Origin of the sequence: Nocardiopsis sp. CNS-639 (assembly GCF_000381685.1) — a bacterium.
GTDB lineage: Bacteria > Actinomycetota > Actinomycetes > Streptosporangiales > Streptosporangiaceae > Nocardiopsis > Nocardiopsis dassonvillei.
In genome coordinates this window covers 1-115,343 of record NZ_KB906862.1, presented here as the reverse complement: position 1 = coordinate 115,343, position 115,343 = coordinate 1, and the positions used below count along the sequence as shown (strand labels likewise).

The window sequence follows — 115,343 nt, the reverse complement described above, 5'->3', positions numbered from 1 at the left end:
CCCTCGGCCTCCTCGACTTCGCGGCGGCGCTGCTCAACCGGTGGGTGCTGCGTCCGCTCCGGCGGGCCGCGGGCCGTTCCCTGCGCGGGCGCCTCAGGCGGGGCCGCGTCCGGATCCGGACCAGGGTCAGGGCACGGCGGGCGAGGGCCGCACTCACCAAGGCGAAGGCGGGCCTGGCGCTGAGGACTGTCCGCGGCCGCGCCGCCGCCATGGTGCGCTCGGCGGAGCGGATGAGCGCGCTCATGACCCACCAGGCGGCGGTACGGGCCGGGGCGGACGTGGCCGCGGCACAGGCCAGGCGCGGCACGCGCGTCGCCCGGGCCCGGGATCGCGCCGACCGCGTGGTGGCCCAGGCGAGGCGGACAGGGGACGCCGGTGTCCGGCGTGCGGAGTGGCAGCGGGAGAGGCTGGTCAGGGACGCGGCCGGGAGGGGACCCGTCGCGGAGAGGGACGCGAGGAACCGGGGGGACGCCCTGGTCCGGCGGGCGGAGGACGCCCGCACCCGACGCGTGAGCCGGGCCGGGACCCGGGCCGACCAGCACGTCGTCGGCGCGGTGCGGGCGGGCGACGCGGACGTGCGGGCGACGGCCCTGGCGGGCGCGGCACGGATCGCCGCCGTGGCACGGCAGGGCGACCTCCTGGTGCGGGCGGCCGGGGACCGCGCGGACCGCGCCGTCCGGGCGGCCGAGTCGGCGCACGGCACCTACGTGGACCAGGTGGACCGGCGGGTGGAGGACCTGAGGGGGCTCACCAGGAGGGACGTGCCGAGGAAGGACGCCCGTCAGCTCCTGAGGTGGAACGCGGCCAAGGGGACCGTCCAGCGGCGGCGGTTCAACGAGAGGATGGCCGCCGCCGACGGCCTCGTGAACCCGGCGGCGGTGGGCGCCCGGGCGGGCGGCGCACCGGGGACGGCCGCGGGCCCTGCCTCCCCCTCCGCCGCGCCGCCGACCGCACCGCGGACCGGATCCCCCGCCCTGCGCGGCCCGCGGGGCTGGAGGAGCGCCTGGAACTCGCGGCGCCGGGGCGCCGCCACCGGCCCCGCCCCGTCCCACCTGCGGCGGGGCGGCCGGAGCACCCCCAAGGGCAGGGCCGCCACGTGAGCGCACAGAACACCTGGAGGAACCTATGAGCTCCAAGCGGGTGAAGGGCGGGCTCACCGGCCGGAAGGCCGACGAGCGCAGCCGCAACCGCCAACGCCTCGCCGACCTCGTGCGGGCCTCGGGCGCGGAGTCCGGCGGTGGCGGCGGGGAGAGGGACATCACCGAGGCCCTGCTCCTGGCCGCGATGCACACGCCCTTCGGGCGCGGCGGCCTCAGCAACTCGGGGGACCTCTCCAGGGCCGCCCTCCACCACGCCCTGCGCAGGAGGAGCGGCCAGAGCAGGGCGGAGGGGTTCTTCGCCGAGGAGCACGTCGGGTACTCGCCCAACATCGCCGTGGCGGGCCTGGGCCTGGCGCGCCAGGCCGACCCGCGGGTGGTCTCCCAGGTCCTGGGCGTCGACGTCCAGCGGGTCCACGACCACCAGCGCGACCTGCGCGTCCAGGACGTGGACCGGGTCCTGCGCGCCGACTACCACACCGGGCGGATCGAGCGGGCGGCGCGCACCAGCATGCAGCTCCTGGACCCGGTCCCGGACACGCCCCCCGAGCACCGGTGGCGCCGGGGGCTCGACGAGAACCTCGACGTCAGCCGGATGAACGCCCGTGAACTGGCGCTGAACTGGCTGAGCGCGGCCAACTCCAACGAGCCGGGCGCGCGGGAGGTGCAGGAGAGGTTCTTCGGCGAACTGGCCCGGAAGCACCCGCAGCTCGCGGAGTCCATCGAGCGGGGCATGGTGCGGGATCCGGGATTCACCGGCCGGACCGACTCCGCGCGGATCGACGCCAACTCGGTCATGGCGGGCGCCTCCTGGCAGGCCGACGGCCGCCCCATGGAGACGATGGAGGAGTACTGGGCCAAGGCCGTGCCCTGGTTCAAGGACGCCCGGGCCGACCTGAACAGGCTCCGGGACACCGCCGAGTCGGTGTTCACCGCGTCCCTGGACGGCAGGGTCCCCGCCGCCGTCGGGAACGAGCTGGTCCGCAACGCGGCTGGGAACAGGGCCCTGCCCGGGTTCGCGCGGGACTACCGCGAGGGCAGGGAGTTGGCGGGTACGCGCGCCGACAGGGGCGGGGCCGAGGTGTTCGTCCAGGGGGAGGCCTTCCTCCACGCGCTCGACAAGGCGCGCGGCGCCCCGCTGAACGAGGGACCGCGCGACCGGGCCGGGGCGATCGCCGCGGGCAACGCGGCCAAGGCGGAGCTGCGCGCGCACGACGCCACGAGGGCCGCGGACCCTCGCCTGGTCCTGGGCGACTCCCGGCTCCCCGGGGACAGGGGGCAGCTGGACTCGGCCCTGACCGCGAACGGCCGGGCGGTCGTGCGTCCCCAGGAGCTGGGGCGGCACGAGCGGCAGGGGACCCGGGCGGGCAACGACCGGACCCGCCGGACCAGGCAGGACTGGGCGGACCGGACGGCGCGCGCCGCCGTCAACGACCCCGCCCGGCGGCTGCCGCGACAGCGCGGGGAGCAGCGGGCCGCGGTGAGGCGGCTGACGGCGCGGACGGCCCTGCGCCGCCAGGAGCGCAGTTCGATCAACACCACGCGCACCCGGACCGGCCGCGGCGCGTGACCGACCGAGGCGCGTGACCGACCCCGGCCACGCGCTCCCCGCACGCCCGCGACGGCCCCGGGGACCCCACGACGACCACGAACGCGAAGAGGGACGACGCCGACCATGAGCACCCGACACGACAGGCAGGACGTGGACTCCCCGGAGGAGGAGTGGGGGGACCCCGCAGTGCGCGCGGCCCTCGCCACCGAGGCGCCCGACGTCGACGCGGCCGTCGCCGGAGTGGACGGCGGCGACCCGGAGGGGGCGGACGAACCGGCCCCGGAGCCGGTGTTCAAGAACGTCGAGGAGTTCGTACGCCTGCGCTTCCTCCCGGTCTACATCCGCCCCGAGGGCGGCCAGTTCCGCTGGTGCAAGGAGTGGTGGCGCCACGCCGAGGCGGTCTCGCGCTTCCAGGCGCTGTGGCACGCCTGGGAGGTGCTGCGCTGGGAGGCGGGCACCGGGATGGCCGTCTGGTACCGCGACCACCTCGACTTCCAGATGGGCATCCTGCTCGGCGACAACGGCCCGTTCCGCGAGTGCACCTCGCGGCGCCACCAGGACCCGCGCCCGCTGCCCGCCGACCCCGCCCCGGACGGGTGGTTCGAGGACGAGTGGTGACCCCGCCCGGGGGTCCGTGACCGGGTGCGGAGGGGGTTCGCCGGGGTGTCCCGCGGACCCCCTCCGCCGTGGTCGGCCAGTGTTCACCCGGGCGTCACCGCACGGATCCCGGCGGGCGCGGGGTCCGTACCCCCGCCCCGGTAGACAGGTCCTGCCCGCCGGGCGGCGCGGCGAGGCGGACCTGAGAGGCGCGCGGTTGGACCCCCTGCAAGTGGCGTTGACGATCGGCGGCGCCCTCATCGGCGCGAGCAGCCTCCTCGTCGCCTCGGTCGCGCTCGGCGCCCGCTGGGAGGGGCGCGGCGAGGCGGACCGCGAGCTCGCGGAGGCCAAGCGCTACGACCTGGCGGTGTCGCGGGACCCGCGCGTGGTCGAGGCCGCGGCGCTCCGGGCGACCCTGGACGCCTACCGTTCCGCGGACAGCGCCGTGCGCAAGGAGCTGGAGGGGGCCGAGCAGACGGTCAGGCGGTCCGAGAAGGAGGCCGTCGCCCGCGAGAAGCGGGTCCAGGCCCACTTCGAGAAGCTGGGTGACACGGAGCGGGCCGTGGACCGGCTGCTGCGGCTCAACCGGCCCGGGGGCGTGCGCGCGGCCCTGCGCGGCGCGCGCCGCGGCGCCGCGAGGCCGTTCCGGAGCTCGCCCGCGCCCAGCCCGAAGAGGGAGACGGGCAGGGGGGCGCGCACGTGACCGCCGCCGTGGTGATCGCGCTGGCCGCGGTCCTGCTCGCCGCCGCGCGCTGGGGGCTGAACCGCCGCCACACGGCCCAGGGGGTGTACCCGCCCGAGGGCCTGACGGAGGACGCCCTGCTGGCGGACGCCGACCGGGCGCTGGCGCGTGCGAGGGACCTCGGCGCGTCCACGGGGCACCTGTGGGCGTGGCGCGACCTGCTGTCCGACACCGCCGCGCGGATGTCGGAGGCGGCCGCGGAGGACGGGTCGCCGGAGCGCCTCGACGGGCTCCGGCGCGACCTCGACGCGGCTGAGGGGCGGATCCGGGCGGCTCTGGCCGACCTCGACCCGCCCCGTGCCGAGGATCCGGCCCCGTCCGGAACGGACTCCGCGGGGAGGAACCCGTGGAGTGGATGATCGCGGCCGGGGCGGTGCTGGGCTCCCTGCTCGTGACCGCCTCCCTCGTGTTCCGCAGGAGCCTGGCGAAGGCGCGCCGGGGCGGTCGGGCCCACGTGGAGCACGTCAGGGCGGAGGCGGAGCGGATCCGCACCGCGGCCAACCAGCGCCTGCGCGAGGCCGAGACGGCGCTGCCGAGGCTGCGGGTGGAGGCCGAGGGCGCGAGGAGGGCCGGGACCCTGCACCGCGACGCCGAGGACCTGCTGACACGGCAGTCGGCGGCGAACGAGACGGCCCGGCGGGCGGCGCAGTCCTTCAACACCGCCCTCGACCGGCACCGGGAGCTGCTCCGCTCCCTCGAGGAGGCCGGGCTGCTCCGCGACACCGGCGAGGGACCGACGATCGACACGGGACGCCTGCGCCCCGCGGCGCGGGAGACGGGCGCCTCACTGGGGCGCCACCTCCAGGAGCTGGAGTGGTACCGGGTCAACGGCCAGAAGGACGGGATCAGCGGTCCGCTGAACACCCCGGCGTTCACCGAGGAGCAGGCCGCGTCCCTCGGGGGGAGCCTGGACCGGGCGGGCCGCGTCGACGAGGAGCGGATCCGCGAGCTCACCCGGAAGGCGGCGTCCGGACACGACCTGCTCGCTCAGGCCCCGGGCAACCTGGCCGAGGCGGTGCGGGAGCGCAAGGGGCTGTCGCAGCGCATCGACGCCGCGAGGGTCCGCCGGACGGGCGGACGGGCCCCGGGCCGGAAGCTGTGAGACGTGGAGGAGGGAGCGGTCATGGGTGCTCTGGACACCGGTGACGTGGTCACGCTGCTGGCCGCCGTCGTGGCCGTGGCCGTCTGTGTCCGGGTCGGCGCGGAGTCGGTCCGGCGGGTTCGGGGCCACCGGTTCGACCATCCGTCGGCGCTGCTCGACATGGAGGGGCAGGAGGGGGAGCACGCGCTGCGGCGCGGTTTCCTGGAGCGCCGGTACGCGCTGGTGGAGACGGCCGGGGCGCGTGTGCGCGGGCGCGTCCGCCCGGGAGCGCCCGGGGCGGCGGGCGACGGCCTGCCCGATCCGGTGCGGGTGGTCGACGACCTCGACCGGGACCTCGCCCGGCTGGAAGCCGAGGAGGGACGGGCGGTCGAGCGGTCGCGCGCAGCCATCGCCGAGCGCCGGGAGCGTGCGGACCGGGCACGGTCCACCGCGCGGCTGCTGGACCTCGTGTGCGCCGGGGCCGCCGTGCTCCTCGCGGGCGCGGCGGTGGGCACGGCGGTCGCGGCGGTGCTCTGAGCGGATCGGGTTCCCGCCCCCTTCCACCCGGGGAGGGGGTGCGGTGCCGGGTCGGCACCACACCCCCGGGAAGGGGGACCGGGGTCCGGGGCGGTCAGACCCCGGCGGGGTTCCCCCTGAGGCGGTCCATGTCCTCCTGCTCCCAGCACTCCACGCCCGTGAGGTCGGGCATGAGGTCCTTGGTGAACAGCGGGTCCCTGCCCTGCTTGCGCTGGCCGACGAAGTCGCGCAGCAGCCGGCAGGCGATCGGCGCGAGGAGGGCGAGCGCGGCGAGGTTGACCACGGCCATGACGCCCATCGTGACGTCGGCCAGGCTCCAGACCAGGCCGCCGGAGCCGATGGCTCCGAGGAAGGTCACCACGATGACCAGCACCCGGAAGGCGGTCGTGGCCTGGGGGCTCTTGGTCAGGTAGCCGATGTTGGCCTCGCCGTAGAAGGTGTTGCCGAGCACCGAGGTGAAGGCCACCAGCAGGATGATCAGCGTGAGCAGGTGCAGCGCCCAGGGGCCGAGGTTGGTTTCCAGGGCGTTCTGGGTCAGCGTCGGACCGGCCTCGGCGGTGTAGCTGGGGTCGGACAGCAGGATGATGAACGCCGTGGTCGAGCAGACGACGAGGGTGTCGAAGTACACGCCCAGGGTCTGCACGAGGCCCTGCTTGACGGGGTGGCTCACCGCTGCGCTGGCGGCGGCGTTGGGCGCCGAGCCCAGACCGGCCTCGTTGGAGAACATCCCGCGCCGCATCCCCTGCACGATCGCGGTGCCGATGCCGCCCGCGGCGATCTCGCGCAGACCGAAGGCGTGCGTGACGATGTCGACGACCATCGCGGGGATCTGGCCGATGTTCATCACGATGACGACCAGGCCCATGAGGATGTAGACGCCCGCCATGACGGGGACCAGCGCCGTGGCGGCCTGGGCGATGCGCCGGGCGCCGCCGAAGATGAGCACGGCGGTGCACACGGCCAGCACCGCGCCCACGGCGTAGGCGAGCCAGCCCGGCGCGGTCTCGGCGCCCGAGGCGGTGGAGACCGAGTTGGCGATCGCGGCGGAGATCGTGTTGCTCTGCACGCTCGTGAACACGAAGCCGAACGTGAAGGTGATGACGACGGCGAAGAGCACGCCCATCCAACGGGACTTGAGCCCGTACTGCATGTAGTAGGCGGGTCCGCCCCGGTAGCCGGCCTTGTCACGGATCTTGTAGAGCTGGGCCAGCGTCGACTCCACGAAGCTGGCGGCGCCGACGAGCAGCGCCATGGCCCACATCCAGAAGACCGCGCCGGGACCGCCGAGGGCGATCGCGGTGGCCACACCGGCGATGTTGCCGGTACCGATGCGCGCGGCGGCGGAGACGGCGAACGCCTGGAGGCCGGAGATCGGTTTCTTGCCGTCGGGAGCCAGCCCGGGTTCGCCCCGCATGGAGCGGAACATGTCGGGGATCAGGCGGAACTGCACGGCGCCGGAGCGCACGGTGAAGTACAGGCTCAGGATGAGGAGGAGGGGGATCAGCAGGTAGGCCCAGAACATGTCGTTGAGGGCGACGATCCCGGCTTGGATGGCGTCCACAGCGGGACTCTTCCCTTCGTCGTGGCGGAGACGGCGTTGTCTCGCTCCGCGACCGGTAGGTTGCCCGCTGTGGTCAGGGCGGGGATGGTGGTGGGGTGTGCCGTTTCCCGTACGGCCCGGGTACACAGGGTGACGCTTCCGCCGAGGTCGTCGCCGGTCGAGCTCACCCGGGCCCCCGGGGCGTACGCGGGCCGTCGACTAGGTAACGGGAATACGGCCCGAACCGCAAGATCGTTTACCCCGGAGCATGATCCGCGCCTCGCGGCGCCCCGCCCGGTCACGGCCGGGCGCGCCGGGCCGCGCTCCGCGCCGACACACGGGGCGAAACCACCGCCGAAAGCGCGGCGGGCAGGGGGCGAACTGCGGCTTCGCTCCCCCGGACGGCGTCCGCGGAGCGGTCCCGGCCGACGGCGGCGGTGCGCCTCCCCGCCCTCCGCCACCGCGATTCCCTGTGTTCCAGATCACTGGAAAAAACACGCTCCGGTTTGTTCTCCGCAGCTTTAGGCAATCATCTGAACACGTTCTGAATTTGCCATGTTATAAAAACGTGACATATTGCGTCCATGTTAACTAGTTCGCTACGCTCCCGGCGTGGTAAAACTTCGTATAGCTCTGGCCCAGACCAACCCGACTGTGGGTGATCTGGAAGGTAATTGCGACAGCGTCGTCGCTTACGCTCGTCAGGCGAGCGACGCTGGAGCCCATCTCGTCGTGTTTCCCGAGATGGTCGTCACGGGATACTCGGTCGAGGATCTCGCCCTGCGGGACGGTTTCGTTTCCGCGTCCACAAAAGCCACCCACAATCTCGCCGACCGCCTCGCCGCGGAAGGGCTCGGACATCTGCCGGTGGTCGTCGGCTTCCTCAACCGGCGCGAGGGACCGGGCCCCCGGTTCGGCCAGCCCTCGGGAACCCCCCAGAACTCGCTCGCCGTGCTGCACCGGGGCCGGATCCGCCTCGTCTCGGCCAAGCACCACCTGCCCAACTACGGGGTCTTCGACGAGTTCCGGTACTTCGTCCCCGGTGACACGCTGCCGGTGCTGCGGCTGCACGGAGTCGACGTCGCCTTCGCCATCTGCGAGGACCTCTGGCAGGACGGGGGTCCCGTCACCGCCGCCGCCGACGCCGGCGTGGGGATGCTCGTCACCCTGAACGGCTCCCCCTACGAGCGGCACAAGGACGACGTTCGGCTCGCGCTGTGCCAGCGGCGCGCACGCGAGATCGGGGCCGCCATCGGCTACGTCAACATGACCGGCGGCCAGGACGACCTGGTCTTCGAGGGCGACTCCCTCGTCGTCGACGCCGACGGCGACCTCGTCTCCCGCGCCCCGCAGTTCGAGGAGGCGCTGCTGGTCACCGACCTGTCCCTGCCCCCGGCGGAGTCCCCGGAGGAGCCGGCGCGGGCGGACGGCTTCCGGATCGTCCGGTACGCGGTCGCGGACCGGCCCTCCCCTCCCCCCGGGACGCGCTCTCCGGTGCTGACCCCCCGCCGCGACCCCATGAGCGACCTCGGCGAGGTCTACACCGCCCTCGTCACGGGGGTCCGCGACCACGTGCGCAAGAACGGCTTCACGTCGGTCCTGGTGAGCGTCTCCGGAGGCGCCGACTCCGCGCTGACCGCCACGATCGCGGCCGACGCCGTGGGGGCGGAGAACGTGCACGCCCTGGTCATGCCCGCGCGCGACTCCACCGCCGCGGCGCTGGAGGACGCCGAGGCACTGATCAAGCGGCAGGGCCTCACCAACCGCGTCTACCCCGTGAACCACCTGCTCGACGCGCTGGAGTCCACGATCGCCGCCGCCGACGAGGGCGGCACTCGGAACCTGCTGGCGCAGGCGCGGGGAGCGCTCCTCATGGCCCTGTCCCGGGAGGAGGGGCACCTGGTCCTGGCGACGGGCGACAAGAGCGAGCTGGCGACGGGTCTGTGCACCCACCACGGCGACGCCGTGGGGGCCTACGCCCCGCTCAAGGACTGCTGGAAGACCCTGGTGTGGGAGCTGGCCCGCTGGCGCAACACCGAGGACGCGCTCGCGGGCCGCACGCCGCCCATCCCGGAGCGCTCCCTGGGACGGAACCCGGTCAGCGGGTGGGGCGCCCCCGGTTCCGTCCCCGCGCAGCCGGAGTACGGGGTGCTCGACGGGCTGCTGGACGCCTACATCGGCACGGACCAGGGGATCGCGGCGATGACGGCCGCGGGCTTCGACCCGGACCTGGTGCGCCACGTCGTGCGCCTGGTCGACCGCGCCGAGCACAAGCGCCGCCAGTACCCGCCGGGCCCCAAGATCACCAAGCGCAACCTGGGCCGGGACCGGCGCCTGCCGATCACCAGCCGGTGGCTGGCCTGACCCGGTGCCGGCCGACGGCTGACCGGGCGGCGGACCGCCGCCCGGACGGCTGCGCCGGGCCTCAGGGGAAGTGCGGCGCGGCGGCGGCGACGAGTGCGACCAGCGCGGCCAGGGACAGCGCCAGGAGGGCGACCTCGCAGGCCAGAGCCGTGCGGCGGCGCCGACGGTACCGGGCGAGCTCCTCGTCGGCCTCCCAGTCGATGCGCTCGTGCTCCCTGGCGACGCTCTCCCGCTGGGCCTCGAAGGCCTCGCGCAGCGACACCAGCTCACGGCGCAGGCGGTCCTCCTCCGCGGCCTCGGCGGGGCCGGAGAGCGCCGACGCGTCCTTCGCCAGGGCCCCGACGACCCGCTGCCTGCGGTCGGCCAACTCCCTCTCCGCGAGGAGCGCCGCGGAGGAGACGCCCTGCCTGCGCCGCGCCCTCGCGTTCCGGATCCGCAGCCCGGGGTCGTACAGGCGGCGTTGACGGAGCCTCAGGACCGTGTTGCCGAAGACGGTCGCGGCCACCAGGAAGAACACGTAGAAGGCAAACTGGTCAACGTCCATCCCGATGCTCCTCCGGACGGGTCTGTGGGATCGGCGCGGCGGCGGCTCCGGAAGCCGGTGCGGGAGTCGTCCCCATGTCAGCGGCGCACCCGTTTGACGGCACGGGTGACGGGGTTGTTCCTGCGGGGGGAGTCCACGAGCTTGCGCGGATCCGCCTCCGGAACGGGGAGGTCGCGGCCCTCCCGGGCCTTGACGTCCCTGCGCGCCGCCTCGCTGACGGTCGTGTACGCGTCCCGCTGGGCCGCCCCGCGCAGGGACAGGTGGCCCGTGTCCTTGAGGATGTCCAGGGTCGCCTGCGCGGCTTCCAGACCGTTGTTCCTGACGATGTCGGCGATGGTTCTCGGGTAGTCGGCCAGGATGGCGTCGACCCACTCCCGGAAACCGGGGAGGCCGCCCTTCCCCATGGCCTCCCAGGCACCGACGTTCACCTCCAGGCCGAGGATCCCGTAGGACTCCCTCATGTGCGCGTCCATCAACGCGACGTTGTCACGGATCGCGGTGACGGCCCGCACGGTGGCGGCGGCCTCCTGCGGGGAGAGCTTCGGCCTTCCCCGTGACACGGGGCCGATCAGCACGGTGCCGCCGGGCCGCATCATGTCGTCGAAGGTCTGGGTCGTCGCGCCCCTGCCGCGGAGGTTGTCGACGACCGCCTTGGCGACCTGCATCTGACGCTCGACGATGAGCAGGTTGGTGCCCGCCTCCAGGGTCACGGCCTCGCCCTCGCGCATCGCGTTCCCCTCGGTGAGGGGGTACTCCTGCCTGTTCCAGACCTCCGTGTTGATCTGGCGGGCGATCTCCTCGACGCGCGCCATCTCGTCCCTGGACAGCTCGTGCAGGGAGTGGTCCGACTTCCGCGCCTTGGGTTTCAGGTACTTCTTGGTCGTCTTCGCGATGTACGCGGCGACGGCCACGAAGGCCAGGTTGGCCAGAGCCGCCGTCACGGCGCCCTGGCCGCCGGCCAGCATCCCTCCTGGACCGAACAGGAACTCGAACAACTTCCCTCTCCCGGATGTGACGGTGTGTACTGCCGGAGCCGACCGCTATCCGGCGAGGAGGGCCGCGACGGCCAGCGACGCCAGCGCCACCATGCAGACGACATGGGCTGTGCGGGCCAGCCGCGCCCTCCGCTCACCGGGACCCCCGGAACCCGCTCCGGGGCCGTAGCCGGTGACGGGGCCCGCCGCGGAGGGGTCCCGCTCCCGGGACACCGCCTCCTCGACCTCGCCGTCCAACCGGGCGACCGTGTCCGAGTACTCCGCGAACCGCCTCTCGGCGTCGTCGGCGAGCCCCGCGGAGGCCTCTCCGCCCCCGGCGTGTCCGCGGAAGTTCACGGTCGCCAGCATGTTGTCCAGGACCAGGGTCTTCTCGTGTACCGCGGCCCTTCCGAAGCTGATGGCGTTCTCACGGATCTCGGCGCGACGCGCGTCGTCCAGGGCTTCCCGGAAGTCGGACAGCGTCCTGGGATGTACTCCCGACCTCGCCGTGGACTCCGTGACCAGGAACCTCAGGACGTAGAGGGCCACGACGGCCGCGCACACCGCGGGGAGCATCACGACAGCCTCGTCCTCTTGTTCTCGGCGCCGCCCGAGGCTGTGGTGAGCGGCCTGCCGTTCACGTTGATCCCGTTCATACGAGCCGATTGCGTGTATCCGTCCATGAAGGCGTCCACCCTCGATTTCCCTTGCTTCCTTCCGAGGAATTCCTTGACCGCGTCCCGGTGAAAGGGAATGGACCACAGGTTGGCCAGGTGCTGACCGTTGTTCTCCACCACGGTCCGGATCGTGGTGGCGACCCTGTTGACGTTCTGGAGATAGATGTTGTCGAGGTCGGCGACCCGGAGAAACGCCGGAAGGTTCCTGGACCTCTCATGCCTGGCGACCCTGGAGGCCTCGTTCGCCAGGGCCTCCCTGAGGTGGGCCTCGTAGTCGTTCTTGGCGATTCTGGTGTCGAGGTAGGACTGCCAGAACACCCCGACCAGCGCACCGCCCACGATGTTCATGTAGATCGGCGTGGACGTGGCCATGGCCAGGATGGTGCTCAGGAGCTCTCCCATGAGCCGGGAAACCCTTCCGTCCGAATCGGTACGCGGGCACGCGACAGACCGGCCTTCGGCTCGCGGGGGCGGAGCGGTCCGGCACGGTGGACGGGATCCGGGAGCAGGTGACCCCTGTTGACCACGGGGATGGTGTCCCCAGCGGAAACCCCGGCCGAACAGGAGGCGAAGGCCGGGGTGGCGTACATCATAGACCCCGTAGGGACGTTTGTCCTGTTGTGGGGCTCATGACTTCCCGTGTCCGGAGCCGCACAACGGCGAGGACGCGCCGGGGACGCGGATCTCCCCTGGTCACACGCTTTTCGGCGGAATCGGCGGGTGGTTCCGCTAGGCGCCCTCGTCCGCCGCTCCGCGGTCGGTGCAGACCTGCTCGGAGGGGGCGACGTCGTCGGTGGACTGGACCGCGACCACCCTGAAGCAGTACTCGACCTCGGGGTTCAACCCGCTGACCTCCACCTCGGCGACCCCCGCGTCGACGTCGGCCATGGTGGTGGACCCGGCGCCCGTCGGGCCGCCGACCACGAAGTGCGGGGTGGCGCCACCGGTGTTGTCGGTCCAGGACAGGGAGACGCTGTAGGTGTCGTCGGTCAACTCCACCCCGGTCGGGGCGATGTCCGCGACCGGGGCCGGCGGGTCCTCCCCAGCCGCGCCCTGGGCGGGCGGCGGGCCGGGGGGTTCCTCCTCCGCCGACCGGAACCCGCCCACGAGCACGAGGACCCCGGCCCCCAGCACCGTGAGCACCACCAGGGCGGCCCCGACCAGGGCCAGGACGCGCAACGGCCCCTGCCCCTCCCGGGAACCGGACCCCGGGAGGGCACGGGTGGGATCCTCGTGCGTCCACGTCCCGGAGGCGTTCCCGGGCGCGGGGGACGGCGGACGCGGCGTCGGAGCCGGAGTCGGTGGGCGCGGAGTGCTCCGGGACGGCGCCGGTGGGGGTCCGGCGGTCCGGTGCGGCTCCGTCCCGGTGGACCGGGCGTGGTGCCCGGAGCGGGGGAACCCGTGAGGGGACGCGGCGGGGTCCGCCACGGGCGGCGCGGAGCCCGTCGGGGGCAGCGCGCCCGCGGCCCGCGCCGCGGCGGGTGCCGGAGCGGCGCCGGTACGACCGTCCGGGACCTCCCCGTCGCCCTCCCCGGGCTCCGGGGACGCGGTGCGGCGTCCAGCGGGAGGGAAGCCGGTGGAGGCGGGGCCGCTGGAGGGGAAACCGGTCGAGCCCTCGGGTTCGGGGTCCACCGGGCGCACGACGTCGGGCTCGGCCGGGACCGGGGAGTCCCACCAGGGGTCCCCGTCGTCCTCCTCGCCGTCCACCGTCGCCGCCGGGCTCTCGGCGGCCCCCGGTCCCGACGCGCCCGGGGGCGTCCCGTCGGCGCCGGGAACGGCGGTGCCGGCCCCGGCCGCGTCGGCCGCGGTCGTTCCATCCGGCACCCCGGGCTCGGGCTCGGCGTCAACCCCCCACCGGGGAGCCTCGTCGTCCTCGTCCTCCGCCGCCTGGTCGGTCCGGACCGTGTCGGCCCGCCCCGCCTCCGCGGTTTCCGGCCGCGGCGCGACGGTGACGGCGGCCTCGGGCCCGGGTTCAGGACCGGGCTCGGCTCCGGGACCGGGTTCGGGTTCGGACTCGGGAGGGGCCTGCTCCAGCAGCAGCGCCTCGGCGAACTCCTCCACGCTCCGCGTCCGCCGCTCCGGGTCCCTGGCCATCGCGCGGCGCAGGACGGAGAGCAGCCACCCGGGCACGTCCTCCCGGGGCATCACGGGCGCCGGAGCCGTGAGCAGACGGGACCGGTACTCCTCCAGCGTGACGAGCGCTTCCGCTCCGTCGTCGAACGGCGCGTACCCGGCCAGCAGGGCCCACAGGGTGGAGGCCAGCCGGTAGACGTCCGACCAGGGGCCGGGGGCGCCTCCGCGCAGCTCCTCGGGCGGGGCGTGCTCCAGGGCCGCCCTCGCGTAGTACACGGGTGGGAAGGGGTGGTCCCGGGGCAGCGCCGAACCGAAGTCGATCAGGACCGGCCCGTCGTCCGAGCGCAGGACGTTGGCGGGGGTCACCGCGTGGTGCAGCAGGTCGAACGCGTGCACGGCCCGCAGCGCCTGGGCGACGGCCTTCCCCACCGTGAGGACCTCGTCCACCGTGAGCGGACCGCCCCGCCCCAGGATCTCGGCGTAGCTGCCGTCCGGGCAGTCCTCCGTCACCACGTACGGTCGGCCCGCCTCGGTGGTGCCGGACTGGAGCAGGGGTTGGACGCCCGGATCGGACGAGAACTCGTTCCACAGCTCGGCCTCGCCCGGTCGTCCGGCCCGCGGGCGCCGTCCGGGGAACTTGACCACCACGGGGGCGTCGTCGGGCGCGCGCCGGGCGCGGTACAGGACCGCGTCCGCGCCGCGGTACAGCGTCGTCAGGGAGTGCACGTCCGGTACGGGCGACGGCTCCGGAGCGGGTCGGCTTCTCCTCATTCCGTGCCTCCTGGCCTTGGGTGCCGAGAACGTCCTTCCGGGTGGCCGAAGGGCCTCCGCCCGCTACCGCGGGGCGGCCTCGGGAACCCGCGACCGGATCGTCCCACGACAGGGCCGGTCGTCCTCGGGTGGTGCCCGGCCGCCGACCGGGTACGGCCCCGGTTCGGGGGTGCGGCCGACGGGAGCACGCGGACGCCGGTGGACCGGTCCCCGGCACCGTGCCGCCACCGCGGTGCGCGGCGGCAGGCGGGCGTCGGGGACGGGTGCGACCGTGTCGGCCGGGGCGCGGCGCCGCCCCCCGCACCGCTCTGGGAGGGTAGCGCATGGGCGTGACGCCCGGAAGGGCCCGGGGACCGGGCCGCCAACGGTCGCGGGGACCCGGTCATGGCGGGTGACGCCCGGAAGGGGCCGGGGACCGGGGCCCGACGGTGTTCGTGGTGACCGCTCCGCGGCGGGGTCAGGCGCTCGCCGCCGTGCTCACCGGCGGTACGCGGTCCCGGGCGTCCGGACGCACGCGACCGTCACCGGTCACGTGGACCTTCCGTTCCTGTCGATGCCCGTGTTCTGGCGGCGCCGCCAGTCCCTGCTGTTCTCCCCCATCCTGCGACCGGTCACCGGTCTCTCGGCGTTCGAGGGCCGATCCGCCTCGGCCCTGTTGCGCTCCATGTTCCTCTCGATCGCCCGTTGGAGGAAGTTCTTCCTTCCTCCGACCCGGTCCGCGTCACCCGTGGCGGAGCCGCTCGAAGCGCTCGTGCGGGACTCCTCGCTGCCGGGCGTCGGGTTCCGGGGCACGGGCTTGGGCTCGAAGGGGTTCCTCACGTACCTGCTCCCTCTCTCGCGGTGCGGCGGGGGCAGGGCCGTCTGCGGCGGAGTGTAACGAACGGAGTCGCCCCCGGGAAGGCACGGTCGCCGGGTTCCCGCGAGGAGCGGACTCCGTCGGCGCCGGACCGCGCTCCGGGCCCCGGCTCACTCCGAGGGGGCGTCCGAGGGCTCCACCGGCTCCTCCGTCTCCCCGGTCTCCTCCGCCTCGTCCGTGGGCGGACCGTAGACGAAGCGCTGCCGGTCGTGCACGAGGATGGCGTGCCCGCTCTCGGTGACCGCCTCCACGTACGCCGGGAGCTCGTCCTCGACCACGTCCATCGTGACGGCGTCGAGCACCAGCTGCCGGTCCTGTCCGCCGCTGGCGCGGGAGTCCCCGTAGACGAGGCCGTCGAAGGCGAAGGCCGGGGAGATCGACCCCGCCTCCTCCTCCAGGCCCCACAGGACCTCTCCCCCGGCCAGGTCGACCGCGACCACCGGCGCCGCACCGCTGGCCTGGGGCAGCAGGAGGGTTCCGGTGGCCCCGTCGTAGAGGCTGCCCGCGACGCCGTCGGGGTCGAAGGCCCCGGCGACCGGGTTCGTGCCCGGCTCCTCCAGGGTCCACAGCAAGTCGCCGCTGTCGGGGTCGTGCGCGGAGAGGGTCGAGGGCGCCTCGGACCGGGCCCAGCGCAGCAGCAGGACGTCCTCTCCCCCGGGCTCGTCCTCCCCCGGGCTCTCCCCGTCCTCCCCGTCCCCGGTGCCCTCGGACGCGGATTCGCTCGCGGTCTCCGACTCGCTCGCGGACTCGGTGGCGGAGTCCGGTTCGGGAAGCGTGTAGAAGCCGATCACCTGCGGCGCGGGAACCGGGGAGGAGGTGGGCAGGCCCAGTTCCTCGTCCTCACCGTCGACCGTCCACAGCTCCTCGCCCGCGGTGTCGGCGCCGACGGAGCGGGCGTGCAGGACGGGGCCTCCGGTGGCGAGCAGGACCAGATCCTCGCGCGCGGCCACGGGCACGCCCAGGGCCGGTTCCCCGGACTCCCGCGCCTCCTCGTCCGACCCGGTCCCCCCGGGCCCGCCGTCGCCCTCGGCGGCCTCCTCCGGCTCGGCCGGAGCCTCGAACTCGTAGTCCCACAGCTCGTCGCCCCCGCCGCCGAGCAGCGAGAACGCCCCGTGGGGCTCCTCCGCGGTCCACCCCTCGGGACGGCGCACGGCGAGGCCGTCGAGGTAGGCGTCGCCCTCCCGCGCCGGTTCCCACAGCCGCTCCCCGCGGGCGTCGAGGACGAACGGCAGACCGTCGGCGTCCGCCATGAGCAGCACCCGCTCGCCGTCGCGGTCGGTGCCGAAGCCGTCGAAGCGTGCCGCGCCCTCCCACAGGGTCTCGCCGGTGGCGGCGTCGTGCAGCAGGTGGCGGTCCTCGCTGCCGGAGCTGACCAGGAAGGCGTCGCCGACCGGGCTGATGCGCACGCCGAGGGGGTCGGCGAAGATCTCGTGGACGTCGGCGGAACCGCCGTGCAGGTAGCGCAGCACCTCGCCCTCGACACCGGGCGGCGCCTGCCCCTCGAACGCGGTGGGGACGGGGGCGGGCTCCTCGCCTGGAGGGGGCGCGGAGGGTTCCGGATCACCGGTGCACGCGGTGGCCACCAGCACCGCGAGTCCACAGGTGAGGGCCCTGGGCACCCGTGAGCGGCGCATGGACGGTTTCTCCCCACGAACGATGACGTTTACGGCAAATCCTAAGCCGCGCCGCGGCGGGCGGACACAGGGAGAGCGAGTCGTTACAGCCATGGGACGTGGCGCGGGCTCAGGGCTCCACCTCCACGACCGTGGTCCCCCGCACCTCGAACTCCGCCTTCCCCCCGGTCAGTTCGGCCAGGCGGACCCCGAACCCGGGCAGGTCGGCCTCGGGCAGCGCCACCTCGATCCGGACCCTGTCGGCGTAGGCGACGTCGCGCACGGTCAGGGAGGAGTCGCGCAGGTCGCTCTCCAGACGCCCGCCGAGCACGTAGTCGGCGAACACGTCCACGACGAGGAGTTCGCGGCGCTCCAGGACCCCGAGCGCGTCCACGGCGGCGGACACCGCGTTGCCGTAGGCGCGGATCAGCCCTCCCGCACCGAGCTTGACCCCGCCGAAGTAGCGGGTGACCACGGCGACGGTGTCGGTGATCTCCCGGCGCCGCAGCACCTCCAGCATGGGCAGCCCCGCGGTCCCGGAGGGCTCGCCGTCGTCGCTGGAGCGCTGGACCCCGCCCTGGTCGCCGAGCACGTAGGCGGTGCAGTTGTGGTTGGCGCCCCAGTGCTCCTTGCGGCGCTCGGCGATGAAGGCGCGAGCGGCGTCCTCGGTGTCCACCCTGGCCAGAGCGCAGACGAAGCGGGACCTGCGGATCTCCAGCTCGTGCTCGCCGTCTCGTCTGATCGTTCGCGTGCCGCCCACCCGGATCAGGAATCCGCCGGTCGGGGGGACATCCGGCGGTGGGACGTCAGACCTTCGTCGATGCCGGGCCCGGCCCCGAAACGTCCTGCCCCGCCGTACCGCCCGCACCGGATTCCGCGAACTGCGGCGGCGGTTGCTTTTTCTTTTTCCATTTATCCGCCCACCCCCACCCGAATACGAACACAGGAGCAGAAACAATCATCCGGGTCGACGAGGGTCTCTTCAATGGAAAGCACCGCCAGCATGGAAACCAGTGTATACGACCTTGTCCGGCTCCCCTGGTGCTTCCCACCTGCCCGGGGCTCGCCAACGGGTCACGACAGGAGTGGCATCCGCCATTTCCCCCGAGAACGTCCCCGCCCCCGTGCGGGGGCATGTGCGCGGAACCGCCGCCCCACTCGCGCGGCGGCCCCTCCCCGGTGCCGGGCGCCGGGAACACGTTCCCGGCCTCCCCCGGCTTCCCGGCCCCCGCGAGGACGTCCCCGGGGGCGGGATCAGGCCCCTCGCCCCCTGCCCTGGCCCCGCCGGGGATCATGGGGACCACGGGCGCCGAGCCCACGGTCGTGCCCCGGACCACGCGCGGCACCGCCGCCCCGACCGCGAACCCCGCGAAGGTCGGGAACGGCACCACGCGGGTTGTCCAGAGCACTCACACCGGCCACGTTCCGGCGCGCCTCCCCCTCCCGCGCCTCCTGGTCCGAACGCGGCACCCACTCCTTGCGCTGCGGGTTCCAGTCCGCCTGCGGCGGCTCCGGCCCCAACAACGGGTCGAGGAACCGCTGCGCGGCCGGCACGGCCGACTCCAACGTCTTGTGGGAAAGTCCCGGAGTCGCCGCGGCGTAGGACGCGTAGCCCTCGTGCCAGTTCGGGTTGGGCAGTGCGAAGCGGTCCGAGGGCATCCTCAGCCGACCGTACTCGGCATTCTGGTAGGCGACCTCCTTCTGGAGGATGGCGTGCATTTCCGGGCCGTCCAGGTGCAACCGTTCGGACAGGAAGAGAGTGTCGACCATGTCCTGGACCCGGAACGGCGGCGCGCCGTTCCAGGACATCATGTGCATGCCGGTGATCTTGTGCAACAGCACGTCGTGCGGCTCCAGCATGCGCAGGGAGGGGTTCTCCCGGGAGTCGCCCGAGGGGTGGATGTGCTCGGGGAAGGGAACGTCCTTGAGCGGCTTCCACCGCGGACGGCTGTCCGGGAGGACCGCGTCGGTCTGCACCTCCATGAGCACCTTGTCACCGAGGTAGGCGGTGTGCAGCATCCGCGCCGCCCTGCCGGTGCCCATGATGCTGTTGTCGATCTGTCCGGGCACGAAGCTGAGGTGGTCGCCGTAGTCCTGCTCCAGGGCCCGGCTGTAGCGCTCCGCCATCACCTGGGCGGGCACCTCCTCGGTGGCGGACAGGTCCACATCCCCGGTCGAACGTGCGTCGGGCCAGTGCGCGAGCTGGATCTGCCCGCCTTTGACCGTCCACGCGTCCGGCTGGGCGTCGAAGAGCCGGACCATGACCCGTTGCAGGACCCACTGCCGGAGTTCGTCCTGTGGCGAGGTGCCGCGCATGCGGGCGTGCTCACGAACCCGATCGTTCAGGTCGCGCCAGAAGGAGGAAAGAGAGTCAGCCACGGGCGTCACTCCGGGCGGTGATCTCCGCGGCCAACCCGCGGACGAGTGCGGGGTCCTCGGCGAGCACGGCCACTCGGTCGGCGGCCACCTCCCTCAACAACTCCTCGATCTCGCGTACACGGTCGGGGAAGCGCAGCTCCGCCAGGCCGCGCTGGTTGCGGGCGGACAGGCCGGTCAACCGTGTGGTGGCCGCCGCCTCGTTCAGGAGGTGGTCGAGGAAGGCGACCTCGTCAGCCGGGAAGCCGTGCCGCTCCGCCAGGGGGGCGAGGTCGGCGTGCAGGGCCCGGACGTCCACCGCGTCCCGCCGCAGGGCGGTGAGCAGCGCGCCGCCGACCTCGTCGTGGGCGGTCCCCCCGCGTACGAGGTCGATGAGGGTGCGGTGCGGGGTGGTAACCGGGACACCCAGCTCCAGCGTGACCTCGTGCGGGGCGAGCGGGGCCGTGCGCAGGATCGTTCCGGACGGCGCCTCTCGCGCCTCCGCCACGGTGAAGACCATTCCCACCTGGGACGGGGCTCCCAGGCGGAGCAGCCGGGCCGCCGCGTGGTGGGAGAGGACGGCGTCCTCGTGCGGCGCCCTGAGGCGCTCCCAGGCGTAGAGCCCCGGAGCGATCGCCAACCAGGCGGCGTAGGGGTGGGCCGCGATCGGGTCGGCCAGGCTGCCCGAGAGCTGGAAGACCGCCGTGTCCAGCTCGAGGAGCAGACCGGCCTCACGGAAGTGGCCGAGGGCCTCGGCCGGAACACCCGCCCGCTCGGCTTGGGCGGCCGTGACGAGTCCCATCTGACGCGACGCGACGGTGGTCAGCTCGTAGAAGGACGATTCCCAATTCATTTCTTCATCATAGGGGGAAGAACGGCGGGAACTACGAGCCCCAAAGAAACATACACGGAGCGCAATGCAAGGATGACACACCGGAACAGAAAGGCGCACAATGGCGCCGGAACCACTCTCGCCAGAGTACCGGCCTTTCTTTCTCCTCGCACGCGGCACCACGCATCCGCATCGGCGGCCGGAGCCGGGCACGGGCTCGCACCCTTCCAGGACCGGAACGGGGACGCGGCGGGGGACCACGCAGTCCCGAAAGGAGAGCGGTGGAGCACGGAAGGAGAGAGCACGAAAGCACTTCAGATGAAGACCTTTCGGCGATCCCTCATGTTTTCCGTGTGATATTTCTGATCTCTTCGGTTTTTTCAGAACCGCCGCGACGCCGTGGGCATCACACGGGATTCGCGGTACGGCTTCGAACACCCGGGCACGGAGGGGACCGGAAACGGGGAACCGCCCCGGGACCACCGCCGGAATCGCGGTGCCGACCGAGAAGGAAAGGCGAGTATGACCATCAAGCCCGACCCAGCCGAGAGCCATCGCAGGCTCTACTCGGCGGCGGCCCGCATGCTGTGGGCCCAGGTCGACCCGGTGTGGCGCGGGGACACGTGGCCGCCGGAGCGTGCCCGTGTCTGGCGCGACCTGGAGGAGTGCCTCACCACGGTCGCGACCGGGTCCGGCCCGCGGAGTGGTCCGGTCGACCCCGCCCACCACCTCCTCTCCCTGCGCACCGGCGAGGGGGGTCCGTTCGCCGTCGGCGACGCGGTCCACGCGTGGGAGGCACGGCTCGACTCCGACCCCGGACCGGACGTCCCCGACGAGGACGGCCCCCTCGTTCGGGCGCTGGTCGTCGACGCGGCCTGGCAGAGCACGGTACTCGACCTGCTAGCCGAGCTCGGCCAACGGTTGGCCCCCGGGCGCCCCGGCCACACCGTGGGGGAGGAGGCCGCTGAGCTGGCCGGAATGGTGCGCGAGACCGCCGAGGCCCTCCGAAGGCCCCTGGTCGCCGGGGTCGCCACGGACACCGTCTCCACGACGTTCCCGGCGTCGACCGGGGCTGGCGCGTCACCCGAACCGCCCACCGAGGTGACCGAGGCGGACCGTACCCGCCTGCGCGAGACGGTCGGGGCCGCCTTGCGGACCGTTCCGAGCCGGGCCGAGGTCGAGCGCGGGGACTTCTCGATCCGGATCGCGGTCTGCGACGCCGCCGCCGACCTCGCCCGGATACACGGGGGCGGGGACGCCCCGGAGTGGCGGGAGTCCCACCCCGGCGTCACACCGGAGCGGCACCTCGTGCACGGGTACCACTGGGGCCCTGGACCAGCTCGGCCGCTGTCCTTCGCCGAGCGCGCGGACGGACTACGCGCCGTTCACACGGGCTACGCCGCCCCGCGCCTCCTCCTGCCGAACGATCCCCCCGCCGAGCTGGTCGGGGCGGACGGCGGACGGGCCGTGCTCTCCGCGGAGACGGCCCTGGTCGCCGCGGACCTCCTGGGGGAACTGGCCGCACGGCTGACCCCGGGGACGCACGTCGGCACGGTGCACTTCACCGCCTATCCGGTCCACCTGTTCCTGAGAGGACGGTTCCAGCGTGCCCTCACAGCAGGTTGACGGTGGGTCCGAGCCGGGCTCCCCCCTGGAGATCCTGGTGGTGTCGGACGTCAGCGGCCGGGCCAGCAACATGGGCGGTATCCCTGTCGCCAGCGGCCAACTCACCGAGAGCCTCGCCTCGCTGCCCGATGTCAACGTCACCCTGCTCACGGTGGGGGACACCGAACCGCACGGCGACGCCCGGCTTCTGACCATCCCCCGCGATCCCGATGTCAGATGGGCGTCGCAGCAACTGGAGGACCTCCCCCTCCGCAACAGACCCGCGGACGTCCCCGGGTTCCCCTCGTCCGAGGAGTGGCGGCCGGACATCGTCATCGGGCACTCGCGCTTCTCCGGTCCGGCCGCACTGGCCTTCCGACAGCACTGGTATCCGCAGGCACAGCTCGGCCACGTCGTCCACATGCCCATCCAGCGCTGTGCCCAGATCCAGGGCCGGTCTCCGGAGGTGCAGGAGATGCTGGTCAGGCTGGAGCGCGAGGTGATGGCCGAGGCCGACCTGGTGATCGGGAACGGCAAGATGCTCACCGGCATCGCCCGGGAGATGGCCGCCTCCAACCCCCGGCAACCGGCCTTCCACGAGATGCTCCCCGGCGCGGAGGTCACCGGACCGGCGGTCACGCCGACTCCGGGGCGTACCTTCAACCTCCTGTTCACCGGCCGGGTCAACGACGACGTCAAGGGTTACGACCACCTGCTGGAGGTGGTCACCGAGTTGCGCGGCCGCGGCGTCGACGTCCGGCTACGGGTACGCGGCGTGCCGGAGGCCTACGTCGAGCAACAGCGGCAGTACGCCGCCGACAGGGTGGGGGCGGCGGGCGTCGTCGACGTGCGCCCCTACACCCCGGACCTCGGTGAACTCTCCGGGGACTACGCCGCCTCGCACCTCGCGGTCATGCCGTCGCTCACCGAGGGGTTCGGTCTGGTCGCCGCCGAGGCCGCGGGCCGCGGCCTCCCTGTCCTGGTCAACCAGGAGAGCGGCGTCGCGGAGTTCTTCGCCGACACCCGTGTGCCCGGAGCGGAGAACGTCGGACGCTCGTTCGTCGTGCCCGACCTCGGGCTCGACCAGCGTCCCGGAGAACGGGTCGCGGCATGGGCCCGGGCGATCGACGGGGTGATCCGGGACTACCCGGCACAGGTGGCCAACGCGGCCCGTATGCGCACCGTGCTGAGGGACTACTCCTGGCGCGACGCCGCGGCCGGTCTGGTCGAGGCCTTTCGGCACGCCTCCGTCGACGCACGGGGGCACACCGTTCAGGGGCCGGGGGGAAGCCTGCTCGATCGGGAGGGACGACGGCTGACGACGCCTCCGGCTCGCGGAGCCGCCCGCGGCATGGGCATCGTGGCCATGGACTTCCCCAAGGGCCGTGGCCTGCCCGGCGCATCCGCCCGGAAGGGGCGGAGCACCGGCGCGGCCACCTCCAGACGCGACGCCCAGGGGATGCCCAGGAAGGACCCGAAGGGGCGGGGCAGGTGAGCCGACCGCCACGACCCGGCCCCTGTGGACGCCGGACTCCGGCAGCGGGGGCGCGATGACAGGCGCCACCGGCGGGCCGCCCTCCAGGACCGGGTAGCGGCGCGGCGCCGCCCTCCCCGCTTCTCCACCGGGGAGGGCCGTGGGCGGCGACGGCCGCTGTCCGCGACGGTGCCCGTCCCGCCGGACCCCGCCGGGGGGAGGGCGGTGCCGGGCCGCGCCGACAATGGGGGCATGGACGACTCCTCGATCGACGCCGCGCAGGCCCTCGCCGACCCCGTGCGCCGCAGGCTGTACGAGTACGTGGCGGCGGTGCACGGAGAGGTCAGCCGCGGCCAGGCCGCGGACGCCCTCGGCATCCAGCGCACCCTGGCCGCGCACCACCTGGACCGGCTGGCCGACGCGGGTCTGCTGGAGGTGGCCCGCCGCAAGGTGAGCGGCCGCGAGGGGCCGGGGTCGGGCCGTCCGGCCAAGCTGTACCGGCGCGCGGACCGGGAGCTGTCGCTGCACCTGCCGCCGAGGGACTACGAGCTGGCCGCGCACGTGCTGGCGGAGGCGGTGGAGCGGCACGGGGCCGAGGAGGCCCTGCACGCCGCCGCCCGCGAGGAGGGCCGCCGCATCGGCGCGGAACACCGGGAGGAGCCCCTGGTGGACCTGCTGCGCGCCCGGGGCTACGAGCCCGAGGAGGGGGCGGCCCGCGCTCCGGGGGACGGCTCCGGGCCGGACCGGGCCCCGGAGGATGACGGCGGCGTGCGGCTGCTCAACTGCCCCTTCCACACCCTGGCGCGCGCCTTCCCCCCGCTCGCCTGCGGACTCAACCTGGAGCTGCTGCGCGGTCTGCTGGAGGGGCGCGGCGAGGACGGCGCGGGGGCCCGGATGGACGCCCGTCCGGGCCGGTGCTGCGTGGTGATTTCCAAAAACAATGAACATTGACATAGAAGACCGGCCGTGGTGTGCTGTGTCCCGTGAACGAGACCTCCCCCTCCGGGTACCACCTGGCCCAGATCAACGTCGGCGTCCTCAAGGCCCCCCTCGACGACCCCTCCATGGCGGGTTTCACCGCCCGCATCGACCCGATCAACGCGCTGGCCGACGGCGCCCCGGGGTTCGTGTGGCGACTGGTGGAGGAGGGCAAGGAGGACGCCACCGGCCTGCGGCCCTTCGGCGGCGCACTCCTGATCAACTACTCCGTCTGGCGGGACGTGGAGTCGCTGTGGAACTTCACCTACCGCAGTGAGCACCTGGAGCTGCTGCGCGGGCGCCGGGAGTGGTTCGAGCACCTGCGGGAGGCGTATCTGGTCCTGTGGTGGATTCCCAGCGGTACGATCCCCACTGTCGAGGAGGCCGGAAGGCGCCTGGACCTGTTGCGCGCCGAAGGCCCCACCCCCGAGGCCTTCACGCTCAGGTCGCCCTTCCCGCCCCCGGCAGATCGCGTTCCGCACGCCTAGTCATCCCTCGGGTACCTTGGGTAGTCTTGCGGGCGTCCGTTGAGAGCAACCGGGAGTTCCGTCATGCGCATCACACCGTTCGCCGTCGGCCTGGCCCTGACCGCGACCCTCGCCGCCGGATGCGCGCAGCCCGATACCGCCGAGGACGGCGGCTCGGCCTCCCAGGAGTCCCCGCAGACCACACCCAGCGCCTCCCCCAGCGTGACCGCGTCGATCTTCCTGCCGCCCGGCCAGGGCGCGGGCGCCATCACCTACGACGAGACCGCCGTGCCCGAGGGAGCCACCTCCGACGTGCAGGTGCGCACCCAGGACGGGCAGACCCACGTGCAGTTCACCGGCACCAGCCTGGAGGGGAGCCGCGACTTCGGCGCCCACGTGCACACCCAGCCCTGCGGCGACGACCCGGCCGACGCGGGCCCCCACTACCAGAACGAGCTCGACCCGGCCGCCACCGAGGACGAGCCCTCCAGCGACCCCGCCTACGCCAACCCCGAGAACGAGGTCTGGCTGGACTTCACCACCGACGACGACGGCAACGCCCGCGCGACCAGCACGGTGGACTGGGAGTTCCGCGAGGGCGAGGCCCGGTCGCTGGTGCTGCACGAGCACCACACCCACACCGGCGAGGGCGAGGCGGGCACCGCGGGCGACCGCCTGGCCTGCGTCAGCGTGGACTTCTGACGGTCCTGCGGTCCCCGGTCCGGTCCGGGGACCGCGCCACGGCTCAGTCCGGGATGACCCGGCGCAGCAGGAGCCGCTCCCCCAGCGCCCACGCGCTGGAGGTCAGCAGGTACAGCCCCGCGGCCAGCGGCACGAACGCGGCGACCGCCACGGTCGTGAACTGCATGTAGGTCAGGAGGCCGGGGAGCTGGGGCTGGCCCGGGTTGGCCTCGGCGCCCGCCCGCATCGCGGGCAGCATGAGGTAGCGGCGGTTGGCCCAGGCCACGAGGGCGATCAGGGCCAGGAGCGCGGCGAACACGGCCGCCCCGCCCGCCCCGCCCGTCAGGGTCGCGCCCAGTTCGACGCCGCCGAACGTGTGCGCGAGCATCTCCTCCTCACCGCTCCCCGCGCCGATGAACACGCCGTAGAGGGCGATCATGACGGGGATCTGGGCGAGGGAGGGCAGGCAGCCCGCCAGCGGGGAGGTGCCCGCCTCGGCGTAGACCCGGCGCTGTTCGGCGACGAGCCGTTCGGGGTTCCCGCGGTGCCGGGCGGTGATCTCCGCCAGCTGCGGGGCCAGGCGCGCGCGGGCCTTCTCGGCGCGGACCTGTACCACCCCGAGGGGGACGAGCAGGAGGCGCACGGCCACGGTCAGGGCGACGACGGCCAGCCCGGCGGCCAGGCTTCCGGTGAGGGGGGTGAGCAGTGAGGTGAGGGCGGACAGGACGGTAGAGAGCAGGGTCATGGCGGCCGCGATCGGCCCGAGGCTGTACAAGGCGGGAAGGCCCTTCGTCCGGTGGGAGGGGAACAGACGTCGGGCCGCTCGTGACCGCGCCCGCACGGGGCGGAGCGCACATCCGGGGCGCGGCGCGTGCGCGCACGCGCGAGCATGTCGGAGAAGGGGTCAGCGAGCGGCCGGAAGGGCCGCGCCGGGGGCTCTGGGACGGGGCCGTCCCGCCGCGTCGGGGTCACACAGGGTGAGTACGGGCAGGCGCGCGGACCTGCGGCGCATCGCGCGCACCGCGCCCGCGGCGGCGTCGCGCGCCGGGCAGGCCCAGGTGCCGCGCAGGACGTACCAGGCGACGGCCGCGCCGACGGCGGCGACCAGCAGCGCCAGGGAGCCGGGGACCGGCAGGAGTTCGGCGGGGACCACGCCCAGCATCAGGAACTCGAAGAACGCGAGAAGGAGGCTCACGGCGCCCTCACCTCCCCGTTCCGGTCGAACCGCATTCTATGCGCGGCGGCGGCGCCCCCACAACGCCCGGCCGCGCCCGCGGCGTGCGGCAGCGGCGGCCGACGGGCGCAGAAATCCGCCGACACTCCGCCGGGGCTCCTCTCGGTTCTCGTGAAGCTGTAGCTAAATGACACAGAGTAACCAACTCCGTGCTCGCCGGGCGCCCCGTGCGGGCCGGCAGAGAAGGAGAGTTACCGTGCCGATCCGCCCTGCGAACCTCGCCACCATGTCCGCCACCATCGCCGGAGCGATCGCCGGGCTGTCGAGCAGACAGGACCAGGCTCCCCCGGTCCGGGTCACCTTCGAGTCCGGCTACCAGCAGACCGTGGAGAACGGGGGCTGCCGCACCCTCAAGACGGGGCAGGGGGGCGTCACCGGGATCTCCACGGAGAGCAGGGTCAAGTTCGCGCTCTTCGCGGGCACGAGCTGCCAGGGCAGTCGCGCGCTGGCCTCCGGGCACGGATCGGTGAGCTTCGGCGACCCGGTCCTGGCGGGCGCCATCGTCATCGGCTGAGGGCCGGGGCGGGCGCTCAGGCCCCCGCGGAGCCGCGGATCCGGGCGACGTCCGCGGGCAGGGCCTCCAGGACGTCCCCGGGAGAGCGCAGCACCGCGCCCGCCACCGCGTGGCCCAGGCTCAGCCGCTGTTCCACGGACAACCCGTCCAGCAGGCCGGACAGGAAACCGGCGGCGAACGCGTCGCCCGCGCCCACCGCCTCGACCACGTCCACCGGCGGGGACGGCACGAACACCGCCCCCTCGGAGTCGAAGCAGGTCGCGCCGTGCTCGGCGTCCTTGACCACCAGGACCGGCACCTCGGGCAGCACCGCCCGCACGTCCTCGGCCGCCGGGGTGCCCCACAGCCGCTCGGCCTCGTCCCGGCCCACGAAGACCACGTCGGCGCGGCGGGCCAGGTCGAGCAGCACCGGCGCGGCGGTCCTGGCCCCCCACAGCGCGGGCCGGTGGTTGACGTCGAAGGAGCGCAGCGCGCCGTTCCCGGTCCGCCGGTCCAGCAGGTGCTCCACGAGCGCCGCGGCGCGCGCGGACAGGGCCGGGGTGATGCCGGACAGGTGGACCACCCGGGGGTCGCGCGCCCACACCCGCTCGGCGTCGGCGGCCGACAGCGCGGAGGCGGCCGAACCGGCGCGGTAGTACAGCACGCCCGCGCCGCCGGGGCCGGTGTCCTTGACGTACAGGCCGGTGGGGCGCTCGGGGTCCACCTCCACGCCGGTCACGTCCGCGCCGCACCCGGCGACGGCACCGGTGACGATGCGGCCGAAGGGGTCGTCGCCGACGCGGCTGACCCAGGCGGCGGTGTGCCCCAGGGCCGTCAGGGCGACCGCCACGTTGGACTCCGCGCCGCCGGTGCCCACGACCAGCTTCGTTCCGGCCGCGAGCGCCTCGGCCGAGGCGAGCACCGCCATGGTCTCGCCGACGCAGACGGCGTCGGCGCTGTTGGTCGGCTCGCTCCCCGCGGGGGTCGGGTGCTCGCTCATCGGCGGTTCCTCCGGACGGATCGGCCGGGCAGGCGGTCGGTGCGGCGGCCGTCCCGGACGGTGAAGTCACCCGACACGAGGACGTGGTGGATGCCCCGGGGGGCCAGGCGCGGTTCCTCGTAGGTGGCGAGGGCGTCCACGGTGGCGGGGTCCAGGACCACCAGGTCGGCGACGGCGCCGGCCTGGATGATGCCGCGGTCGGTGAGGCCGAGTCTACGCGCGGGCCGTGAGGTGAGGTGGCGGACGCACTCCTCCAGCGTGAGCACGCCGAGTTCGCGCACGTAGTGGCCCAGGTAGCGGGGGAAGGTGCCCCAGCCGCGCGGGTGCGGCTTGGCGCCGACGAGGATGCCGTCGCTCCCGGCCGTGTGGGAGCTGTGTCGCATGATGGTGCGGATGTTCTCCTCGTTGCCCACCTGGAGCAGGCAGCCGCTGCGCAGCTCGTCGGCCACGAGCAGCTCCATGTAGAGGTCGCCGGGGAGGCGGCCGCGCGTGCGCGCGAGGTCGGCGACGGAGGACCCGACGGCCCAGGACAGCCCGGGGTCGGCGATGCCGGTGACGACGATGGCGGACCAGTCCATGGGGACGCCGTGGTTGCCGTCGGTGCCCTCCTCCTCGATCTCGCGCAGGACGCGCGCACGGGTGGGGGCGTCGCGCAGGCGCTCCAGGGTGGCGGCGGTTCCGCCGACCTGCACCCAGCTGGGCAGCGGGGCGCCCAGGTGGGTGGCGCTGGCCCGGTAGGGGTAGCTGTCGAGGGTGACGTCGAGGCCGTAGTGGACGGTGGCCTCGTCGATGGCGTCCAGGACCTCGGGGGCGCGGCCCCGGTTCTGCGGGAAGTTGACGTGGCAGTGCGCCAGGTGCAGGGCGACCTGGGCGCGACGCGCGATCTCCAGGCACTCGCGGTAGGACTCCACGACCCGGGAGCCGTAGTTGCGGTGGTGGGGGCAGTAGTAGCCGCCCGCGGCGCGGACGGGTTCGAGGAGGGCGACGATCTCGTCGTCGGTGGCGTACATGCCGGGGGTGTAGGTCAGGCCGGTGGACAGTCCGTGCGCGCCGTCGGCCATGCCCTGGGCGACGATCCGGCGCATGCGGTCGAGCTCGTCGTCGGTGGGCGGACGGTCCTCGCCGCCCAGGACGGCCATGCGCACGTTGCCCTGGGGGACGAGGACGGCGGCGTTGACGGGGGCGCCCGCGTCGATCCGGTCGAGGTACTCGCCGACGGTGCGCCAGGAGTGGTCGAGGTCGGGTCGGCCGTTCCACGCGGCGAGCTGGGCGCGCAGCTCCCCGGCGGTGTCGTCGGTGACGGGGGCGTAGCCGAGCCCGTCCTGGCCCAGGACCTCCAGGGTGACGCCCTGGAGGGTCTTGGCCTCGTGCGCGGGGTCGGCGAGGACGGCCAGGTCCGAGTGGGAGTGCATGTCGACGAACCCCGGGGTGACCGCGAGTCCCTCCACGTCCACGACGGTGCCCGTGGTGCGCGCGCCGCCGGGTGGGACGATGTGGGCGATGCGGCCGTCGCGGAGGACGAGGTCGGCGCGGCGGGAGGGACCGCCGGTGCCGTCGACCACCAGTCCGCCGGTGAGTACGGTCTCGGAATGCACTGTTCCTCCGTTCGACGTACCGGTCACCCCGGCGCGGCGCACGGCCGACCGGTGTCCGGTGTGGCCAAGATACGCTGCCCGGAAGAAAATTGGTAACTTTGTTGCCAGTAAAGCGCCCGTGAAACGGCACGAGCACCGGCGCGCGCACGCGCCGCCGGAGCAGACCAGCGAAGGAGTCCACGGATGTCCAAGAAGGCGGTCCGCACCGAAAACGCCCCCGCTCCGGCCGGGGCGTACAGCCAGGGAGTGGTCGCGGGCGGGTTCCTGTACACCGCGGGCTTCGGCCCGCAGGAGCCCGAGACCGGCCGCGTGGCCCCGACCGTGGGCGAGCAGACCGCCCAGGTTCTGGCCAACATCTCCGCCGTGCTCGCCGAGCACGGCCTGACGCTGGACGACGTCGTGAAGGCGACCGTCCACCTGGAGAACCTCAAGGCGGACTTCCCGGAGTTCAACGCCGTGTACGAGGAGCACTTCAGCGCCCCCTACCCCGTGCGCACCACCGTGGGTTCGGACCTGGCGAACATCCTCGTGGAGATCGACGTGGTGGCCAAGCTCCGGGACTGAGCCCCGCCCGGTCGGCCGGGGCCCGCGCGGGCCCCGGCCGACCGCCGGACGCCGCGGGCCGGTTCCGGTCAGGCCTCGCGGCGGGCGCGGACCACCAGGTCGTGGACGGTGTGGGTCTCCCCGTCCAGGACGGCCGTCCCCGAGCGGACCTCGTCGGCGAGCACGGTCCACTCCTCCCGGGGCAGGGCCGCCGCCACCTCGTCGCCCGTGTAGAACAGGTCCGGGTCCGGCGGGCGGGGCACGCCCCCCTCCAGGTCCCGGGGGTGGTGCGCGACGACCAGGAGTTCTCCCCCAGGCGCGACCGCCGAGGCCAGCGCGGCGAAGAACCGTGCGCGCCAGCGCTCGCGCAGGTGCATGAACTGCGAGGTCACCAGCTCGAACGCGTCTTTGTCCGGGGACCAGCGGGTCACGTCCGCCCGCTTCCAGGTGATGCGCCCGGGCACCTCCCCGCCCCGCTCGCGGGCGTGGGCGGCGCCCCTGTCCAGCGCCACGGTCGAGATGTCGAGCGCGGTCACCCGCCAGCCGCGTTCGGCCAGCCAGATCGCGTCGGCGCCCTCGCCGCTGCCCACGTCCAGCGCCCGTCCGGGTTCGAGGTCGGCCGCCTCGGCCACCAGGTGGCGGTTGGGCCTGCCGCTCCAGATCCGTTCCTGTGAGCGGTAGCGCTCGTTCCAGAAGTCCTCGCCCATCTCCTCGGGCAGGGAGTCCGCCGCGTGTTCACCGGTCATGTCGACCACCTCCGCGCCCCACTCTCCACTCGCGGTCCGCGGGGCGCGACGTTCTTTGCCGTCCCGGCAAAACGTGTCGCCCCCGGGTGGACGGGCCCGCCGGTGGTCACCGGCTGGTCGGCGCGTCCCCGTCGTCCTCGGCGAAGTCGTCCATGCACAGGTCCAGCAGCGCCTGGATCCGGTCCGTGAGCCGGTCGCGGTCGAGCGCGCGCAGCGCCGTGGCCCCCTCGACCACGCGCACCCGGGTCAGCCCCAGCATCACGGCCGAGAGCAGCGAGGCGTGCGCCCGGCCGTCGTTCCCGCCGAGGTAGACCGTCAGCGGGTCGATCATCGCGCTGGTGATCCGCCCCTGGTAGACCGCCTGGAGGTCGGGGTCGCCCGCGGAGTCGTCCAGGGCGCGCTGGAGCGCGGTGGCCTCGCCGTGCAGGCGGCTCACCGCGTGCTCGGCCAGGCGCCGGGTGAGGGTGGCGGTTTCGCCCTCGATCAGCCCCGGGAAGACGCCGTCCTCGCGCAGGAGTTCGGTCAGCAGTCCGCTCTTGGCGCCGAAGTAGCGGTTGATGAGCGCGACGTTGACCCCCGCGTGCGCGGCGATCATCCTCGACGACACCGAACCGTAGCCCTCGTTGGTGAACAGCTCCTTGGCGCTGGCCAGAATGCGGGCTCTGGTGGCCTCCCGCCCCCTCGTCGGCCCGGGGCCGCCTCCGGTTTCCTCCGGACGGTCCATCTGCGTACCCCTTGGCGGCTGCGATCTGGCGGTCAGTACTCCAGGTTGACACTTCCGGAGAACCGACGCATACCGAAACGTGCGGAGAGATATGGATTTGACAGGTCAACAGTGTTTACATATACCTGAGGACAGGACGACGCCCCCGGCAGCACGCCGCGGGGCCTTTTGTGCGTCCGTGATCGGGGGCTTGTATGGAACAGTCGTTGCGTGGAGGAGCCGGAGCCGGGGACACTCCCCCGGGCGTCGAACCCCGAGCGGTCGCGCGGACGCGGACCTGCGATGATCCCCTCACCGAAACACCGCTGACGGACTCCCCGCCCGGGAAGGTCCCGTCCGGGGACGCCTCCGCGACGGACGTCCCGGCCGTCTCCGCCGCCGACGAGGCCCCCGAACTGCCCTCGCGCCGCGTGGTGCGCCGCATCATGGTCGGCCTGGTCCTGGCCATGCTCACCTCGATGCTCACCAACTCCATCGTGGGCACCGCCCTGCCGACGATCATGGGGGAGCTGGGCGGCCAGGACCGCCTGGCCTGGGTCGCCACGGCCGCCCTGCTCACGATGACGGCCTCCACCCCCGTGTGGGGCAAGCTCTCCGACGTCTGGGGGCGCAAGCTCCTCTTCCAGCTGGCCCTGGGCATCTTCATCGTGGCCTCGGTCGCCGCGGGCCTGGCGCAGGACATCAACTGGCTGATCGCGGCCCGCGCCCTCCAGGGGCTGGGTGTCGGCGGGCTGGCCACACTGCCCAACATCATCCTGGGAGACGTGGTCCCGCCCCGCGAGCGCGGCCGCTACAGCGGACTCATCGGCATGGTGTTCGGGGTGTCCACCGTGCTGGGGCCGCTGGTGGGCGGGTTCCTGGTGGACAGTCCGCTCGGCTGGCGGTGGTGCTTCCTCATCACCGTGCCGCTGGCCCTGTTCGCCTTCGTCGTCATCCAGTTCATGTTCACCATGCCCTTCGTCCCCCGCCGCGACGCGCCGGTGGACTGGCTGGGCGCCGGGCTGATCTTCAGCGCCGCGAGCACCGTGATCGTGCTGCTCAGCCTGGGCGGCACACAGTTCCCGTGGAACTCGCCGCTGTCCTACGCCCTGGGCGCCGGGGCCCTCCTGCTCACGGCCGCGGCCGTGGTGGTCGAGCGGCGGGCGCGGGAGCCGATCATCCCGGCACGCCTGTTCGGCGACCGGACGTTCGTACTGTCCTCGCTCGGGTCGGCCTGCGTCGGGATGATGATGTTCGGCCTGATCATCTACATGCCGCAGTACCTCCAGATGGTGCACGGCATGACGCCGACCGTGTCGGGCCTGATGACGCTGCCGCTGGTGGCGTCGTTCCTGCTCACCTCGATCGGCTCCGGCTACGCGGTGGGCGGCAGCGGCCGCTGGAAGGCCTACCCGGTCGCGGGCATGGCCCTGTGCCTGTTCGGGTTCGCCGCCCTCAGCCTGGCCTACCTGGACACCGGCCTGACCACGGTGGTCGCGGGCCAGATGATGGTCGGCCTGGGTCTGGGCCTGTGCATGCAGATCCTGCTGCTGGCGACGCAGAGCGCCCTGCCCCTGTCGGACATGGCCACGGGCACGGCCTCCGTCGTGTTCTTCCGCAACCTGGGCGGCGCCACCGGCGTGGCCGCGTTCGGCGCGGTGATGGTCGGACGGCTCAACGGCGAACTGGCCCAGGCGTCGGCCGACGCGCGGGCCCAGGTCGCGGCGGACGCCGCGGCCGGGACCGACTCGGGCGCGCGGGAACTGTCGGTCGGCCTGTCGGAGGCGGCCGAGGCCGCGCAGGGCTCCCCCGAACTGGTGCACTCGCTGCCGGAGCCGGTCCGCGAGGTGGTCGTGGGCGCCTTCGACCACGCCATGCAGGGCGTGTTCCTGGCGGGGATCCCGATCGCCGTGATCGGGCTGGTCACCGTGGTGTTCATGCGGGGTGTGCCGCTGAGCGGGGGCTCGGCGGCCAAGCGCTGACGCCCGCGGGTCACAGGTAGCGGCGGAAGCCCTCGGCGGAGCTGTCGAAGCCCAGCGCGGTGTGGAACCGGTGGACGTCCTGGCCGTTCTCGTGCGCCAGCAGCTCCACCTTGTAGCACCCGGCCCGCGTGGCGCGGTCGAGCGCGTCCTCCATGAGCGCCCGGCCGATGCCCCGGCCCCGGGCCAGGGGGTCGACCACGAGGTTGTCCACCACGGCCCAGGGCTGGGCGTCGTGGGTCAGGTTGGCCACGACGAGCAGGTCCAGGGTGCCGATGATCTGGCCGCGCTGCTCGGCGACGAGGATCGTGCGGTCGGGGTCGTTCTCCATCCGCGTCCAGGCGCGTACGGCGGCGGAGGACATGCGAACGTGCGCGCTCTGCGCGTGGGTGGTGTCGCCGAGTTCCCTGAGAAGACGCAGAATCGCACCGAGGTCCGACCGGATGGCCGCGCGGATAATCATGGCTGTCGGCATCGTAGCCGACAGCCTGCGACAAGGCGGACGTCACCCTACATCGGGCCACAAAACGCCGGGGGCGGGGACGTGGTCCCCACCCCCGGATCGCGTTCCGGACCGGTGCGCCGCGAGGGCTCGCCGCGGGCCCGGAGAGGACTGGCCGGAGAGGGCTCCCCGGGCGTTCCCGTCCGGGCGGAACCGCGGGGTCAGGGCTTGCGGATGACCCGGACGCCGTCCTCGCCCTTGGGCGGCTGGTTGTGGCCGGACTCCGGGTGGCGGTAGATACCGGTGATGCCCGGATCGCCGCCCTGCTCCTGGCCCTTCTGGCCCTGCTGCGGACCGGACTGCGGCTGCTGCGGACCCGCCTGGCCCTGCTGCGGGCCGGGCTGCGGCTTCTGGTCGCCCTCGGGGGCGGGACCGGTGAAGCGGGCGCCCTGCGGGGGGCGGGGAGCGGACTGGGCCTGGTCCTTCGGGGAGGAGTTCCCCGCCTGGTCCTGGCCGGTCTGCTCCGGCTTGGCCACCGGCCTGATGCGCACGGTCGCCTCGTCCGGCTGCTGCTGGAGCGGAGGCAGCTTGGTGGTGGCCTCGTCCTTGTCCCCGGGCGCGGCCGGGGCCGGCTTGGCCGGAGCGGGCGCGGCCGCCTCGGGGCGGGGCTGGGGCCGGGAGGGCTCCGCGGCGCGCTCGGGGGCCTTGGCCGCCGCGGCGGGCTTGGCCGGGGCCGGCTTGGCCGGGGCGGACGCGGCGGCCACCTCGTCGCGGGAGAGCCCGCTCTCCAGTGCGCCCGCCTTGTCCTCGGCCGCGACCAGGTCGGCCAGGGTCGAGTGCATGTCCTTGAGGCGGCGCAGCGCCTCGGCGTGCGTGGCGGTGAGGGTGGCGAGCCTGCGGTCCGCGGTGTCGTGGATCTTCTTCGCGCGCGCCTCGGCCTCGTTCAGGCGGCGCTCGCCCTCCTGCTTGGCCTGCTCCCGGAGCTGGTCGGACTCCTTCTTGGCGCTGTCGACCATCGAGTGGGCCTCCGAGCGCGCGGAGGACAGGATCCGCTCGGCGTGCTCCTCGGCGTCCTTGCGGTACTTGGCGATCTCGTCCTGGGCCTTCTTCTCGGCCTCCTTCACCTCGGACTCGACCTTGGAGCGGCGCTCCTGGGCCTCCTCCTCGGCGATGCGCAGGATCTCGGCCATGCGCTCGCTGATCTGCTCGTGCTCCGGCTTGACCTGCGCCTTCTCGCGGGCGATGGCGAGGTCGCGCTTGTACTGCTCCAGCTCGTCGTCCAGCCGCTGGAGGCGCTCGCGCAGACTCTTGACCTGGTTGTCCGTCCGCACGAAGTAGTCGTCGACGTGCGCCTTGTCATAGCCGCCCTTGCGCACCGTCGGAAACCTGTCCTGCTGGAGTCCGCCGCCCGGCAACATATCGCTCATGTGCCCTTCATGTCCTTACACCGTTGTGACTGTACGACGCAGAAGGTGCGAGTTGACCCGTACCCATTGTCACCACGACACCTGACCGGTCTCGTTAGCGACATACGCCCGATAGTGCCCTTTTCTGCATACCGGCTCGACCGCCTGGGGGCACCGGTCGGGAGCGGAGCGTAACGCCGTGGACACCGTCCAGGCGACCAAGGTAGACACGCGCGGCGCGGCCGCGTCAAGATCCCCGACCGGACATCGCCGTGCGGACCCCGGTCACGTTCTTACTAAGGTATGCGCGATCATCCCCGTACGGGGGCAGAGCGGTCAACTTCCCGCTGATCCGCCCCCTCCCGGGGGAGACGGACACGGCGGTACGAGACGCAGGGAGGGCCACGAGATGGACAACGGCCGCACGGAAGGCGGGCCCGCGGGGCCCCGCGTGGGCGGAGCGGACTTCGGACGACCGGAGGTCCACCCGAGCGCGTGGATCGCGCCCGGCGCGGTGGTGGTCGGCCGCGTGCGCCTGGGCGCCCGGAGCAGCGTGTGGTACGGGTCGGTGCTGCGCGCCGACACCGAGGACGTCGTCGTCGGTGACCGGGTCAACATCCAGGACCAGTGCGGCCTGCACTCCGACCCCGGTGAGCCCGTGATCCTGCACGACGACGTGAGCCTGGGCCACAAGGCGATGGTGCACGGCGCGGTCGTGGAGGAGGGCGCGCTCATCGGCATCGGCGCCATCGTGCTGGGCGGCGCCCGCGTCGGCCGGGGCGCCCTGGTCGCGGCGGGCTCCCTCGTGCCGCCGGGCAAGACCGTCCCGCCGGACACGCTGTGGGCGGGGGTGCCCGGCAAGGTGGTGCGGGAGCTCAACGACAACGACCGGCTGGTGCTCCAGCACACTCCGGCCCACTACGCGGCGCTCGCCGCCCAGCACCAGGACGTCACCTGGGCCTAGCGTCACGCCGGGTGGGGACGAAAGTCGTACCCGGGGCACCCGGCGCGGTGGTCCGAAAGCACCGCGCCCGCCCAGGTGGGGCCCCCTCCTGGCTAACCCGGGTGACTCCGCCGCCTGGTCCTCACGGGTCATGCGCACCGGCCCGCCCTGCGCGTAGCCTGGTACTCCTCACGTCCGCGTGGGTCCGGATCCGTCGCACCCGTACCCACGGCACTCCGGCGCGGGGTGTCCCGTCCTGCCGCGACACCGTTGTCTCAGGGGGTGAGCTCACGTGAACCGCAGCCTCGACCTGCACGACCACCTCCACGACCACGTCGCGCTGGACGAGATCGAACTGTACGCCGAGGTGCTCATCGCGGTGGCCGACGCCGACCGCCCGCTCAGCCCCGAGGAGATCGACCGGGTGCTCGGGCTGTCCGGGACGCCCGCGGCCCCCGCCGGACCTGCCCGCTCCGCCAGCACGCTCCCCTGCGTCGGCCCCGGACCCGCCGACGGGACGGCACACGTCCGCGATCCCGCCCCCGAGCGGCCTCCCCGGGCGGCGGGACCCGTGCCCGGCCCCGCCCAACCGCGCGACGAGGGCCCCGGCACGCGGCGCTCATGGTCCACCGATCCGCTTCCGGCCGAGTACCGGCTGCCGCCCGCGGTGCTGCCCGCGCCCCGCGACGTGCCCGAGCCCCACATCCTGTGGTCCCCGCTGCCCCTCGCCCCCTGGCACGTCTGAGGCCGTTCGCCCCTCCCCGCCCACGGCCCGGAGGCCCAGGACGGAGCCCGGCCGCACCGGCCGGCCGCGCTGACCGACCGCCCCGCACGTCCACGTTGTCCATTCGCGCTGCCCAACCGAGCTGACCGACCGCACCGGCCGGCCGCACCGGCCGACCGCGCTGTCCGGTGGCGGCCCGATCCGGCCACGGCGGCCCGTCTCCGCGCGCCCCGGTCTGGGTAGTGCTTCTGTGGGCCCCGGCCCCCGGGAACCCCCCCAGCAGCACACAGGAGCCCCTGATGCCACCAGGACCGGACAGGCCGGACCGCGGCGACCGACACCGCGTCGGTCCGCGCCCCCGCACCGACGGCCGCGAGCCCGACAACGCCCGTCGGGTCACCCTCACCATCGCCCTCGTCGTGACCTTCGCCTTCCTGCTGGCCACCGCGGCCGGACTCGGCTGGTTCCTCTCCGACGGCGGGCCCCTGTCCGGTTCGGCTCCGGAGTCCGCCGAGGAGGGCGGTGACGCGGCCGACGGCGGCGGCGCCGGGGAGGGCGACAGCGGCGGAGGCGGCGCAGGGGACGAGGACACCCCGCGGGACCCGGCGGACGGCGGGGACACCGCCGCGGACCCCCCGGCCGGACTGGCCTACGAACTCCCCGGTGAGGAGTGGCACAGACTCGGCGACGGGGAGGTCCCCTCGGAGTACACCTCCTACGCGGTCCTCGGCCCGGCCGAGGACCCGGACGCGGTCATCGTCACCGGCACCGAGGAACTCGGTTCGGTGGAGCCGATCGCGGTGGCCGGGGTGCGACTGGCCGTGGACTTGGCCGCCGACCTGGCCGCCGAGGGCGGCGTGTGGGCCGAGCCCTCCGGGCAGACCGACGTGGACGGGCTGCCCGCCTTCGGGGCGACCATGGGCAGCGACTCGGGGGACACCTACGGCCGCTTCGTGATCGTGGAGCTGGACGACGGCCGGGGCGCGTTCATGCTCGGGGTGAACACCGCGGGCGGGGAGGGCGCCAGCGAGGACATCGACGCGGCCTTCGACTCGGTGGGCACGCGCTGAAGCGGGACGTCAGAGCGGCAGGACGGCGCGGAGCAGGAAGCCCCCCTCCGGGGTGCGGGCCGCGGAGAGGGTGCCGCCGCCCATGGCGACCCGCTCGGACAGACCGGCGAGCCCGTTGCCCGACTCCCTCCCGTCCTGGCCGCCGCCCCGGGCGCGGTCGTTGAACACCTCGACCACGAGCGTCCGGGGGCCCACGGCGCTGTCGCGGGCGAGGGTGAAGCTGATCTGGCACTCGTTGGCGTCGCTGTGCCGCAGGACGTTCGTGCCGCCCTCGCGCACCACCCAGGCGGCGAGCGCGGCGGTCCGCGGCGGCAGGTCCAGCCCCTCCAGCCCGGTGGCGACCGCCCTGGTCCCCCCCGCGTCGAGCACCGCGCGGACGGCCTCCGTCTCGCCCGCCAGGTCGACCTCCCGGTAGCCGCTGACCGCCGACCTCACCTGCTGGAGCGCCTGTCTGGCGAGCACCTGCACCTCCGCCATCTCCGCGCCCGCCCGCCCGGGGTCCCGCTCCACGAGCCGTCCGGCCAGCTGGGCCTTGACCGCGAGCGCGGAGAGGCTGTGCCCGAGCAGGTCGTGCATGTCGCGGGCGAAGCGGAGCCGCTCCTCGCTCACCGCGAGCTGGGCGCGGGCCCGCTGTCCCGCGACGGCCTCGCGGCTGATGTCCCACAGCCAGATCATGGAGAGCGAGGCCCCGGCGAACATCAGCCCGCTGAAGACCATCACCAGCCACACCAACAGGTAGAGGAGCGGCTGGAACTGCGTCTCGAACCCGTAGAACGGGACCACGAGCCAGGGCAGCGCCAGCAGGGCGGCGGTGACGTACGCGCTGCGCCTGCGCGGGGCGAGGAAGACCCCGGTCCCCCACCACGCGGCCAGGAAGAACACGGTGTTGATCGGCTCCTGGAGGCACAGGACGACCACGACGATCAGGCCGAGCGAGGTCCAGTAGGCGCGCGGGTCCGGCTTGCGCCGACCGTCCAGCCTGGCCCGGAGCATCACGATCAGCAGCACGGCGATCGGCACGGAGGCGATCACCCCGGTCAGGGAGCGCCACAGGGGCCAGTCCGAGGCCGCGGCCGTGATGACGTCCACCAGGGGCATCCCCACGACGAGCAGCGCGGTGAAGCCCACCGAGACGATGACGATGCGCCGGGCGAAGCGGACCCTGCGGTCGCCCTCCCGGTCGGAGGCCGTGTACTCGGCGGAGGGCGTGCCGTGATCGCTCAACGTGACTCCTCGGTGTGTCGGGTCCCGTCGGGCAGCGGGAGGACGGCTCTGAGCAGGAAACCGCCGTCGTGGGTACGGTTCGCCGACAGTGTGCCACCCTCCCGTACGACACGTTCGGAGAGCCCGGCCAGACCGCTGGCCGAGGCCGCGCCGTCCTCCGGGCCGCCGCGCGCCCGGTCGTTGGACACCTCGACCACCAGTGCCCTCCCCCCGTGCCCGGCTTCCCCGTCCACGGAGAAGGAGATCCGGCAGCGGCGGGCGTCGCTGTGCCGCAGGATGTTGGTGGCCCCCTCGCGCACCACCCAGGCGGCGATTCCGGCCGCGGCCGGGAACTGTTCCGGGGCCGCCGTTCCGGTGACGACGGTCTCGGTGCCGTTGGCGCGCAGGACCGCGCCGATCGACTCCACCTCCGCGGCCAGGTCCACACCCCGGTAGCCGCTGACCGCCGACCTCACCTGCTGGAGCACCCTGCGGGCCAGTTCGTGGACCTCCTCGATCTCGGCCGCGGAGCCCGCCGGATCGCTCTCCAGCAGCAGTTCGGCCCGTCTGGCCCTGACAGCGAGCGTGGTCAGGCCCTGGCCGATCACCCCCTGCATGTCCTGGGCGAACCGGAGCCGCTCCTCGCTCACCGCCAGCCGGGTGCGGGCGTGCTCCCCCTCCAGAGCCTCGTTCGTGGCCTCCCACAGGCGGAACATGGTCAGGGCGACGAACCAGATCACGAGGGTCCAGCCCACGGAGAACAGGCTGGAGAACACCAGCACGAAGAGGGGTATGTCCACCAGTGTGACGGACGGGTGCAGCCAGGGCAGCACCAGCAGGGCGAGGCCGACGAGGAGGGAACGCCTCCACGGGACGGAGAAGGCCGCCACCCCCCACCAACACGTGCAGGTGAGGAAGACGTACGGAGTGACCTGCATGAGGAGGCACGCCAGGAGGAGCAGTGCGAGCGAGCCCCAGTAGAGCCGGGGGTCGGCGATCCTCCTCCCGTCCACCCGGCTCCGGATCATGCACAGGCACAGCAGCGCGCAGAACAGGGCGACCACGGTGGACACCGCGGGAGGCCAGGTCCTGAACCCGTCCTCCGAGCCGACGGAGCGGGCCCCGGACAGAAGCAGTTCCATGAACGGCGCGAAGGGCACCATCAGCGCCAGCGAGCCCAGCGTCCACAGGATGCACCACCGCGCGAACCGGAGCCTGCGCAGGAAACGGGGGTTCGTGCCCGCGTCGGCCCCTGGAACGGGAGAGGGGACCGCCGAGTCCGCCGCCCCGTGCCCGCCGGTGAACGTGTCCTGGGAACCCACCGCTCCTCCTCTCCTCCGCCGTGGCCGACGGCTCCTCCGCGCCGCTGTGGCCGACGGCTCCTCTCCGGCCGCCGTCGGCCGCACCACAACCACCGTAGAAGCCGCGGAGCCCCTCCGAACGGTTGTCCACAGGCCTTTCCGGACCCGCGCGGGAAAAGGCCGGGGCAGGCCGTCCGCCCCGGCCTCCCCGGCGCCCCGCGCCCGCCCTACGGCTGGCGGGGGTCCCACCTGAAGTAGCGGCGCACCAGCAGGGCCAGCACCGCGATCCAGGCGAGCATGATCCCGATGGAGGGCAGGGCCGCGACCCACAGGGCGAGGTAGCCCTTCTCCTCCCCGTCCCCGAAGCCCCGGAAGGCGTCGTAGCCGGAGTAGGCGGTCTGCGCCATCTCCCCGGCGGGGACCGACGGGACGAAGCCGATGACCACGCGAGCGGTCTCCGGCAGGAACTCCAGCGGGATGAGTCCGCCGCCCACGAACAGCAGGACCAGCATGGGCAGCATCGAGATCATCTGGGCGGACTCGGCGTTGCGGACGACCGGGGTGATGAGCAGCCCCATCAGGGAGAACATGACGGAGCTGAGGACGACCGCGACGACGAGCATCAGCGGGTCCCGGGGAAGGCTGCCGAAGAAGACCAGGACCAGGGCGGCCACCACCACCGTGATCGCCAGGGAGAAGACCACCACGGCCCCGATGACGCCGCCGAAGACCGCCGACTGGGACACCCCGCTGACCCGCAGCCGCTTGAGGACCAGGGACTCCCTCCGCGCGGTGAACACGTTGGAGGGGTGGCCGACGCCCAGGATGAGCCCGATGGAGCCGATGGTGGCGACCATGGCCATCTGTCCCATCCCGAAGCCGGGGACGACCTCGTCGTCGGGGAGGTTCGTGGTCATGAAGGCGAAGAAGAGCGGCAGGGCCAGGTACATCCAGGCGGTCTTGTACCGGGCGAACAGGGTGAACTCGGTCCGGGCCAGGCGGACGGCCTGCCTGGTCCAGCTGACGGTGGGCCGGGCGCCGGTGGCGCCAGTGGCGGGGGCGGCGGTGTTCGCGGTCATCGCGGTGTCTCCTCGAAGGACTGTGCGGGGCAGGGGGGGCACGGAGCGCTGCGGCGCGCGTCAGACCAGGTCGGCGGCGCCGTCGGCGACCCGGAGGAACACGTCCTCCAGGGAGGCGCTGCGCACCTGGAGGCTGCGCAGGACGGTGCCGTTCTCCACGGCCCAGGACACGAGCGCGGCCACCGCGTGGTGCGCCCTCTCCTCGACGTCCCCCCGCGTGACCGTGTAGGTGGCCCACAGCGCCTGGCCGCGCGTCTCCACGGAGACGTCCGCGCCCTCGACGCGGGGCAGGTCGGCGGTGCGCACGTTCGGGGGCAGCACGAAGCTCACCCGGTCGCCCCAGCCCGCGAGGACCTCCTGGATCGTCCCCTCCACGCGGACCTCGCCGCGGTGCATGATCGCCAGCCGGTCGGCGAGCCGCTCGGCCTCCTCCAGGTAGTGGGTCGTGAGCAGGACCGCCACGCCCTCCCGTTTGAGGTCGTTGACGATGCGCCAGGTCTCGATGCGGCCCTCGGCGTCCATGCCGGTGGTGGGCTCGTCCAGGTACAGGACCTCGGGCCTGGTCAGCAGGGCCAGCGCCAGGTCCAGGCGGCGCTTCTGCCCCCCGGACAGCTGGCGGACCGCGACCCCGCGCTTGTCGGCGAGGCCGACCAGCTCCAGCGTCTCGTCCGTGTCCCTGGGCGTGGCTGCGAGGTCGCGGGCCAGGTGCAGGGTCTCGGCGACGCTCAGGTCCTCCAGCAGGCCGCTGCCCTGGAGGACGGCGTTGGTGCGCTCCCGGACTCCGGCGGGCTGGCCGTAGGGGTCGAGGCCGAAGACCCGGACACTGCCGGAGCTGGGGCGGCGGAAGCCCTCCATCGTCTCGATGGTGGTGGTCTTGCCCGCGCCGTTGGTCCCGAGGAGGGCGAAGAGCTCGCCGGGGTGGATCTCGAAGGAGACCCCCTTGACCGCCTCGAAGTCGCCGTAGTGCTGGTGGAGGTCGCGGACGACCACCGCCGGGCCGGTGGCGTCCTGTCGGCCGGGGCCGGTCGCTGCGGTGCTCGCTGTCGTCGTCATGTACCCAGGTTCCCGCGGAGCGGCCCACGCGGAACAGACGCCGTTATCACCGGCCGCACGGGGGAACCTACCGGCGCGCGCACTGACAAATGTCATCGGGCCGGCGCGGCGGCCGCTGGTGCGCGGTCGTGGCCGCGCCCTCGGACCCCTCGGCCGCGCCCGCCTTCCGACGACCGCTCATCCGCGGTCGTAGCCCTGGGGGACGGGGTGTCCGGCCAGCCGGTGCACCTGGACGGCGACGTCGTCGGGGGTGCGCGCCGGGCGGGTGAAGGGCAGGTGCACGTCCTGGTGGCCCAGCGCGGTCTCCACCCGCAGCCGCAGCCCGAGGCGGTCCACGCCCAGGGGCCTGGGCCGGCCTCCGCGCGCGGCGCCGGGAGCGGCGGCCAGCAGGTCGCCCACCAGGTCCGGATGGTCCTCGTCGAGGTGGCGCAGCCAGGGCGCCTCCCAGAGGCAGAACGGGTCGGGGCGCGCTGCGGCCAGTTCGGCCGGATCGAGCACGTGGGCCCCGTCGTGGTCGGACTGGACCACCAGGGCGGTGCGCAGGACCACCATCGTCAGGCCGTGCCCGATCTCCAGCAGCCGGTCGTCGGTGGCGGCCTCGGGCAGCCGGGCCGCGCGGACGCGGGCGTGGGCGTGCTCCAGGGCCTCCACGGCGCCGCTCACCCACAGCACCGCCCGCACCCTGTCGCGCATCAGCACGGGTGACAGGTCGGTGAACTCCGCCATCACCACGGGGCCCCTGGGTCGGGGGTCCGTGAGCGGGTGGCCGTCGGGCAGCAGGAGGCTCACGGCGCCGTCGGCGTGCACGTGGCAGGGGGCTTCCTCCAGGTGCACGGTCCCCGCCTCGCCGAACCGGTCCGAGGCCGCCGCCACGGTCACCGGACCGCCGCGGGCCAGGGTGGAACGGGCGCGATCGGCAGGAGGAGGAACGGGGGCGTTCACGGGCGACCACCTCGAATAGAAGACAGTCAGGTAAGGCTAACCTAAATCACCCTTCCCTGGAAGTCCCTCCCCCGCACCGCGTCCACGGGGGCGGTACCGGTGCGGGCGGTGGCCGGGGCCGCGATCGCCGCCCCGCACCGCGCTCACCGGGGCGGTACGGCCGCGCGAAGGGAAGAGGGAAACGGCCCTGAGCGACCACGAGGCCATCGCGGTGGCGCTGCCGACGGGGCCGCACCGCACACGGGAGGCGGCCGCAGGAGCCTCCACCTTCCCGGCGCCCCCGCCCCCGCGGGCCGTCCCGACTGGCGCCCGCACCGACGGCGCGGACGTTCCCCGCACGGGACGCCTGCCCGTACGGGACGTCTACCCGCGTGTGACCGCCGCGACCGCCGCCTCCACCGCGGCGCGCTGGGCGTCCAGCGGGGAGCCCGGGGGCTGGCGGACGGCGCTGAGCCAGATCCCGTCCACGAGGACCAGCAGGAGTTCCACCAGGGCGTCCGGGTCCTGCCCGGGGGCCAGTTCCCCCTGCTCGCCCGCCCAGCCGACGGCGGCGCGCAGAGCGGCGCGGGCCCGGACGTCGAACCCGGCCAGGACCTCCGCGAACTCGGCGTCCACGGCCGCGCGGGCGTAGAACGCCGACCAGACGCGGGCCTCGGCCAGGCGCTCGTCGTCGGTCGGCAGCAGGTCGGTGAGCACCTGCCGCAGCCCCTCGGCGAAGGACAGCAGCCCCGGGCCGATCCGCACCCGGGCGAGCCGCGCGGCGACCGCGTCGACGACCTCGTGCATGGCGAAGAGGAGAAGCGCCTCCTTGGTCCCGAAGTCGCGCTGGACGGCTCCGACGGAGAGTCCGGCCTCGGCCGCCACGGTGCGGATGCTGACGCTCTCCAGGCCCTCGCGGGCGGCGATCCGGTGCAGGGCGGCGGCCACCTGTCGGCGGCGTCCGTCCTTGTCCACGTACCTGGGCACGGCCACATTCTGACACACCCCCCGTTCTGATACGTTCGTATCGATACGGACGTATCGAAAGAGTTCTCGAAGGGGAGACCATGGACCGACGGAACCGCGCCGCCGCGGCCGCCCGCTGGCTGGCGACCGCCCTCGCGGGCACGACCGCGCTTGTCGGCGCGGGCGCCGCCGCGCTCGTCCTGCTGCCGCCGCCCTCCTGGGACGCGTGGCAGTACGGACTGCTGGTACTGGAGTTCAGCCTGGTGTTCGCCACCCTGGCCGTCGTCGGCCTGGTCCCGGCCCTGTTCGCGGCGGGGAGGCCGCGCCTCCGCGAGGGCACCGGGCGGCGTCCGGACGCGGGAAGCAGGGGAGCGGTGTGGCGTCGGCGCCTCGCCGCGGCGGCCGCCACGGCCAACGGCGCGGTACTGGTCGCCGCGCTCGTCCCGCCCGGGACGATCTGGTCCACCGCACACGCGGAGGGAGCCCGGCTCGACCTCGGCGAGTACGCCGCCGGACTCGCCACCAGCGCCGACCGCGCACCCGAGACCCGCGTCTACCTGCGCACCGGCGAGTCGGCGGTCGGGGACGCCTCCGACCCGCAGGACCTGGAACTGGACGTGTGGGAGCCCGAGCGGCGGCGGGGGGACGCCCCGCCACCGATCGTGGTGAACGTCCACGGAGGCGCGGACGACCTGCCGCAGAGCCTCCTGCCCCGCTGGGACGTGTGGCTGGCCGACAACGGGCACGTGGTGTTCGACGTCGACTACCGCTACTTCCCCGACGGCGACTGGTCGGTGCCGGTCTCCGACGTCAAGTGCGCGATCGGCTGGGCCCGCGAGCACGCCGCGGAGTACGGGGCCGACCCCGGCCGGATCGCCGTCACCGGCCAGTCGGCGGGCGGCCTGCTCGCCCTCCTGGCCGCGTACAGCTCGGACGAGGAGATCCCCCCGAGCTGCGACGTGCCCGACACCGGCGTCGACGCGGTCGTGGCCTGGTACGCGGTGGCCGACGGTACCGCCGAGGCGCCCGAGCTGCCCTGGCGCCAGCGCAACTCCCCGATGGGCGGCGACCTCCTGGAGGAGAGCGAGCGCCTGATGGGCGGCTCCGTGGCGGAGCTGCCCGAGGAGTACGCGATGAGCTCGCCCATCACGTACGTCTCGCCGGAGGTTCCGCCCACGATGCTGATCACGCCCGGCCACGACCTGTTCGTGGGCCCGGAGGACAACCGCCGCCTCGCCGCCCGGCTCGACGCGGCCGGGGTCCCGCACCGGCACCTGGAGATCCCCTGGGCGGAGCACATGTTCGACCTCAACTGGGGAGGGTTCGCCAGCCAGGTCACCCGGCACGGCCTGGACGGGTTCCTCGACGAACACCTCGCCGCCTCGCCGTGAGCGGTTCCGCCTCCGGCCCGGAAGTGCCCCTGCCCCGGCCATGAGCGGCGCCGCCTCGGCCCTGTGAACGGCTCTGCCCCCGGTCGCTGAACGGCTCCTCGCCGTCAGCGGTTCCGGCCATCCCCGCGAGCCGTCACGGTCCGGAGCGCGCGGTCGGGACACGGAGTCCCGGGCACGGTGCCGCGCCGGACCGCCGGTGAACGGCGCAGGGGCCGGGGAGCCGACCGTGCGGTCGGCTCCCCGGCCCCTGCGCGGGCTCGGTGCCCTGGTCCGGACCTCGCGTCAGCCCTGGGCGTCGGCGGTCTCGGCCTCCTCCTTGGGGGCCTCGCCCCGGACCGAGCGCAGCAGCAGCTGGGAGACGTCCACGACCTCCAGCGTCTCCTTCGCCTCGCCCTGCGACTTCTTCTCGTTGATCGCGTCGCCGAGCATGACCTGGCAGAACGGGCACGCGGTGGAGACGGTGTCGGGGTTGGTGGTCAGCGCCTCGTCCACCCGCTCGGTGTTGATGCGCTTGCCGATCCGCTCCTCCATCCACATGCGGGCGCCGCCGGCGCCGCAGCAGAAGCCCCGCTCCTTGTGGCGGTGCATCTCCTGCGTCTTGACTCCCGGCACCTGCGCCATGATGTCGCGCGGCGGCGTGTACACCTTGTTGTGGCGGCCCAGGAAGCAGGGGTCGTGGTAGGTGATGTTCTCCTCCACGGAGTTGACCGGCGTGAGCCTGCCCTCCTCCACGAGCTTGGCCAGCAGCTGGCTGTGGTGCACGACCTCGTAGGTACCGCCGAGCTGCGGGTACTCGTTGGCGAGCGTGTTGAAGCAGTGCGGGCAGCTGGCCACGATCTTGGTGACACCGGCCTCGTTCAGCGTCTCCACGTTCTGCTGGGCGAGCATCTGGAAGACGTACTCCATGCCCAGGCGGCGCGCGGGGTCACCGGTGCAGGCCTCCATGCCGCCCAGCACGGCGAACTCGACGCCCGCCATGTCGAGCAGCTCGGCGATGGCCTTGGTGGTCTTCTTGGCGCGGTCCTCCAGGGCACCGGCGCAGCCGACCCAGAACAGGTACTCGGTGCCCTCGGGGAGCTTGTCCTCGACGACCTGCACCTCGACCGGGTTCTCCTCCCGGGAGGCCAGCTCCTCGATCCAGTCCATGCGCCGGTCCTCGGCCATGCCCCACGGGTTGGCCTTGTTCTCCAGGTTCTTGAGGAGCGTGTTGGCCTCGGACGGGAAGTTGGACTCGACCATCACCTGGTAGCGGCGCATGTCGAGGATGTGGTCGATGTGCTCGATGTCCACCGGGCACTGCTCGACGCAGGCGCCGCAGTTGGTGCAGGCCCACAGCTCGTCGGGGTGGATGACGCCGTTCTCCTCCTCGGTGCCGACCAGCGGCCGGTTGAGGAGGGCGAGGACGTCCACGCCCGCGTGGCTCTCGTCGGGCTTCTCGGCGAGGGTCTCCTCGGTGATGCCCTGGAGCAGGTACGGGGCCTTCTCGTAGGTGTGCTGCTGGAGGTCGAGGATGACCTTCTTGGGCGAGAGCGGCTTGCCCGTGTTCCAGGCGGGGCACTGGGACTGACAGCGCCCGCACTCGGTGCAGGTGGTGAAGTCCAGGAGGCCCTTCCAGGTGAAGTCCTCCAGCTTGCCCGCGCCGAACGGGTCCTCGTCGGGGTCGGCCTCCTCGAAGTCGAGGGGCTTGGTGCCGGACTTGTCCATCATCTGCTTGGCCGCGCCCAGGGACGGGGACCCGTCGGCGTTGCGCTTGAAGTAGATGTTGACCGGCGCGAGGAAGCGGTGCCAGCCGATGCCCATGGTGAGCACGCGGGCGATGACCACGAAGAACAGGTAGCTGATGATCAGCTTGAACGCGGCGACCAGCGCGATGGCGGGCTCGGCGACCGCGGGGTCGCCGGGCAGGATCGCGCCGAGGCCGGTGGAGATCGGCGTCGCCCAGGCCGGGAACGGGAAGTCGCCCATGGCCGACTTGAGACCGCGGATCACGAAGATCGAGATCAGCAGGCCCCACAGGTAGGCCTCGACGTAGTACGCCGTCCAGTGCCGGGAGTTGGTGAACCGGGACTGGCGGCCCAGGCGCTTGGGCCCGTTGAGCAGGCGGTAGACGGTCAGGCCGACGATGCCGACGAGGCTGGCCGCGGCGATGAGCTCGATGGCCAGGCCGTACAGGGCCCAGTCGTAGATGATCGGCAGCTTGAAGTGCGGGTCGAAGACCTCGCCCTGGGCCTCCACGACGGTGAAGACCAGCAGCGGGAACGAGACCATGACGAACCAGTGGGCGACGCCGATCCACGGCCGCTTGAGCATCCGCCCGTGCCCGAGGATCTCGATGAGCGCCATGGTGAACCGCTGTCCGAACGGCCCCTTGCGCTCCGGCTCCACCGAGCGGCCCACACCCACGGTTCGCACGATCTGGCGGATGCCCAGAGCGAACATGGTGAACGCGACCACGGCGAAGACCGAGGTGATGATGCCCAGTGTCAGGTACAGCATCGTCCGTGGCCTCCCATCCTGCTTCGTCGTCCGGTGCGCCACACACCGGGGGTCGAACTATATGTTACTAGCGAGTAATGCCGCGGTCGCCACCGGATGCCCGACCGCTCGCGGAACGGACACCCCGCCGCCGTCGCCGCGGGCCGCCGGGTCGCGGAACCCGGTCGGCACGCCCGCGCCGGTGCCGTCCGGCGCTGGCGCCGGTACCGGTGTGACAGGACCGCGCGGGTGCGCCCGAACGCGACTCGGGCACACCGCACGTCCTATATGTAGCGGACGGCGGACGCGGGACGACTCGACGGGGGTATCGGTGACTTCACCGTCTCTCCCCTACTACCAGGTTGCGGCATCGCCGGGAGTGGAACAACCACGGATCCGCGGCTGTGGACAACCTCCGGGAGCCTCCAGCGGGGGTGCGCCCGGAGCCGCCGCCGGGGGCCTCCACCAGGGGCGCGCCCGGAGCCGCCGCCGGGGCCCCACCAGGCGCGCCCGGGACCGTTCCCGGGCGCCCTTCCCTGGTGCCCTTCCCGAGAGCCCTTCTCGGGGCCACCTCCGAGGCCCGCGCCCGAGGGCCGGGCACGAGGACCGCGCCGGAGGACCGGGCACGGGGGCCGAGCGCGAGGTCCGTCCCCGCGAACGGTGCGCGGCGCTCGGGCACGGCAAAGCCGGGGACGCCCTGGGACCCCCCATCTTCCAGTCTCGCGAAGGGACCCGGCCTCCGACAACGCCCGCCCTCCGCCTGTGGACGACTCCCCGGGGCGGGGACCTCGGGCGGCGCGGCGCCTGGGACCCGCCCCGGGCGGGCCCCGGCGGAGCGGGTCGGGCGGGGCCGTCGGCGCTCAGGCGCAGCCGCCGAGCTCGCAGATGTCGGTGCGCGAGGTGGACACCTTCAGGTCGTCGTACCAGACGTAGCTGTCGTGGGCCGGGGCGAAGCCCTCGGTGGAGCCGCCGAAGAAGGTCGAGAGGTAGGCCTTGTCCACCAGGTCGTCGTCGGTCACCAGGCGAAGGCCGGTGACCAGCGCGGCGGGCTCGCCGTTGTAGAAGACCTCGATCTCCCCGTCGGGCTCGGCCCGGCCGTCGGTGACCGTGTTGACGCGGACCCGCTGGGCGATGTGCACCCACTCGCCCCGGGGGAGGTGGACGACGGACCCGTCCGCGACGAGGGGCTCGGAGTCGCCGAACTCGCCCGCCTTGTCCATGTGGTAGTAGTACAGCTCCGCCTTGCCGTCGCGGCGCCAGACCACGCGCGAGCTGTAGCCGTTCTCGCCCGTGCAGACGTCCCCTCCCGAGCAGCCCGCGCCCCCGGCCAGCCCGAAGCCCAGCTTTCCGCCGAACGAGGTGGTTCCCCAGCTGAAGTCCTCGTCCAGGCGCGCCCAGAAGGACAGGTAGTACTCGCGCGCCGGGGAGAGCTGGAACGGCGCCAGCCCGCCGGACTCCTGCGCGCCGATCCTCCCCTCGGGGTAGAGCACGCGCAGCGACTGCCCACCCCCGTGGGCGGGCACCGAGTCGTCGATGACGGCGCGCTCCTCCAGTCCCCTGGCGCTGGAGGCGTACCAGCCGTCCTTCTCCCATTCGTCGAGGGTGTAGGCGGTGCCCGCGGCCGGGCGCTCGAAGGTGTTGTGCCGGTACGTGGACGAGAAGGCGTCCCCGGCGTCCCCGGTGGACGCGGAACCGTCCCCGGCGGTCGCCGCGGTGTCCTCCGCGGTTCCGGAGCCCTCCCCGGCGGTCGCGGCAGCGCCCTCCGCGGCCCCGGGGCCCTCGCCGGCGGTCGCGGCAGCGCCCTCCGCGGACGCGGAACCGTCGCCGGAGGGCTCGGCGGCCTCCCCCGCCGGCACCGCGACGCCACCGGTGGACGGTGAGGCCTCCGCGGCGGGCGGCGAGGTCTCCACGACGGGTGCGGTGGTGTCCCCGGCCGACCGCGGTTCGTCCTCGGCGGACGCGGGGGCGGCGCCCAGCGCGGGCAGCAGCACCGCGGCGGCGAGAGCGGAGGCGAGCAGGGCCTTGGGCGTCACGGGCGTCTCCGTTTCAGGGGTACGGCGTTTCAGGGGTACGGCGGACGCGGCGGGAAGCCGCCGCGGCGGTCGCCGCCCGGCGGCACCGGCGCTTGGGCACCGGCGCGTCGGCGGCAGGGCCATCGTCGGCCGCCGACCGGGAACGCCCGGCGCCGCGACACGGGCGTTTCCCTCCGCTTGACCTGAAGGCGCCCCTCCGGTGACCGCGCCTGCCGGGCCGCCCGTGGCCGCGCCCCCGAAGCCACCCCAGGGGAACCCCGACCCTCCCTGATCTTGCGGGTCAAGGTTCTCCCCGACTTGTCCCGGGGTTCGCCCATATCCCCGATCAGAGTGCCCAGGTCGGGAACATCCCGGTCCGGCCGCCCGTTGTCAGGACGTAGGAACCAACTTGAGTCGGGTCAACTCAACTGACTTGACAGCCCTCAACCGACGAAGCAAAATTACGTCTGAACGACTCAACTTTGACGGAGGAAGCAACCATGGCACGTGCGGTCGGAATCGACCTCGGTACGACGAACTCGTGTGTCGCGGTCCTGGAGGGCGGCGAGCCCACGGTCATCGCCAACGCCGAGGGCGCCCGTACCACCCCGTCCGTCGTCGCCTTCGCCAAGAACGGTGAGGTGCTCGTCGGCGAGGTCGCCAAGCGCCAGGCGGTCACCAACGTCGACCGCACCATCCGCTCGGTCAAGCGCCACATCGGCACCGACTGGACGGTGAAGATCGACGACAAGACCTTCAACCCCCAGCAGATCAGCGCCTTCGTGCTCCAGAAGCTCAAGCGCGACGCCGAGGCCTACCTGGGCGAGGACGTGACCGACGCGGTCATCACCGTCCCGGCCTACTTCAGCGACTCCCAGCGCCAGGCCACCAAGGAGGCCGGCACCATCGCGGGCCTCAACGTCCTGCGCATCATCAACGAGCCGACCTCGGCCGCGCTGGCCTACCACCTGGAGAAGGAGGACGAGGCCACCATCCTGGTCTACGACCTCGGTGGCGGCACCTTCGACGTCTCCCTCCTGGAGGTCGGCGACGGCGTCGTGGAGGTCAAGGCGACCAACGGCGACAACCACCTGGGCGGCGACGACTGGGACCAGGCCATCGTCGACTGGCTGGTCGAGCGCTTCAAGAACTCCAACGGCGTGGACCTGTCCAAGGACAAGATGGCCCTCCAGCGCCTGCGCGAGGCCGCGGAGAAGACCAAGATCGAGCTGTCCAGCTCCAGCGAGTCGGCGATCAACCTGCCCTACATCACGGCCTCGGCCGAGGGCCCGCTGCACCTGGACGAGAAGCTCTCCCGCGCCGAGTTCCAGCGCCTGACCGCCGACCTGGTCGAGCGGACCAAGACCCCGTTCCAGCAGGTCCTCAAGGACGCCGGGATCAGCCTGGACCAGATCCACCACGTGGTCATGGTCGGCGGCTCCACCCGTATGCCCGCCATCGTGGACCTGGTCAAGGAGATGACCGGCAAGGACCCCAACAAGGGCGTCAACCCGGACGAGGTCGTGGCCATCGGCGCCTCGCTCCAGGCCGGTGTGCTCAAGGGCGAGGTCAAGGACGTCCTGCTGCTGGACGTCACCCCGCTGTCGCTGGGCATCGAGACCAAGGGCGGCGTGTTCACCAAGCTCATCGAGCGCAACACGACCATCCCGACCAAGCGCTCCGAGATCTTCACGACGGCCGACGACAACCAGCCGTCCGTGCAGATCCAGGTGTACCAGGGTGAGCGCGACATCGCCCAGTACAACAAGAAGCTGGGCGTCTTCGACCTGACCGGTCTGCCCCCGGCGCCGCGCGGCGTCCCGCAGATCGAGGTCGCCTTCGACATCGACGCCAACGGCATCGTCAGCGTCACCGCGAAGGACCTGGGCACCGGCAAGGAGCAGTCCGTCACCATCTCCGGCGGCTCCGCGATGTCCAAGGACGACATCGACAAGATGGTCCGCGAGGCCGAGCAGTACGCGGAGGAGGACCGCAAGCGCCGCGAGGAGGCCGAGGTCCGCAACAACGCCGAGTCCCTCGTCTACCAGACCGAGAAGGTCATCAAGGACAACGAGGACAAGGTCCCGGCGGACGTGCGCTCCGAGACCGAGGCCGCCGTCGCCGAGCTGAAGACCGCGCTGGAGGGCTCCGACGTGGAGGCCATCCGCACCGCGAGCGAGAAGGTCGCGCTGGCCAGCCAGAAGATCGGCTCCGCCATCTACAGCCAGGGCCAGCAGGGCGCCGAGGGCGACGCCCAGGGCGCCCAGAGCTCCGCCGACGACGCCGACGTCGTGGACGCCGAGATCGTCGACGAGGACAACAAGGGCACCCAGGGCAACCAGCAGTCCTGATCCCGGGTCGAGTCGAGGAAGGAGGCGTGTCTCAGATGGCACCGTCGGAGAACACCAACGGCACCGGCGACGGTGAGGAGCGCCAGGGGCCGGTGATCCGGGACAACCGCCGGATCGACCCGGAGACCGGGCAGGTCCGCAACCCCGAGGCCGAGGGCGACGCGACCGAGGAGATCCCCGAGGTCGCCGAGGAGGAGGTCGTCGAGGCCGACCTGGAGGACGTCGAGGTCCCCGACACCCCCGAGTCGGTGGTGTCGGAGGCGATCAACGCGGACGAGCGGGTCGTCGAGCTCACCAACGACGTCAAGCGGGTGCAGGCGGAGTACGCCAACTACCGCAAGCGCGTGGACCGCGACCGCGTGGCCGTCCGTGAGATCGCCACCGCCCAGGTCCTCGGCGAACTGCTGCCGATCCTGGACGACGTCGGCCGGGCCCGTGAGCACGACGAGCTCAACGGCGGGTTCAAGGCGGTGGGCGAGGCCCTGGAGGCCGTGGTCACCAAGCTGGGCCTGGAGCGGTACGCGGAGAAGGACGACGAGTTCGACCCCAACCTCCACGAGGCGCTCACCCTGGTCCCCGTCCCGGGCATCTCGGTCCAGACCGTGATCGAGGTGTTCCAGCCCGGGTACCGCATCGGTGAGCGGATCCTGCGTCCGGCCCGCGTGGTCGTCGGCGATCCCGCCGACGGCGGCGCGGAGGCCGCGGCCGGTTCCGCCGCCGAGGGCGACGCCCCCGGCGGGGAGTCCCCGGCCGCGGACGGCGCCGACGGCGGGGAAGACGACAGGTAACGGGTCCACCCGTTGACCCTCCGGCCGCGGCCCCGCGTGAGCGGCGGCCGCGGCCGGAGGCGGACCCCGGCCCGACACGGTGCGGGGTCACATGGAAGCATCGGACGCAACCGGCACCAGCGGGGGAAGGCACCAGTCGATGAGCACCAAGGACTACCTGGAGAAGGACTACTACAAGGTCCTGGGAGTCTCAAAGACCGCCTCGAAGGACGAGATCAAGCAGTCCTACCGCAAGCTGGCCAGGGAGAACCACCCGGACGCGAACGCCGACGACCCCGGCGCGGCCGACCGCTTCAAGGAGATCTCCGAGGCCTACAACGTCCTGTCGGACGAGAAGCGCCGCAAGGAGTACGACAACGCGCGGTCGCTGTTCGGCAGCTCCTACCGCCCCGGCGGCGGCACCGGCCCCGGCGGGTTCGACATGGGCGACCTGTTCGGCCAGGGCACGGGCGGAACGGGGACCGCGGGCGGCGGCGAGCGGCTGAGCGACCTCTTCGGCGGGCTGTTCGGCGGCCGCGGGCGCGGCGGGACCACCCGCAGCAGACGCGGCGCCGACGTCGAGACCGAGACGACACTGACCTTCCGCGAGGCGGCCGAGGGGGCCACACGCTCCTTCCAGCTGGCCAGCGAGTCGGCCTGCCCCACCTGTAAGGGCACCGGCGCCAAGTCGGGCACCGCCCCGCGGATGTGCCCCAAGTGCTCCGGCACCGGGCACGAGAACACCAACCTGGGCGGCTTCTCGCTGTCCGAGCCGTGCAGCGAGTGCAAGGGCCGCGGCCTGGTCGTGGACGACCCCTGCCTCACCTGCAACGGCAGCGGGCGCGGCAAGAGCACCCGCACCGTCCAGACCCGCATCCCCGGCGGCGTGTCCGACGGGCAGCGGATCAGGATCAAGGGCAAGGGCGCGCCGGGCGAGAACGGCGGCCCGACGGGTGACCTCTACGTCGTCGTCCACGTGAAGGAGCACCCGGTGTTCGGCAGGAGCGGCGACAACGTGACGATCACCGTCCCGGTGACCTTCCCCGAGGCGGCGCTGGGCGCGGACGTGCGCATCCCCACCCTCAACGGCTTCCCGGTGACCGTGAAGGTCCCGCCGGGCACGCAGAACGGGCACAAGCTGCGGGTGCGCGGCAAGGGCGCGAACCGCAAGGACGGCACCACGGGCGACATGCTCGTCACGATCGAGGTGGCGGTACCGAGGACTCTCAACGGAGACGCACGCGAGGCTCTGGAGAAGTTCCGTGCGGCGACCTCCGACTACGACCCGCGCGACGGACTCGAAACGCGGGCGAAGGGTGCGTGAACGACGTGAACGACTCCTTCGGCGCTGACGCTCCGGTCTACGTGATCTCGGTCGCCGCGGAGCTGGCGGGGATGCACCCGCAGACCCTGCGGCAGTACGACCGACTGGGGATCGTCTCGCCGGGCCGCGCGTCCGGCCGCGGGCGCCGCTACTCCATGCGCGACGTGCAGACGCTGCGCCAGGTGCAGCGGCTGTCCCAGGAGGAGGGCATCAACCTCGCCGGGATCAAGCGGATCCTGGAACTGGAGCACGAGGTGGAGCAACTGCGGGAGCAGGTGTTCCACCTGGCCAACGAGCTGGAGGCGGCCCGCCGGGCGGTGGCCCGCCGGGGCCGCCCGGCCGACGGCGGCACGGGGGTGCGCGGCGAGCTGGTACGCCGCACCCGCGTGACGATCTTCAACACCGCCGAGCCCGGGAACGACGACGAGGAGCGGGGCAGGGGCCGCGGCGCCCCGGGCCGCGCCGACGACGAGCAGGACTGACGGAACTCCGCCACGGCGACACGGGGGCGCGGTCGGCCGTCGGACATCACCCCCCGTGACACGACTTGTGAAAGGAGTCACCGCGCATGAACTACAAGCTCACCAAGAAGAGCCAGGAGGCCCTGTCGGTGGCGATCCGCCGGGCCACCACGGACGGCAGTCCGCAGACGGAGCCCGTGCACCTGCTGGCGGCCCTGCTGGACCAGGCGGAGGGCATCACCCGCCCGCTGCTCAAGGAGGTCGGGGCCAACCCGGACGCGCTCCGGGACAAGGTCGAGGCGGCCGTCGGCGCGCTGCCCAAGGCGGCCGGTTCCACGGTCAGCTCGCCCAGCTCCTCGCGCCAGCTGATCGTCTCCATCAACACCGCGGCCCAGCGCGCGCAGCAGATGGAGGACGAGTACGTCTCCACCGAGCACCTGCTGGTGGGGCTGGCCGCGGACGGCGGTGAGGCGTCGAAGCTGCTCACCGAGGCCGGTGCCACCCCCGACGCGCTCCTGGAGGGGTTCGAGCGGGTGCGCGGCTCGGGGAAGGTGACCTCGGAGAACCCGGAGGACACCTACCAGGCCCTGGAGAAGTACGGGGTGGACCTGACCGAGCGGGCCCGTGAGGGCAAGGTGGACCCGGTGATCGGCCGCGACGGCGAGATCCGGCGGGTCATCCAGGTGCTCAGCCGCCGCACCAAGAACAACCCCGTGCTCATCGGTGAGCCGGGCGTGGGCAAGACCGCGGTCGTGGAGGGCCTGGCCCAGCGGATCGTGGCCGGTGACGTGCCGCAGTCCCTGGTGGGCAAGCGCCTGGTGAGCCTGGACCTGTCCGCGATGGTGGCGGGCGCCAAGTACCGGGGCGAGTTCGAGGAGCGGCTCAAGGCGGTGCTCTCGGAGATCAAGGAGTCCGAGGGCCAGGTCATCACGTTCATCGACGAGCTGCACACCATGGTGGGCGCCGGCGCCGCCGAGGGCGCCATGGACGCGGGCAACATGCTCAAGCCCATGCTGGCGCGCGGCGAGCTGCGCATGGTGGGCGCGACCACCCTGGACGAGTACCGGGAGAAGATCGAGAAGGACCCCGCCCTGGAGCGGCGCTTCCAGCAGGTCATGGTGGGCGAGCCCTCGGCCGCGGACACGATCGCGATCCTGCGCGGACTCAAGGGCCGCTACGAGGCGCACCACAAGGTGCAGATCGCCGACTCGGCCCTGGTGGCCGCCGCGACCCTGTCCGACCGCTACATCACCGCGCGGTTCCTGCCGGACAAGGCGATCGACCTCATCGACGAGGCGGCGTCCCGGCTGCGCATGGAGATCGACTCCAGCCCGGTGGAGATCGACGAGCTCCAGCGCACCGTGGACCGCCTGAAGATGGAGGAGATGGCGCTCGACAAGGAGTCGGACCCGGCCAGCCGCCAGCGGCTGGAGCGGCTGCGCGCGGACCTGGCCGACCGCCAGGAGCAGCTCAACGGGCTCGTGGCCCGCTGGGAGCAGGAGAAGGCCGGCCTCAACCGGGTCGGCGAGCTCAAGGGGCAGCTCGACGACCTGCGCACGCGGGCCGAGCTGGCCCAGCGCGAGGGCGACTTCGGCGAGGCCTCCCGGCTGATGTACGGGGACATCCCGCAGCTGGAGAAGCAGGTCGAGGAGGCCAGCCGGGACGAGGAGAGGGCGGCCAGCCGGGGCGACACCACCATGGTCAAGGAGGAGGTGGGCGCCGACGAGGTCGCCGACGTGGTGTCGGCGTGGACCGGCATCCCCGTGGGGCGTCTGATGGAGGGCGAGACCTCCAAGCTGCTGCGCATGGAGGACGAGCTGGGCAGGCGCCTCATCGGGCAGAAGGACGCCGTGGCCGCGGTGTCGGACGCGGTGCGGCGGGCGCGGGCGGGCATCTCCGACCCGGACCGGCCGACGGGGTCGTTCCTGTTCCTGGGCCCCACGGGCGTGGGCAAGACCGAGCTGGCCAAGGCGCTGGCGGAGTTCCTCTTCGACGACGAGCGCGCGATCGTGCGGATCGACATGAGCGAGTACTCCGAGAAGCACTCGGTGTCGCGGCTGGTGGGCGCGCCCCCCGGTTACGTGGGGTACGAGGAGGGCGGCCAGCTGACCGAGGCCGTGCGCCGCCGCCCGTACACGGTGGTGCTGCTGGACGAGGTGGAGAAGGCGCACCTGGAGGTGTTCGACACCCTGCTCCAGGTGCTGGACGACGGCCGCCTGACCGACGGCCAGGGCCGTCAGGTGGACTTCCGCAACACCATCCTCATCCTCACCTCCAACCTGGGGTCGCAGTTCCTGGTGGACCAGTCGCTGGAGGAGTCGGTGCGCCGCGACCGCGTGCTCGACGTGGTGCGCGCGACGTTCAAGCCGGAGTTCCTCAACCGGCTGGACGACGTGATCATGTTCGACGCGCTGTCCACCGAGGACCTGACGCGGATCGTGGACCTGCAGATCGACAAGCTGGCCCGGCGGCTGGCGGACCGGCGGCTGGGGCTGGAGGTGACGGAGGGCGCCCGCGAGTGGCTGGCGCTGACCGGCTACGACCCCAACTACGGCGCGCGTCCGCTGCGCCGCCTGGTGCAGTCCTCGATCGGCGACCCGCTGGCGCGCGAGCTGCTGTCGGGCGACCTGGCCGAGGGCGCCACCGTGGTGGTGGATGTGGACGAGGGCGCGGACAGGCTCCGGGTGACCTCGCGCGGCGCCGAGGAGGCGCCGGTGGCCTGACCCGGGCGCCGGATCGTACACGGACAAGCAGCGCGAAGGGCCGTCTCCAGGGGAGGCGGCCCTTCGCCGTGTCCGCGGGACGTTCCGACTCCCTCAGACGGAGACGACCCGCACGACGCTGTCGAGTCCGACGAAGTCGTCGGTGTTGCGGGTGTACAGGGGCAACCCGTGCACCGAGGCCACGGCCGCGATCATCAGGTCCATGCGGCGCGGCTTGGGAGTGCGGCCCGCGGCGAGGGTGAGGGCGACGAGTGTTCCGTACCGGGCCGCCGCCTCACCGTCGAAGGGTAGGGGTGCGAAGTCCACCACCGCGCTCTGGAGCTTCTCCGTGCGCTGGGCCCTGCTCACCGGGTCCTTCGCCATCGCCACGCCCTGGTGGAGTTCGGCCATGGTGACGGAGGTGATCTCGGGATACCGGGGGAGCCGCTCAGGATCGATGACGCCGAGGTCGACGAAGACGCAGGTGTCGAGGACACCCTCATCGAACCGGTCAGCCACGGTCGTCCTCCCCGACCCGATCCTCATCACCGAAGAACGCGTCAGCCTCCTCGCGCATCAGTGCGAAGTCCACCCGGGGAAGCCTGCGGTGCCGTTCCGCCAACTGTTCCGCGGTGAGGCGCCGACGGCGCGGAACAGGGCTGACCCGGGCCACCTCGACCCCGTTACGGGTCACGTGGAAGGTCTCCCCCGCCTCGACCTCGTCCATGACGGAAGCCGCGTTGTTGCGGAACTCGCGCTGGGTGATGGTCTTCATGCTTTCAGTGTAGCCCCCCGTGTCTCACCGTGCTACAGCCCAACCCGAGGCCGACCGGAACACGGAAGCGAAGGGCCGTCTCCAGGGGAGGCGGCCCTTCGCCGTGTCCGCTGCCGGATCAGGCTCCGGCGAGCAGGCGGGCCTCCACCTCCGGGTCCAGGCCGACGCGGGGGCGGTCCGGGCGCTGGGGCGCGCCGCCCTCCAGACTCCTCAGCCAGGTCCAGGTGTCGGCGACGGTCTCGGTCACCGGACGGCAGCGCAGCCCGGTCGCGAGCGCCCTGGACACGTCCCCCTGGTGCAGGGTGTCGTACAGCTCGCCGGGCGGCACCCACACGGGCAGCTCGGTCCACGGCTGGACGCCCGCGTCGAGGATGGTCCGGGGGTCGGTCCAGCGCAGTTCGGCGTCCGATCCCGTGACCGCCGCGCACGCCTCCAGGAGTCGGCCGGTGGTGGTGTGCCCCGGCGGGCTCACCAGGTTGTGGGGGCCGCCCAGCCCGGCCTCGGCTGCGTCGAGGGTCCAGGCGGCCAGGTCGCGCGCGTCCACGTACTGCAACGGCAGGTCGCGCGGTCCGGGGGCCAGGACCGGGCCGCCCCGGGCGATCCGCTCCAGCCACCACGGCAGGCGGCCGATGTTCTCGTACGGACCGAGGATCAGTCCCGCGCGCACGGACAGGGCCCGCTCCGCGAAGGCCGCCTCCGCCGCCAGCTCGCCGCCCCGCTTGTCCCGCGCGTAGTCGGTGCTGGGGGCCTCGGGCGAGGCGTCCACGACCGGCCCGTCCTCGTCCAGCCCGGGCGGGGCGGGGGACGCGTAGACGGAGCGGCTGGAGACGTAGGAGTAGTGCCCGGCCCGGTCGGCGAGGAGCTTCGCGGCGGCGGCCACCGCGGACGGGGCGCCCGACCAGGTGTCCACGACGGCGTCCCATCGTCCTTCGGCCAGCGCGCCGAGCCCGCCCGCCTCGGTGCGGTCCCCGTGCAGGGCGTTGGCACCGGGGGGCGCGGGGTGCCTGCCGCGGTGGAAGACGGTGACGTCCCAGTCCCTGGCGAGCGCGTCCTCCACGACCGCCCGCCCCACGAACTCGGTACCGCCCAGAACCAGAAGTCTCATGTCCGGGAGTCTGCCGGGTGTCGGCCCGACCCGCCAGGGTCGCCTGCTCAGGGCAGAACCGGGGTTCAGACCACGTCGCGGCGGAGCGTGGTGACCGAGGCCAGGGCGACCGCCACGGCGGCGTAGCCGACCAGGACCAGGGCCGCGCCCCACACGGGGAGCAGTCCCGCGAAGCCGGGGACGATCCCGGTGTCGTAGAGCGCGGTGGACGCGCCGCCGGGCAGCCACTTGCCGACGTCCTGGAGTCGGGGGACGACGCTCAGGAGCGGTTCCAGCATGAACACCCACAGGATGCCGGACACCAGAGCGGCGACCTGGTTGCGGATGAGTGCGCCGACGCCCACGCCGATCATGGCGTAGGCGACGTAGGCTCCCACGGAGCCGACGAGGATGCGCGGCACCTGGTTGTCGACCAGGTCCAACCCGCCTCCCCCGGTCAGGATGGAGGCCCCGGCGGCCAGGGAGGACAGTCCGACGACGACCACGCCGAACAGCAGGCTGACCAGAGCCGCGGCCACGACCTTGGCCAGGATCACGGGCGGACGCCGCGGACTGGTCAGGAAGGTGACGTTGATCGTGCGGTGCTGGTACTCCGACGTCACCATCATGATGCCGATGACCATGGTGAAGAGGTTCCCCGAAGCGCCCATGGTCCAGACGGAAGCGGCGTACGCGGTGCTGTCGCGGCTGAGGCCGCCCTCCACCCCCGAGGCGAAGACCGCGAGGCCCAGGGAGAGGGCCGCCCAGGCCAGTGCGGCGAGGAGCAGGATCCACCACAACCGGGTGGTGAGGACCTTGCGGAGTTCGGATCTGACGAGAGCGGTCACTGGCGGTCTCCAAGCGGGTGGGCGGCCGTCCCCGAGGCGGTGAGGCGGAGGAAGGCGTCGTGCAGGCTCTCCCCGTTGCCGGTGAGTTCGCCGAGGGTTCCCTGGTGGACCAGACGGCCCCTGGCGATGATGACGACGTTGTCGACGGTCTGTTCGACCTCGGCCAGGACGTGGCTGGACACAAGGACGGCGACGCCCCTGTCGTGGGCCTGGCGGCGCAGGAACCGGCGGAGCCACTCGATGCCCTCCGGGTCCAGCCCGTTGGCGGGCTCGTCCAGGATCAGCACCCGGGGATCGCCCAGGAGCGCCCCGGCCAGCGACAGGCGCTGGCGCATGCCCATCGAGTAGCCGCCGACCCGCTTGTTCCCGGCACCGGCGATCCCGACCTCGTCCAGCACCTCGTCGGCACGGGAGAGGGGCAGGCCCGCGGCGTCGCACATGACGCGCAGGTGGTTGCGGCCGGTGCGCCCCGGGTGCAGGTTGGTGGCCTCCAGCACCGCGCCGACCTCGGTCAGCGGGTTGGGCAGGCTCGTGTAGGCGCGGCCGTTGACCAACCCCTCGCCGCTGTCGGGGCGGACCAGGCCGAGCAGGCACCGCAGGGTGGTGGTCTTGCCCGCGCCGTTGGGGCCCAGGAAGCCGGTGACCGTGCGGGGCTCCACCGTGAAGGAGACGCGGTCAACGGCCCGCTGGCCGCGGAACGTCTTGGACACGTTCCTTATCTCGATCGCTGGCATGCATTTCGCTCTCGTCGGAGGAGTAATGGAAAACACCTTCAGCGAGAGACGCGGTCATTCTCCTTTCCGCGTTCCCCGCCGGGGATCCGCGAGAACCCTAACAAGGCTCCTTTCGTCCCACGAGCGATGAATCACGAGCCCGACAGGAAACCGGAGAGCATGACTTTCGTGGGTTGCACACCACTCAGCCCAGCGGATATGCGCCATCCACCACGAGATCGCGCCGAGCGGAGAAAGCGTTCGAGAGAGAAGAACGAACAGCGCGACCGCCGACACATCCTTCGTCAGTACGCGCCCTGACTTTCGTTATGCGTCTCCGGGAGAAAAGACGCCATCACAGCCTTCCGCGCACAGCCGGAAAGGGCATCGGCCTTCGCGGGAATGGCCGCTTCCGGCCACCCGCGCGGTCACGGGGCAGAGCGACCGGGGCCGGGCGTGGCCGCGTGTGGTGGCCTGGATCGTGTCCGGGACCAGCCGCGGCGTCAGCGCCGCCGCGAACCCCCGCGCGCCCCGGACGCCGACGAGCCAGCCGACGCCGTGGACGAGCTCACCCGGCGCAGGCTCGGTGATCTGGAGGGGTCCCCACCCGCCGAGCCCCCGTGTCCTTCCGTCAGCGGGCGACCCCGACGGCGTAGTCCCCGGCCCGGTCAGTCCTCGCAGCCGCGGGCGCGGCCCAGGAGCAGCGAGCGCTCCCGCTCGTTGCGGGTCAGGGAGGCCGCGCGCTCGAACTCTGCGCGGGCCTCGGCCCGGCGGTCCAGCCGCACGAGCAGGTCGCCGCGCACGGAGGGCAGCAGGTGGTAGTCGCCCATCCCCGGCTGGTCCCGCAGCGCGTCCACGATCTCCAGCGCGGTCTCCGGGCCCGAGGCCATCGACACCGCTACCGCCCGGTTCAGCTCCACGACCGGCGACCCGGTGACCCTGACCAGGGCCAGGTACAGCCCGGCGATGACCGTCCAGTCGGTGTCCGCGGCGGTGACCGCCCTGGCGTGCTCGGCCGCGATGGCCGCCTGGAGCACGTAGGGCCCGCCGGGCTGGCTCCGGTCCGGCGGCAGGGCTCTGACCAGGGCCTCCATCCCGCGCGTGATGAGCAGGCGGTCCCAGAGCGCGCGGTTCTGCTCGGCCAGGGGAACGGGTTCCCCGCCCGGCCCGACGCGGGCGCGCAGCCGCGAGGCGTGCAGCTCCATCAGCGCCACCAGCCCGTGCGCCTCGCGCTCCCCGGGCAGCAGTTGGGCGAGCACTCGGCCCAGGCGCATGGCCTCCTCGCACAGCGTGGGGCGCGTCCACTCCGTACCCGAGGTGGCGGTGTAGCCCTCGTTGAACACCAGGTAGACGACCTCCAGCACGGAGGCCACCCTGGCGTCGCGGTCCTCGCCGACGGGCACCTCGAAGGGCACTCTCCTCTTGGCCAGGGTGCGCTTGGCGCGCACGATGCGCTGGGCGACGGTGGATTCGGGCACCAGGAAGGCCCGGGCGATCTCGTCGGTGGTGAGCCCGCCGAGCAGGCGCAGGGTGAGCGCGACGCGGGCCTCGGTGGACAGCACAGGGTGGCAGCACACGAACATCAGCCGCAGGAGGTCGTCTCCGAAGTCCTCCTCCAGGACGGCGTCGAATTCGGCCTGCCCGTCGTGCTCGGCGATCTCGCGGCCGAGGTCGGCCATGCGCCGCTGGAAGCGCTCGTCGCGGCGCCAGCGGTCGAGCACGCGGCGCTTGGCGACGGTGGTCAGCCAGGCGCCGGGATTGTCGGGAACCCCGTCGCCGGGCCACTTCTCCAGTGCGCTGACCAGCGCGTCCTGGGCGAACTCCTCGGCGAGGCCGACGTCGCCGACCATGCGGGTGAGCGCTGCGACGAGGCGGGCCGACTCGATACGCCAGACCGCCTCGACCGCGCGCGTGGCGTCGGTGTGGCTCACGGGGCAATCTCAGCACCACGGGCAGCCCACCGCAAGCCCGCGCGGCGGGCGTCGTCGGCCGCCGCGCGGACCGTACGCGACGCCCGGAACGGGCTGCGGCCCGCGGGTGCCCGGGAGCACCGCGGGCCGCACCGGCACGTGCGGGTCAGCCGCCGTGCGAGTACCCCTCGGCGCGCAGCTCGCGCTCGCGCTCCTTGAGGTGCTCGGGCATCTCGTCGCCGAAGTCGTCGGTGTCGAAGATCCGCCGCAGCACCAGGCTCATCTCCGTGTCGTCGCCCTCCGGCGGGTGCGGGCAGCGCTTGGCCCACTCCACGGCCTCCTCGTGCGAGGACACCTGGAGGACCCAGTACCCGGCGACGAACTCCTTGGCCTCGGCGAAGGGCCCGTCGGTGACGGTCGCGTCGCCGTTGCTGAAGGTGACCCGGGTCGCCTCGGAGGCGGGGGCCAGACCGTCCCCGGCGAGCAGGACACCGGCCTTGACCATCTGCTCGTTGTAGGCGGCCATCGCCTCGAAGACCTCCGGGCTGGGCTCGTAGTCGACGGCCTCGGCCTCGGGCGTGGACATGATCGTCATCATGTAGCGCATGGTGTTCACCTCTCGTGCGGTGTGGGGGTCCGTTCCCCCGCTCTCATCCACACGTCGAACGGCACCGGGCCGGATCGACACCTCCCCGGAACTTTTTCCCGAAAGATTTTCCCGGCCTCCGCCGCACCGCGCACCGGGCCCCTGAGCAGCGAGCACACCCCGGACACCGCGGGGAACCGCGTCACCCGCCTGCCTCCGCTCCCTCCACAACCGTGTCCGGCGCCGGCCGCGTCGTCACCGCAGCCGCCCGGCGGCCGTCCGCCGGGTCCGCGACGCGTCCCGGTGGCCGCAAACGGCCAAGGGGACGCCCGCCCGTGTCGCGAAGAGGGCGGTTCGGTAGAGTTCCGGCACGGTGCGGCGCGGAGGAGGGTGACGGGTGGGGATGTTCCTGGACACCGCCTTCGGTTTCCCGACCGTGCTGTTCACCCCGCTGCTGGTCGTCGTCGCGGTCTACTGGCTGCTCGTCTCGGTCGGCGCCACCGGCTCCGACGCGCTCGACAGCGTGGACGACTCGGGCGAGGCCGCGGGCCTGAACTCCCTGATGAGCCGGGTCGGACTGGGGAGGGTCCCGGTCACCGTGGCGCTCAGTTCGCTGATCTGCGTCGCCTGGTTCGTGAGCATGATGGGAAGCATCATGACCAGCCTCCTCCACACCACCTCCACCCCGCTGCTCATCGCCCTGGGCCTGGTGGTCCTGCTGATCGCGCTCGTGGCCGCGTGGGCGGTCACCAGCGGCCTGGTCATGTCGGTGCAGCGCTTCCTGCCCAGCCGCAGCAGCGGTTCCAGGAACGAGCTGGTCGGACGCACCTGCGTGATCCGCATCGGCGAGGCCAACGAGGGCTTCGGCCAGGCCGAGATCACCACCGCGGGCGGCGCGTCGATCTCCATCCCGGTGCGCACCACCGGCGGTGAGGTCCTGCCGGTCGGCAGCACCGCCCTGATCTTCGACCACAGCGCCGAGCGGGACGTCTTCCTGGTCACCTACTTCGACGCCGCCCTGGACCCCGGCCAGGGCTGAGCCGACACCTCCCCGGGACCTCCGCGAGCGCCCGAGGAGCGGGAACCCGAGAACGCCCGTACAGCACCCCCTCGGGGCTCCGCCCCACCCATCCATCCGCCCGTTCTCCCGGCAAACGGAAAAAGTGGTACGCGGAACCGTTCGCGAGCGCGCCGCGTCACATCTGTCGAGCGCCCCCGACCGGGGGCCGGATCCCCGCTGCCTCATCCCCCGCTCCCGACGCGCTTTCCCCCCTCTTACGCACATCCCCTTGCAGAAAGAGACCCCCACGTGTTGCTGAGTGCCACCGCGAACGGCCAGGAGGCCGCGGACGCGGCCTTCCTGACCGTCGGCGTCGCCCTTGCCGTCGGCGTCGTCGTCCTCATCGCCCTGCTCCTGATGGTCACCCGCCTCTTCCGCAAGGTCGAGCAGGGCAAGGCGCTGATCATCTCCAAGGTCCGCGACGTCCACGTCACCTTCACGGGCGCGATCGTCCTGCCGGTCCTGCACAAGGCCGAGATCATGGACATCTCGCTCAAGACGCTGACCGTGGACCGGCGCGGCCGTGAGGGCCTGACCTGTAAGGACAACATCCGCGCGGACATCAAGGTGTACTTCTACGTCCGGGTCAACGAGACAGCGGAGGACGTCAAGAAGGTCGCCAAGTCCATCGGCACCGAGCGCGCCAGCCACCAGGACACGCTCCAGGAGCTGTTCAACTCCAAGTTCTCCGAGGGCCTCAAGACCGTCGGCAAGCAGTTCGACTTCGAGGAGCTGTTCACGCACCGCGAGCAGTTCCGCCAGGCGATCATCTCCCTGATCGGCACCGACCTCAACGGTTACAGCCTGGAGGACGTGGCCATCGACGAGCTGGAGCAGACCCCGCTGCACCAGCACGACGCCAACAACATCCTCGACGCGCAGGGCATCTCCAAGATCACCGAGCGCACCGCGATCGAGCACAAGCGCACCAACGAGTTCGAGAACGACCGCCGCAAGGAACTCGACCGGCAGAACACCGAGACCGCCGAGACCCTCGCCGAGCTGGAGAAGCGCCGCGAGGAGGCCGCCGCCAAGGCCAAGCGCGAGATCGAGATCATCCGCGCCCGTGAGGAGGCCGAGACCGCCCGCGTGCAGGCCGAGGAGCGCCTCAAGGCCGAGACCGCCAACATCCGCACCTCCGAGGCCCTGGGTGTGCAGCACCAGAACCAGCAGCGCGAGATCGCGGTGGCCGAGAAGAACCGCGAGCGCGTCATCGCCATCGAGAGCGAGCGCATCGAGAAGGACCGCCTCCTGGAGGTCATCGGGCGCGAGCGCGAGACCGAGCTGAGCCGTATCGCCAAGGACAAGGAGGTCGAGGCCGAGAAGCGCGAGGTCGCCGACGTCGTCCGCGAGCGGATCGCCGTGGACCGCACCGTGGCCGAGCAGGAGGAGGCCATCAAGCGTCTGCGCGCGGTCGAGGAGGCCGAGCGCACCCGCCAGGCCGTCATCATCCAGGCCGAGGCCGAGGCCCAGGAGAACCTGGTCAAGGACATCAAGGCCGCCGAGGCCGCGGAGGCCGCCGCCAAGCACCGGGCCGCCGAGGAGCTCACCCTGGCCGAGGCCCGCCAGCAGGCCGCCGAACTGGACACCCGCGCCAAGATCCGCCTCGCCGAGGGGATCCAGGCCGAGGCCGCCGCGACCGGCCTGGCCGAGGTGCAGGTCCGCCAGCAGGACGCCGAGGCCATCGAGAAGGTCGGCCGCGCCGAGGCCGCCGTGGCCAGTGAGAAGGCCCGCGTCGAGGCCGAGGCCGTGGAGCAGAAGCTGCGCGCCGAGGCCGCCGGTCTCACCGACAAGGCCGAGGCCATGGCCGCCCTGGACCAGGTCAGCCGCGAGCACGAGGAGTACCGCCTGCGCCTGGAGGCCGAGAAGGAGATCCGCCTGGCCGGGATCAACGTGCAGCGCGAGGTCGCCGAGGCCCAGGCCACCGTGCTGGCCACCGGCCTGGAGAACGCCGACATCAACATCGTCGGCGGCGACGGCGCCTTCTTCGACCGCATGGTGGGCTCCATCGGCCTGGGCAAGGCCGTGGACGGCTTCGTCGGCAACTCCAAGACCGTGCAGGCGCTGGGCGGCAACTGGCTCAACGGCGAGGGCGACTTCGCCGCGGACATGCGCAGGGTGATGGAGTCGGTGTCCACCGAGGACGTCAAGAACCTCACCGTCTCCGCGCTGCTGCTCAAGCTGATCGGCGCGGGCGGCCCGCAGGCCGACAAACTCGACGGCCTGCTCGGCACCGCCCGCTCCCTGGGCGTGGACCAGCTGCCCGCCTCCGCCCTCGCCAAGCAGTAGGGGAACCTTCGTGACAGAGGCCCTGCCCCAGGAGACCGAGGGGCCGGACGCCGGGGACGCGCGTGCGCTGGACGCGGGCACCTACGAGGTGCTCCGCGCCCGGCTGCGCGAGCAGACCGGCGAGCTGGCCCGGCGGACCGAACGGCTCAACGCGCGACGGCTGGAGGTGTTCGGCGGCACCGAGCTGACCCTGCTCGGCACCGAGCGCGTGCGCACCGAGCACAACTGCGTGCCCCGGGACATCGTGAGCGTGGGGCGCCCGGCCGCGGACGGCGCCGACGGCGCCGTGATCCTGTTCGGCTACAACGTGTTCATCGGCATGCAGCGGGAGACCCACGTCCCCGACGTGTTCTCGCTGCACCGCTACGAGCGCGACGACGACGGCTTCGCCTTCGCCGACGCCGACGGGGGCGCCGTCCCCGGCCTGCTCGACGACGAGCGGTTCCAGCAGGACTTCGGCCAGCTCTACCGGTACTACCGCGACGCGCGCCTGCTCCAGCTGCGCCGGGTCGAGGAGCGGCTGCTGGCCGTGTTCCAGACCGGCCCGCGCACCGAGGACGTGCGCGTGCTGCGGTGGTCGGTCTCGCCCACGGGCGAGATCGCCTACCTCGACGCGCGCGGCGAACGCGACCACGTGTTCCCGCCCGCGCACGACTTCGCGTGGGTGGAGGCCACGCGCGAGGACCACGTGGCGGGCCGCCACCCGCACATCTCGATCCTCGACGAGCTGTTCGTGGAGACGGTCGGCGGCGACCTCACCATCAAGGTCGAGAACAACACCGAGGTCGGCGAGGGCGTCTACAGCGAGCCCGTGGACGAGCCGTTGCAGAGCCTGGCCGACGCGTCGGTGCACCACGCGCGGGTGGGCCCGCTCATCCTGCTGCGCGTGCTGCCCTACAACGAGACCGAGTGGCGCCACCTGGTCTTCAACACGCGCACCAAGGAGGTCGAGCGCCTCGACGGCATCGGCCAGTCCTGCCAGCGCCTGCCCGACGACCAGGGGCTGATCTTCCCCGGCGGCTACTACCTGGCCACCGGGGTGGCGCGGACCTTCGACACCGACGTCACCGACCTGGAGTTCGAGCGCGTGGTGCGCTCGCCCAACGGCGAGGACGTGCTCTACGTCTTCCACTCCCGCGCGGACGGCCGCAGTCTGCTGCTGCCCTACAACACCATCCGCAAGGAGGTCGCCACCCCGATCGTCTGCCACGGGTACTCGCTGTTCGACGACGGCACCATGACGGTGTTCCGCGACAACTCGGGCGAGCCGACCCGGGTGCACCCGATGCAGGTGTGGCAGACGCCGTACGCGTCGGACGTGTACGCGGCGGCGCAGCCGGTGGGGACGGGCCCGCTGGAGCGGATCGGCAACGCCGAGCTGGTGCGGGGCGTGTCCGAGTGCCTGTCGGTGGCGCGCATGGCCGAGGACATGCGGCCCTCCACCGAGGTGTTCGAGGCGCTCATGGCCGCCTGCCGCCGGGTGTCGGACCGGTTCCACTGGCTGGGTGAGGAGGAGCTGGGCGACCTGGCGGCGCCCCTGTCGCAGGTGCGCGACACCGCCGCGCGGGTGCTGGAGGAGTTCGAGACCGTCCAGACCCTGACCCGGCAGGCCGCCGAGACCCTGGCCGAGGCGGAGGAGAAGGCGGCCTCGCTCATCCGCACCGCCCGCGGGGAGGCCCCGCGCACGGCGGAGGGCTGGGTGGCGCGGCTGACCGGGCTGCGCCGCGCCCAGGGGCAGGCGGCCACGCTGCGCGAGACGCGCTACGTGGACACCGACCGCCTGGAGGAGCTGGACGGCAGGCTCGCCGAGGAGATCGACGCCACCGGCCGCCGCACCGTAGCCTTCCTGGAGCGCGACGACGCCTTCGCCGGGTACCACGACGAGGTGGAGCGGCTGGTCGCCGACGCCGAGGGCATCGGGGCGGTCAGCGCGACGACGGCGGTCGGGGAGCGCATCGCCGAGCAGACCGAGGGCCTCCAGGTGGTCACCGAGGTCGTCGGCTCGCTGGACATCGGCGACGCCCAGGTGCGCACGCGCATCCTGGAGCGGGTCAGCGAGGTGATGGCCGGGATCAACCGGGCGCGCGCCACGCTGGAGGCGCGGCGCGGCGAACTGCTCGCCCTGGAGGGGCGGGCGGAGTTCGCCGCCGAGTTCGCCCTGCTCGGGCAGGCGATCACGGGGGCGCTGGCCGCCGCCGACACCCCGGACCGGTGCGACGAGCAGCTGGGGCGGATCATGCTCCAGCTGGAGAACCTGGAGACGCGGTTCGCCGAGTTCGACGACTTCCTCGGGGAGCTGGCGGACAAGCGCGAGGACGTGTACGAGGCGTTCTCCACCCGCAAGCAGGGGCTGGTGGACGAACGGGCGCGGCGGGCCGACCGCCTGGCGTCGTCGGCCGCCCGCGTGCTGGAGAGCGTGCAGCGGCGGGTCGCGGCGCTGGACACGCTGGAGGACGTCAACACCTACTTCGCGTCGGACGCGATGGTGGCGCGGCTGCGCCGCACCTCCGAGGAGCTGCGCGCGCTCGGCGAGACCGTGCGCGCGGAGGAGCTGGACGGGCAGATCCTGGCCGCCCGGCAGGAGGCTGGCCGGGCCCTGCGGGACCGCGCCGACCTGTTCGAGGGCGGCGCGGGCGGCGAGACGATCCGGCTGGGCAGGCACCGCTTCGCCGTGAACACCCAGCCGATCGACCTCACCCTCACCCCGCACGGCGGGGAGATGTCGGTGGCGATCACCGGCACCGACTTCCGCGCACCGGTCACCGACGAGGGGTTCGGGCGGACGCGGCACCTGTGGGACCGGGTGCTGGTGTCGGAGAGCCCGCAGGTGTACCGGGCCGAGTACCTGGCCGCGTCGGTCCTGGCCGCGGCCGAGGAGGGCGAGCGGGACCTGACCCCGGAGCGCCTGGCCGAGGCGGATGCGGGGGGCCTGGAAGGGTCGTCGCTGCTGGACCTGGTGCGCGGCTTCGCCGAGGCCCGCTACGACGAGGGGTACGAGCGGGGCGTGCACGACCACGACGCCGCGCGGATCCTGTCGGTGCTGCTGCGGCTGCGCGCGGGAGCCGGGCTGCTGCGGTACCCGGGCGCGACGCGTGCGGCGGCGCAGGTGTTCTGGGCCTTCGGCGCCGACGAGGAGCGGCGGTCGGCGTGGCGGACCCGGGCCGGTTCGCTGGCGCGGGCCCGCGAGGTGTTCGGGGTGCGCGGGTCGGCGGCGGTCGACGCGCTGCGCGCGGAGCTGGCGGCGGCCGTGGACGGGTTCCTCACCGACACCGGGCTCCACCAGGAGGCCGACCTGGACCTGGTGGGCGAGTACCTGTTCGAGGAGATCGCGGCGGAGGGGCCCAGGGAGACGGGGTTCGTGACCGGCGCGGGCGCCCGTACGCTGCTGGACCGGTTCCACCGGGCCGTGGACAGCGCCCGGGAGAGCACGCGCAGGGCCTTCGAGGAGGACCTGCGCGCCCTCGACGCAGACCTGAACGCGCGCCACCAGCTGGTGGCGGCCTGGCTGGAGGCGTTCGCGACCACGCTGGAGGAGGTGGACCCGGGCGACCTGCCCGAGGCCGCCGCGATCGAGCTGACCGGCGGCGCCCTGGAGAGGTACGAGTCCTCGGCGGCCGTCGCGGAGGACGTGGACGGGCTGCTGGGGTCGCACCCGCGCGTGCGCGAGCGCTCCCTGGAACTGCGGCTGGACGAGTTCCTGCCGCGCACCCGCCGGTTCCGGCTGGAGGAGGTGCCCGCCTACCGGGACTTCCAGCGGCGCCGCAACGAGCTGGTGGCGGCCGAGCGCGAGCGGCTGCGGCTGGAGGAGTACCGGCCCAAGGTGATGAGCGGGTTCGTCCGCAACAGGCTGCTGGACGAGGCGTACCTGCCGCTGATCGGCGACAACCTGGCCAAGCAGCTGGGCGCGGCCGGGGACGACAAGCGCACCGACCAGAGCGGCCTGCTGCTGCTCATCTCCCCGCCCGGGTACGGCAAGACCACGCTCATGGAGTACGTGGCCAGCCGTCTGGGGCTGGTGTTCGTCAAGGTCAACGGGCCCGCGCTGGGGCACGCGGTGACCTCGCTGGACCCGGACGAGGCGCCGGACGCCACCTCCCGCCAGGAGGTCGAGAAGATCTCCTTCGCGCTGGAGATGGGCGCCAACACGATGCTGTACCTGGACGACATCCAGCACACCAACCCCGAGCTGCTCCAGAAGTTCATCTCGCTGTGCGACGGCCAGCGGCGCATGGAGGGGGTGTGGAACGGGCGGACCCGGACCTACGACCTGCGGGGCAAGCGCTTCGCGGTGTGCATGGCGGGCAACCCGTACACGGAGCAGGGCAAGCGGTTCCGGATCCCGGACATGCTGGCCAACCGCGCCGACGTGTACAACCTGGGCGACGTGCTGGCGGGCAGGGAGGAGCTGTTCGCGCTGAGCTACGTCGAGAACGCGCTCACCTCGAACCCGACCCTGGCCCCGCTGTCCACGCGGAGCAGGGAGGACGTGTACCGGTTCGTGCGGATGGCGCGGGGCGACGACTCGGTGGGCGCGGACCAGCTCGACCACCCCTACTCGGCGGTCGAGGTGGACCGGATCGTGTCGGTGCTGCGCAAGCTGCTGCGGGTGCAGGAGGTGGTGATGGCCAACAACGCCGCCTACATCGCCTCCGCGGCGCAGTCGGAGGAGGCGCGCACCGAGCCGCCGTTCCGGCTCCAGGGCTCGTACCGCAACATGAACCGGCTGGCGGAGAGGATCGTGCCGGTCATGAACGACGCCGAGGTGGAGGCCGTGATCGACGACCACTACCTGGGCGAGGCGCAGACCCTGACCTCGGGCGCGGAGGCCAACCTGCTCAAGCTCGCGGAGCTGCGCGGGGTCATGACCCCCGAGCAGGAGGCCCGGTGGGCGGAGGTCAAGGAGGCCTTCCGGCGCGGCCGCGCGCTGGGCGGCGCCGAGGACGACCCGATGACCAGGGCCATCGGTGCGATGGGCCTGCTGGCCGACCGGGTGGGCGAGATCGGCGCCGCGATCGGGCGGGGACGGGGCTCCGGGAGCTGACCGGATGACACGCGCGGGCCGCCACCCCCTACGGGTGGCGGCCCGCTGGCGTCGGGGTCAGAGGCGGACGGGTTCGCGCGAGGGGTCGGTGACCATCCTCGGGTCGCGGTCGCGCAGGAGGGCAACGAGCGGCGCGGCGGTCCCCGCCTGCTGCATGGCCTCGCCCTCCTCGGCCAGCAGGCCGACGAGCTGGAAGAAGAGGACGATCCCGTTCGGGGTGTCCATGGCGCGGATCTCGGTGTCGGGGACGATGACCAGCGAGGTCATGTCGCCGTTGGCGGGCTCGCCGCCGAGCGGGGACGGGGTGACGATCCAGTGGCCCACGTCCAGGTCGCTGCCCGCGACGAAGCGGTCGGCCAGGGCGTGCATGACGCGCAGGATCCAGGCGGGCACGGCCTCGTCGCCCTCCTCGCGCGGAACGCGGCAGGTGAACTCGAAGCCCGACCCGGAGACGCGGGGCTCCTCGCTGGTCTTCTCCCCCAGCTCGGTCAGTCCGAAGGACACCAGCAGCCAGTGGCCGTCCAGGGGGTAGGCGAGCACCCCGTCGAGGCCTTTGTCCGACTTGCCGTCCGGCGCGAACTGGATGGTCAGCGGCTGCACGTCGGGGTACCGCTCCGCCCACTCCTCGTAGATCCGGACGAGTCCGGGCAGCATCTCCAGCATCGCGTCGTCGCTCTCCACCTCGGGTGACGGGTCCGGGTCCGAGGATACGAGCGCGCCGGGAGCGCATGGGCCGGGCGCCCCGAACCGTTCGGGCGGCAGGACGGTCCAGAGTCTTCCGGGGACCGTTCGGACGGCGCGGATTTCCCGGGGTCCGCTCCGGGAAATCCGCGCATTTTCCCGGTCGACAGAACCGCGGAGCCCGAACGCGCATCCAAGGCGAATCAGGCCGGTTTCAAGCACTTCCGCGTTCGCCGATAAGAGCCGATCGTCCCACCGCAGACAAACCAGAAACCAGCGCAGCCTAACGGGATATTTAGCTTCCGTCATTGATCATTGGCACAGGCGACGAGGGCCTCCCGGACACGGAACGCCCGGGGTCGCGCCAGCCCGCACGGACAGCGACGCCGACCAGGCGAAGGGCCATCCTTCCCTCACCCGGACAACACAAACCACTCCGCCATGATCAATCCCTGAAATTCGACGGTTAATCCTCGGGCCGATACGACTCCGGCACCCTCGGGATTTTCCCCGATATCCACGATCCGCGTTTGAGCAGCCAGCCCGGGGGCACGACCACGCATAACGCACTCATCCCCCAATCCCTGGCGAGTCCATTGACACACCGCTCCCCACAGGAAAGGAACGCGATGAATCGCGATATCCGTACCAACGCGCTGGCCGTTCTCTCCGCTGGCCTGCTCACTCTCGGCGCGACCGGCTTCAGCCCGGCGGCGGCCTCCGAGCAGCGAGGAGCCGAGGCCCAGGGCGTGGAGGCCGGTGCCGACGGGTTCACCGGAACCCTCTCCGGCGAGGTCGTGTACCTGGCTCCGTACGAGTACATCGTCGGCGACCAGGCGTTCTACGTCACCGAGGACACCGAGATCCTCGGCGGCCTGTACACCTGCGCGCCCGAGGTCCCCAACGACGACATGACCGGGACCGTGGAGTGCAGCATGGAGGAGTTCGATGCTGAGCTGAAGGACGGGACCGTGGTGCTGGCCGGGGTCGAGGTCGAGAACGGCATCGCCCAGACGATCACCGAGTTCCAGGCCTGATCCTCAGGACATAGGACAGCGGGTGACCGGGTTCAAAGGGGCGGTGCTCCTCCACGGAGTACCGCCCCTTGGGCTTGCACACAGCCGTTCCGCGCGGCGGCCGTGCACACACCGGCCCCTCCCCGAACGCATGGAAGGTCGTTGCCTACGGGAGCGGCAGCGGCCAGCGCTGGTCGCTCTCCGCCGAACCGAACCACACGTGCTGGTCCCCAGGCGTGACGGTGACGCCGAAGGCGCTCCAGTCCGGTTGACCGTTGGCGACCCACCAACGGTGTGCGTCCTCCACCCGCGCCCACAGACGGCGCGGCCCGCCCTGGACCACGGGGTAACGGCCCTCGACCACGTCCATGTCGATCTCGGCCCAGGCCCCGTCGGCGCCCTCCATGAAGAGGAAGTCCGCCCCGGTATCGGCCGTCCTGACCACGGTGTCGGCGTCCGTCGTGGCCAGTTGCGCGAGGAACGCCATGGCCGGTTCCCCGCGAACGAGCGCCGGGTTCAGCGTGGTCGTGCTCCGTTCCCCCGCGTCATCCACGCTGACGCGCTGGCGGGGAACGCTGCTCCGCGCGGGCATGAACCCGGCCCACTGCGGAAGGAAGCGCCCCTGCGCCGTGTGGTCGTCGCGCACCCGGAGCCCGAGCATGGCGCCTCCGGTGCCTCCCGCAATGTTGACGAGGATGCTCCCGCCCGGTGCCGCCTGGGTGATCCACTCCGGCGGAACGTGGGTGAAGGCCGTGGTGCTGACGATCCGGTCGTACGGAGCGCGGTCGGGGAAGCCCTTGTGCCCGTCGTACTCGGCCACGACGGGTGTGTATCCCAGGGCGGAGAGGCGTCGGGCGGCGTCGGAGACCAGGCGCGGTGAGATGTCGATACTCGTGACCCGGTCCGAACCCAGCACCTCGCACAGGATCGCCGCGTTGTACCCGGAACCGACTCCTACCTCCAGAACGCGGGGGTCGCCGCCCAGGTCGAGTTGGTGGAGCATCCGCGCCATGAGGCTGGGCATCGTGGAGGAGCTGGTCCACCGGCCGGTACCGCGTCCCCCGGGCAGGGCGTCGGTCACCGGTTCTCCGGCGATCTCGATGGTCAGCGTCTCGTCGGCGTAGACGTGGCGGGCCCATTCCTCACGCTGGTCGGGGTCCTCAGCGGACAGGAGCCTGTAACGCGCACCCTGCGGGGTTTCCTCGTGCAGGGCGAAGGCCGGGACGAACACGCCCCGGTCCACGCGTCGGAACGCCTCGGTGAGGCGGTCGTCAGGCACCAGCGCGCCCTCCTCGACCAGGCGGGTCACCAGTGCGGACGAGGGTTCGTGAACAGCTCGGGTCATGTCTGACCGTTCTCCGCTTGTCCGGCGGCGATCTGCCCCACGGGGAGGACGTTGCCGGGGTCGTCCAACCACACGCGTTGGCCCTCGCGGGTCACGGTCACACCGAACCGGGAGTGCTCCGGGCGGCCCGCCTCCTGCCACCAGGCGTAGGCCGCGGCCAGCTCGTCGAAGAGGTGGCGCGGGCCGTGCTGGCGGACCCCGAACTCACGAGCGCCGGACCGGACCCGCCACGAGGCCCACGATCCCGAACCCGGGTCCATCAGGTACACCGTGTAGTCCGGGTTGCCCGGCACGTCGTCGTCGAAGACCAGCAGGTCCTTCATGCCCGAAACCCGCAGACCGATCGCGAAGCTCGCGTCGAAGTCGCCGACCGGCTCGTACGGGTGCAGGTCCGTGGTGGTCTCGGTGTACTCGTGGGCGGGACGGACGCGCTCATCGAGCGTGCCGTGCGGTGTGCGCTGGCCGCGCACCCACATGAAGCCCGCGTTTCCGCCGAATCTCCCGGACGCCGTTCCGTCCGCGCCGACCTGGAGGCGGAGCAGCGTGCCGTTGTGGAAGCTCGTTCCCCACGGGGTCACGATCCGCCCGCCGGGCGCGGTCTGCTCCACCCACGGGTAGGGAACCCGCTGGACGGCGGCGGTCGCCAGTACCCGGTCGTAGGGGGCGTCGGGCGGACAACCCTTCTCACCGTCCCCGACGACCACATGGACACCGTGGCCCTCCAGGTTCTCCTGGGCACGTGCGGCCACGGCCGCGTCGATCTCCACCGACGTCACGTTCTCGGCGCCGACCCTGTCAGCGAGCAGCGCGGCGTTCCACCCGGTTCCGGTGCCGATCTCCAACACCCGCTGACCGGCGGCGAGGTCGGTGGCCTCCAGCATCAGCGCCACGATGCTCGGCATGGACGCCGACGAGGAACTGTATCCGCGCCCGGTCGGGTCTCCGTCGTCGATCTGGGTGATGACGGGCCGGTCGGCGTAGCAGGCACGCAACCACGCGTCGGGGTCATCGGCCCTGTCGAGAGTCGCAAGCTCGTCCCCGTCCTCGACCCAGATCCGGTCGGGGATGAAGCGGTGGCGGGGAACCCGCTCGAAGGTGTCCCGCCAGGCCGGGGAGGGGTTGATCTCCTCGACGAGGCGGGACGAGAGGTCTTCGAGACTGGTCATTTGTCGTCGCGCTCGTGCTTGCCTCCGCCGCTGCCACCGTCGTTGGGGGTGGGCGGCGGAATGGGGCGGTCGGGCTTGTGGCCGTCGCTGGTCGACTTGTCCTCACGCTTGCCCATGGCGGTCTCCTCGGTGTGAGAGGGCGGTTGATGTGAAGGTAGTCCCGCCAGCACACTGCGTCAGGACATTGGCCGGGATCGGTCTGTCCGTGTAACCGGGTGCGGGCGGGGGAAGTGCGGTCTTCTGCTGGTTCAGGCGGTGGTGCGGAGGGTGTCGATGAGGCGAGCGATCTGCGCGCGGGACTCGCCGTCGGGCGACTCCAGCAGTGTCGAGAGGTTCGTGGAGGACATAGGGAGTTCCTTCCTTGCTTCGGATACCTCGCGCCAGGTCGGCGGGCCGTCGCGGACGCGCGGACCGGCTCGTGGCGGCGCTACGGGATAGGGGCGGATTCATCCGGCTGGTTCAGGAGGGCGGCGATGTGTTCCTTGGGGTAGCGGCGTGCTCCGCCCGGGGTGCGGAAGGGTCGGAGGACGCGATCCCAGTCGCCTCGGTGGAGGCTGCGGGGGCGGATGTTGAACAGTTGGGCGACTTCGCCGGGGGTGAAGACGTCGGGGCGGCCGTCGAGAAGGTAGCTGTAGTCGGGCATGAGGCGCTTTCCGTGTTCGGCGGGCGGGCGTGGCGCGAGGCGGTGCCGTTCCTCAGACCTTGGTGCTGGGAGCCCCGGCCCACTGCTCCCCAGAGCGGTCGATGAGGGCGCGCACCGTCAGGGATTCGCCCGCGTTTCCGGTCCAGTCCCAGGACACCGACAGCTCGTCCAGCATCAGCAGCCCGTTGCCGGTGGCCTCCAGCGGTTCCGTGGGCTTTCGCGGACGCGGAAAGCGGATGGGCTGGTTCGACCGGGGTCCGTCGTCGGTGACCGTCAGGGTGTAGGTGTGGGGCTTGCGGTGCAGCGTGACCCGGACGGTGCCGCCGGGGTCGCCGGACCGGCTGTGCTGCTGCGCGTTGGTGACCAGCAGGCTCACGGCCAGCACCAGCGGAAAGGCCGCACGGCGCGGGGAGCGGGCGTTGCGGTAGGCCCAGTCCCGGGCGATCCCGACGTGGCGGGGATCGCTGCCCAGGACGATGCCGCAGCGGTCGGAGTCCTCGAACCGCATCCGCCAGGGCGGTTGGAGCGTCGGCGTTCGGCGGCCGGTAACGCCTTCCGGGGTGGACTGACGAGGGATAGCCTGGTTCATGTTCGTACCTGTTGTCGTGAGAAGCACGGGTTCCGGACCAGGTCCCGGGGTTGTCAGTACAGCCGCCGGGACTTTTCTTCGGCCGTCGTCACAGTCTCACCAGAAGGCCTCTTCAGCTACCAACCTCTGGGATATCCGAAATTTCTCGGTGAATCTCGTTGGCGGCTGATAGCAGGCTGATAGAAAGCAATACATGGCGAACGAGGTCGATCCGAAGGCTCAGAGGTTCGGTGCCGAGGTACGTCGGATCCGCGAGCAGGCAGGGTTTTCACAGACCAGACTGGCAAGCCTGATCCCGGCATCCCAGGCGACGGTCAGTGATATCGAACTGGGCAAGACGCCCACCAAAAAGGTCACGGCACAACGAATCGGTCAGGCGCTCAACAGCGAGGAACGGCTAGTCTCCGTGTGGGAGGACCAGTACGAGGGGTACAAGCCTCCGGACTGGTACAAGGAGCTGCCACTCGTGGAGCAGCGGGCCACGCAGATCCAGCAGTACCACCCGTTGCTCGTCCCAGGTCTTCTTCAAACCCGTGATTACATGCGAGCCACGATCAGGGCCCCCAAGAAGACAGCACAGCAAGAAGCCATAGACGCGAAGGTTGAAGAAAGGAGCGAGCGCCAAAATTTCCTGAAGCGCGAAAACCCACCCTTCTACTCGGTCGTCTTGGATGAAACCGTGCTGCATCGACGCATTGGAAGCCCTGACACGATGCGAGGTCAGCTCGAATACCTGCTGGAGGCCTCGGCCCAGAGCCGCATGGAAATTCTGGTCATCCCCGCAGACACCTGGGACCACCCGGGTTTGGACAACGGGGTAATATTGCTGAAAGTTCCGAATTCCGGAACGCTCCTCTACCTGGAGACAGGACCCATCGGAGGAGTGATATCTGATACCAGAATGGTCGATGAGTACATCTCTCTGATGAGTGACCTGCGGGGACTGGCTCTGCCTCCCAATCAGACACGGTCGTTGATCAAGAAAGTGCTAGGAGAAATCGAGTGACCCCTGAAGGAACACGGCACGAACCCACGTACACCACTGGCGACGTGGATCAGGCGAAGTTCTGTCCGACCGCACCCTCATGGCACAAGAGCAGCTACAGCATCGCCGACACCAACTGTGTCGAGGTCGCCGAGGGCGTCACCACGGCGTTGCGAGACACGCAGAACCGCGAACTGGGGCACCTGTCGTTCGCGGCCACCGAGTGGACCGCGCTCGTGGACTCGCTCAAGAGCCTCGGCTAGCCACCAGAGGCCACAGGGCGGCACTCCTCACGTAGTGCCGCCCTTTTCAGGTCGCCGCCCGACCTCCCCCGTTCTGGTCATCCGCGCCCTCGGGCGGGCCGGTGATGAGCGCGACCACCGTGCCTCCCCGGCGGAACCTTCCTCGCGCCGCCAGGTCGTAGACCCCGGCGAGCAACTTGGCCACGTAGATCCGTTCCAGCAGCACCCCGTGGCGTGTGTGGAACTCCTGGATGAAGGCGGCCAACTCGGGCGGGTACTTGGCGAACCCCCCGAAGTGATAGCCGGTCTCGATCGACCAGTTGCCGGTCACCGCACCCGCGTCCTCCTGGAACCGGCGCACCTCCTCTTTGAGGAAGCCACCGCCCTTCAGCACCGAGAAACCGATGGCCTCCCGTCCGGCGGACAACCTCGCCGCCAGGCCAGCGAGGGTTCCGCCCGTACCGCACGCACAGCAGAGGGCGTCGAAGTCCGCGTCGATCTCGTCAGCGATCGTGGCGCAGCCGCGCACGGCCAGGGCATTGCTTCCACCCTCGGGCAGCAGGTAGAAGTCACCGAACCGCTCGCGCAACCCGTCGATGACCTCCGACATGTGCTTGGCCCGATAGGTGGTCCGGTCCAGGTACTCCAGTCGCATTCCCTGTCCCGCGGCATAGGCGAGCGACCAGTTGAGCGGCAGGTGCTCCTCTCCCCGGATGACGCCGATGGTCGAGAACCCGCACGCCCTTCCGGCCGCGGCCACCGCGCGGATGTGGTTGGAGTAGGCGCCGCCGAAGGTCAGCAGCGTGGAACGGCCCTGTTCGTGCGCCGTCTGGAGGTTGAGGTGGAGCTTGCGCCACTTGTTTCCCGGCACCTCCGCGCTGATGAGGTCATCGCGTTTGAGCAGCAGGCGGACCCCGTGCTCGCGCAGGAACTCGTCGTTGACCTCCTCCAACGGTGAAGGCAACCGCACGTCCGTGTGACCACAGCCCCTGAGCCCCATACGGGTCAGGCTAATGCGGCGGCCGAAAGGCCGACCGGGTCGGGCGTCAAGCCGCGACGACCGGGAAACGGCATCCCACGAGGCGACGCCTTTCCCGCGCGCCCATGCAGTGGAAGTCATTCTCAACAAATGTCACCAATAACGACATTCAGGGCCATCTGCACAGAACTCCGGGACAGCCAGGAAAGCATTGCTCACACCCACTGAGCTGCGGCGATGTCGTCAACCCGAAATTACCCTGGAGTAGTTCGCAGAAAAGTTCGCTTCCACTCCGCCCCTGGCCTTAATCTGGCACCGGACACACAACTCCATCCACGCAATGACCCCGCGACGGTTACTCACCGTCCGGGGCCGTGGCCAGCAACTTCGAACCTTTTAGAGCAAGGATTGCCAGCATGCGCCAGTTTAGCGCTGCGGCCCTGATCCGCGCCTTCGGCACGGTCAAGGCCCTCTTCGCGCCTCCCTGCGGACGCCACTCCGCCACCGGCGGCCGACGCCGCCGCTCCACCCGGGTCCGTCGCTACGTCCCGGTTCCCGCCCAGGTCCGCGCTCCGGTCGAGGCCACCGCACCTCCCGCACGAACCGACCGGGCTCCCGAACGCCCCGAGCGACCCAAGCACCCCAAGCGCCCCGCCGCTCCCGGCCCCGCTCCCGCGCCCCGTCTGGCCCCGCCGAGCACACGCTTCCCCGCCGAGGACATCGCCCTGGTCCGCCCCTACTACGCGGCCCGAGAACAGGCCCGCGCAGAGGCTCGCGCGGGAACCCGCGAGCCCGGAGCCGCGCGGGTCCGGCGCGAGATCACCATCCGCCTCGACCAGCGGCCCGGCACGAACACCCCGTTCTCCGGCGACCTCCTGGCGACCGACTCTGGCCCGGTCCCGACCCCGGCCCCGGTCCGGGTTCCCGCCCCGATCCCGGCACAGGCCCCCGCCTCCGGGCCCGGTCCCGCCCCAGCACCCGCCCCCCCGCCCTCCGTCCCCCGCGCGCGAGGACCCCGAGGACTGGCGCGCGTTCACCCGGCTCGCCCGCGTCTGGCTCGACCAGCAGCAGCAACGAGCCGAGCGGACCCAGCGAACACAGCAGGCACAGCGGCCCCGCGCGGAGCACCACCGACAGGCGGTCCCGGCATGATCTTCCTGACCACGCCCAAGGTTCCGCGTCCCCTCGTCCGCTGGGAGCACCGCGTCTACCCGGGAGCGCTGGACCAGCTCGCGCGGGTCCGCGCCGACCTCGCGGCCGACCTGGCCGGTTTCGACGGTGACCTCGTCGAGACCGTGCGGCTGTGCGCCAGCGAGCTGTTCGCGAACTCCGTCAAGTACACGGACTCAGGCAAGAGGGACGGCGAGGTCGTCCGCGCGCTGTCGATGCCCAACGCGCGAACGCTCCGCTTCTCGGTGAGCGACTGCGGCGGAGGCGGCGGAATCCCTGCCGTCCCGCAGGAGCGGACGGAGGACGAGTGGAGCTGGGCCGAGGGCCAGCGCGGGCTGCTGCTCGTGCAGAACCTGTCCACAGCCTGGGGACACTTCCGCCTCACCCCCTGGGCCGACCTGGGCACCCACGTGTGGGCCACGTTCGCCGTCCCCCCGGGCGGCGCTCCGCCCGCCACGCGCCCCTACGTCCTCATCGACTGAGGCCGGATTCCGAACGGGCGGGGAGGCCCCGGCCAGCGCCTCCCCGCCCCGCGCGGGCCCCCGAACAGCCCGTTCAGCGCGCCTCACGAAAACCCGCCCCTCCTTTTGGTATCCCCTGGGACACAACTCCCTCCCTCCCACTGGCGCAGGTCGCTACTCGGTAGTAACATTGACTTGTTACTAGTCGGTAGATCCGCGTGTACAGACACCGCGGCCAGGGACACAGCGGAGCTGTCCATGACGCATTACAAGAGCAACCTGCGCGACATCGAGTTCAACCTCTTCGAGGTCTTCAAGCGCCAGGACGTCCTGGGGCAGGCCCCCTTCGAGGAGCTGGACGAGGAGACCGCCCGCACGATCCTGGACGAGGTCAACCGCCTCGCCACGGGCGTCATCGCGGAGTCCTTCGAGGACGCGGACCGCAACCCCCCGGTCTTCGACCCGAAGACGAACACCGTCGCGCTCCCCGAGAGCCTGAAGAAGTCCTACAAGGCCTACATGGACGCCGGCTGGTACAACCTCGACCTCCCCCAGGAGCTGGGCGGCCTGGGCGCCCCCCGCTCCCTGGTCTGGTCCGCCGCCGAACTGATCCTCGGCTCCAACCCCGCCGTGCACATGTACTCGGCCGGTCCCGGCTTCGCGAGCATCCTCCACTCCGAGGGCAACGAGGAGCAGAAGCGGTTCGCCGAGCTGGCCATCGAGCGCGGCTGGGGCGCCACCATGGTCCTCACCGAGCCGGACGCCGGTTCGGACGTCGGCGCGGGCCGCACCAAGGCCGTGGACCAGGGCGACGGCACCTGGCACATCGAGGGCGTGAAGCGCTTCATCACCTCGGCCGAGCAGGACATGACCGAGAACATCTTCCACCTGGTGCTCGCGCGTCCCGAGGGCGCCGGCCCCGGCACCAAGGGCCTCTCGCTCTTCCTGGTCCCCAAGTACCTCATCAACGAGGACGGCTCGCCCGGCGAGCGCAACGGCGCCTACGTCACCAACGTCGAGCACAAGATGGGGCTCAAGGCCTCCACCACCTGTGAGCTGACCTTCGGCGACAAGCACCCCGCCATCGGCTACCTCGTGGGCGACAAGCACGACGGCATCCGCCAGATGTTCCTCGTCATCGAGTACGCGCGCATGATGGTCGGCACGAAGGCGATCGCCACCCTGTCCACCGGCTACCTCAACGCCCTGGAGTACGCCAAGGAGCGCGTGCAGGGCAACGACCTGGCCGCGGGCAAGGACTCCCCCAAGGTGACCATCACCCACCACCCGGACGTGCGCCGCAGCCTCATGACGCAGAAGTCCTACGTGGAGGCCATGCGCGCCCTGGTGCTCTACACCGCCACCCAGCAGGACGCGATCCAGATCGCGCACCGCACGGGCCAGGACGCCGCGGAGCTGGAGGCCATGAACGACCTCCTGCTGCCGATCGTCAAGGGCGTGGGCTCCGAGCGCTCCTACGCGCTGCTCGCCGAGTCCCTCCAGACCCTGGGCGGCTCCGGGTTCCTCCAGGAGTACCCGATCGAGCAGTACATCCGGGACGCCAAGATCGACACCCTCTACGAGGGCACCACCGCGATCCAGGCCCAGGACTTCTTCTTCCGCAAGATCGTGAAGAACGGCGGCCAGGCCCTGGGCAAGCTGGCCGGGGAGATCAAGGCCTTCGCGCAGAGCGACGCGGGCAACGGCCAGCTCAAGCAGGAGCGCGCGCTGCTCCTGGAGGCGGCCGAGAACGTCGAGAAGATCGTCGAGCTCATGGTCGGCCACGCGATGGGCTCCGCCGAGGACGCGCGCGAGCTGTACAAGGTGGGCCTGAACTCCACCCGCCTGCTCATGGCCTTCGGTGACGTCGTCCTGTCCTGGCTGCTGCTGCGCCAGGCCGAGGTGGCCCTCAACAGCATCGACGGCGCCAGCGACGAGGACAAGGACTTCTACACCGGCAAGATCGCCGCCGCGCGCTTCTTCGCCGAGCAGTTCCTGCCGCGCATCGCCGCCGAGCGCCGCATCGCCGAGGGCGTGACGGTGGACCTGATGGACGTCCCCGAGTCCGCCTTCTAACCACGTCGGACCCAGCGGGAGGGCGGGGCGGCCACCGGGCCGCCCCGCCCTCCGACGGTTGCCTAGGTCAGACCGTTCTCAGCCGCTCCACCGGTTGCCCTGTGATCTCCGCGACTCATTCCCACGCCCGTTTCATGACCGCCGGATCGGCGAGGTCGGAGAAGGCTTCGGAGAAGCGCGCCAGACCGTCCACGGTCACCGCACCGCCGGAGGGGTGCGCTGTCCGCTCCAGCAGGCGTCTCAGGTACTCGCCACGCGACAGTCCCTGTCTCCTGGCGTCCGCGTCGATGACTTCCAGGACGCCTTCCGGCACGTTCCGGATCAGCACGTCGGCCATGGGACCACCTCCAAGCGGTATCCGAGGATCATCCCGAAGTTCCGTCGCCGAAGGAGCGTGACGGTGGACAAGCGGGACGCCCCGCGCCACGGCCCCGTGCGCACGGAACAAGCCCGCTTCGGCGCCGGGGCTCCGGTCCCACACGCCCAGAACGCGCCCGTTCGGGCAGCTCCGCCGCACGTCCGCGCCACCCGTCCCACGTGTACGGGGGGTGGCGCTGGGTAGCCGCTCACCCGAGCGCGTGCGCCGCCGGGAGGCGCACGGAAGGGGGCAGAGCATGGCACGCGACGACCGCGTCGAGGGAGCAGGGGAGTTCGACGACTACGACCGCGTGGCGGTGGTGACGGGCGCGGACAGCGGAATCGGCCGGGCGACGGCGATCCGCCTCGCGCAGCAGGGCTTCGACGTCGGCGTCACCTTCCACAGCGACGCGGAGGGCGTGCACCGCACGGAGGCCGAGATCCGCGAGACCGGACGCCGGGTGTCCGTCCGCCAGCACGACCTCTCCGACCCCGTGCGGGGCTCGGAGGCCGTCGCCGAGCTGATCGAGGACCTCGGCGGCATCGGCGTCCTGGTCAACAACGCGGGCACCGGCTCCGGGGAGCACCTGCTGGAGACCAGCTACGAGCGCTGGCGCGAGGTCCTGTCCGTGGACCTGGACGCGCCCTTCCTGTGCTCGAAGATCGCGGCCACGCACATGCGCGACGCCGGTCGCGGCGGCCGCATCGTCAACATCACCAGCGTGCACGAGGAGTTCCCGCGGGTGACCGCGGGCGCCTACTGCACCGCCAAGGGCGGCCTGAAGCTGCTCACCCGCGTCCTGGCCCTGGAACTGGGCCTGTACGGCATCACCGTGAACGCGGTGGCGCCGGGCGAGATCGCCACGCCCATGACCGGGCAGCACGAGGAGGAGCCCGCGCTGGACTCGCGCGCCGGGTACCCGCTGCCCCGGCCGGGCCACGCCTACGAGGTGGCGGAGGCCGTGGCCTTCCTCGCCAAGCCGGAGGCGTCCTACGTCACCGGCGCCTCGCTGTTCGTGGACGGCGGACTCTCCCTGATGGGCCCGCAGGCCGGTGGCGCGCTCCAGGACGCCACCTGGCGCGCGGGCTGACCCCGCCCGCACCCGGGATCCGCCGCCGCGGTCCTCTGGGTGGCTCCGGCCCGCCCCGGCGCCACCCAGAGGACCGTGCGCGGCGGTTCCCCCGCTCAGGGGGCGGTCTTTCTCCCGGCGTCACCGTCGGCCGCCGACGGTGACGCCGGGAGAGGGACCACCGTCGAACGCACGCGCCCCGCGCCGTCAGTGTTCCGGCGCGTCCTCAGAGTTCCGACGTGCCGGACTCCGCGTCAGGCTCCTCCGCGACCGACCACCCGGACCAGTGGCGGACCTCCACCAGGATGATCGCCTCCTCGGGCGGCGTGTCCCGGTACTGGGGATAGCGCTCCACCAGCCGGTCACGGGCCTCGGTCCAGGCAGGACCGTCGTGTAGAACCAGCGCCTCACCGTCCGCGCGGACCCACCACAGCCGGTCCCAGTCGTCGGAGTACTCGTCCGCGAGCAGCGACACCCGGGGGTTGCCCTCGATGTCGCGCATCCGCCTGAGCCGGTACGTGGTCTTGGGCTTGTGGTCAATGGGGATCGCGATCGTGTCGCCGTAGGCCGCGAACACCACGGGCACCAGATGGGGCTGCCCGTGCTCGCCCACCGTGGCCAGCCTGGCGACGCGGCTCCGCGCGAACATCTCCCTGGACCGTTCGGGACTCCACCTCATGACAGAGAAAATCCCACGCGACCCGGGACGGCACAAGGGGCGCGCACGCCCCTTTTTCTCCCCTTGTCCCCGCGCGCACGCGCGAGGCGTCGGACAGCTCTTCCGCAGGGGGTAGGACATGCTTGCTCCCGCGCACGCGCGCGAGGTCCCGAGCGGGCCCTGCGGTCTCGGGCGACGCTTCTCGTCCCCGCCCGCCCGCCGGGAAGGCGGTCCGTCCTCGTCCCCGCGCACGTACGGGGCCGCACACACGGCGGAGGCCGGTCGTCGGACCGGCCTCCACGCGTACGAACGCCCCCGTCCCCCGAGAGTCCTCGGCTCCGCGAACCGCGGACGCGCCTCTCCTCCACGCGCGCGCACGCACGCGCGGGAGCGGTTCCGGTGCAGGCGGGAGGCGCTGTCCTCTTCTCCTGACTCTCCCGCGCGCACGCACGCGCGAGACGGGGTCCCGGGTGTACCGACCAGAGAGGTCAGGACCGGGGGCGGCGGAGGACGAAGTAGTACAGCGCCGCGGTCGCGCACACCGTGGCGACGGCCATCGGCACGAACGCCAGCTGGTAGGCCTCGGGGCCCTCCGGCAGCGTCTGGAGCAGCGCGCCCGCCGCCACCGTGCACACCACGGCGGTCGTGAACCCGCTCATGTTCACCAGGCCGGAGGCGACGCCGGTCCGGCTCGCGGGGATCCCGTCGCGCGCGAAGTCGAAGGAGACCGTCGGCGCCAGGGTCTGCCCGATCGCGCTCGCCGCGAGCACCGTCAGCCCCAGGGCCACCGGGACTCCCCCGGGCCACGCCACCATCAGCAGCCAGCCCAGGCTCAGCGTCGTGCTCAGGATGAGTCCCAGCCACCGGCGCACGCCGGGGCTGCGCCCGATCACGACGCCCGCGAGCGGAGCCATCCACAGCCCGCCCGCGGCCAGGGCGGTGAGGGTGAGGGCGGCGGTGTCCTCGGACAGCCCCAGGCCGCCCACGAGGAACGGGTAACCCCACAACACCATCATCATCGTGAACGGGGCCATGACGGCCGCGTGGTGGGCCATGCCGATCTGCGGGCCTCGCGAGCGCAGCGCCTCCTTGAGCGCGGCCCACACCGAGATCGGGTCGGCGACCGTGGAACGGCCCGCCGCACCGGCCGGGCGGTCGCGCACGACCACCAGCATCAGCAGGGCCATCAGCGCGGTCAGGACCGTGGTGGCCAGGAAAGCTGCCACCCAGCCGAAGCCCTCCAGGGCCCAGGCCATCGGCGCGGCGCTGGCCACCTGCCCCGTTCCGCCGACCACGCCGGTGAGCCCGCTGACGAGGGCGTAGCGCGAACGCGGGAACCACAGGGCCGCCAGGCGGATGACGTTGAGGAAGACCAGGGCGTCGCCGAGGCCGATGAGGAACCGCCCGGCCACCGCCACCTCGATGCCGGGGGCGAGCGCGAACAGGCACGCGCCGACCGTCATCGCCGCCATGCCCATGACGAGCGTGTAGCGGGGCCCGAGCCGGTCGGCCAGCAGCCCGGTGGGCACCTGGAGGACCACGTACACCAGGAGTTGCAGCATCGGCAGGAGGGACAGCAGAGCCGGTCCGACGTCGAAGCGGGCCTGGGCCTCCAGGGCGGCCACACCGAGACCGTTGCGGTGCAGCATCGCCAGGAAGTACCCGCCCACGGCGACGCCCCACACGAGCCAGGCCCTGGCGCCGCCAGCGGGTTCGGAGGCCACGACGCCCTCCCGTGCAGTAGTCCGGTCACCGGATGTCTCGGTCTGTGTCACTGGGCGACTTCTCTCCGTTTCGTACGACCGTTCCAGTGTCCTCCACATACGGGACCAGCCCTTACACCGGGGTGAAAGCGTGGGCAAAACCGACGGGAACACCGGCATGTCGGGAGGAGGCGTGGACGGCAAAGCCGGGGTTTGACCGGGTCAAGGGCCCGTAACCTGCACTAAGTCGCGGAGAGTCACGACAAACACGCCAAGAGTCGCCGCAACGAGTGACACTGACGACATCCCCCACACAAACGGACAGGCTTTTCGCGACGCTCAAAAAACGGTCTGGTGTTCGGAATACATGCTCTGAGCTGGTGGTTCTTGATTTGGTGAAGTCGAGACACATTCGTTAAATGTGATATTGGTCACTTGTAGAAGCCTCGACTACAAGGGGTCAGTTGCTGCTAGCATCCGGAGCGCAAAGAATAACTACGAGGTAACGACATCGTTCACGCCTCACCAACTTTGTGGAGGGAACCCGCCAAGGCCACCTGAGGCGGAGCACCTCGATCCGCGGCGACGTGGCCGCACAAGCGAACACGGCACCGCGGCAACCTAGACCACTGGAGACGACCTTGAGTCACTGGCGCCTGAACAACCCCCGGGCCTCCCGGGCGAAATCGGCCCTCGCCAGGCGAATCAAGCACAAGCCCCGCCACGCCTTCTGCGCCCAGCGCGCGATCACGGCACTCCTGGGCGAGCTCGCCTCCGTGACCCCCCGCCAGTTCTACTGGTCGGGCAGCTCCGAGCTGGCCGTCGTCTCGGTCCAGCGGGACGTCAACGTCTGGTGTCGCGACGGCCGCTTCTTCTGGAACGACCTGTTCCACGGCGGCCCGGTCTCGCACCCCGCGAGCGACCCCGTCGGCGCCGCCGAGCTCCTCAACCCCTTCGCGCAGGGGCCCGAGCCGGTCTACGGCCACGGCAGCGTCATCAACCACACGGTCGCGGCCTGAGGCCGCACGGCCGGATCTGAGACCTCCCGGCCAGCGCAGCCCCGCTGAGGCCCCGGCTGCCGCCCGTGCACTCCCCTGGCGGTGCACGGCCTCGTACGGGCGCCGAACGCGCCCGGCACGCCTGTCGGCGTCCCTGGGCCCCGTCGCCTCGCGCGGCGCCGTTCTCCCATGGAGACGACCCTCTTCCCGCACACGCCCCTCGGCCACCTGTCCGGCGCGCGTGCGGACGATCTCTTGCCCCTTCGCCTACCCGCGCAGGAGGGTTCGACACGCCCCGGTTCGGCGTAAAGCCGAAATCCCCTGGCACACGGGCGTTCCCGCGTCCCGTTTCCACGGGCCCCGGCGGACCTCTCGCCCGCCGCGCGTCCCTGCGGCCTTCCTCCGGCCGAGAGATCTTCGGACCTAAGGCACCAAAAACTGACAGACAGGCACATAACCTGTCCGAACCCTCCAGAACCATTCCCCACCAGCGGTCTTCTGGGGTTACGGTGGCTGCTGACAACCACACACGCACCGGCCCGGAACCGACGGGCCGTCCTCGCTCACCCCCGTAACACCCCCCAGAGGACCCATGCGCCCCCTCCACCCCGAAGAACCCTCACGGCTCGGGGAACGCCGCCGCCGCTCCCTGCTGCGCGCGGCGGCGCTGGCCGGTGTGGTGGTGCTCCTGGTGAGCGTGGGGCTGTACTCCTTCACCGCCCCCTCCTGGGACCCCGAGGCGGCCGAGGGCGCCGCCGACTGCTCCGCGACCGGATCGGCCGTCTCCGGCAGCCTCGCGCCGACCGGGACCCCGATGACCTCCTTCCCCGAGGACGTGCCGCTCGCGCTGTCCTTCTCGCCCGACGGCTCCGTCCTGGCCGTCTCCCAGATCGACACGGTGACCCTGTGGAACTGGCGGGAGTCGCGCCCCATCGCCCGCATCGACCACGACTCCTCCGCCGTGCCGCCGACCCCGGCGGCGTTCAGCCCCGACGGGTGCCTGCTCGCCTACGGAACCCTCGACGGCGCCACCGTCGTCGATCTGGAGACCGGCAGGAGGCGGGACGTCGGTGAGGAGAGGGCCGTGCGGTCGATCGCCTTCAGCCCCGACGGCTCCTCACTCGCGCTGGGCGTGCGCAGCGACCCCGACGGACGGCACCTGCACCTGCACGACACCCGCACCTGGGAGCTGGAGGCGCGGCTGTCCGGCTCGGGCGTACTGGGCTCGATCAGGTACTCGCTCGACGGCAGCGTGGTGGCGGGCGGCGAGGAGGGCGGCGGGATCGCCGTGTGGGACACCGGGAGCCTCTCGCTGCGGGGCCTGATCCGTGAGCGCGCCGGTGTCGGCGCGGCCTCGTTCGACCTCGTCCCGGACGGCTCGGCCGTGCTGCTCATCCGCTCCGGCTCCGTGTTCCTCGTCGTGCCCGGTACCGGAGCGATCGTCCGCGAGTTCGTTCCCGGCTCGGACGAGGGCATCCTGGTGGACGTCGCGTACAGCGCCGCGAGCGGCCGCGTGTTCGCCGCCCGCCTGGACCCCTCCACCGGCCGCGGCGACATGGTCGCGTGGCGGTACGCCTCGGCGACCGAGGTCGCGCTGGGCCCGGACCTGCCCCGGGTGTTCCCCATGGCACTGTCCCAGGACGGGTCCCGGGTGGCGGGCCTGCGCACGGGGACCGGCGACGTCGCCGTCTACGACACCGAACTGAGCCTGCTCAACGTGCTCACGCCCTGAGCCGGGCCGCGGGCGTGCGGCGGACCCGCTCTCCGAGGTCCCCGGGGAAGAAGTGGGCGGGGGGAGTCACCGCTCCGGGGACGTGGAGGACGTCCGGACCGGCGGGGCCCCCGCCGCGGGAGACCCGGACTCCGTCCCCTACCGGCACGTGTCCGGCCGCCGTTCCCGAACCGGGGCCCGGGCCCGGCTCCCGTTCGGGAGCCGCTACCCGACCGAGGCGAGCAGTTCCTCGGCCACCGTCAGGGCGCCGTCGAGCAGTTCCTCCCGCGCACCGCCCCCCACCTGCTTGTAGCCGACGTGCACCATGACCTGGCCCTCGACCACGGTGACGTCCGCCCCGTCGTCGTCGGAACCGGTGACCGCGAAGTCGCCGAGATCGACCTCGGGGTCGGCCTCCTCCTCGGTGACGCCGGCGAGGGTGCTGTCGACGTAGGGGCCCTCGTGGACCTCCATGTCGTACTGGAGCGTGAACCCGCCCGCCGTGACGAGCAGGCAGGACATGCGCAGCCGGTCGAGGTCCTCCAGGTCGGCGGGGTCGGGACGGCCCGTGGTCCGCTGGGCGTCGCTGCGCATGTCCTCGCCGCCGAGGAGTTCGTCCAGCGTCTCGTCCGAGGGGACGGCGCACAGGTCGTCGGGGGCGAGCTCCATCGGGTCGACCAGCTCGACGGCCTCCTCGGGGGTCCCCTCGGGCGGGGAGGCCTGGGCGTCGGCCGCGGCGGCGTCGGGGGCGTCCGCGGCCTGCTCCGGCTCCGCGCCGCCGCAGGCGGTCAGCAGGAGGGCCATGACCAGTGCGGTCGCGGTCTTCGTCGTGTGGGGCGCAGGGGACACCGGGGGTTTCCTTCCTGGGGAACGCGGACGGCGGACACCATATCGCCCTCCCCTCACGTTCCGTCACACAGCGTCCCGGGCAGCGTCACCTTCCACAGGCCGCGACCCGGTGTCCGGAACAGGCCAGGAACGTTCCGGGCACCTCGGCCGCGTTACACAATGGGGCGGGTACGCAACCGCCACGAAGGGACCCGCCGCCATGCCGGACACCGCCCTGGGCCGCCGCGCCCGCCGCACCAGTCCCGCCCTGTCCGCGCTGGCCAGGCTGATCGAGAACACCGGCGCCTCGGCGCGGTCCTCGTCGGCGTTCGGCGCGGCCGTGGTCGCGGAGGGGTCCACGGTCGTCCCGGTGGCCCGGGTGACCGCGCTGACCATCATGGGCGGTGGTTCCAGCCGCCTGTTCGCCGCGGGAGGGGACGGCGCCGGGGGCAGCGGCTTCGTCCGGGTGCGGCCCGCGGGCTTCCTGCTGATCGACCGGGAGGGGGCGCGGTACCGCCCCATCCGGCAGCCCGCCTCACTGCTCGTCATCCCGCTGGCCGTGGTGACGGCCGCCGCGGCCACCCGCATCGTGGGCGTGTCGCTGCGCGAGGCGCGCCGCCGCCGCGCCCTGACCGCGATGCGGGAGTCCGCCGAGGCCGCGCGGACCCCCTGCGGGACCGGGCGCACCGACTGACCCGCCGCACCGGAGCGGCGTTCAGTCGAGGCGGGCCGTCCCCGTCGGCTCCGCCGGGCCCGTGGCCCGCACGGACGCGCCGACGCGCGTCGGCCGCTCAGGACTCGGCGGGGACCACCCGCTTGAGGTAGGCGTCGCGTGAGGGGATCAGGTGCGCCCGGCACGTGGCCGCCAGGAGGTCGCGGTCTCCCTCGCGCAGTGCGTCCAGCATGCGCCTGTGCTCCTGTCGGCTGAGGTGCAGTGACTCCACCGAGGTCACGGTGACGGACCGGATGGCGTGCGCGACCCTGGCGTACCGGTTGATCGCTTCCGTCAGGGCCTCGTTGCCCGACAGCGCGAACAGTTTCCGGTGGAACCGCATGTTCGCGGTCACCACCGCACGCGGGTTGTTGGCCTCAACCGCGGCATCGTGGCACCGCTGGGCCTCCTCCAGGTCCGCCAGGCGCTCGGGGTCGACCGGGAACTCGATGAGTTCCGCGGCCCGCACCTCCAGCAGGTCGCGCAGGGCGTAGAGGTCCCTGACCTCCTTCGCGGTGAACGACCGGACGAAGGCCCCCGCGTTGGGCCTGCGCTCGACCACCCCCCGCGACTCCAGGATCTGGAGCGCCTGCCGCACAGCGTGCCTCTTGCCGTCGAAGCGCACCATCAACTCGTCCTCGACGAGGCGTTCGCGGGGGAAGCGGACCCCGATGACGATCTCCTCCTCGAGGAGGTCCGCCATCCTCGCCCCGGTCATCCGGGGACCGGTCGCGGCCTCGGCCGTCTCGGGCATCCGTGTGCTCCATTCCCGGCCGCGTGGGCCTTTTCGCTGGTCCCCCGTCCAAAGGTACTTGCGCCGGACACACCTCCTGTGGTTCGCTCTGCGGTGTTCATCACACATATTATCGATAATGAGGGCGATAATGCAGGACATGCCTCCCGGGCTACGGGGAAACCTCACCAACTACGGAGACAGCGGGTTCGCGCTCTTCCTGAGGAAGGCGTTCATCAAGGGCAGCGGCTACACCGACGACGCCCTGGACCGCACCGTCGTGGGCATCGTGGACACGGGCAGCGGGTTCAATCCCTGCCACGGCAACATGCCCCAGCTCATCGAGGCCGTGAAGCGCGGCGTCATGCTCGCGGGCGGCCTGCCCGTGGAGTTCCCCACCATCTCCGTGCACGAGGCGTTCTCCCAGCCCACGAGCATGTTCCTGCGCAACCTGATGTCGATGGACACCGAGGAGATGATCCGCGCCCTGCCGGTCGACGCGGTCGTCCTCATCGGGGGCTGCGACAAGACCGTTCCGGCCCAACTCATGGGTGCGGCCTCGGCCGGGAAACCCGCCATCCAGCTCGTCACCGGGTCGATGCTGACCGGCTCGCACCGCGGCGTCCGGGTAGGCGCGTGCACCGACTGCCGCGCCTTCTGGGGCCGGTACCGGGCCGAGGAGATCGGCGACGAGGAGATCAGCGAGGTCAACGGGAAGCTGGTCGGCAGTGTGGGCACGTGCTCGGTCGCGGGCACCGCCAGCACGATGGCGTGCGTGGCGGAGGCGCTCGGCGTCTCCCTGCCGGGCAGCGCCACCCCTCCCGCCGTCACCGCCGACCGCACGCGCTACGCCGAGATGACCGGCACACGCGCGGTGGAGATGGCCAACGAGGGCCTGAGCATGGACAGGATCCTCACGCGGGGCGCGTTCGAGAACGCCCTACGGGTGCTCCTCGCCCTGGGCGGCTCCACCAACGGACTGGTGCACCTGGCCGCCGTGGCGGGTCGGCTCGGCTACTCCCTGGACCTGGACCGCTTCGACGAGATGAGCAGGGAGACACCGGTCCTGGTCGACCTCAAACCGGCCGGTGACCACTACATGGAGGACCTCCACCGCGCGGGCGGCGTACCCAGGCTCCTCCTGGAACTGCGCGACCTGCTCAACACCGACGAGCTCACGGTCACCGGCCGCACCCTCGGCGAGGAGCTCGACCGGGCCGCCGCGCCCTTCCCGCAGGAGGTGATCCGCGCCCGCTCCGCTCCGGTCTACCCCGCGGGGGGCATCGCGGTGCTGCGCGGCAACCTCGCCCCCAACGGCGCGATCATCAAACAGGCCGCCGCCGACCCCGGGCTCATGGAGCACAGCGGGCGCGCCGTGGTCTTCGAGAACTCCGAGGACCTCGCGCGCCGCATCGACGACGAGGACCTGGACGTGACCCCCGAGGACGTACTGGTCCTGCGCAACATCGGCCCGCTGGGAGCGCCCGGCATGCCGGAGGCCGGATACATCCCCATCCCCCGCAAGCTGGCCCGGCAGGGGGTGAAGGACATGGTCCGCGTCTCCGACGGCCGCATGTCCGGAACCGCTGCGGGCACGATCGTCCTCCACGTCTCCCCTGAGTCCGCCGTCGGCGGGCCGCTCTCCCTCGTCCGGGACGGCGACACGATCCGGCTGAGCGTCGGGGAGCGCCTCATCCACCTCGACGTCCCCGAGGACGAACTCGCCGCACGCGCCCAGGAGGCTCCGGCCGCCGCGGCCGCGCCCCGGCCGGGGCGCGGGTACCGGAAGCTCTACTTCGACCACGTCAACCAGGCCGAGCACGGGTGCGACTTCGACTTCCTGAGGTCGGAGACCGACCGGGGCACCGTCCCCGGCTCCCCCGACGCCCCCGGTGCCGACGGCGGAGGAACGCATGTCTGAGACCGCCTGGATCCTGACGGCCTCGATCCTGGCCGTAGTGCTCCTGCTCCTGCTCATCATCAGGTTCAGGTTCCAGCCCTTCGTGGCCCTGCTGGTCGCCGCGATCGCCTTCGGTCTGGCGACCGGTACCGCTCCGCTCGACCTCACCGAGCAGATCGTCGAGCGCATGGGCGGCGCCCTGGGCCAGGTGGCCCTGATCATCGGGCTCGGCGCCATCTTCGGCGAGGTGCTGCAACGGGCGGGAGCCGCCGAACGCCTCGCCATGACCCTGGTGGAGAGGGTCCCCGAGCGCTACCTCGCCTGGGCCCTGGGGCTGGCCGGTTTCCTCGTCTCGATCGCCGTCTTCATCGACGTCGCGATCGTCATCCTCGTCCCCCTGCTCTACGCGGTCGCCCGGCGTACCGGCCGGTCCCTGCTGTACTACGGCATCCCCCTGTGCGCCGGGCTGAGCGTCACCCACACCTTCATCCCGCCCACCCCCGGGCCGATCGCCACGGCGGGCGTCCTGGGCGCCGACCTCGGCCTCGTCATCGTCTACGGCGTCGTCTGCGGCCTGCCCGCGATGGCGGTGGCGGGCCCGCTCTTCGGCCGGTTCGTCTCCAAGCGGATCTTCGTGCCCGTCCCAGCCGAGGCCGTGAGCGTCACCGAGGCAGCAGCGACGGCGGGGGAAACACCGAAGGCCGGCGGTCCGGGAGCGGGATCCCCCGATTCCAGCGCCACGGGTGACGGCTCCGCCGATCCGCTGCCGAGCTTCGGTTCCGTCCTCGGCGCCCTCCTGCTTCCCCTGGCCCTGATCCTGGGCGGAACCACCAGTAGCCTGCTGCTGCCCGAGGGCGCTCCGGCCGCCGCCGTTCTCGGATTCGTCGGCCACCCGGTGATCGCCCTCCTGCTCACCTGCCTCTACACCCTCTGGTTCTTCGGTGTGCGCAAGGGGCGCTCGGGCAAGGAACTCCAGGAGATGGCGACCAGGGCCCTGGCCCCCGCGGGCGTGATCATCCTGATCACCGGTGCCGGCGGCGTGTTCGGCGGTCTGCTGGTCGACTCCGGCCTCGGCGAGGTGCTGGCCTCGGGGATGCAGCGGATCAACATGCCGATCGTGCTCTTCGGCTTCCTCGCCGCCGCGGTCATCCGCGTCTCCCAGGGATCCGGGACCGTCGCCATGATCACCGGCGCGACGCTGACGGCGCCCCTGCTGGAGACGGTCGGGGCGAGCCCTTCACTCGCGGCGCTGACCTGTGTCGCCATCGCGTGCGGCGGAACAGCGTTCTCCCACGTGAACGACTCGGGCTTCTGGATGGCCAACCGCTATCTCGGAATGTCGGTCGGGGACACGCTCAGGTCGTGGACCGTCATGAAGACCCTGGTCGGGCTGACAGGTCTCACCGTGGCGCTGCTGCTCACCCTGTTCGTCACCTGAGGCGCGGGCCCCGGGCCCGGCGGTGCGGGTCGTCCGACGGCGGGTGTGTCGGGCGGCCCACGCCCGTAGCGGCGGCTCCGCCGAGACCTCGCGGAGCGCGTCAGGCGCAGAACCCGGCCGGACACGGTTGTCGGCGGTCCACCGGGAGGACACCCGCTGGGGAGCACCCGCGAGCCGGGGGCGGATGAGCGCCCCGAGGGGGCGTACCGGCGGCAATCCGTCCAGCCCGCCCGACAGACCGTCGAGAAGCGCAGATCCGAGTGCCGACGGGTTCCCCACCGGGGCGGCGCGCCGGACGCGGACCCTCCGTACGCCCCGCCCGTTCCCGGGGGACTCGCCGTCAGCGGGCTACGAGGTCATCCGCTCCACGAACGCGAACAGGCCCATCCCCCAGGCGAACACCGCGCACATCGCGATGATCACCAGGATCTCCGTCCAGTTGAGGAGGCGGCGCAGCGAGGCCCGCGGCACGTCGGTCAGCCGCACCCAGCTCAGCACGCCCAGCGCGATCCCCGCCACGAGCGCGACCAGCGGCAGCCACGGCGCCAGGAACGCGTACTCGCCGACCGTCGCGACGCCCGCCGCGCCCAGGCCCAGCACCCCCGCCAGGCGCAGCGGCAGCACGTGCCGGATCCGGTCGAACAGCCGCGAGCGCAGCACCAGCAGCAGCGAGAGCAGCGCGCACAGCAGCAGGTCGGGCAGGCCCGTGGCCAGGTAGGCCAGCAGCACGGTCGTCGCGCCGCCGCTCACCGCCGCGCCCAGCACGATGCCCAGCAGGATGCGGTCGGTGTTGCCGAAGGTGTCCTCGAACCGGTCCGTGGTGACCTGCCCCGAGCGCCCCACCTCGTAGTCGAGCCCGGACAGCCCGCCCATCACCATCGCCACGCGCGGCAGCGCGCCCACGCACAGCGCCAGGACCAGCCCCATGGACCGCGCCCCCTGCACCGGCTCCACGAAGACGCCCACCACCACGAGCACTCCGGCCGTCACCGCGAGCACGCCGAGCGCGCAGATGTAGGCCAGCCCCGTCTCGTGCATCGTCCAGCCGATCACCGCCACCAGCAGGGCGCCGGACAGCGCGAAGGCCGCCTGTACCAGGAAGTTCGCGTCGGTCAGCAGGTTCGCGGCGAGCACGGCGGTGACCGCGCCCCACGCGCAGGCCGTCGTGAACAGCACGTGCGCGACGGCGGGAAGCGGCCTGCGCGCGGCGAGGAGCATCACCGCGACCGTGAACAGGGTTCCCGCCGAGGCGATCCCCAGGTGCCAGGCGGACGGGCTCAGCCGCATCATCAGACCCAACAGCAGCAGGGGGCCGATGGCCGCGACGAGGAGGCCGAAGGACAGCGTGGTCGTGGGGTTCCAGATGTGCGCGGTGGCGTCGACGCGGTCCTCGACCGCTCCGCGGACGTCGTCCACGTGCGCGGGCCTGCCCGGCGCGGTGCGGCGGTCCAGCACCAGCACGTCGCCGTCGTAGACGCCCGCGTCCTCCAGCGGCTGGTCGGGGTGGACGGGGTCGCCCTCCACGGTGGTGAGCGTCCACGCGGCGGGTTCGGTGCCCTCCTCCTCGGGTGCGCAGACCTCCAGGATGCGGGGCATCAGTGTGGCCACGGGAACCGTTCCGGGGAGTGCCAGATCGGCCCAGCGTTCCGGTCCGGTCACCGTGACCCGGCAGTATCCACTCACACCAAGAATTCCTTTGTCGTTCGTCGTGGGCGGTTGTCACCCTCGGGGGGAGACGGACGTGAATTAGGCGATTCGCGGGGATCGCGAGATCATTCCTAGCGTAGCCACCCAGACACCAGCCCCCGTAGGCGGACCGAAAGAGATCCCCGTGGCGACGAGACCCGTACCCCGCCCAGCTCGCAGCGTCCCGACCGCCCCCGGGAACACTCCGCTCGTCATCGCGACCCCTCCGCAGATGCCGGAGAACCCGCCCTCGTCGAGTTCCGGCGCCATGATCATCATGCCGATCATCACGGGTTCGGGTTCCTTGCTGATGTCCATCACCATGGGCCACCGCCCCCTGATGGCCGTCGCCGGTGTGATGATCATGATCGCCAGCGTGGTCGTCGGCATCATCATGTTCGTGGCCCAGCACAACGGCCCGCGCAAGCGCATCCGCGAGCAGCGCGAACGCTACGTCGACTACCTCGACCAGCTCCGCGAGATCGTCCGGGACGTGGCCTCCGTCCAGCGCGCCGACAACGCGTTCCGCCACCCCGACCCGCAGCTGCTCGTCGATCCGGCGCGGTCGCGGACGCGCCGGTGGGAGCGGCGGGCCGCCGACCCGGACTTCCTGGACCTGCGGGCGGGCACCGGGACGCGCCCGCTGGCGCGTCGGCTCAGGCTCAAGGTCGACACCTCCTCGCCGCTGATCGTCTACGACCCCGTGTGCCAGGGGGCGGCCGACCAGCTCATCGAGCTGTACGCGAACGTCCCCGAGATGCCGCTGGTCCTGCCGCTGCGCGAGCACGGCGTGGTGTCGGTCGTGGGCGACCGCGAGGCGGCGCGGGGCCTGGCCCGCTCGCTCGTCGCGCAGATGGCCACCTTCCACTCCCCGCACGACCTGCGCATCGGCGTGGTGCGCGACAACAAGCTGCGGTCCCACTGGGAGTGGCTGAAGTGGCTGCCGCACAACACCTTCGACGACGCCAAGGACGGGCCGATGCCCGCCCGTTTCGTCGCGGTCAACACCGTGCAGATCGCCGAACTGCTCTCCGACGAGATCGAACGGCGCACCGTCGACCTCCAGCGGCGCCGCGGCGCCCCGCCCGGCCCGGGCACCCAGCGCCTGGTCGTGGTCCTGGACGGCGAGTACCAGTCGACCCTGTCCGGACTCCACGCCGAACCGCCGGTGACCTCCCTGGCCGACCTGGGCATCCACGTGATCGCCCTGGTGGCGGACCGGCGTGAGGAGCCGGAGGGCGTGGACCTGCGGCTGCGCATCGACGCCGACGGCACGCTGACCGAGGTCACCGAGCACGCCGACACCTCCGAGGACGCCCCGCGCGTCCCGCTGGAGGGCCGCGCGGACCGGTCCGACGTCGCGCACCTGACCTCCCTGGCCCGCATCCTGGCCCCGTACGGCATCGCCGTCACCGACGGCGACGACGCCATGCACGCCACCGTGGGGCTCCCGGAGATCCTGGGCGTGGCCGACGTCGCCCAGCTGGACACCCGGCGGACCTGGCGCAGGCGCAGCACCGGCGACTACCTGCGGGTGCCGATCGGCGTCGGGCCGAGCGGCAACACGGTGCTGCTGGACCTGAAGGAGTCGGCCTTCGGCGGCATGGGCCCGCACGGCCTGGTGGTCGGCGCGACCGGTTCGGGCAAGTCGGAGATGCTGCGGACCATGGTGGCCTCGCTGGTCATCAACCACTCGCCGGAGTCGCTCGCGCTGCTGCTGGTGGACTTCAAGGGCGGCGCGACCTTCGCCGACACCGACCGCCTGCCGCACAGCACCGGCCTGATCACCAACCTGGCCGACGACGACTCGCTGGTCCTGCGGTTCCGCGAGGCCACCTACGGCGAGCTGGTGCGCCGCCAGCAGATCCTCAAGGACGCGGGCAACCTGCCCAACCTGCACGCCTACGAGGCGGCCCGGGAGAACGACCCCGGCCTGGAACCGCTGCCGCACCTGCTGATCATCATCGACGAGTTCTCCGAGCTGCTCACGGCGCACCCCGACTTCGCCGAGCTGTTCGTGGCCATCGGGCGCATCGGCCGGTCGATCGGCGTGCACCTGCTGCTGGCCACCCAGCGCCTGGAGTCGGGCAAGCTCAAGGGCCTGGAGTCGCACCTGTCCTACCGGGTGGGCCTGCGCACGTTCTCCGAGGCGGAGAGCCGCGAGGCCATCGGCGTGGGCGACGCCTACCACCTGCCGCCCGAGCCGGGCTCGGGCTACCTGAAGGTGGACACGTCGGTCTTCGAGCGGTTCAAGGCGGCGATGGTGTCGCAGCCCTACGAGCCGCCGGTCCAGGAGGAGAAGGAGGAGCACGAACCGGTGCTGCCCCTGCTCTCCTTCAACGGGCTGAACAAGGTGACCGGGGCGGGCTCGCTGGTGGAGTCGCTCGTGGAGTCGGTCCGCGGCAGGGGCGAGGGGTCCGGGCGCGGGGAGGACAAGCGCACCACGCTCCAGGTCACGGTGGACCGGCTGGTGGCCTCGGGCGCGGAGAAGGTCCGGCCGATCTGGCTGGAGCCGCTGCCGCGGCTGCTCACCCTCGACAGGGTCCTGGAGGACCTGGGCGAGGGCGAGGACCTGGAGGGCCCCGGAACCGAGCCGCGCCCGTCGGACATGCGGGCCGTCATCGGCCTGACCGACATCCCCCGCGAGCAGCGCGTCGTTCCGGCCGAGATGGACTTCACCGGCGCCGAGGGCAACGTCATCGTGCTGGGCGGGCCCCAGTCCGGCAAGTCGACGCTGCTGCGCACGGTGGTCGCGAGCCTGGCGTGGCGGTACCCGCCGGGCCGCGTGGGCGTGTACGCGATCGACTTCGGCGGCGGCGCGCTCCAGGCGATGGAGGATCTGCCGCACGTGGCGGGCGTGGCCGGACGGGCCGACCCGGAGAAGGTGCAGCGGGTGCTGGTGGACGTGCGCGCCCAGCTGGACCGGCGCCAGCGCGTGTTCCGCAAGTACCGGCTCGACTCCCCCGCCGCGCTGCGCCAGGCGCGCGCGGACGGGACCGTGCCCGCGAACGTGGTGGGCGACCTGTTCCTGCTGGTCGACGGCTGGTCCTCGGTGCGCGACACCTTCGACGAGGCCGACGAGGTCCTGATGGACATCGCGACCCGGGGCCCGTCCCTGGGCGTGCACACGATCCTGACCGGCGCCGCCTCCTCGCAGATCCGGTCCCGGTTGCAGGCGCTGTTCGGCGGCCGGTTCGAGCTGCGGCTGAGCGACCCGATGGACTCGGGGATCGGGCGCAAGGTCGCCGAGGCGCTGCCCAAGGACACCCCGGGGCGCGGCCTGACCGCGGAGGAGCACCACACGCACGTGGCCCTGCCGCGGGTGGACGCGGTGGCCAGCGACGAGGACGTCACCGACGGGATCCGGGACCTGGTCAAGCGGATCGGGGAGCGCTGGCCGCAGAAGGCCGTCCAGGGCGTCAAGACGCTGCCCTCCAAGGTGGAGCTGTCCGACCTGCTCAAGGGCCGCCGGGCGCCCAAGGGACGTGCCGCCGAACTGGTGGTGGGCCTGGCCGAGAGCACGCTGGCACCGGTCACCACGAACCTGTCCCGGGACCCGCACCTGGTGGTGTACGGCGACCCGCAGACCGGCAAGACCACCCTCCTGCGCGGGCTGGTCAAGCAGATCGTGCAGCGCCCGCCCACGGAGATCGGCGTGGTCATGGTGGACTTCCGCCGCAGCCACCTGGAACTGGTCCCGGAGGACCACCTGCTGGCCTACTGCACGAGCGCGGAGCAGACCCAGGCGGTCGCCGCGAACCTCGCGGGTTCGCTGAAGCAGCGCCTGCCGGGACCGGACGTGACCCCCAAGCAGCTGCGTGAGCGCAGCTGGTGGAAGGGCCTGGACCTGTTCATCGTCGTGGACGACATGGACATGCTGGGGGCGAGGGCGAACCCGCTCGCGCCGCTGGTGCCCTTCATCGCGCAGGGCTCCGACCTGGGGTTGCACATCATCGCGGCCCGCCGCACGGGCGGTTCGGCGCGGGCGATGTTCGAGCCGGTGCTCCAGGCGCTCAGCGACATGGCCACGCCGGGCGTGCTCTTCTCCGGAGACCGGATGGAGGGGCGCCTGGCCAACGGCACGGCGTCCAAGCAGCTGCCGGTCGGCCGCGCCCAGCTGGCCCGCCGCGGCCAGCGCCCGGACCTGGTCCAGGTGGGATGGAGCGAACCGCCCGCGTGAGGGGAGGTCCGCGCCGCGCGACGGCGCGCGGTGCGGGCCTTCGGACGGTGCGGGTTCCACCCGGTACGAGCACGGGCCTTCGGACGGTGTCCGGCTCCACGCGATGGCGGCCTTCCCCCGCTGAAGGCCCCGCGCGACACCGGCCTTCCAGGCGGTGCGGATCCCGGCACGGCGCGAGGGGGCCTTCGCATGGCGGGCGTCCGCCGCCGTGGCCGGATGTGGCCAGGCGGACCCGTGTGGTCCACGTGCCCCGGGACGGCGTTCACCGCCCTCCCGGCCCGGGCGGGGCCCGCGTGACGGGCCTGCCCGGCCGCGACCTCGGCGAGGCGCGGCACGGCGGCTCGGCTCCCCGGCCGGGGCGTCGTGTCGTCGCGAACCGGATAATGGGTACCGCGTCCCGGACCGAACCGCGGCGTCCCCCCGGTGATCCCACCCCGTGCCCCCGCGGCCTCCCGACCGACCCCGTCGTCCCCCGAAAGGCGGCTCCATGCGGCGCCCCCTCGTCCTGACCTCGGCAGTGTGCCTGCTCGCCCTGACCGCGTGCACCGACACGTCCGGCGGCTCCGGCGGCGGACCCGGGACCGGAGAGGAACTGGCCGAGGAGGGGCTGTCCGGCCTGGCCCTGCTGCACCGGGGCTTCGAGGGCGGCGACCCGGAGACCGACCAGGTCCTGGTCTTCCACGACCCCGCGACCGGGCAGCCGCTCCAGCGGATCGCGCTGCCCGACGGCGCGGTCGATCCGATGGCCCGGGACCTGCCCGTGCACGCGCAGTTCTCCGCCGACTGGACGTACTTCGCCTACGTCACCGAGGAGCCCAACTCCGTGCAGGTGGCGACGCTCACCGATCCGCAGGAGTCCGGCGCCGAGGAGGTCTCCTACCAGCCGGTCGAGTCCGTGCCCGCCTCGGAGGGGGAGGTCCTGTCCCATCCGGTCATCAACGGCGACCGGCTGTGGTTCGTCTCCGACACCCCCCAGGACGGCGTGCCCCCGCAGGTGCTGTCGGTGCCCCTGGAGGCCCCGACGGGCACACCGAACCAGGAGGGCAGCCTCCTGATCGGCGAGAACCAGCGGCCCAGCGACTGGGCGCTGACCCCGGACGGGTCGCTGCACATCCGCAACAGCGTGCAGACCCGGCAGAGCAACGCCGCCGACGGCGGCACCCTGGTGGTGCGGGAGACGGCGGACAGCGTCGTCAACGCGACCCTCAACGTCGACGGAGGCCAGTGGCAGACCTTCGACAACTCCCCGGTCTGGGGCGGGGGCACCGCGCTGCTGCGCCCGGACGCGCCCGCCGGCGGCGGGGAGCCCCCGGCGGGCGCGTACCTGGTGGCGGTGGAGGGGCAGGGCCACACGGCCACACGGCTGCTGGAGGAGGGCGACGGGCCGGTGGTGCAGTACGCGCCCTCGCCCGAACGCGACGCGGTCCTGCTCCAGACCAGCGGATCCTGGCACCGGGTGGACCTGGCCGGGGGTGAGGTGGGAGAGGCAGCCGAGCTCTTCCCCCGCTTCCACGACTCGTCCATGGACGGCTGGCCGCTGGCGGTGCGCTGGGCGACGGAACCGGTGTCCGCGGACCCGGGCGCGAGCCCCGGCGCGGACGGCGGCCAGTGAGGGCGGCCGGACTCCGGCCAGGGCCGAAACCGTGGCCGGAAGCGGTCAGCCGCCGCGTGCGGGGCACTGCCTGCGATCAGGCCGTTCGCCGCCCGACGACCGATGTCACAAGAAGCGCACCTCCGTTGACCGAAAGGTGCGATCCTTACTATCGTCCGTAATCTCCCCTCTTTACCGTGGCCACACGAATCCCCACGCGAACGCGGCCCGAGACGGAACGAAGAGGCGGCCCCTTCCACCCCCAACTCCCGGGAAAGGCACAGATGTCCCACGCCGGTCTTGAAAACGTCAACAGCCTCGCGGTCGGCGGTGAGCAGCTCGGACAGGAGTCCGAGGGCATCCGCACCCAGATGAACCAGCTCATCCAGGACATGAGCAACGACGCCGACGCCCTCCAGGGCGAGGCCCTCGCCCGTTTCCGCGAGGCCCGCGAGCAGCTCACCGAGCGCTTCGACGAGCTGATGTCCTGGTGCAGCCAGAACGGCATCAAGCTGAACGAGGGCCAGGGGCAGTTCAACATCACCGACTCCGACTCCAGCTCCGACTACTCCCAGGCCGGAAGCGACCTCGGCGGCCTCTCCCGCCCGGTCAACGCCTGAGTCGTCCCCCCACGCTCTCCCCAGAAAGGTTTCCCATGAGTCAGTTCGACGTGTACGGCGACGTCGCGGGCCTCCAGGGCCTGGCCGAGGACCAGCAGGCCCACCTCGGCCGCTTCTCCGCCATCATGAGCCAGATCAACGAGCAGTCCGAGAGCACCGTCAGCCAGTGGGAGGGCTCGGGCAGCGCCCAGTTCCAGGCCAAGGCCACGGAGTTCGACACCCAGTTCTCCGAGGTCAACGCCGCCTTCGCCAAGGTGATCGCCGCGACCAGCAACACCGCGGACAACTACGGCAGGCTGACCCGCTACCTCGACGGACTGTTCTAGTAGGCTGAGCGGCGATGTCGTCCCCATCCCCCGCGTCCGCCCCGGCGGACCCGGATCCGCAGCTCCCCGAGGCGTTCCACTACACGCCCAACGAGGAGAAGTACGTCCTCCAGGCGGACGCCCTGCGGCACCGGCAGCTGCGGTCGGCCCTCATGTACGGTTCGAGCCGGTACTGGCGGCGGCGGCAGCAGGTGTGGCCCGCGGTGATCGGCGGGCTCATCCTGGTCGCGCTGATCTGCGGGGTCATCGCCCTCATCGGGGCCTTCGGCAGGCAGCAGGAGGTCAACGAGGAGCGCGGTTGGGGCGCCCGCCAGCAGACGTTCCAGAGCCCGGCCACCGAGGCGCCCTCGTCTCCGTAGCACCCGGTGCCGCCCTCCCCGTCGTCTGACGGGGATCCTCCACACCACGAACACCACCAGGGGGTCGCTCTCCCATGTCCGGCTCCGAGCACGCCGCCTGGGCGCCCGGTTACGGCAACCCGGCCCTGCTCCGCCAGGGGCGCCGCGCCCGGATCGTGCGGGCCACACGCTCCACGAGCGGTGCCGACGTCGTGCTCAAGGTCCTGCCCGAGCACCTGGGGCGCGCCGAGCTGAACCAGCTGCGCGAGCTCAGCGGGGTTCCCGGTGTGGTCCCCCTGCTGGACGCGGGGACCACCGCCGACGGTGACCTGTTCGTGGTGCTGCCGTTCTACGCGGACGGCTCCTTCGGCGACATGCTCGCCCGGAGGGGGCCCGCTCCGATCCAGGAGGCGGCGGCCGTCTCGCGGAGTGTGGCGGCCGCGCTGGGGTCGATGCACGGGCGCGGGCTGCTGCACGGGGACGTGTGCCCCGGCAACATCCTGCGTGCGGGCCGGACACCGGTGCTGACCGGTTTCGGTTCCGTCCACCGGTCCGGGGAGGCCCTGCCCCCGCCCGACCCGGCGACGGAGTCGTTCCTGCACGCGGCGCCCGAGGCGCTGCGGGGCGAGCCGCGTACGCCCGCCTCCGACGTCTACCAGCTGGCGTCCACCGTCTGGACGATGCTGGTGGGGTACACGCCGTTCTCGTCGACGGACGGAACGCCGTTCGACCCCCGCGGTTACACCGAGCGCGTCCTGACGCAGGACCCCAAGCCTGTTCCCCGCTCCGACATCTCCCGCAAGCTGCGGGGTGTGCTCACCCGGGCGCTGGCCAAGCTGCCCGAGGAGCGCTTCGCGACCCCGGCGGCGTTCGCCTCGGCCTTCGAACAGGCGCGCACGTCACGGCCCGCCACGACGCTGGGCGCGACCGGCGGCCAGGAGCCCCTGAGCGGTGCGCAGGCGCCGATGTCGGGGCCCCAGATCCCCATGTCCGGTGCCCAGACGCCCATGTCGGGGCCCCAGGCCCCCGTGTCCGGCGCCCAGACGCCCATGGAGGACTTCCAGCCCCCGACCACGGACACGCGGACCCCGCACACCGGACCCCAGCACCCGATGGCACCGCCCCAGGTGCCCATGTCCGGTCCCCAAGCGCCCATGTCGGGGCCGCAGATCCCCGTGTCGGGCCCCCAGAGCCCGGCGTACGCGCCGGATCCGGCGGCACCGCGGCCTCCGGCCTCCGGTCCGCAGCAGCCGGTGCCGGATCCCGAAGCCCCCGTGTGGGAGCAGCGCCCCCACACACCGGATCCGCAGACGCCCGTGTCGGGCGGCCAGACGCCGATGAGCGGACCCCAGACACCCATGTCGGGGCCGCAGACCCCCGTGTCCGGCACCCAGACGCCCATGGAGGACTTCCAGCCCCCGACCACGGACACGCGGACCCCGCACACCGGACCCCAGCTCCCGCCTCCGCCGTACGCCGCTGGCCCCCAGCAGGACGCCTACACCCCCTGGACGGGCCCCCAGACCCCTCCCCCGGCACCTCCCGGACCGCAGACCCCGCCCGGCACGGACACCCCGCCCTCCCCCGCCCTCCCGTCCTCGGGTCCGCAGAACCCTCCCGCCACGGCCTGGTTCCGGCCCTCGGGCCCCCAGGCCTCGCACGCGCCCGCCGCGCCGCACGTCCCGCCGCACGCACCGCCGCCGTTCCCCGGGGAGGCGGCCCGGCACCCGGCGACCGGACCGCAACAGCCGCAGCCTCAGCGGTCACGGGAACTCAGGCCCCGGCCCACCGGGTTGGAGGGGAGCAGGCTCCCGGCCGTCGACGCGGGCGGCACCGCCGAGATCATGATGGCCAAGCTGCGCGGCGAGGAGATCTCCGCGCTGCGCGCCTGGTCGCGTCTGGAGGGCTGGACGGGCACCGCCGAATCCTCCGCCCTGCCCGTGGACGAGTCCGCGCGGACCGAGGACGACACCCCCTCCTGGGGCCCCGTGCCCGAGACCGAACAGCACCAGCCGCGGTGGCGCCGCCACCTCCACATCGCCGTGACCGTGTGCGGCATCCTCATGGTCACCAGCGTCTCCGGGGCGTTCGCCGCGCTGGAGTCACCGGCCCCGGTCGTCGCGGCCGCCGAGCAGGAGGCCGAACCGGAGCCCGCGGCGGACGAGGAGGCCGCCGAACCGGTCGTCGACCCCTCGGCACCGCCCGAGGTCTCCGCGCCGACCGGCGTCGTCCTGGCGGACAGCCTCAACGCCGTCGAACTCAGCTGGACCGACAACAGCGGCGGCACCGCCTCCTTCTTCGTGCTGGGCGGCCCCTTCGGCCACGAGGCCGCCACCCTGGCCCGGACCGGCCCCGGCGTGGTGACCGCGCAGGTCGCCACCGGCTACACCGGCATGGAGTACTGCTTCACGGTGATCGCCGTGGACGGCTCCGCGTCCGCCGCCGAGGAGGTCTGCACGACCCGCGCCGCGGACCGCGCCGAGGCCGAGGCCGAGCGCCTGGCCGAGGAGGAGGCCGCGGAGGAGGAGGCCGCCCGGGAGGCGGAGGAGGAGGCCGCCGAGGAGGAGCCCTCACCGTCCCCCGATCCGGAGGAGCCCGCGGAGTGAGGCGCCGCGCCGAAACCCGTACCTCCCCGGGAGCGGCCGCGTCCCGAAACCCCCGCCGCGCACGGCGAACCCCGCCTTAGACCACCGAAGGCACACACCGGTGTGATCTGGGACGTATCGCCGAAACCCGACCTCGGATAGCGTCTTCGGGTTGTGTCGCGCGTGCGCAGTGGGGGCGCCTCTTGTCCGGGGTCTTGATCGGTTTCGGTGTCATCACCAGCATCGTCGTCATCGGCTACATGCTCGGGCGCATCCCGCTCCTCGGCCCGGGGGCCAGGGAGGTGCTCAGCAAGCTCGCCTTCTACGTGGCCAGCCCCGCGCTGCTGTTCACGATCCTGGCCGACGTCGACCTCTCCGTCCTGGTGTCCGGGCCGGTCCTGGTCAGCGTCATCAGCGTGGCCGTCGTAGCGTTCGCCTTCGTCGTGTTCGGGCTGGTGCGGCGCCAGGGCGTCGGACCGACCACGGTCGGCGCGCTCGCGTCCTCGTACGTCAACGCGGGCAACCTGGGCATCCCCATCTCCGTCTACGTGCTCGGCGACGCGTCCCTGGTCGCGCCCATCCTGCTCACGCAGCTCCTGGTGCTGGCCCCGGTCGGCCTCACCCTCCTGGACCTGGCCGACGGCGACGTGCGCGGAGTGGGCCCCGTCTTCCGGCGGGCGCTGGGCACGCCGGTCCGCAACCCCGTGGTGATCGCGTCGCTGGCGGGCGTGGCCGTCTCCGCCTCGGGCTGGGTGCCGCCCGAACCCCTGATGGAGCCCTTCCACCTGATCGGCGGCATGGCCGTCCCCGCCATGCTGCTGGCCTTCGGGATCTCCCTGCACGGCAGCCCGTTCCCCGGCCGGGGTCCGGAACGGGTGCCGATGCTGTTCGCCGTGGCGCTCAAGTCCGTGGTCCAGCCGCTGGCGGCGTGGGCCCTGGGCGCCCTGGTCTTCGACCTGGACGCCTCCAGCCTGTTCTCCGTGGTCGTGCTGGCGGCCCTGCCCACGGCCCAGAACGTCTTCAACTACGCCACCCAGTACCGCACCGGCGAGGTGATGGTCCGCGAGGTGGTGCTCGTGACCACCTTCCTCACCATTCCCGCGCTGCTCACTGTCACCTTCCTGCTGGGGTGAGCCGGGGCGGAGTCCGCCCCGGGCCGTCCCGGAGCGGCTGAGCGGCGCGTCCGGACCTCCTCACGCCCGGAACGCCTCCCCGCGCCCGGGCACGAAGCCGACCCGTCCCGGAGGCCGGTCGAGGAGGCGCCGCGTCCGCGCGTCCGGTGGTGCAGCTGGCTGTAGTACCGGAACGCCCGTCCGCACCAGTGCTCCGAACAGCGCCGAATCCTAGGTTCGAGGGGTAGCGAAAACACCCCGGGAGCCCCTGATGCCACGAGTTCCACGCGTCCTGCCGATGCTGGCCGCACCCCTGATGATCGCCGCCGTCCTGGCGCCCGGGGCGGCCTCGGCCGCCGCCGCGCCCGGCGCCGCGGCCCCGCCGACCGCCCCGGCCGAGGCCGTGCCGCTCAACCCCGAGACCGCGCGGGAGTTCGTGGACACCCGCGTCGCCGAACTGCTGGAGGAGCACGGGGCGCCCGGCGTCGCCGTGACCGTCGTGGCCGGGGGCGAGCAGGTCGCCTCCGCCTCCCACGGGTACGCCGACCTCGCCACCCAGACCCCCATGGACCACACGGTCCACACGCTTCCCACCGGCTCGGTGTCCAAGTCCTTCACCGCGGCCGCCGCCCTCCTCCTGGCCGAGGAGGGTGAGATCGACCTGCACGAGGACGTCAACACCTACCTGCCCGAGGCCGCCCGGCTGCCCATGGACGGCGTCACGATGCACCACCTGCTCACCCACACCGCGGGGTTCGCGGAGGTGTTGGACTTCCCCTCGGCCGGAGACACCGAACGGCACCTGGACCTGGAGGAGGTGTACAGCACCCTCAAGCCCGAGGAGCTCTACGAGCCCGGTCGGTTCACCGCCTACTCCAACCACGGGAACGGCCTGGCCGGGTACGTCGTCCAGGAGGTGAGCGGCCAGCCCTTCGAGGAGTACGTCGCCCAGAACCTGTTCGAGCCGCTGGGCATGGACAGGAGCGCGTTCCTCCAGATCTACGACGCCCGCGAGGTCTACGAGGTCCCGGCGTTCCACCTGCCCGACGGCAGCGAGGCCGGGGACCTGCACGTCTCCCAGGCCCCCGCGGGCGCCTCCCTCGCCTCGACCGACGACATGGCCCGGTTCATGCTGGCCCTGCTGGGCGACGGCGAGATCGACGGCGAGCGCGTGCTGCCCGCCGGGGTGGCCGAGCAGATGCTGGCGAGCCAGCACGAGACCCACCCGGAGGCCCCCGCGGTGGGCTACGGCACCTACCAGTGGCGGGGCGGGGACTCCCCGGTCATCGGCCACGCCGGCGACCTGGACGGCATGCACACCGCCTACACCCTGATCCCCGGGATCGACGCCGGGATGTTCGTCGCGGTCAACGGCGACGACTCCGTCGCGGGAAACCCCCTGGAGGACCTGCGGATGACGGTGGCCCAGGAGTTCTGGGACACGTTCGACCCGCAGGCCGCGCCGTCCGGGGAGGCCGACACCGGCGCCGACCTCGGCGCCTACACGGGCACCTACGTCAGCAGCCGCCGCTCCGCCAGCGGGCCCGGCCAGATCGTCTCCCTCTTCGACAACATGACCGTGCGCGACGCCGGGGACGGCACCCTCTCCGTCAGCGGCTCGATGGCCGCGGACGACCGCTGGCTGCCCCTCGGCGGGGGACGGATGGCCGCGCAGAACGGCGCGGACCGGCTGACCTTCCTGGAGGAGGGCGGCGAGGTCGTCGCCCTGGCCACGGACACCAACGCCACCCAGGTCTACGAGCGGACCACCCTGCTGACCAGCCCGATCACGCACGGCGTGATCGCCGCCGCCGGACTGCTCGTCCTGTTCACCGCGTTCGTGCAGTTCCGCCGCGCACCGGACCGGTTCACCGTCCTGGCCCGCGCGCTGGCCTCGCTGACCGCGCTGAGCTGCTTCGTCGCCGTCGGACTCGTCGCGTACGGACTGTTCGACAGCCACACGCTCCAGCAGTGGATCTTCAGCGAGTCCCTCGCGCTCACCCTGCCGCTCGCCGTCGCCGTCCCGCTCACCCTGGCCACCGCGGCCGTGGCCGTGACCGCCTGGGTCAGGGGGTGGCTGCGCCCGGCCGGGCGGATCCACCTCTCCCTGGTCGTCCTGGCCGCGACGGCCGTCATCCTGACGGGGGCCCAGTACGGCTTCGTGTGGCTGGTGGCCTGAGCGGGCCCGGGTCCGGAGCCCCGTCCTGGCTCCGGACCCGCCCCGGACCCCGGCGTCGGCTGAACAAGGAGCTAACATCCCGGGGCGAAAGGTACACATGCGGCGCCTATCCAGGTAGCATCCCCACAGTTCAGGGGATCGGCGGAACTCCTGCCCCCGTCCGCGCGTCCCACCCGTCATCCGGACCCGTTCCGGCGGCCCCGACGGCCGCGGACGGGCCTTCCGCGCGGGGAGGGCGCCGTGCCCCCTCCCCGCGGGTCCCGCGTTCGAGGAGAGAGGAGACCCCCACATGACCACCGAAGCGGGCGGCAACCCGATCGAGGGGATGCGGGGCGGCGAGTACGCCGAAACACTCGCGGCCGCCATGGCCGGACTCGCCGACGCGTTCGACCTCCTCATGGAGGACGCCGAGAGCGTCTCGGGCCACGACGACGTCAGGGCCGGGTTCAGCGCGTTCAAGGAGAACACCGCGCAGGCGCTCATCGACGTCCAGTCGCTCGGCCTGTCCCTGGCCGACAACGTCCAGGCGGGCGCCGCGGAGATCGCGCAGAACGACCTGGACAGCTCGGAGGACTTCGACCACCCCTGGGAGTCCCACCGGGACATCAACTTCGGGGGCTGACGGCGCCCTCCCCCTCCCCACTCCGTACCCGCCTCCCCCGCCCCTCCGAGGAAGACCGTGGCAACCTTCTCTCTCGTCTTCGTCCCCCGCGACTTCCACTACGACTCCAAACCCGTCTACGACTGCGCGGCGGACCTGGAGGTCCTCAACGCACGACTCCTCGGCCGCGCCGACGACCTCAGCGGGAGTTTCGACTCGGCCGCGGGCGAGTTCACCGACGTCATCGCCTGGGACATCCGGAGCCTGTCCGAGGAGGACCTGCAGAACTGGCGGGACGCCGCCGTCTCGGTCACCTACGCGGCCTCGGTGGCCGAGAGGTGGGGGGACATCGTGAAGGCCTTCCACGAGGAGCGCGACTCCCAGGTCACCACCTGGGAGAGCAGCAGGACGGAGAAGGAGAACGCCGTCCCCGCCAAGTACAAGGACGACCACATCACCTCGTCCCACCCCCAGGCCGACGGCTTCCTCTGGACGGACTGGGGCGCGGGGGACGAGGCACGGTGCCGGGCCCTCTACGACGAGCTCGCCACCGTGCAGGAGGGGCTCATCAGCCAGGAGCAGACCAACTGGCAGAAGCTCCAGGACGGTGCCGAGGACGTCCGGACGATGCTCGAACAGGGTCCGACCCCGGAGAACGTCCGCAAGCTCATGGACACGGGCAACGCCAACTGGGCGTTCCTCAACCTGGACCCCTCCCGCTACTCCTCGCTCATCGACGACAGCGAGCTCACGCCCGAGAACGCCGAGCAGTACGCCGACGAGCTCGCCGCCTACTGGTCCGGTGACAAGCCGCTGGACGACCGCTACCACGAGATGATGCTCGTGCTCACGATGGTGGGGACCGGCGCCCGGCAGAACCAGCAGGACGGCACGGAGCTCAGCCCCGAGGAGATCGCGTTCCTGGAGGAGTTCTACGCCCAGCTGGAGGAGCCCTACCGCAGGGACGGGGTCGGGGCGGGCATCATGGTCTACCCCGACCTCATGAACGAGTCCGACATGAGCGACGAGGAGCGGGAGGACGCCCTCGGCGTCCTCGGCAACGGGCTGCTCGCGCTCTCGGACCCCGCGCTCGGCGGAGGGTACGACAACCTGCCCGAGAGCTTCCGGTACGCCGTCGAGGGCTCCTGGATCAACCCCGACGCCGAGAACAAGCTCCCCGGAACGCCCGTGAGCATGGGGATGGACATGAAGGCGCTCTCCGCCTTCATGGAGCACACGGACGAGGGCCTCCAGGGCGGCTACGGGCTGTCGACCAACCTGCACCTGACCACCGGCGCGTTCCTCGACGCCTGGGGCGACGACCCCGACCCCGACGGTGTGCTGCCCGACTCCGAGCAGGTCTCCCACATCATCGACGTGGCCAGCCGCAACACCGACGCCAACTACTACATGCTCACCGGCGAGCACATCGACACGGAGGAGGGCGTCGACCACGGCGACGAGGCCCTGCGCACGCGGGCGCTGGAGGGCACGCTCACCCACGAGTGGCACGACGACGGCCGCACCGCGCGCCAGCTCACCGACTGGCTGGCCGAGGACATCCACAGCGAGGACCCCGACGTGCGCCAGCGGGCCGGGGACGGTTTCGCCGGGTTCATGGAGACCATCACCGAAGCGGAGATGCACGAGGCCCTCGTCAACACCGGCGTGGACGTGACCGAGGGAGACAACGAGTACTCCGACGCCTCGTTCACCCAGTTCAACGGGGAGCTGGCCGACAGCCTCGCCGACATCTTCGACGCGCACATCTACAGCTTCGCCAACGGGCAGGTGCTGGACGGCAACGACGTACCGAACTCGGGTATCGGGGAGTTCGAGGCGGACACGAGCTTCGTGAACATGGGGCCCGACGAGCGGGCCATGTACATGCAGCTCCTCATGGGCAACGACGAGGCCGCCGGGCGCGTGGTCAACTCCGTGGACGCCTACCAGCAGATCGAGTCGATCGCCTTCCTGGAGACCGGTAACGAGGCGACCGCCGCGGACGGGGCCGGACAGCTCCAGGGTCTGCTGGAGCGGGCCCTGTGGCTGGAGTCGCAGGACCGCAGTGCCGATCTCGACAAGACGATCGAGCGCAGGACACAGATCGCCGAGTTCGTCGTGGGCGAGGCAGGGGGCCTGTCCGAGAAGATCCCGGTCATCGGCACGGCCGTGTCCAAGGGGCTGGAACTCGGTCAGGACAGCATCGTCAACGCGATCGTCAACGGCGACTACGAGGTCACACCGCGGTTCCCCGTCTACACCAGTGAGGACTCCATCAACCGGAACTTCCGGATGGAGACCCTCGACTACCTGGCGCAGAACAACCCCCAGGCGTTCCAGGACAACACCCAACGCGGTGATTTCAGGGTCCTGGTCGACAGCGGCGTGGTGACCGTCGAGCGCAACGGCCAAGTGCTCGACGCCTCCGACATCACCAACGACTTCGCCTTCGAGGAGGGCGTGACGATCAACGTCGCGAAGGACACCGACTGGTCACAGTTCGTGGGCGATGACGAAGGCGCCATCGACGATGCGCTCTCCGGCATCATGGAAACGACGCACATACACAGCCAGTACGTCGATGCGCACGGAGAGACCGTCGAACGCGATGGCCCCGGCAATATGTGGGTGAACGACTTCACCAGCGAGTACACGAGCGCCTATGACGAGACGAGGGAGTACTTCAACGGCGATGTCGAAGGTTTCCGGGACCCCGACGAGCCCCAGGAATGAGAACCGATGGCTCACCGCACCGATCGCACACCCGACTCGCCCCGGAGGGACCGTTGACTCTTCGTAAGGGCCGTACGCCCGCTTTCCTGGTGGCCGCACTGTCCACATGCACGGCTCTGACCGCGTGTACCGCGTCCGAGCCCGAGTCCGAACCCGAACGGGGAGGACTGCCGCCGGGCTACGTCTCCCAGTCGTGGGTCGAACGGGAGACCAGGCTGCGCACTCTGGACCGCATGCTGGTCGAGAACGACCAGGAGGATGTCCTCGAGAACAGCACCGCCAGCCGAGAGAGGCTCTTCGACACCCGGATCCTCCAGGAAACCGAGGACGGATACACCGTCGAACTGGACAAGGACGAATGGCGCACCGAGGAGGCCGGTCCTCTCAACAGGGTCGACGCCGCCCTCGTCGATGCCATGGACTTCAACGAGGTCACCTGGTGCGGCGAACCCGTCAGCGGAGACGAATTCGTCAACGCCTACATGGACGAACACTGGGAGACCCTCGACTCCCACGAGGAGTACACGGCCAGCATCGCCGACTACGTCGACTGCGGGGACGGCACCCCGTAGCCTTCCCGGGGCTGACCGGGCCCGCACCAGAACCGTCCCGGAGAAACCGTTGACTCGTCACGAGGGCCATGCGCCCGCCTTCCTGGCAGCCGCCCTGGCCGTGTGCGCGGCCCTGACCGCGTGCTCCGCGTCCGAGCCAGAACCGGAAGGAAGTCCTCCGGCGGACAGCGTCTCCCGCTTCTGGGTCGAACGGGAGGCCATGGTGCGCACACTCGACCGCATGCTCGCCGAGAATGGTCCCGAAGAAGTCGTCGCGGACATCGGCGGCAGCCGGGACAGGCTCCTCGACAGCGGTATTCTCCGGCAGACCGAGGACGGATACACCGTCGAACTCGACAAGGACGCGTGGAGCACCGAGGGGGTCGACGGCACCTCGAGGATCGATGACGCCCTCATCGACGCCATGGAGGCCAACGAGGTCACCTGGTGCGGCGAACCCGTCAGCGGCGACGAGTTCGTCGACGCCTACATGGACGAGTTCTGGGAGACCCTCGACACCCACGAGGAGTACACGGCCAGCATCGCCGACTACGTCGACTGCGGGGACGGCACCCCGTAACCCTCCGGGACCGCACCGGGCCTACATCACCACCGCCCTGGGAGGAAACGCTGACCCGTCGTGAAGCCCGTACGCCCGCTTTCCTGGCAACCGTACTGTCCATGTGCGCAGCGCTGACCGCATGCTTCACAGCTGAGCCAGAACCTGAAAGGGGAGGGCTGCCACCGGACTACGTTTCGCAGTTCTGGGTCGAACGG

97 protein-coding genes (1 of these 97 running past the window's edge) are annotated in these 115,343 nt (G+C 72.3%); 51 read left to right on the top strand and 46 right to left on the bottom strand.

What is annotated here, in order from left to right; all coding sequences use genetic code 11:
- The 7 genes from G011_RS0115585 to G011_RS0115555 form a co-directional block, all read left to right on the top strand.
- Nucleotides 1–1,100, top strand: partial view of a hypothetical protein gene (locus tag G011_RS0115585; protein ID WP_026338339.1) — the 3' portion only. It extends 247 nt beyond the left edge of the window; 1,100 of the gene's 1,347 nt are visible here — the last part of the coding sequence; its start codon lies beyond the left edge, outside the window; it ends in the stop codon at nucleotides 1,098–1,100.
- A gap of 25 nt (nucleotides 1,101–1,125) precedes the next feature.
- Nucleotides 1,126–2,667, top strand: a complete 1,542-nt coding sequence (locus G011_RS0115580) for a hypothetical protein (RefSeq protein WP_019609289.1) — start codon at nucleotides 1,126–1,128, stop codon at nucleotides 2,665–2,667.
- A gap of 105 nt (nucleotides 2,668–2,772) precedes the next feature.
- The gene (locus G011_RS0115575) at nucleotides 2,773–3,267 is read left to right on the top strand and encodes a DUF4913 domain-containing protein (RefSeq protein ID WP_019609288.1); all 495 of its coding nucleotides are present in this window, start codon (nucleotides 2,773–2,775) and stop codon (nucleotides 3,265–3,267) included.
- Nucleotides 3,268–3,463: 196 nt separating this feature from the next.
- Nucleotides 3,464–3,949 (top strand): hypothetical protein, encoded by a 486-nt coding sequence (locus G011_RS0115570; protein WP_231391500.1) that lies wholly within the window; start codon nucleotides 3,464–3,466, stop codon nucleotides 3,947–3,949.
- The gene (locus tag G011_RS0115565) at nucleotides 3,946–4,347 is read left to right on the top strand and encodes a hypothetical protein (protein WP_019609286.1); all 402 of its coding nucleotides are present in this window, start codon (nucleotides 3,946–3,948) and stop codon (nucleotides 4,345–4,347) included. Before G011_RS0115570 ends, G011_RS0115565 begins: the two co-directional genes overlap by 4 nt.
- Nucleotides 4,344–5,090: a hypothetical protein gene (locus G011_RS0115560; protein WP_036552760.1), complete on the top strand. Its 747-nt coding sequence runs from the start codon at nucleotides 4,344–4,346 to the stop codon at nucleotides 5,088–5,090. The genes G011_RS0115565 and G011_RS0115560 overlap by 4 nt, the downstream gene beginning before the upstream one ends.
- A gap of 21 nt (nucleotides 5,091–5,111) precedes the next feature.
- Nucleotides 5,112–5,606 (top strand): hypothetical protein, encoded by a 495-nt coding sequence (locus G011_RS0115555; protein ID WP_036552759.1) that lies wholly within the window; start codon nucleotides 5,112–5,114, stop codon nucleotides 5,604–5,606.
- A gap of 94 nt (nucleotides 5,607–5,700) precedes the next feature.
- On the opposite strand, the gene G011_RS0115550 is transcribed toward G011_RS0115555, so the two are convergent.
- Nucleotides 5,701–7,167: a sodium:alanine symporter family protein gene (locus G011_RS0115550; RefSeq protein ID WP_019609283.1), complete on the bottom strand. Its 1,467-nt coding sequence runs from the start codon at nucleotides 7,165–7,167 to the stop codon at nucleotides 5,701–5,703.
- A gap of 591 nt (nucleotides 7,168–7,758) precedes the next feature.
- Here G011_RS0115550 and G011_RS0115545 point away from each other — a divergent pair.
- Nucleotides 7,759–9,510, top strand: a complete 1,752-nt coding sequence (locus G011_RS0115545; protein WP_196808520.1) for an NAD+ synthase — start codon at nucleotides 7,759–7,761, stop codon at nucleotides 9,508–9,510.
- A gap of 61 nt (nucleotides 9,511–9,571) precedes the next feature.
- Here the strand turns inward: G011_RS0115545 and G011_RS0115540 are convergent, their stop codons facing one another.
- From G011_RS0115540 to G011_RS32115, 10 genes are all read right to left on the bottom strand, one after another.
- Nucleotides 9,572–10,054, bottom strand: a complete 483-nt coding sequence (locus tag G011_RS0115540; protein WP_019609280.1) for a hypothetical protein — start codon at nucleotides 10,052–10,054, stop codon at nucleotides 9,572–9,574.
- A gap of 77 nt (nucleotides 10,055–10,131) precedes the next feature.
- Nucleotides 10,132–11,049 (bottom strand): hypothetical protein, encoded by a 918-nt coding sequence (locus G011_RS29900; protein WP_231391496.1) that lies wholly within the window; start codon nucleotides 11,047–11,049, stop codon nucleotides 10,132–10,134.
- 45 nt (nucleotides 11,050–11,094) lie between these two features.
- Nucleotides 11,095–11,604: a hypothetical protein gene (locus G011_RS0115530; protein WP_019609278.1), complete on the bottom strand. Its 510-nt coding sequence runs from the start codon at nucleotides 11,602–11,604 to the stop codon at nucleotides 11,095–11,097.
- Entirely contained in the window at nucleotides 11,604–12,077 is a 474-nt protein-coding gene (locus tag G011_RS0115525; RefSeq protein ID WP_231391494.1) for a hypothetical protein, read from the bottom strand. The genes G011_RS0115530 and G011_RS0115525 overlap by 1 nt, the downstream gene beginning before the upstream one ends.
- A gap of 357 nt (nucleotides 12,078–12,434) precedes the next feature.
- Entirely contained in the window at nucleotides 12,435–14,549 is a 2,115-nt protein-coding gene (locus tag G011_RS0115520; protein WP_051104372.1) for a protein kinase domain-containing protein, read from the bottom strand.
- Between the two features lie 528 nt (nucleotides 14,550–15,077).
- Complete coding sequence (locus G011_RS31785) at nucleotides 15,078–15,368, bottom strand: hypothetical protein (RefSeq protein WP_155979786.1); 291 nt, start codon at nucleotides 15,366–15,368, stop codon at nucleotides 15,078–15,080.
- 147 nt (nucleotides 15,369–15,515) lie between these two features.
- On the bottom strand, nucleotides 15,516–17,039 hold the full coding sequence (locus G011_RS0115510) for a hypothetical protein (RefSeq protein WP_026338337.1): 1,524 nt from the start codon (nucleotides 17,037–17,039) through the stop codon (nucleotides 15,516–15,518).
- Nucleotides 17,040–17,148: 109 nt separating this feature from the next.
- Nucleotides 17,149–17,778 (bottom strand): YigZ family protein, encoded by a 630-nt coding sequence (locus G011_RS0115505; RefSeq protein ID WP_019609274.1) that lies wholly within the window; start codon nucleotides 17,776–17,778, stop codon nucleotides 17,149–17,151.
- 494 nt (nucleotides 17,779–18,272) lie between these two features.
- Entirely contained in the window at nucleotides 18,273–19,397 is a 1,125-nt protein-coding gene (locus G011_RS0115500; RefSeq protein ID WP_155979785.1) for a nucleotidyl transferase AbiEii/AbiGii toxin family protein, read from the bottom strand.
- A complete protein-coding gene (locus G011_RS32115) occupies nucleotides 19,390–20,226 on the bottom strand; it encodes a type IV toxin-antitoxin system AbiEi family antitoxin domain-containing protein (RefSeq protein ID WP_019609272.1) in 837 nt (278 codons plus the stop codon). Before G011_RS32115 ends, G011_RS0115500 begins: the two co-directional genes overlap by 8 nt.
- Before the next feature lie 501 nt (nucleotides 20,227–20,727).
- Between G011_RS32115 and G011_RS0115490 the strand changes: the two genes are divergently transcribed.
- The 5 genes from G011_RS0115490 to G011_RS0115470 all read left to right on the top strand — a co-directional run bounded on the left by G011_RS0115490 (nucleotide 20,728) and on the right by G011_RS0115470 (nucleotide 25,431).
- Nucleotides 20,728–21,831: a hypothetical protein gene (locus tag G011_RS0115490; protein ID WP_019609271.1), complete on the top strand. Its 1,104-nt coding sequence runs from the start codon at nucleotides 20,728–20,730 to the stop codon at nucleotides 21,829–21,831.
- Nucleotides 21,812–23,305 carry a glycosyltransferase family 4 protein gene (locus G011_RS0115485; RefSeq protein ID WP_019609270.1) on the top strand — a complete coding sequence of 498 codons (1,494 nt, stop codon included), beginning with the start codon at nucleotides 21,812–21,814 and terminating at the stop codon, nucleotides 23,303–23,305. Before G011_RS0115490 ends, G011_RS0115485 begins: the two co-directional genes overlap by 20 nt.
- Nucleotides 23,306–23,536: 231 nt before the next feature.
- The gene (locus tag G011_RS0115480; RefSeq protein WP_019609269.1) at nucleotides 23,537–24,235 is read left to right on the top strand and encodes a metalloregulator ArsR/SmtB family transcription factor; all 699 of its coding nucleotides are present in this window, start codon (nucleotides 23,537–23,539) and stop codon (nucleotides 24,233–24,235) included.
- Nucleotides 24,236–24,255: 20 nt separating this feature from the next.
- Nucleotides 24,256–24,750, top strand: a complete 495-nt coding sequence (locus G011_RS0115475) for a DUF3291 domain-containing protein (protein ID WP_019609268.1) — start codon at nucleotides 24,256–24,258, stop codon at nucleotides 24,748–24,750.
- Between the two features lie 63 nt (nucleotides 24,751–24,813).
- Entirely contained in the window at nucleotides 24,814–25,431 is a 618-nt protein-coding gene (locus G011_RS0115470; RefSeq protein WP_019609267.1) for a superoxide dismutase family protein, read from the top strand.
- Between the two features lie 43 nt (nucleotides 25,432–25,474).
- On the opposite strand, the gene G011_RS0115465 is transcribed toward G011_RS0115470, so the two are convergent.
- Nucleotides 25,475–26,185, bottom strand: coding sequence for a membrane protein insertase YidC (locus G011_RS0115465; RefSeq protein ID WP_019609266.1), 711 nt, complete (start codon nucleotides 26,183–26,185; stop codon nucleotides 25,475–25,477).
- A 129-nt stretch (nucleotides 26,186–26,314) separates the two neighbouring features.
- Entirely contained in the window at nucleotides 26,315–26,605 is a 291-nt protein-coding gene (locus G011_RS0115460; protein ID WP_013156479.1) for a DUF6412 domain-containing protein, read from the bottom strand.
- Between the two features lie 235 nt (nucleotides 26,606–26,840).
- Between G011_RS0115460 and G011_RS0115455 the strand changes: the two genes are divergently transcribed.
- Nucleotides 26,841–27,158: a hypothetical protein gene (locus G011_RS0115455; RefSeq protein WP_013156478.1), complete on the top strand. Its 318-nt coding sequence runs from the start codon at nucleotides 26,841–26,843 to the stop codon at nucleotides 27,156–27,158.
- A gap of 16 nt (nucleotides 27,159–27,174) precedes the next feature.
- On the opposite strand, the gene G011_RS0115450 is transcribed toward G011_RS0115455, so the two are convergent.
- Both G011_RS0115450 and G011_RS0115445 read right to left on the bottom strand, forming a co-directional pair.
- Nucleotides 27,175–28,137, bottom strand: a complete 963-nt coding sequence (locus G011_RS0115450) for a sugar kinase (RefSeq protein ID WP_019609265.1) — start codon at nucleotides 28,135–28,137, stop codon at nucleotides 27,175–27,177.
- Complete coding sequence (locus tag G011_RS0115445; RefSeq protein ID WP_019609264.1) at nucleotides 28,134–29,732, bottom strand: amidohydrolase family protein; 1,599 nt, start codon at nucleotides 29,730–29,732, stop codon at nucleotides 28,134–28,136. Before G011_RS0115445 ends, G011_RS0115450 begins: the two co-directional genes overlap by 4 nt.
- A 183-nt stretch (nucleotides 29,733–29,915) precedes the next feature.
- On the opposite strand from G011_RS0115445, the gene G011_RS0115440 reads away from it, so the two are divergent.
- Nucleotides 29,916–30,296 (top strand): RidA family protein, encoded by a 381-nt coding sequence (locus tag G011_RS0115440; protein WP_019609263.1) that lies wholly within the window; start codon nucleotides 29,916–29,918, stop codon nucleotides 30,294–30,296.
- Nucleotides 30,297–30,364: 68 nt separating this feature from the next.
- Here the strand turns inward: G011_RS0115440 and G011_RS0115435 are convergent, their stop codons facing one another.
- Nucleotides 30,365–31,021: a cyclopropane-fatty-acyl-phospholipid synthase family protein gene (locus G011_RS0115435; protein WP_026338336.1), complete on the bottom strand. Its 657-nt coding sequence runs from the start codon at nucleotides 31,019–31,021 to the stop codon at nucleotides 30,365–30,367.
- A gap of 106 nt (nucleotides 31,022–31,127) precedes the next feature.
- Entirely contained in the window at nucleotides 31,128–31,745 is a 618-nt protein-coding gene (locus G011_RS0115430) for a TetR family transcriptional regulator (RefSeq protein ID WP_019609261.1), read from the bottom strand.
- A gap of 194 nt (nucleotides 31,746–31,939) precedes the next feature.
- On the opposite strand from G011_RS0115430, the gene G011_RS0115425 reads away from it, so the two are divergent.
- Nucleotides 31,940–33,706 (top strand): MDR family MFS transporter, encoded by a 1,767-nt coding sequence (locus G011_RS0115425; protein WP_304412440.1) that lies wholly within the window; start codon nucleotides 31,940–31,942, stop codon nucleotides 33,704–33,706.
- A gap of 10 nt (nucleotides 33,707–33,716) precedes the next feature.
- Here G011_RS0115425 and G011_RS0115420 read toward each other — a convergent pair whose 3' ends face one another.
- Together G011_RS0115420 and G011_RS0115415 are read right to left on the bottom strand one after the other, a co-directional pair.
- Complete coding sequence (locus tag G011_RS0115420; RefSeq protein ID WP_019609259.1) at nucleotides 33,717–34,166, bottom strand: GNAT family N-acetyltransferase; 450 nt, start codon at nucleotides 34,164–34,166, stop codon at nucleotides 33,717–33,719.
- Between the two features lie 200 nt (nucleotides 34,167–34,366).
- Nucleotides 34,367–35,563, bottom strand: coding sequence for an ATP synthase F0 subunit B (locus G011_RS0115415; protein WP_019609258.1), 1,197 nt, complete (start codon nucleotides 35,561–35,563; stop codon nucleotides 34,367–34,369).
- 397 nt (nucleotides 35,564–35,960) lie between these two features.
- Between G011_RS0115415 and G011_RS0115410 the strand changes: the two genes are divergently transcribed.
- From G011_RS0115410 to G011_RS0115400, 3 genes are all read left to right on the top strand, one after another.
- Nucleotides 35,961–36,515 carry a gamma carbonic anhydrase family protein gene (locus G011_RS0115410; RefSeq protein ID WP_013156469.1) on the top strand — a complete coding sequence of 185 codons (555 nt, stop codon included), beginning with the start codon at nucleotides 35,961–35,963 and terminating at the stop codon, nucleotides 36,513–36,515.
- A 271-nt stretch (nucleotides 36,516–36,786) separates the two neighbouring features.
- A complete protein-coding gene (locus G011_RS0115405) occupies nucleotides 36,787–37,239 on the top strand; it encodes a hypothetical protein (protein WP_019609257.1) in 453 nt (150 codons plus the stop codon).
- 278 nt (nucleotides 37,240–37,517) lie between these two features.
- Nucleotides 37,518–38,288 (top strand): hypothetical protein, encoded by a 771-nt coding sequence (locus tag G011_RS0115400; protein WP_019609256.1) that lies wholly within the window; start codon nucleotides 37,518–37,520, stop codon nucleotides 38,286–38,288.
- Nucleotides 38,289–38,297: 9 nt separating this feature from the next.
- Here G011_RS0115400 and G011_RS0115395 read toward each other — a convergent pair whose 3' ends face one another.
- The 6 genes from G011_RS0115395 to G011_RS0115370 all read right to left on the bottom strand — a co-directional run bounded on the left by G011_RS0115395 (nucleotide 38,298) and on the right by G011_RS0115370 (nucleotide 44,838).
- The gene (locus G011_RS0115395) at nucleotides 38,298–39,512 is read right to left on the bottom strand and encodes a sensor histidine kinase (protein WP_019609255.1); all 1,215 of its coding nucleotides are present in this window, start codon (nucleotides 39,510–39,512) and stop codon (nucleotides 38,298–38,300) included.
- Nucleotides 39,509–40,813: a sensor histidine kinase gene (locus G011_RS0115390; RefSeq protein WP_019609254.1), complete on the bottom strand. Its 1,305-nt coding sequence runs from the start codon at nucleotides 40,811–40,813 to the stop codon at nucleotides 39,509–39,511. Before G011_RS0115390 ends, G011_RS0115395 begins: the two co-directional genes overlap by 4 nt.
- Before the next feature lie 206 nt (nucleotides 40,814–41,019).
- A complete protein-coding gene (locus G011_RS0115385) occupies nucleotides 41,020–41,871 on the bottom strand; it encodes an ABC transporter permease (protein WP_019609253.1) in 852 nt (283 codons plus the stop codon).
- A 60-nt stretch (nucleotides 41,872–41,931) separates the two neighbouring features.
- Complete coding sequence (locus G011_RS0115380; protein WP_026338335.1) at nucleotides 41,932–42,924, bottom strand: ABC transporter ATP-binding protein; 993 nt, start codon at nucleotides 42,922–42,924, stop codon at nucleotides 41,932–41,934.
- Nucleotides 42,925–43,101: 177 nt separating this feature from the next.
- Nucleotides 43,102–43,866 (bottom strand): DUF2470 domain-containing protein, encoded by a 765-nt coding sequence (locus G011_RS0115375; protein ID WP_026338334.1) that lies wholly within the window; start codon nucleotides 43,864–43,866, stop codon nucleotides 43,102–43,104.
- Nucleotides 43,867–44,229: 363 nt separating this feature from the next.
- Nucleotides 44,230–44,838: a TetR/AcrR family transcriptional regulator gene (locus tag G011_RS0115370; RefSeq protein WP_013156461.1), complete on the bottom strand. Its 609-nt coding sequence runs from the start codon at nucleotides 44,836–44,838 to the stop codon at nucleotides 44,230–44,232.
- Between the two features lie 74 nt (nucleotides 44,839–44,912).
- On the opposite strand from G011_RS0115370, the gene G011_RS0115365 reads away from it, so the two are divergent.
- Complete coding sequence (locus tag G011_RS0115365) at nucleotides 44,913–46,202, top strand: alpha/beta hydrolase (protein ID WP_019609250.1); 1,290 nt, start codon at nucleotides 44,913–44,915, stop codon at nucleotides 46,200–46,202.
- 282 nt (nucleotides 46,203–46,484) lie between these two features.
- Here the strand turns inward: G011_RS0115365 and G011_RS0115360 are convergent, their stop codons facing one another.
- Both G011_RS0115360 and G011_RS0115355 read right to left on the bottom strand, forming a co-directional pair.
- Nucleotides 46,485–48,698 carry a (Fe-S)-binding protein gene (locus tag G011_RS0115360; RefSeq protein WP_013156459.1) on the bottom strand — a complete coding sequence of 738 codons (2,214 nt, stop codon included), beginning with the start codon at nucleotides 48,696–48,698 and terminating at the stop codon, nucleotides 46,485–46,487.
- 839 nt (nucleotides 48,699–49,537) lie between these two features.
- Entirely contained in the window at nucleotides 49,538–50,710 is a 1,173-nt protein-coding gene (locus tag G011_RS0115355; RefSeq protein ID WP_026338332.1) for a polysaccharide lyase, read from the bottom strand.
- 479 nt (nucleotides 50,711–51,189) lie between these two features.
- Here G011_RS0115355 and dnaK point away from each other — a divergent pair, with 479 nt between their 5' ends.
- The 5 genes from dnaK (at nucleotide 51,190) to clpB (ending at nucleotide 58,315) form a co-directional block, all read left to right on the top strand.
- The gene (gene dnaK / locus G011_RS0115350) at nucleotides 51,190–53,040 is read left to right on the top strand and encodes a molecular chaperone DnaK (RefSeq protein WP_013156457.1); all 1,851 of its coding nucleotides are present in this window, start codon (nucleotides 51,190–51,192) and stop codon (nucleotides 53,038–53,040) included.
- Between the two features lie 35 nt (nucleotides 53,041–53,075).
- On the top strand, nucleotides 53,076–53,828 hold the full coding sequence (gene grpE, locus G011_RS0115345) for a nucleotide exchange factor GrpE (protein ID WP_013156456.1): 753 nt from the start codon (nucleotides 53,076–53,078) through the stop codon (nucleotides 53,826–53,828).
- Nucleotides 53,829–53,967: 139 nt separating this feature from the next.
- Entirely contained in the window at nucleotides 53,968–55,131 is a 1,164-nt protein-coding gene (dnaJ, locus tag G011_RS0115340; protein ID WP_019609249.1) for a molecular chaperone DnaJ, read from the top strand.
- Nucleotides 55,128–55,613 carry a heat shock protein transcriptional repressor HspR gene (locus G011_RS0115335; protein WP_013156454.1) on the top strand — a complete coding sequence of 162 codons (486 nt, stop codon included), beginning with the start codon at nucleotides 55,128–55,130 and terminating at the stop codon, nucleotides 55,611–55,613. Before dnaJ ends, G011_RS0115335 begins: the two co-directional genes overlap by 4 nt.
- Before the next feature lie 86 nt (nucleotides 55,614–55,699).
- Complete coding sequence (clpB, locus tag G011_RS0115330; RefSeq protein ID WP_019609248.1) at nucleotides 55,700–58,315, top strand: ATP-dependent chaperone ClpB; 2,616 nt, start codon at nucleotides 55,700–55,702, stop codon at nucleotides 58,313–58,315.
- A 93-nt stretch (nucleotides 58,316–58,408) separates the two neighbouring features.
- Here clpB and G011_RS0115325 read toward each other — a convergent pair whose 3' ends face one another.
- The 7 genes from G011_RS0115325 to G011_RS0115295 all read right to left on the bottom strand — a co-directional run bounded on the left by G011_RS0115325 (nucleotide 58,409) and on the right by G011_RS0115295 (nucleotide 64,231).
- Nucleotides 58,409–58,813 (bottom strand): type II toxin-antitoxin system VapC family toxin, encoded by a 405-nt coding sequence (locus G011_RS0115325; RefSeq protein ID WP_019609247.1) that lies wholly within the window; start codon nucleotides 58,811–58,813, stop codon nucleotides 58,409–58,411.
- Nucleotides 58,806–59,069, bottom strand: a complete 264-nt coding sequence (locus G011_RS0115320) for a type II toxin-antitoxin system Phd/YefM family antitoxin (RefSeq protein WP_019609246.1) — start codon at nucleotides 59,067–59,069, stop codon at nucleotides 58,806–58,808. Before G011_RS0115320 ends, G011_RS0115325 begins: the two co-directional genes overlap by 8 nt.
- A 118-nt stretch (nucleotides 59,070–59,187) precedes the next feature.
- A complete protein-coding gene (locus G011_RS0115315) occupies nucleotides 59,188–60,174 on the bottom strand; it encodes an NAD-dependent epimerase/dehydratase family protein (RefSeq protein WP_019609245.1) in 987 nt (328 codons plus the stop codon).
- A gap of 65 nt (nucleotides 60,175–60,239) precedes the next feature.
- On the bottom strand, nucleotides 60,240–61,001 hold the full coding sequence (locus tag G011_RS0115310; protein ID WP_019609244.1) for an ABC transporter permease: 762 nt from the start codon (nucleotides 60,999–61,001) through the stop codon (nucleotides 60,240–60,242).
- Nucleotides 60,998–61,711 (bottom strand): ABC transporter ATP-binding protein, encoded by a 714-nt coding sequence (locus G011_RS0115305; RefSeq protein WP_019609243.1) that lies wholly within the window; start codon nucleotides 61,709–61,711, stop codon nucleotides 60,998–61,000. Before G011_RS0115305 ends, G011_RS0115310 begins: the two co-directional genes overlap by 4 nt.
- 671 nt (nucleotides 61,712–62,382) lie before the next feature.
- On the bottom strand, nucleotides 62,383–63,645 hold the full coding sequence (locus G011_RS0115300) for an RNA polymerase sigma factor (protein ID WP_019609242.1): 1,263 nt from the start codon (nucleotides 63,643–63,645) through the stop codon (nucleotides 62,383–62,385).
- A 145-nt stretch (nucleotides 63,646–63,790) separates the two neighbouring features.
- Nucleotides 63,791–64,231: a YciI family protein gene (locus G011_RS0115295; RefSeq protein ID WP_013156448.1), complete on the bottom strand. Its 441-nt coding sequence runs from the start codon at nucleotides 64,229–64,231 to the stop codon at nucleotides 63,791–63,793.
- A 376-nt stretch (nucleotides 64,232–64,607) separates the two neighbouring features.
- Between G011_RS0115295 and G011_RS0115290 the strand changes: the two genes are divergently transcribed.
- The 3 genes from G011_RS0115290 (at nucleotide 64,608) to G011_RS0115280 (ending at nucleotide 72,600) form a co-directional block, all read left to right on the top strand.
- A complete protein-coding gene (locus tag G011_RS0115290; protein ID WP_019609240.1) occupies nucleotides 64,608–65,249 on the top strand; it encodes an OB-fold-containig protein in 642 nt (213 codons plus the stop codon).
- A 270-nt stretch (nucleotides 65,250–65,519) separates the two neighbouring features.
- A complete protein-coding gene (locus G011_RS0115285) occupies nucleotides 65,520–67,559 on the top strand; it encodes a flotillin family protein (protein WP_013156446.1) in 2,040 nt (679 codons plus the stop codon).
- 10 nt (nucleotides 67,560–67,569) lie between these two features.
- On the top strand, nucleotides 67,570–72,600 hold the full coding sequence (locus tag G011_RS0115280; protein WP_019609239.1) for a DNA repair ATPase: 5,031 nt from the start codon (nucleotides 67,570–67,572) through the stop codon (nucleotides 72,598–72,600).
- A 57-nt stretch (nucleotides 72,601–72,657) separates the two neighbouring features.
- Here the strand turns inward: G011_RS0115280 and G011_RS0115275 are convergent, their stop codons facing one another.
- Nucleotides 72,658–73,263, bottom strand: coding sequence for a suppressor of fused domain protein (locus tag G011_RS0115275; protein ID WP_026338330.1), 606 nt, complete (start codon nucleotides 73,261–73,263; stop codon nucleotides 72,658–72,660).
- A 647-nt stretch (nucleotides 73,264–73,910) separates the two neighbouring features.
- On the opposite strand from G011_RS0115275, the gene G011_RS0115270 reads away from it, so the two are divergent.
- A complete protein-coding gene (locus tag G011_RS0115270) occupies nucleotides 73,911–74,318 on the top strand; it encodes a hypothetical protein (RefSeq protein ID WP_019609237.1) in 408 nt (135 codons plus the stop codon).
- A 145-nt stretch (nucleotides 74,319–74,463) separates the two neighbouring features.
- Here G011_RS0115270 and tgmC read toward each other — a convergent pair whose 3' ends face one another.
- The 4 genes from tgmC to G011_RS0115240 all read right to left on the bottom strand — a co-directional run bounded on the left by tgmC (nucleotide 74,464) and on the right by G011_RS0115240 (nucleotide 78,040).
- On the bottom strand, nucleotides 74,464–75,642 hold the full coding sequence (gene tgmC / locus G011_RS0115265) for an ATP-grasp peptide maturase system methyltransferase (RefSeq protein WP_026338329.1): 1,179 nt from the start codon (nucleotides 75,640–75,642) through the stop codon (nucleotides 74,464–74,466).
- A complete protein-coding gene (locus G011_RS0115260) occupies nucleotides 75,639–76,808 on the bottom strand; it encodes a methyltransferase domain-containing protein (protein ID WP_019609235.1) in 1,170 nt (389 codons plus the stop codon). The genes tgmC and G011_RS0115260 overlap by 4 nt, the downstream gene beginning before the upstream one ends.
- A 427-nt stretch (nucleotides 76,809–77,235) precedes the next feature.
- Nucleotides 77,236–77,451 (bottom strand): hypothetical protein, encoded by a 216-nt coding sequence (locus tag G011_RS0115245; RefSeq protein ID WP_013156434.1) that lies wholly within the window; start codon nucleotides 77,449–77,451, stop codon nucleotides 77,236–77,238.
- 52 nt (nucleotides 77,452–77,503) lie between these two features.
- Nucleotides 77,504–78,040 carry an ATP-binding protein gene (locus G011_RS0115240; RefSeq protein ID WP_026338328.1) on the bottom strand — a complete coding sequence of 179 codons (537 nt, stop codon included), beginning with the start codon at nucleotides 78,038–78,040 and terminating at the stop codon, nucleotides 77,504–77,506.
- A gap of 193 nt (nucleotides 78,041–78,233) precedes the next feature.
- Between G011_RS0115240 and G011_RS0115235 the strand changes: the two genes are divergently transcribed.
- Both G011_RS0115235 and G011_RS0115230 read left to right on the top strand, forming a co-directional pair.
- Entirely contained in the window at nucleotides 78,234–79,046 is an 813-nt protein-coding gene (locus tag G011_RS0115235; protein ID WP_013156432.1) for a helix-turn-helix transcriptional regulator, read from the top strand.
- A 44-nt stretch (nucleotides 79,047–79,090) separates the two neighbouring features.
- A complete protein-coding gene (locus G011_RS0115230) occupies nucleotides 79,091–79,288 on the top strand; it encodes a DUF397 domain-containing protein (protein ID WP_019609231.1) in 198 nt (65 codons plus the stop codon).
- Between the two features lie 46 nt (nucleotides 79,289–79,334).
- Here G011_RS0115230 and G011_RS0115225 read toward each other — a convergent pair whose 3' ends face one another.
- The gene (locus tag G011_RS0115225; protein ID WP_231391492.1) at nucleotides 79,335–80,237 is read right to left on the bottom strand and encodes a 1-aminocyclopropane-1-carboxylate deaminase/D-cysteine desulfhydrase; all 903 of its coding nucleotides are present in this window, start codon (nucleotides 80,235–80,237) and stop codon (nucleotides 79,335–79,337) included.
- 1,157 nt (nucleotides 80,238–81,394) lie between these two features.
- On the opposite strand from G011_RS0115225, the gene G011_RS0115220 reads away from it, so the two are divergent.
- On the top strand, nucleotides 81,395–81,898 hold the full coding sequence (locus G011_RS0115220) for an ATP-binding protein (RefSeq protein ID WP_019609229.1): 504 nt from the start codon (nucleotides 81,395–81,397) through the stop codon (nucleotides 81,896–81,898).
- A gap of 237 nt (nucleotides 81,899–82,135) precedes the next feature.
- Nucleotides 82,136–83,953, top strand: a complete 1,818-nt coding sequence (locus G011_RS0115215; RefSeq protein ID WP_019609228.1) for an acyl-CoA dehydrogenase — start codon at nucleotides 82,136–82,138, stop codon at nucleotides 83,951–83,953.
- Nucleotides 83,954–84,068: 115 nt separating this feature from the next.
- Here G011_RS0115215 and G011_RS0115210 read toward each other — a convergent pair whose 3' ends face one another.
- Nucleotides 84,069–84,290 carry a FitA-like ribbon-helix-helix domain-containing protein gene (locus tag G011_RS0115210; protein WP_013156426.1) on the bottom strand — a complete coding sequence of 74 codons (222 nt, stop codon included), beginning with the start codon at nucleotides 84,288–84,290 and terminating at the stop codon, nucleotides 84,069–84,071.
- 277 nt (nucleotides 84,291–84,567) lie between these two features.
- Here G011_RS0115210 and G011_RS29895 point away from each other — a divergent pair, with 277 nt between their 5' ends.
- Nucleotides 84,568–85,401, top strand: a complete 834-nt coding sequence (locus tag G011_RS29895) for an SDR family oxidoreductase (protein WP_019609227.1) — start codon at nucleotides 84,568–84,570, stop codon at nucleotides 85,399–85,401.
- A 205-nt stretch (nucleotides 85,402–85,606) separates the two neighbouring features.
- Here G011_RS29895 and G011_RS0115200 read toward each other — a convergent pair whose 3' ends face one another.
- Nucleotides 85,607–86,059, bottom strand: a complete 453-nt coding sequence (locus G011_RS0115200; RefSeq protein ID WP_026338326.1) for a TIGR03668 family PPOX class F420-dependent oxidoreductase — start codon at nucleotides 86,057–86,059, stop codon at nucleotides 85,607–85,609.
- A gap of 467 nt (nucleotides 86,060–86,526) precedes the next feature.
- Entirely contained in the window at nucleotides 86,527–87,813 is a 1,287-nt protein-coding gene (locus G011_RS0115195) for an MFS transporter (protein WP_036552745.1), read from the bottom strand.
- Nucleotides 87,814–88,382: 569 nt separating this feature from the next.
- Between G011_RS0115195 and G011_RS0115190 the strand changes: the two genes are divergently transcribed.
- Together G011_RS0115190 and G011_RS0115185 are read left to right on the top strand one after the other, a co-directional pair.
- Nucleotides 88,383–88,760, top strand: a complete 378-nt coding sequence (locus G011_RS0115190; RefSeq protein ID WP_019609224.1) for a hypothetical protein — start codon at nucleotides 88,383–88,385, stop codon at nucleotides 88,758–88,760.
- A 571-nt stretch (nucleotides 88,761–89,331) separates the two neighbouring features.
- Nucleotides 89,332–90,471, top strand: coding sequence for a WD40 repeat domain-containing protein (locus tag G011_RS0115185; protein WP_019609223.1), 1,140 nt, complete (start codon nucleotides 89,332–89,334; stop codon nucleotides 90,469–90,471).
- Between the two features lie 204 nt (nucleotides 90,472–90,675).
- Here G011_RS0115185 and G011_RS0115180 read toward each other — a convergent pair whose 3' ends face one another.
- On the bottom strand, nucleotides 90,676–91,299 hold the full coding sequence (locus G011_RS0115180) for a hypothetical protein (RefSeq protein ID WP_019609222.1): 624 nt from the start codon (nucleotides 91,297–91,299) through the stop codon (nucleotides 90,676–90,678).
- A 199-nt stretch (nucleotides 91,300–91,498) separates the two neighbouring features.
- On the opposite strand from G011_RS0115180, the gene G011_RS0115175 reads away from it, so the two are divergent.
- Nucleotides 91,499–91,972, top strand: coding sequence for a GerW family sporulation protein (locus G011_RS0115175; RefSeq protein ID WP_019609221.1), 474 nt, complete (start codon nucleotides 91,499–91,501; stop codon nucleotides 91,970–91,972).
- A gap of 97 nt (nucleotides 91,973–92,069) precedes the next feature.
- Here the strand turns inward: G011_RS0115175 and G011_RS0115170 are convergent, their stop codons facing one another.
- Nucleotides 92,070–92,744, bottom strand: a complete 675-nt coding sequence (locus tag G011_RS0115170; protein WP_019609220.1) for a GntR family transcriptional regulator — start codon at nucleotides 92,742–92,744, stop codon at nucleotides 92,070–92,072.
- Nucleotides 92,745–92,883: 139 nt separating this feature from the next.
- On the opposite strand from G011_RS0115170, the gene G011_RS0115165 reads away from it, so the two are divergent.
- Both G011_RS0115165 and G011_RS0115160 read left to right on the top strand, forming a co-directional pair.
- A complete protein-coding gene (locus G011_RS0115165) occupies nucleotides 92,884–94,644 on the top strand; it encodes an IlvD/Edd family dehydratase (protein WP_231391490.1) in 1,761 nt (586 codons plus the stop codon).
- A complete protein-coding gene (locus G011_RS0115160) occupies nucleotides 94,637–96,061 on the top strand; it encodes a GntP family permease (RefSeq protein ID WP_019609218.1) in 1,425 nt (474 codons plus the stop codon). Before G011_RS0115165 ends, G011_RS0115160 begins: the two co-directional genes overlap by 8 nt.
- A gap of 348 nt (nucleotides 96,062–96,409) precedes the next feature.
- On the opposite strand, the gene eccD is transcribed toward G011_RS0115160, so the two are convergent.
- Entirely contained in the window at nucleotides 96,410–97,744 is a 1,335-nt protein-coding gene (gene eccD, locus G011_RS0115155; protein ID WP_026338325.1) for a type VII secretion integral membrane protein EccD, read from the bottom strand.
- Nucleotides 97,745–97,961: 217 nt separating this feature from the next.
- Between eccD and eccCa the strand changes: the two genes are divergently transcribed.
- The 12 genes from eccCa (at nucleotide 97,962) to G011_RS0115090 (ending at nucleotide 115,146) form a co-directional block, all read left to right on the top strand.
- Nucleotides 97,962–101,927, top strand: a complete 3,966-nt coding sequence (gene eccCa / locus G011_RS0115145) for a type VII secretion protein EccCa (RefSeq protein ID WP_369757368.1) — start codon at nucleotides 97,962–97,964, stop codon at nucleotides 101,925–101,927.
- Nucleotides 101,928–102,414: 487 nt separating this feature from the next.
- Nucleotides 102,415–103,539 (top strand): hypothetical protein, encoded by a 1,125-nt coding sequence (locus G011_RS0115140; RefSeq protein ID WP_019609214.1) that lies wholly within the window; start codon nucleotides 102,415–102,417, stop codon nucleotides 103,537–103,539.
- Nucleotides 103,540–103,802: 263 nt separating this feature from the next.
- The gene (locus G011_RS0115135; RefSeq protein ID WP_013156414.1) at nucleotides 103,803–104,138 is read left to right on the top strand and encodes a hypothetical protein; all 336 of its coding nucleotides are present in this window, start codon (nucleotides 103,803–103,805) and stop codon (nucleotides 104,136–104,138) included.
- 35 nt (nucleotides 104,139–104,173) lie between these two features.
- Complete coding sequence (locus G011_RS0115130) at nucleotides 104,174–104,464, top strand: WXG100 family type VII secretion target (RefSeq protein WP_013156413.1); 291 nt, start codon at nucleotides 104,174–104,176, stop codon at nucleotides 104,462–104,464.
- Nucleotides 104,465–104,478: 14 nt separating this feature from the next.
- Entirely contained in the window at nucleotides 104,479–104,823 is a 345-nt protein-coding gene (locus G011_RS0115125; RefSeq protein ID WP_019609213.1) for a hypothetical protein, read from the top strand.
- A 74-nt stretch (nucleotides 104,824–104,897) separates the two neighbouring features.
- Nucleotides 104,898–107,408 carry a protein kinase domain-containing protein gene (locus G011_RS0115120; protein WP_026338323.1) on the top strand — a complete coding sequence of 837 codons (2,511 nt, stop codon included), beginning with the start codon at nucleotides 104,898–104,900 and terminating at the stop codon, nucleotides 107,406–107,408.
- A 182-nt stretch (nucleotides 107,409–107,590) separates the two neighbouring features.
- Nucleotides 107,591–108,520: an AEC family transporter gene (locus G011_RS0115115; protein ID WP_013156410.1), complete on the top strand. Its 930-nt coding sequence runs from the start codon at nucleotides 107,591–107,593 to the stop codon at nucleotides 108,518–108,520.
- A 250-nt stretch (nucleotides 108,521–108,770) separates the two neighbouring features.
- Nucleotides 108,771–110,678 carry a serine hydrolase gene (locus G011_RS0115110; protein ID WP_026338322.1) on the top strand — a complete coding sequence of 636 codons (1,908 nt, stop codon included), beginning with the start codon at nucleotides 108,771–108,773 and terminating at the stop codon, nucleotides 110,676–110,678.
- Between the two features lie 289 nt (nucleotides 110,679–110,967).
- Nucleotides 110,968–111,300 (top strand): hypothetical protein, encoded by a 333-nt coding sequence (locus G011_RS0115105; RefSeq protein ID WP_019609210.1) that lies wholly within the window; start codon nucleotides 110,968–110,970, stop codon nucleotides 111,298–111,300.
- A gap of 57 nt (nucleotides 111,301–111,357) precedes the next feature.
- Nucleotides 111,358–114,015: a hypothetical protein gene (locus tag G011_RS0115100; protein WP_019609209.1), complete on the top strand. Its 2,658-nt coding sequence runs from the start codon at nucleotides 111,358–111,360 to the stop codon at nucleotides 114,013–114,015.
- 53 nt (nucleotides 114,016–114,068) lie between these two features.
- Nucleotides 114,069–114,587, top strand: a complete 519-nt coding sequence (locus tag G011_RS29885; protein ID WP_036552740.1) for a hypothetical protein — start codon at nucleotides 114,069–114,071, stop codon at nucleotides 114,585–114,587.
- A gap of 49 nt (nucleotides 114,588–114,636) precedes the next feature.
- Complete coding sequence (locus G011_RS0115090; RefSeq protein WP_081642974.1) at nucleotides 114,637–115,146, top strand: hypothetical protein; 510 nt, start codon at nucleotides 114,637–114,639, stop codon at nucleotides 115,144–115,146.
- Nucleotides 115,147–115,343: the final 197 nt, after the last annotated feature.

What these genes read in the sequence shown, in the direction of transcription:
- G011_RS0115480 (WP_019609269.1), top strand. Translation starts at nt 23,537, where the DNA reads ATGGACGACTCCTCGATCGACGCCGCGCAGGCCCTCGCCGACCCCGTG.
- G011_RS0115170 (WP_019609220.1), bottom strand. Translation starts at nt 92,744, where the DNA reads ATGCCCGAGACGGCCGAGGCCGCGACCGGTCCCCGGATGACCGGGGCG.
- G011_RS0115510 (WP_026338337.1), bottom strand. Translation starts at nt 17,039, where the DNA reads ATGCGCCGCTCACGGGTGCCCAGGGCCCTCACCTGTGGACTCGCGGTG.
- G011_RS0115490 (WP_019609271.1), top strand. Translation starts at nt 20,728, where the DNA reads ATGACCATCAAGCCCGACCCAGCCGAGAGCCATCGCAGGCTCTACTCG.
- G011_RS0115185 (WP_019609223.1), top strand. Translation starts at nt 89,332, where the DNA reads ATGCGCCCCCTCCACCCCGAAGAACCCTCACGGCTCGGGGAACGCCGC.
- G011_RS0115105 (WP_019609210.1), top strand. Translation starts at nt 110,968, where the DNA reads ATGACCACCGAAGCGGGCGGCAACCCGATCGAGGGGATGCGGGGCGGC.
- G011_RS0115425 (WP_304412440.1), top strand. Translation starts at nt 31,940, where the DNA reads ATGGAACAGTCGTTGCGTGGAGGAGCCGGAGCCGGGGACACTCCCCCG.
- G011_RS0115440 (WP_019609263.1), top strand. Translation starts at nt 29,916, where the DNA reads ATGTCCAAGAAGGCGGTCCGCACCGAAAACGCCCCCGCTCCGGCCGGG.
- G011_RS29895 (WP_019609227.1), top strand. Translation starts at nt 84,568, where the DNA reads ATGGCACGCGACGACCGCGTCGAGGGAGCAGGGGAGTTCGACGACTAC.
- G011_RS0115295 (WP_013156448.1), bottom strand. Translation starts at nt 64,231, where the DNA reads ATGCGCTACATGATGACGATCATGTCCACGCCCGAGGCCGAGGCCGTC.
- G011_RS0115560 (WP_036552760.1), top strand. Translation starts at nt 4,344, where the DNA reads ATGATCGCGGCCGGGGCGGTGCTGGGCTCCCTGCTCGTGACCGCCTCC.
- G011_RS0115450 (WP_019609265.1), bottom strand. Translation starts at nt 28,137, where the DNA reads ATGAGCGAGCACCCGACCCCCGCGGGGAGCGAGCCGACCAACAGCGCC.
- G011_RS0115175 (WP_019609221.1), top strand. Translation starts at nt 91,499, where the DNA reads ATGCCGGACACCGCCCTGGGCCGCCGCGCCCGCCGCACCAGTCCCGCC.
- G011_RS0115410 (WP_013156469.1), top strand. Translation starts at nt 35,961, where the DNA reads ATGGACAACGGCCGCACGGAAGGCGGGCCCGCGGGGCCCCGCGTGGGC.
- dnaJ (WP_019609249.1), top strand. Translation starts at nt 53,968, where the DNA reads ATGAGCACCAAGGACTACCTGGAGAAGGACTACTACAAGGTCCTGGGA.
- dnaK (WP_013156457.1), top strand. Translation starts at nt 51,190, where the DNA reads ATGGCACGTGCGGTCGGAATCGACCTCGGTACGACGAACTCGTGTGTC.
- G011_RS0115215 (WP_019609228.1), top strand. Translation starts at nt 82,136, where the DNA reads ATGACGCATTACAAGAGCAACCTGCGCGACATCGAGTTCAACCTCTTC.
- G011_RS0115275 (WP_026338330.1), bottom strand. Translation starts at nt 73,263, where the DNA reads ATGCTGGAGATGCTGCCCGGACTCGTCCGGATCTACGAGGAGTGGGCG.
- G011_RS0115245 (WP_013156434.1), bottom strand. Translation starts at nt 77,451, where the DNA reads ATGCCCGACTACAGCTACCTTCTCGACGGCCGCCCCGACGTCTTCACC.
- G011_RS0115315 (WP_019609245.1), bottom strand. Translation starts at nt 60,174, where the DNA reads ATGAGACTTCTGGTTCTGGGCGGTACCGAGTTCGTGGGGCGGGCGGTC.
- G011_RS0115575 (WP_019609288.1), top strand. Translation starts at nt 2,773, where the DNA reads ATGAGCACCCGACACGACAGGCAGGACGTGGACTCCCCGGAGGAGGAG.
- tgmC (WP_026338329.1), bottom strand. Translation starts at nt 75,642, where the DNA reads ATGACCCGAGCTGTTCACGAACCCTCGTCCGCACTGGTGACCCGCCTG.
- G011_RS0115130 (WP_013156413.1), top strand. Translation starts at nt 104,174, where the DNA reads ATGAGTCAGTTCGACGTGTACGGCGACGTCGCGGGCCTCCAGGGCCTG.
- G011_RS0115365 (WP_019609250.1), top strand. Translation starts at nt 44,913, where the DNA reads ATGGACCGACGGAACCGCGCCGCCGCGGCCGCCCGCTGGCTGGCGACC.
- G011_RS0115160 (WP_019609218.1), top strand. Translation starts at nt 94,637, where the DNA reads ATGTCTGAGACCGCCTGGATCCTGACGGCCTCGATCCTGGCCGTAGTG.
- G011_RS0115220 (WP_019609229.1), top strand. Translation starts at nt 81,395, where the DNA reads ATGATCTTCCTGACCACGCCCAAGGTTCCGCGTCCCCTCGTCCGCTGG.
- G011_RS0115135 (WP_013156414.1), top strand. Translation starts at nt 103,803, where the DNA reads ATGTCCCACGCCGGTCTTGAAAACGTCAACAGCCTCGCGGTCGGCGGT.
- G011_RS0115420 (WP_019609259.1), bottom strand. Translation starts at nt 34,166, where the DNA reads ATGATTATCCGCGCGGCCATCCGGTCGGACCTCGGTGCGATTCTGCGT.
- G011_RS0115380 (WP_026338335.1), bottom strand. Translation starts at nt 42,924, where the DNA reads ATGACGACGACAGCGAGCACCGCAGCGACCGGCCCCGGCCGACAGGAC.
- G011_RS0115470 (WP_019609267.1), top strand. Translation starts at nt 24,814, where the DNA reads ATGCGCATCACACCGTTCGCCGTCGGCCTGGCCCTGACCGCGACCCTC.
- G011_RS0115555 (WP_036552759.1), top strand. Translation starts at nt 5,112, where the DNA reads ATGGGTGCTCTGGACACCGGTGACGTGGTCACGCTGCTGGCCGCCGTC.
- G011_RS0115240 (WP_026338328.1), bottom strand. Translation starts at nt 78,040, where the DNA reads ATGAACCAGGCTATCCCTCGTCAGTCCACCCCGGAAGGCGTTACCGGC.
- G011_RS0115270 (WP_019609237.1), top strand. Translation starts at nt 73,911, where the DNA reads ATGAATCGCGATATCCGTACCAACGCGCTGGCCGTTCTCTCCGCTGGC.
- G011_RS0115235 (WP_013156432.1), top strand. Translation starts at nt 78,234, where the DNA reads ATGGCGAACGAGGTCGATCCGAAGGCTCAGAGGTTCGGTGCCGAGGTA.
- G011_RS0115415 (WP_019609258.1), bottom strand. Translation starts at nt 35,563, where the DNA reads ATGTTGCCGGGCGGCGGACTCCAGCAGGACAGGTTTCCGACGGTGCGC.
- G011_RS0115120 (WP_026338323.1), top strand. Translation starts at nt 104,898, where the DNA reads ATGTCCGGCTCCGAGCACGCCGCCTGGGCGCCCGGTTACGGCAACCCG.
- G011_RS0115400 (WP_019609256.1), top strand. Translation starts at nt 37,518, where the DNA reads ATGCCACCAGGACCGGACAGGCCGGACCGCGGCGACCGACACCGCGTC.
- G011_RS0115520 (WP_051104372.1), bottom strand. Translation starts at nt 14,549, where the DNA reads ATGAGGAGAAGCCGACCCGCTCCGGAGCCGTCGCCCGTACCGGACGTG.
- G011_RS0115435 (WP_026338336.1), bottom strand. Translation starts at nt 31,021, where the DNA reads ATGACCGGTGAACACGCGGCGGACTCCCTGCCCGAGGAGATGGGCGAG.
- G011_RS0115210 (WP_013156426.1), bottom strand. Translation starts at nt 84,290, where the DNA reads ATGGCCGACGTGCTGATCCGGAACGTGCCGGAAGGCGTCCTGGAAGTC.
- G011_RS0115110 (WP_026338322.1), top strand. Translation starts at nt 108,771, where the DNA reads ATGCCACGAGTTCCACGCGTCCTGCCGATGCTGGCCGCACCCCTGATG.
- G011_RS0115525 (WP_231391494.1), bottom strand. Translation starts at nt 12,077, where the DNA reads ATGGCCACGTCCACGCCGATCTACATGAACATCGTGGGCGGTGCGCTG.
- grpE (WP_013156456.1), top strand. Translation starts at nt 53,076, where the DNA reads ATGGCACCGTCGGAGAACACCAACGGCACCGGCGACGGTGAGGAGCGC.
- G011_RS0115320 (WP_019609246.1), bottom strand. Translation starts at nt 59,069, where the DNA reads ATGAAGACCATCACCCAGCGCGAGTTCCGCAACAACGCGGCTTCCGTC.
- G011_RS0115260 (WP_019609235.1), bottom strand. Translation starts at nt 76,808, where the DNA reads ATGACCAGTCTCGAAGACCTCTCGTCCCGCCTCGTCGAGGAGATCAAC.
- G011_RS0115385 (WP_019609253.1), bottom strand. Translation starts at nt 41,871, where the DNA reads ATGACCGCGAACACCGCCGCCCCCGCCACTGGCGCCACCGGCGCCCGG.
- G011_RS0115165 (WP_231391490.1), top strand. Translation starts at nt 92,884, where the DNA reads ATGCCTCCCGGGCTACGGGGAAACCTCACCAACTACGGAGACAGCGGG.
- G011_RS0115540 (WP_019609280.1), bottom strand. Translation starts at nt 10,054, where the DNA reads ATGGACGTTGACCAGTTTGCCTTCTACGTGTTCTTCCTGGTGGCCGCG.
- G011_RS0115140 (WP_019609214.1), top strand. Translation starts at nt 102,415, where the DNA reads ATGCGGCGCCCCCTCGTCCTGACCTCGGCAGTGTGCCTGCTCGCCCTG.
- G011_RS0115360 (WP_013156459.1), bottom strand. Translation starts at nt 48,698, where the DNA reads ATGCTGTACCTGACACTGGGCATCATCACCTCGGTCTTCGCCGTGGTC.
- G011_RS0115430 (WP_019609261.1), bottom strand. Translation starts at nt 31,745, where the DNA reads ATGGACCGTCCGGAGGAAACCGGAGGCGGCCCCGGGCCGACGAGGGGG.
- G011_RS32115 (WP_019609272.1), bottom strand. Translation starts at nt 20,226, where the DNA reads ATGAATTGGGAATCGTCCTTCTACGAGCTGACCACCGTCGCGTCGCGT.
- G011_RS0115580 (WP_019609289.1), top strand. Translation starts at nt 1,126, where the DNA reads ATGAGCTCCAAGCGGGTGAAGGGCGGGCTCACCGGCCGGAAGGCCGAC.
- G011_RS0115200 (WP_026338326.1), bottom strand. Translation starts at nt 86,059, where the DNA reads ATGAGGTGGAGTCCCGAACGGTCCAGGGAGATGTTCGCGCGGAGCCGC.
- clpB (WP_019609248.1), top strand. Translation starts at nt 55,700, where the DNA reads ATGAACTACAAGCTCACCAAGAAGAGCCAGGAGGCCCTGTCGGTGGCG.
- G011_RS0115125 (WP_019609213.1), top strand. Translation starts at nt 104,479, where the DNA reads ATGTCGTCCCCATCCCCCGCGTCCGCCCCGGCGGACCCGGATCCGCAG.
- G011_RS0115530 (WP_019609278.1), bottom strand. Translation starts at nt 11,604, where the DNA reads ATGCTCCCCGCGGTGTGCGCGGCCGTCGTGGCCCTCTACGTCCTGAGG.